This is a genomic window from Trinickia sp., assembly GCF_057351765.1.
Map to the genome: position 1 here is coordinate 1 of NZ_JBMRBK010000003.1, position 105,111 is coordinate 105,111.

General features: G+C 63.6%; 90 protein-coding genes, 1 tRNA gene and 2 pseudogenes. 46 read left to right on the forward strand and 47 right to left on the reverse strand.

Features of this window, described 5'->3' with window-relative positions; all coding sequences use genetic code 11:
* The first annotated feature begins 303 nt into the window (after positions 1–303).
* Together ACO1XS_RS00050 and ACO1XS_RS00055 are read left to right on the forward strand one after the other, a co-directional pair.
* The gene (locus ACO1XS_RS00050) at positions 304–813 is read left to right on the forward strand and encodes a TonB family protein (RefSeq protein WP_331573139.1); all 510 of its coding nucleotides are present in this window, start codon (positions 304–306) and stop codon (positions 811–813) included.
* A gap of 217 nt (positions 814–1,030) precedes the next feature.
* Entirely contained in the window at positions 1,031–2,347 is a 1,317-nt protein-coding gene (locus ACO1XS_RS00055; protein WP_331573137.1) for an MFS transporter, read from the forward strand.
* A 50-nt stretch (positions 2,348–2,397) separates the two neighbouring features.
* On the opposite strand, the gene opgC is transcribed toward ACO1XS_RS00055, so the two are convergent.
* Positions 2,398–3,543, reverse strand: a complete 1,146-nt coding sequence (gene opgC / locus ACO1XS_RS00060; RefSeq protein WP_331573135.1) for an OpgC domain-containing protein — start codon at positions 3,541–3,543, stop codon at positions 2,398–2,400.
* A gap of 192 nt (positions 3,544–3,735) precedes the next feature.
* Positions 3,736–3,873, reverse strand: coding sequence for a hypothetical protein (locus ACO1XS_RS00065; RefSeq protein WP_331573132.1), 138 nt, complete (start codon positions 3,871–3,873; stop codon positions 3,736–3,738).
* Positions 3,874–4,216: 343 nt separating this feature from the next.
* Between ACO1XS_RS00065 and ACO1XS_RS00070 the strand changes: the two genes are divergently transcribed.
* On the forward strand, positions 4,217–5,614 hold the full coding sequence (locus tag ACO1XS_RS00070) for a chloride channel protein (RefSeq protein ID WP_331573130.1): 1,398 nt from the start codon (positions 4,217–4,219) through the stop codon (positions 5,612–5,614).
* A 91-nt stretch (positions 5,615–5,705) separates the two neighbouring features.
* Here the strand turns inward: ACO1XS_RS00070 and minE are convergent, their stop codons facing one another.
* From minE to ACO1XS_RS00100, 6 genes are all read right to left on the reverse strand, one after another.
* Positions 5,706–5,960: a cell division topological specificity factor MinE gene (gene minE / locus ACO1XS_RS00075; protein WP_173257066.1), complete on the reverse strand. Its 255-nt coding sequence runs from the start codon at positions 5,958–5,960 to the stop codon at positions 5,706–5,708.
* 12 nt (positions 5,961–5,972) lie between these two features.
* A complete protein-coding gene (minD, locus tag ACO1XS_RS00080) occupies positions 5,973–6,785 on the reverse strand; it encodes a septum site-determining protein MinD (RefSeq protein WP_331573128.1) in 813 nt (270 codons plus the stop codon).
* A gap of 62 nt (positions 6,786–6,847) precedes the next feature.
* Complete coding sequence (gene minC, locus ACO1XS_RS00085) at positions 6,848–7,585, reverse strand: septum site-determining protein MinC (protein WP_486389774.1); 738 nt, start codon at positions 7,583–7,585, stop codon at positions 6,848–6,850.
* 170 nt (positions 7,586–7,755) lie between these two features.
* Positions 7,756–8,262 carry a GNAT family N-acetyltransferase gene (locus tag ACO1XS_RS00090; protein ID WP_331573125.1) on the reverse strand — a complete coding sequence of 169 codons (507 nt, stop codon included), beginning with the start codon at positions 8,260–8,262 and terminating at the stop codon, positions 7,756–7,758.
* 203 nt (positions 8,263–8,465) lie between these two features.
* Positions 8,466–9,818: a DUF3999 domain-containing protein gene (locus ACO1XS_RS00095; RefSeq protein WP_414720325.1), complete on the reverse strand. Its 1,353-nt coding sequence runs from the start codon at positions 9,816–9,818 to the stop codon at positions 8,466–8,468.
* Entirely contained in the window at positions 9,815–12,670 is a 2,856-nt protein-coding gene (locus ACO1XS_RS00100) for a DUF2339 domain-containing protein (protein ID WP_486389775.1), read from the reverse strand. The genes ACO1XS_RS00095 and ACO1XS_RS00100 overlap by 4 nt, the downstream gene beginning before the upstream one ends.
* A 247-nt stretch (positions 12,671–12,917) precedes the next feature.
* Between ACO1XS_RS00100 and ACO1XS_RS00105 the strand changes: the two genes are divergently transcribed.
* The gene (locus ACO1XS_RS00105) at positions 12,918–13,295 is read left to right on the forward strand and encodes a copper resistance protein CopC (RefSeq protein ID WP_331573121.1); all 378 of its coding nucleotides are present in this window, start codon (positions 12,918–12,920) and stop codon (positions 13,293–13,295) included.
* A 60-nt stretch (positions 13,296–13,355) separates the two neighbouring features.
* Here ACO1XS_RS00105 and ACO1XS_RS00110 read toward each other — a convergent pair whose 3' ends face one another.
* From ACO1XS_RS00110 to ACO1XS_RS00145, 8 genes are all read right to left on the reverse strand, one after another.
* Positions 13,356–15,467: a site-2 protease family protein gene (locus tag ACO1XS_RS00110; protein WP_331573119.1), complete on the reverse strand. Its 2,112-nt coding sequence runs from the start codon at positions 15,465–15,467 to the stop codon at positions 13,356–13,358.
* 40 nt (positions 15,468–15,507) lie between these two features.
* Complete coding sequence (locus ACO1XS_RS00115; RefSeq protein WP_331573118.1) at positions 15,508–16,932, reverse strand: efflux RND transporter periplasmic adaptor subunit; 1,425 nt, start codon at positions 16,930–16,932, stop codon at positions 15,508–15,510.
* A gap of 5 nt (positions 16,933–16,937) precedes the next feature.
* A complete protein-coding gene (locus tag ACO1XS_RS00120; RefSeq protein WP_331573117.1) occupies positions 16,938–17,747 on the reverse strand; it encodes an efflux RND transporter periplasmic adaptor subunit in 810 nt (269 codons plus the stop codon).
* The gene (locus tag ACO1XS_RS00125) at positions 17,744–19,330 is read right to left on the reverse strand and encodes a TolC family protein (protein WP_331573115.1); all 1,587 of its coding nucleotides are present in this window, start codon (positions 19,328–19,330) and stop codon (positions 17,744–17,746) included. The genes ACO1XS_RS00120 and ACO1XS_RS00125 overlap by 4 nt, the downstream gene beginning before the upstream one ends.
* Positions 19,331–19,352: 22 nt before the next feature.
* Positions 19,353–26,612, reverse strand: a complete 7,260-nt coding sequence (locus tag ACO1XS_RS00130; protein WP_486389776.1) for a DUF4347 domain-containing protein — start codon at positions 26,610–26,612, stop codon at positions 19,353–19,355.
* 48 nt (positions 26,613–26,660) lie between these two features.
* Complete coding sequence (locus ACO1XS_RS00135; protein WP_486389777.1) at positions 26,661–27,272, reverse strand: phage tail protein; 612 nt, start codon at positions 27,270–27,272, stop codon at positions 26,661–26,663.
* A gap of 39 nt (positions 27,273–27,311) precedes the next feature.
* On the reverse strand, positions 27,312–27,653 hold the full coding sequence (locus ACO1XS_RS00140; RefSeq protein WP_486389778.1) for a DUF6916 family protein: 342 nt from the start codon (positions 27,651–27,653) through the stop codon (positions 27,312–27,314).
* Positions 27,654–27,796: 143 nt separating this feature from the next.
* A complete protein-coding gene (locus tag ACO1XS_RS00145) occupies positions 27,797–28,387 on the reverse strand; it encodes a GNAT family N-acetyltransferase (RefSeq protein WP_486389779.1) in 591 nt (196 codons plus the stop codon).
* A 504-nt stretch (positions 28,388–28,891) separates the two neighbouring features.
* Here ACO1XS_RS00145 and ACO1XS_RS00150 point away from each other — a divergent pair.
* The 3 genes from ACO1XS_RS00150 (at position 28,892) to ACO1XS_RS00160 (ending at position 30,449) form a co-directional block, all read left to right on the forward strand.
* Complete coding sequence (locus tag ACO1XS_RS00150; RefSeq protein WP_486389780.1) at positions 28,892–29,785, forward strand: hypothetical protein; 894 nt, start codon at positions 28,892–28,894, stop codon at positions 29,783–29,785.
* Positions 29,786–29,934: 149 nt separating this feature from the next.
* Positions 29,935–30,171 carry a hypothetical protein gene (locus ACO1XS_RS00155; protein WP_486389781.1) on the forward strand — a complete coding sequence of 79 codons (237 nt, stop codon included), beginning with the start codon at positions 29,935–29,937 and terminating at the stop codon, positions 30,169–30,171.
* The gene (locus tag ACO1XS_RS00160) at positions 30,159–30,449 is read left to right on the forward strand and encodes a type II toxin-antitoxin system RelE/ParE family toxin (RefSeq protein WP_486389782.1); all 291 of its coding nucleotides are present in this window, start codon (positions 30,159–30,161) and stop codon (positions 30,447–30,449) included. The genes ACO1XS_RS00155 and ACO1XS_RS00160 overlap by 13 nt, the downstream gene beginning before the upstream one ends.
* A 175-nt stretch (positions 30,450–30,624) precedes the next feature.
* Here the strand turns inward: ACO1XS_RS00160 and ACO1XS_RS00165 are convergent.
* The 3 genes from ACO1XS_RS00165 to ACO1XS_RS00175 all read right to left on the reverse strand — a co-directional run bounded on the left by ACO1XS_RS00165 (position 30,625) and on the right by ACO1XS_RS00175 (position 33,147).
* A tRNA-Ser gene (locus ACO1XS_RS00165) sits at positions 30,625–30,715 on the reverse strand.
* A 170-nt stretch (positions 30,716–30,885) separates the two neighbouring features.
* On the reverse strand, positions 30,886–32,181 hold the full coding sequence (serS, locus tag ACO1XS_RS00170; protein ID WP_486389783.1) for a serine--tRNA ligase: 1,296 nt from the start codon (positions 32,179–32,181) through the stop codon (positions 30,886–30,888).
* Positions 32,182–32,238: 57 nt separating this feature from the next.
* Positions 32,239–33,147: a LysR family transcriptional regulator gene (locus ACO1XS_RS00175; RefSeq protein WP_486389784.1), complete on the reverse strand. Its 909-nt coding sequence runs from the start codon at positions 33,145–33,147 to the stop codon at positions 32,239–32,241.
* A gap of 95 nt (positions 33,148–33,242) precedes the next feature.
* On the opposite strand from ACO1XS_RS00175, the gene ACO1XS_RS00180 reads away from it, so the two are divergent.
* Entirely contained in the window at positions 33,243–34,103 is an 861-nt protein-coding gene (locus ACO1XS_RS00180; RefSeq protein WP_331567532.1) for an aldo/keto reductase family oxidoreductase, read from the forward strand.
* 3 nt (positions 34,104–34,106) lie between these two features.
* Here the strand turns inward: ACO1XS_RS00180 and ACO1XS_RS00185 are convergent, their stop codons facing one another.
* From ACO1XS_RS00185 to ACO1XS_RS00195, 3 genes are read right to left on the reverse strand one after another with little or no spacing between them, the layout of a single operon-like run.
* Positions 34,107–35,411 (reverse strand): replication-associated recombination protein A, encoded by a 1,305-nt coding sequence (locus ACO1XS_RS00185; protein ID WP_331567534.1) that lies wholly within the window; start codon positions 35,409–35,411, stop codon positions 34,107–34,109.
* A gap of 24 nt (positions 35,412–35,435) precedes the next feature.
* Positions 35,436–36,143 carry an outer membrane lipoprotein chaperone LolA gene (gene lolA, locus ACO1XS_RS00190; RefSeq protein WP_486389785.1) on the reverse strand — a complete coding sequence of 236 codons (708 nt, stop codon included), beginning with the start codon at positions 36,141–36,143 and terminating at the stop codon, positions 35,436–35,438.
* Between the two features lie 60 nt (positions 36,144–36,203).
* The gene (locus ACO1XS_RS00195; protein ID WP_331567536.1) at positions 36,204–38,516 is read right to left on the reverse strand and encodes a DNA translocase FtsK; all 2,313 of its coding nucleotides are present in this window, start codon (positions 38,514–38,516) and stop codon (positions 36,204–36,206) included.
* A gap of 352 nt (positions 38,517–38,868) precedes the next feature.
* Between ACO1XS_RS00195 and trxB the strand changes: the two genes are divergently transcribed.
* From trxB to ACO1XS_RS00210, 3 genes are read left to right on the forward strand one after another with little or no spacing between them, the layout of a single operon-like run.
* On the forward strand, positions 38,869–39,864 hold the full coding sequence (gene trxB, locus ACO1XS_RS00200) for a thioredoxin-disulfide reductase (protein WP_414720175.1): 996 nt from the start codon (positions 38,869–38,871) through the stop codon (positions 39,862–39,864).
* Between the two features lie 25 nt (positions 39,865–39,889).
* On the forward strand, positions 39,890–40,606 hold the full coding sequence (locus tag ACO1XS_RS00205) for a Smr/MutS family protein (RefSeq protein ID WP_331567538.1): 717 nt from the start codon (positions 39,890–39,892) through the stop codon (positions 40,604–40,606).
* Between the two features lie 18 nt (positions 40,607–40,624).
* The gene (locus ACO1XS_RS00210) at positions 40,625–41,245 is read left to right on the forward strand and encodes a trimeric intracellular cation channel family protein (RefSeq protein WP_331567540.1); all 621 of its coding nucleotides are present in this window, start codon (positions 40,625–40,627) and stop codon (positions 41,243–41,245) included.
* Positions 41,246–41,288: 43 nt separating this feature from the next.
* Here ACO1XS_RS00210 and ACO1XS_RS00215 read toward each other — a convergent pair whose 3' ends face one another.
* The 4 genes from ACO1XS_RS00215 to ACO1XS_RS00230 form a co-directional block, all read right to left on the reverse strand.
* Complete coding sequence (locus ACO1XS_RS00215; protein WP_331567542.1) at positions 41,289–42,407, reverse strand: ABC transporter ATP-binding protein; 1,119 nt, start codon at positions 42,405–42,407, stop codon at positions 41,289–41,291.
* Positions 42,408–42,505: 98 nt separating this feature from the next.
* The gene (locus ACO1XS_RS00220) at positions 42,506–43,351 is read right to left on the reverse strand and encodes a carbohydrate ABC transporter permease (protein WP_331567716.1); all 846 of its coding nucleotides are present in this window, start codon (positions 43,349–43,351) and stop codon (positions 42,506–42,508) included.
* 40 nt (positions 43,352–43,391) lie between these two features.
* Positions 43,392–44,330, reverse strand: a complete 939-nt coding sequence (locus ACO1XS_RS00225) for a carbohydrate ABC transporter permease (RefSeq protein WP_414720176.1) — start codon at positions 44,328–44,330, stop codon at positions 43,392–43,394.
* Between the two features lie 125 nt (positions 44,331–44,455).
* Positions 44,456–45,706, reverse strand: a complete 1,251-nt coding sequence (locus ACO1XS_RS00230; RefSeq protein ID WP_331567544.1) for an ABC transporter substrate-binding protein — start codon at positions 45,704–45,706, stop codon at positions 44,456–44,458.
* 627 nt (positions 45,707–46,333) lie between these two features.
* Between ACO1XS_RS00230 and zwf the strand changes: the two genes are divergently transcribed.
* The 4 genes from zwf to ACO1XS_RS00250 all read left to right on the forward strand — a co-directional run bounded on the left by zwf (position 46,334) and on the right by ACO1XS_RS00250 (position 52,178).
* On the forward strand, positions 46,334–47,794 hold the full coding sequence (zwf, locus tag ACO1XS_RS00235) for a glucose-6-phosphate dehydrogenase (RefSeq protein WP_331567546.1): 1,461 nt from the start codon (positions 46,334–46,336) through the stop codon (positions 47,792–47,794).
* A gap of 94 nt (positions 47,795–47,888) precedes the next feature.
* On the forward strand, positions 47,889–48,581 hold the full coding sequence (gene pgl / locus ACO1XS_RS00240; RefSeq protein ID WP_331567548.1) for a 6-phosphogluconolactonase: 693 nt from the start codon (positions 47,889–47,891) through the stop codon (positions 48,579–48,581).
* Positions 48,559–50,481: a bifunctional transcriptional regulator/glucokinase gene (locus ACO1XS_RS00245; RefSeq protein ID WP_331567550.1), complete on the forward strand. Its 1,923-nt coding sequence runs from the start codon at positions 48,559–48,561 to the stop codon at positions 50,479–50,481. The genes pgl and ACO1XS_RS00245 overlap by 23 nt, the downstream gene beginning before the upstream one ends.
* A gap of 560 nt (positions 50,482–51,041) precedes the next feature.
* Positions 51,042–52,178, forward strand: a complete 1,137-nt coding sequence (locus ACO1XS_RS00250; RefSeq protein ID WP_440559338.1) for a porin — start codon at positions 51,042–51,044, stop codon at positions 52,176–52,178.
* A 129-nt stretch (positions 52,179–52,307) separates the two neighbouring features.
* Here the strand turns inward: ACO1XS_RS00250 and ACO1XS_RS00255 are convergent, their stop codons facing one another.
* The gene (locus tag ACO1XS_RS00255; protein WP_486389786.1) at positions 52,308–53,534 is read right to left on the reverse strand and encodes a Bcr/CflA family multidrug efflux MFS transporter; all 1,227 of its coding nucleotides are present in this window, start codon (positions 53,532–53,534) and stop codon (positions 52,308–52,310) included.
* 239 nt (positions 53,535–53,773) lie between these two features.
* Here ACO1XS_RS00255 and hemL point away from each other — a divergent pair, with 239 nt between their 5' ends.
* The 3 genes from hemL to ACO1XS_RS00270 are packed head-to-tail and all read left to right on the forward strand — an operon-like array spanning position 53,774 to position 56,880.
* Positions 53,774–55,057, forward strand: a complete 1,284-nt coding sequence (gene hemL / locus ACO1XS_RS00260; RefSeq protein WP_440559336.1) for a glutamate-1-semialdehyde 2,1-aminomutase — start codon at positions 53,774–53,776, stop codon at positions 55,055–55,057.
* A 26-nt stretch (positions 55,058–55,083) separates the two neighbouring features.
* Positions 55,084–56,235 carry a bifunctional diaminohydroxyphosphoribosylaminopyrimidine deaminase/5-amino-6-(5-phosphoribosylamino)uracil reductase RibD gene (ribD, locus tag ACO1XS_RS00265; RefSeq protein WP_331567558.1) on the forward strand — a complete coding sequence of 384 codons (1,152 nt, stop codon included), beginning with the start codon at positions 55,084–55,086 and terminating at the stop codon, positions 56,233–56,235.
* A gap of 18 nt (positions 56,236–56,253) precedes the next feature.
* Entirely contained in the window at positions 56,254–56,880 is a 627-nt protein-coding gene (locus ACO1XS_RS00270; RefSeq protein ID WP_331567560.1) for a riboflavin synthase, read from the forward strand.
* Positions 56,881–57,099: 219 nt separating this feature from the next.
* Here ACO1XS_RS00270 and ACO1XS_RS00275 read toward each other — a convergent pair whose 3' ends face one another.
* Entirely contained in the window at positions 57,100–57,888 is a 789-nt protein-coding gene (locus ACO1XS_RS00275) for a serine aminopeptidase domain-containing protein (RefSeq protein ID WP_331567562.1), read from the reverse strand.
* A 164-nt stretch (positions 57,889–58,052) separates the two neighbouring features.
* On the opposite strand from ACO1XS_RS00275, the gene ACO1XS_RS00280 reads away from it, so the two are divergent.
* From ACO1XS_RS00280 to ACO1XS_RS00295, 4 genes are all read left to right on the forward strand, one after another.
* Complete coding sequence (locus ACO1XS_RS00280; protein WP_331567564.1) at positions 58,053–58,922, forward strand: AraC family transcriptional regulator; 870 nt, start codon at positions 58,053–58,055, stop codon at positions 58,920–58,922.
* Positions 58,919–60,031, forward strand: a complete 1,113-nt coding sequence (locus ACO1XS_RS00285; protein WP_331567566.1) for an alpha/beta hydrolase family protein — start codon at positions 58,919–58,921, stop codon at positions 60,029–60,031. The genes ACO1XS_RS00280 and ACO1XS_RS00285 overlap by 4 nt, the downstream gene beginning before the upstream one ends.
* Positions 60,032–60,067: 36 nt before the next feature.
* Complete coding sequence (locus tag ACO1XS_RS00290; protein ID WP_331567568.1) at positions 60,068–61,156, forward strand: serine hydrolase domain-containing protein; 1,089 nt, start codon at positions 60,068–60,070, stop codon at positions 61,154–61,156.
* Between the two features lie 530 nt (positions 61,157–61,686).
* Positions 61,687–62,391, forward strand: a complete 705-nt coding sequence (locus ACO1XS_RS00295; protein ID WP_331567570.1) for a hypothetical protein — start codon at positions 61,687–61,689, stop codon at positions 62,389–62,391.
* A 180-nt stretch (positions 62,392–62,571) separates the two neighbouring features.
* Here the strand turns inward: ACO1XS_RS00295 and ACO1XS_RS00300 are convergent, their stop codons facing one another.
* Positions 62,572–62,955 carry a type II toxin-antitoxin system death-on-curing family toxin gene (locus ACO1XS_RS00300; protein WP_331567572.1) on the reverse strand — a complete coding sequence of 128 codons (384 nt, stop codon included), beginning with the start codon at positions 62,953–62,955 and terminating at the stop codon, positions 62,572–62,574.
* Entirely contained in the window at positions 62,952–63,179 is a 228-nt protein-coding gene (locus ACO1XS_RS00305; RefSeq protein ID WP_009889671.1) for an AbrB/MazE/SpoVT family DNA-binding domain-containing protein, read from the reverse strand. Before ACO1XS_RS00305 ends, ACO1XS_RS00300 begins: the two co-directional genes overlap by 4 nt.
* Positions 63,180–63,356: 177 nt before the next feature.
* Here ACO1XS_RS00305 and ACO1XS_RS00310 point away from each other — a divergent pair, with 177 nt between their 5' ends.
* Positions 63,357–63,455 carry a hypothetical protein gene (locus tag ACO1XS_RS00310; RefSeq protein WP_331567574.1) on the forward strand — a complete coding sequence of 33 codons (99 nt, stop codon included), beginning with the start codon at positions 63,357–63,359 and terminating at the stop codon, positions 63,453–63,455.
* A 13-nt stretch (positions 63,456–63,468) separates the two neighbouring features.
* Positions 63,469–63,579, forward strand: coding sequence for a hypothetical protein (locus ACO1XS_RS00315; protein ID WP_331567576.1), 111 nt, complete (start codon positions 63,469–63,471; stop codon positions 63,577–63,579).
* Positions 63,580–63,611: 32 nt separating this feature from the next.
* On the opposite strand, the gene ACO1XS_RS00320 is transcribed toward ACO1XS_RS00315, so the two are convergent.
* The 4 genes from ACO1XS_RS00320 to ACO1XS_RS00335 all read right to left on the reverse strand — a co-directional run bounded on the left by ACO1XS_RS00320 (position 63,612) and on the right by ACO1XS_RS00335 (position 65,861).
* Positions 63,612–64,214, reverse strand: a complete 603-nt coding sequence (locus ACO1XS_RS00320; RefSeq protein WP_331567578.1) for a hypothetical protein — start codon at positions 64,212–64,214, stop codon at positions 63,612–63,614.
* On the reverse strand, positions 64,211–64,744 hold the full coding sequence (locus ACO1XS_RS00325) for a hypothetical protein (protein ID WP_331567580.1): 534 nt from the start codon (positions 64,742–64,744) through the stop codon (positions 64,211–64,213). Before ACO1XS_RS00325 ends, ACO1XS_RS00320 begins: the two co-directional genes overlap by 4 nt.
* Before the next feature lie 97 nt (positions 64,745–64,841).
* A complete protein-coding gene (locus ACO1XS_RS00330) occupies positions 64,842–65,312 on the reverse strand; it encodes a YaiI/YqxD family protein (RefSeq protein WP_331567582.1) in 471 nt (156 codons plus the stop codon).
* 117 nt (positions 65,313–65,429) lie between these two features.
* Positions 65,430–65,861, reverse strand: a complete 432-nt coding sequence (locus tag ACO1XS_RS00335; RefSeq protein ID WP_331567584.1) for a hypothetical protein — start codon at positions 65,859–65,861, stop codon at positions 65,430–65,432.
* A 270-nt stretch (positions 65,862–66,131) separates the two neighbouring features.
* On the opposite strand from ACO1XS_RS00335, the gene ACO1XS_RS00340 reads away from it, so the two are divergent.
* The 5 genes from ACO1XS_RS00340 (at position 66,132) to ACO1XS_RS00360 (ending at position 74,477) form a co-directional block, all read left to right on the forward strand.
* Entirely contained in the window at positions 66,132–66,905 is a 774-nt protein-coding gene (locus ACO1XS_RS00340; RefSeq protein WP_331567586.1) for an FkbM family methyltransferase, read from the forward strand.
* Positions 66,906–67,362: 457 nt separating this feature from the next.
* Positions 67,363–70,254 carry an autotransporter outer membrane beta-barrel domain-containing protein gene (locus ACO1XS_RS00345; protein ID WP_331567588.1) on the forward strand — a complete coding sequence of 964 codons (2,892 nt, stop codon included), beginning with the start codon at positions 67,363–67,365 and terminating at the stop codon, positions 70,252–70,254.
* 10 nt (positions 70,255–70,264) lie between these two features.
* On the forward strand, positions 70,265–72,367 hold the full coding sequence (locus tag ACO1XS_RS00350; RefSeq protein ID WP_331567590.1) for a sulfotransferase: 2,103 nt from the start codon (positions 70,265–70,267) through the stop codon (positions 72,365–72,367).
* A complete protein-coding gene (locus tag ACO1XS_RS00355; RefSeq protein ID WP_331567592.1) occupies positions 72,364–73,530 on the forward strand; it encodes a glycosyltransferase family 9 protein in 1,167 nt (388 codons plus the stop codon). Before ACO1XS_RS00350 ends, ACO1XS_RS00355 begins: the two co-directional genes overlap by 4 nt.
* A gap of 80 nt (positions 73,531–73,610) precedes the next feature.
* Positions 73,611–74,477, forward strand: coding sequence for an alpha/beta hydrolase family protein (locus ACO1XS_RS00360; RefSeq protein ID WP_331567720.1), 867 nt, complete (start codon positions 73,611–73,613; stop codon positions 74,475–74,477).
* Between the two features lie 159 nt (positions 74,478–74,636).
* Here ACO1XS_RS00360 and ACO1XS_RS00365 read toward each other — a convergent pair whose 3' ends face one another.
* The 8 genes and pseudogenes from ACO1XS_RS00365 to ACO1XS_RS00400 all read right to left on the reverse strand — a co-directional run bounded on the left by ACO1XS_RS00365 (position 74,637) and on the right by ACO1XS_RS00400 (position 84,324).
* A complete protein-coding gene (locus tag ACO1XS_RS00365; RefSeq protein ID WP_331567594.1) occupies positions 74,637–75,878 on the reverse strand; it encodes a DUF2252 family protein in 1,242 nt (413 codons plus the stop codon).
* 141 nt (positions 75,879–76,019) lie between these two features.
* Entirely contained in the window at positions 76,020–77,138 is a 1,119-nt protein-coding gene (locus ACO1XS_RS00370) for a pyridoxal phosphate-dependent aminotransferase (protein WP_331567596.1), read from the reverse strand.
* Positions 77,139–77,148: 10 nt separating this feature from the next.
* Positions 77,149–77,943 (reverse strand): SDR family oxidoreductase, encoded by a 795-nt coding sequence (locus ACO1XS_RS00375; protein ID WP_331567598.1) that lies wholly within the window; start codon positions 77,941–77,943, stop codon positions 77,149–77,151.
* On the reverse strand, positions 77,937–79,106 hold the full coding sequence (locus ACO1XS_RS00380) for an aminotransferase class V-fold PLP-dependent enzyme (protein WP_331567722.1): 1,170 nt from the start codon (positions 79,104–79,106) through the stop codon (positions 77,937–77,939). The genes ACO1XS_RS00375 and ACO1XS_RS00380 overlap by 7 nt, the downstream gene beginning before the upstream one ends.
* 1,248 nt (positions 79,107–80,354) lie before the next feature.
* Positions 80,355–80,678: pseudogene (locus tag ACO1XS_RS00385) on the reverse strand (FAD-dependent oxidoreductase); the annotation flags it as partial.
* Positions 80,675–81,745 (reverse strand): tryptophan 2,3-dioxygenase family protein, encoded by a 1,071-nt coding sequence (locus ACO1XS_RS00390; protein ID WP_331567600.1) that lies wholly within the window; start codon positions 81,743–81,745, stop codon positions 80,675–80,677. The pseudogene ACO1XS_RS00385 and the gene ACO1XS_RS00390, both read right to left, overlap by 4 nt.
* 66 nt (positions 81,746–81,811) lie before the next feature.
* The gene (locus ACO1XS_RS00395; RefSeq protein WP_331567601.1) at positions 81,812–82,312 is read right to left on the reverse strand and encodes a VOC family protein; all 501 of its coding nucleotides are present in this window, start codon (positions 82,310–82,312) and stop codon (positions 81,812–81,814) included.
* A gap of 323 nt (positions 82,313–82,635) precedes the next feature.
* On the reverse strand, positions 82,636–84,324 hold the full coding sequence (locus ACO1XS_RS00400) for a purple acid phosphatase family protein (RefSeq protein ID WP_331567603.1): 1,689 nt from the start codon (positions 84,322–84,324) through the stop codon (positions 82,636–82,638).
* A gap of 254 nt (positions 84,325–84,578) precedes the next feature.
* Here ACO1XS_RS00400 and ACO1XS_RS00405 point away from each other — a divergent pair, with 254 nt between their 5' ends.
* The 8 genes from ACO1XS_RS00405 to ACO1XS_RS00440 all read left to right on the forward strand — a co-directional run bounded on the left by ACO1XS_RS00405 (position 84,579) and on the right by ACO1XS_RS00440 (position 93,849).
* Positions 84,579–85,457: a MurR/RpiR family transcriptional regulator gene (locus tag ACO1XS_RS00405; RefSeq protein ID WP_486389793.1), complete on the forward strand. Its 879-nt coding sequence runs from the start codon at positions 84,579–84,581 to the stop codon at positions 85,455–85,457.
* Positions 85,450–86,463 carry an isoaspartyl peptidase/L-asparaginase family protein gene (locus ACO1XS_RS00410; protein WP_486389787.1) on the forward strand — a complete coding sequence of 338 codons (1,014 nt, stop codon included), beginning with the start codon at positions 85,450–85,452 and terminating at the stop codon, positions 86,461–86,463. The genes ACO1XS_RS00405 and ACO1XS_RS00410 overlap by 8 nt, the downstream gene beginning before the upstream one ends.
* A gap of 50 nt (positions 86,464–86,513) precedes the next feature.
* Positions 86,514–88,406, forward strand: a complete 1,893-nt coding sequence (locus ACO1XS_RS00415) for a dipeptide ABC transporter ATP-binding protein (RefSeq protein WP_331567607.1) — start codon at positions 86,514–86,516, stop codon at positions 88,404–88,406.
* A 32-nt stretch (positions 88,407–88,438) separates the two neighbouring features.
* The gene (gene gsiB, locus ACO1XS_RS00420) at positions 88,439–89,986 is read left to right on the forward strand and encodes a glutathione ABC transporter substrate-binding protein GsiB (protein ID WP_331567609.1); all 1,548 of its coding nucleotides are present in this window, start codon (positions 88,439–88,441) and stop codon (positions 89,984–89,986) included.
* A gap of 67 nt (positions 89,987–90,053) precedes the next feature.
* Positions 90,054–90,974, forward strand: coding sequence for a glutathione ABC transporter permease GsiC (gene gsiC, locus ACO1XS_RS00425; RefSeq protein WP_331567611.1), 921 nt, complete (start codon positions 90,054–90,056; stop codon positions 90,972–90,974).
* An 11-nt stretch (positions 90,975–90,985) separates the two neighbouring features.
* Positions 90,986–91,885 (forward strand): glutathione ABC transporter permease GsiD, encoded by a 900-nt coding sequence (gene gsiD / locus ACO1XS_RS00430; protein WP_331567613.1) that lies wholly within the window; start codon positions 90,986–90,988, stop codon positions 91,883–91,885.
* A 38-nt stretch (positions 91,886–91,923) separates the two neighbouring features.
* Entirely contained in the window at positions 91,924–93,027 is a 1,104-nt protein-coding gene (locus ACO1XS_RS00435; RefSeq protein WP_486389788.1) for a DmpA family aminopeptidase, read from the forward strand.
* A gap of 3 nt (positions 93,028–93,030) precedes the next feature.
* Positions 93,031–93,849 carry a M55 family metallopeptidase gene (locus ACO1XS_RS00440; RefSeq protein ID WP_486389789.1) on the forward strand — a complete coding sequence of 273 codons (819 nt, stop codon included), beginning with the start codon at positions 93,031–93,033 and terminating at the stop codon, positions 93,847–93,849.
* 92 nt (positions 93,850–93,941) lie between these two features.
* On the opposite strand, the gene rpsU is transcribed toward ACO1XS_RS00440, so the two are convergent.
* From rpsU to ACO1XS_RS00455, 3 genes are all read right to left on the reverse strand, one after another.
* Entirely contained in the window at positions 93,942–94,154 is a 213-nt protein-coding gene (gene rpsU / locus ACO1XS_RS00445) for a 30S ribosomal protein S21 (protein ID WP_173259766.1), read from the reverse strand.
* 83 nt (positions 94,155–94,237) lie between these two features.
* A complete protein-coding gene (locus ACO1XS_RS00450; protein WP_331567619.1) occupies positions 94,238–94,519 on the reverse strand; it encodes a hypothetical protein in 282 nt (93 codons plus the stop codon).
* A 40-nt stretch (positions 94,520–94,559) separates the two neighbouring features.
* Positions 94,560–94,847 (reverse strand): hypothetical protein, encoded by a 288-nt coding sequence (locus ACO1XS_RS00455; RefSeq protein WP_173259762.1) that lies wholly within the window; start codon positions 94,845–94,847, stop codon positions 94,560–94,562.
* A 288-nt stretch (positions 94,848–95,135) separates the two neighbouring features.
* Here ACO1XS_RS00455 and ACO1XS_RS00460 point away from each other — a divergent pair, with 288 nt between their 5' ends.
* The 7 genes and pseudogenes from ACO1XS_RS00460 (at position 95,136) to ACO1XS_RS00490 (ending at position 100,491) form a co-directional block, all read left to right on the forward strand.
* Positions 95,136–95,951: an acetoacetate decarboxylase family protein gene (locus ACO1XS_RS00460; protein WP_331567621.1), complete on the forward strand. Its 816-nt coding sequence runs from the start codon at positions 95,136–95,138 to the stop codon at positions 95,949–95,951.
* 143 nt (positions 95,952–96,094) lie between these two features.
* A pseudogene (locus ACO1XS_RS00465) lies at positions 96,095–96,418 on the forward strand (AraC family ligand binding domain-containing protein); the annotation flags it as partial.
* An 85-nt stretch (positions 96,419–96,503) separates the two neighbouring features.
* Complete coding sequence (locus ACO1XS_RS00470) at positions 96,504–96,923, forward strand: helix-turn-helix transcriptional regulator (RefSeq protein WP_331567623.1); 420 nt, start codon at positions 96,504–96,506, stop codon at positions 96,921–96,923.
* A 137-nt stretch (positions 96,924–97,060) separates the two neighbouring features.
* Positions 97,061–98,191, forward strand: a complete 1,131-nt coding sequence (ribBA, locus tag ACO1XS_RS00475; protein ID WP_481580440.1) for a bifunctional 3,4-dihydroxy-2-butanone-4-phosphate synthase/GTP cyclohydrolase II — start codon at positions 97,061–97,063, stop codon at positions 98,189–98,191.
* A gap of 57 nt (positions 98,192–98,248) precedes the next feature.
* Complete coding sequence (gene ribH / locus ACO1XS_RS00480; RefSeq protein ID WP_331567627.1) at positions 98,249–98,758, forward strand: 6,7-dimethyl-8-ribityllumazine synthase; 510 nt, start codon at positions 98,249–98,251, stop codon at positions 98,756–98,758.
* Complete coding sequence (gene nusB, locus ACO1XS_RS00485) at positions 98,755–99,192, forward strand: transcription antitermination factor NusB (protein ID WP_331567629.1); 438 nt, start codon at positions 98,755–98,757, stop codon at positions 99,190–99,192. Before ribH ends, nusB begins: the two co-directional genes overlap by 4 nt.
* A gap of 99 nt (positions 99,193–99,291) precedes the next feature.
* Entirely contained in the window at positions 99,292–100,491 is a 1,200-nt protein-coding gene (locus ACO1XS_RS00490) for a pyridoxal phosphate-dependent aminotransferase (RefSeq protein WP_486389790.1), read from the forward strand.
* A 100-nt stretch (positions 100,492–100,591) separates the two neighbouring features.
* Here ACO1XS_RS00490 and ACO1XS_RS00495 read toward each other — a convergent pair whose 3' ends face one another.
* Positions 100,592–101,728, reverse strand: a complete 1,137-nt coding sequence (locus ACO1XS_RS00495; protein WP_486389791.1) for a transglycosylase SLT domain-containing protein — start codon at positions 101,726–101,728, stop codon at positions 100,592–100,594.
* A 603-nt stretch (positions 101,729–102,331) separates the two neighbouring features.
* Here ACO1XS_RS00495 and ACO1XS_RS00500 point away from each other — a divergent pair.
* A complete protein-coding gene (locus tag ACO1XS_RS00500) occupies positions 102,332–103,906 on the forward strand; it encodes a UbiD family decarboxylase (protein ID WP_331567635.1) in 1,575 nt (524 codons plus the stop codon).
* A gap of 34 nt (positions 103,907–103,940) precedes the next feature.
* The gene (locus ACO1XS_RS00505; protein ID WP_486389792.1) at positions 103,941–104,618 is read left to right on the forward strand and encodes a LysE family translocator; all 678 of its coding nucleotides are present in this window, start codon (positions 103,941–103,943) and stop codon (positions 104,616–104,618) included.
* A gap of 111 nt (positions 104,619–104,729) precedes the next feature.
* Here ACO1XS_RS00505 and ACO1XS_RS00510 read toward each other — a convergent pair whose 3' ends face one another.
* On the reverse strand, positions 104,730–105,008 hold the full coding sequence (locus ACO1XS_RS00510) for a hypothetical protein (protein WP_331567639.1): 279 nt from the start codon (positions 105,006–105,008) through the stop codon (positions 104,730–104,732).
* Between the last annotated feature and the right edge of the window lie 103 nt (positions 105,009–105,111).

A 105,111-nucleotide genomic window follows, 5' to 3' on the forward strand; every position in this document is an offset into this window, starting at 1 on the left:
CTTCGTGGGGCTGGCCACCAGAAGGGCCGATCGCCGCGTCATGCTCCTTGTGAATACGTCGAGTATTCCCTTCGTCCCATTCCTTGCGCTCGGCCCTTCTGGTGGCCAGCGCAAGCCTGTAATTAGCGTGAACAGGCCCTAGGATTCGATCGCTTCGAAACGAACATCCGCACAGTTCGCGCTCGTTCGCATGCGCACACAAAATCGCGCGAACCCGGATGCGCAATGGCGGCCGGTAGCCTACTCTTTTCTTATCCCGTTGCCCCCGCTCAGCCGAGCATCCATCGATAGCCGCACCTCGCCATGATCGCCATTTTTCGCCGCCTTCCCGCGCCGCGCGTCCGTGGGCATTGGCGCTTTCCAGCTTTGGGCGCGCTGGCTCTCGCGAGCGCCTGCACATTCACGCCGCCTCAGCGGCCGTCCGCGCTGACGGCCCCGCCGCCGGCCGCAGTCAACAGTGCGACGCTCGATCAGTACCGCAAGCTGGTCGCCGAGCGTATCGTCGAGCGCAATCCTTCCTATGTGCAAAAACGCCCGCCGCAAGCGATGCTGCGCTCGCTCGTCGTCGTTGCGATGAAGGTCGATCGCGATGGCAAGCTGGTCTCGTCGTCGGTCTATCGCACCAACGGCGACGACGAAGCGGAAGCCACGGCGCTGGCCTCGCTACGCCGCGCCGCCCCGCTGCCACCGCCTCCGCCCAAGCTGCTCAACGCACTCGGTCAACTCGAAATGTTCGAGGATTGGCTCTTCAACGACGACGGTAAGTTCCAACTGCGCACACTTGCCGCGCCGCAGGCCCAGGCGTTCGACTGAAACGCTCGCACCGTGCATCCGCCGACGCCAAGGTCGGCGGACTCGCTATAATCCAGACCGCATTGCATCGCACCGCTGGCCGCGTCGCACCGCTTGGCGGCCAATGCGTCGAGCAACGCAGCGATTCCCGATCGATCCACAACAACGGACCCCGCCTGCGTTCGGCGCGGTTTCGCGCGCGGGCCTCGCATCGCGCGTCACGACCACGGAGACTCCTATGCCGGCTTCGCCGTCATCCCCCGCGATGGCTACCTCATCCGACGCAGACAACGCGACGAGCCGCTCGCGCATCGTATTCGCGAGTTTCATCGGTACTGCGATCGAGTTCTACGATTTCTACGTCTACGCCACCGCGGCCGCGCTCGTGATCGGCCCGGTATTCTTCCCGCACAGCTCGCCCACGGCTCAGGCGCTCTCGGCGTTCGTCACGTTCGGCCTCGCTTTCATCGCGCGGCCGGTCGGCTCGATGCTGTTCGGGCATTTCGGAGACCGCATCGGCCGCAAATCGACACTCGTTGCGTCGCTGCTCGTCATGGGCGTATCGACGACATTGATCGGTTTCGTGCCCGGCTACGATTCGATCGGCGGCCTGGCACCGGTGCTGCTCTGCATCCTGCGTCTCGGGCAGGGAATCGGTCTAGGCGGCGAATGGGGCGGCGCCGCGTTGCTCGCCACGGAGTACGCGCCGGCAGGTCGCCGCGGCTGGTTCGGCATGTTCCCGCAACTCGGACCGTCCGTCGGCTTTCTGGCATCGAACGGACTTTTCTTCGGATTGGCGCTCACGTTGTCGGACGAGCAGTTTCGCAGCTGGGGCTGGCGCGTGCCGTTCCTGCTGAGCGCCGTGCTCGTCGCGCTCGGGCTTTACGTCCGGTTGAAAATCGCCGAGACCCCGGCCTTTCGCGCGGCAATCGAGCGGCGCGAACGCGTACGCGTGCCGCTCGTCACGCTGTTCGCACGCCACGGCGGGCCAACGCTGCTCGGGGCGTTGGCGATGGTCGTCTGCTATACGCTCTTTTATATCTCCACCGTCTTCACGCTCTCGTATGGCGTCGGGACGCTGCATTTTTCACGGCAAAGCTTCCTCGGGCTGCTATGCCTCGCCGTCGTTTTCATGGCGCTCGCGACGCCGCTCGCGGCATGGGCCAGCGACAGATTCGGCCGCCGGCCCGTCCTCATAGCCGGTATCGCGGCCGCCATCGCCTCGGGCTTTACGATGGCACCGCTCGTCGGAAGCGGATCGCCGCCGCTCGTCGCGCTCTTTCTCATCATCGAGCTGTTTCTGATGGGCATCACGTTTGCGCCGATGGGTGCGCTGTTGCCCGAGCTCTTTCCTACGAGCGTGCGTTACACCGGCGCAGGGGTGTCGTACAACCTCGGCGGGATTCTCGGCGCATCGGTCGCGCCGTATATCGCGCAGATGCTCGCGGCCCGCGGCGGCCTCGCGTGGGTCGGCGCTTATGTCTCGATCGCCGCCGCCGTCAGCCTCGTCGCCGTCCTCGCAATGCGCGAGACACGCGGTATTGCGCTGAACTGAGCGTTTCCTTTACGCACGGGGCGGGCCGCGCCGAGCCGCCGGCCCGGCTCCTACTCGCGCTCGCGGGAGCGGGCCGGAAGCCATGCCATCGCTGCCGGCGCGCTGACCGGACGCTTGCGAGCCTTCAACGCGCTTGCAGCGTGTCCGAGCGACACGAGTAGAACAACGGCTGACGCGTCACCGAGCAGACGCGTCGGCCAGTCCGTCCAGATATCGCTCGTCTGCACACGTGCGAGCGCCAACGCCGCGTCGATCGACATCGAGACCACCGTGCCGCCCACGAAGCAGATGAGGCCTTGTTTGCCGATCGTCACCACGCTCGGCAAGCGATCGGCCAGCTTGCGCAACCATCCTAGCCGCACTGCTTGTGCGCACAGCCAGGCAATCGAGAGGAAGCTGACGATGCGAACGCTCGCGAGATTCTGTTTCATGAAGCCCGGCGACGGATGCGCATCGATGCAGAGCTTGACGAAGGCAAAGGTCAGGGCCACGACGAAGGCGGCCCGCGTTACCCGCTTTCCCGTCACCGTGGCCAGCGTCTCGGCCGATACCGGGTGTATCCGTGCGAGGATGCCGAACATGAACATCAGTTGCCAGGCAAACGGATTGAAAGGCCAGCTCCCGTCGCCCGCCGCCGGCAGCAAAGCGCCGAGCCATGGCGCGACGAGCCAGAGGGCGAGACTGGACGTCAGCACGGCCGCCGGAGCGCGGCGCGTAAGCGGCACGATGAGCGGCACAACCAGCGCGAACAGCACATACATCGGCAATACGGCCGATAGATAAGGCTGACGACGAAAGAGCGCAACGTCCGCCAGCGTCTGCAACGGATGGCGCGCGAAGACGGGCCAGCTCGTATCGGCCATCGCCGCTTGCGCGCAGGGCACGCGGGTCAACAACGCACCGCCGACCAGCATCAGCGCCGCGGTCAGCAAGTAAGCCCGATAGATTTCTCCGGCCCGCTTGAAAAAGCGTCGGCGGGCGCCGGTTTCGCCGTTGCTGGAAGCCACCGCGCCATAGGCCGCCGCGGAAGCATAACCGCCTAGAAATACGAATACTTCGGCGGCATCGCAATACGCGTAGCTATGCAGCATCGCGTGTTGCAATATCCCCCTCGAGATGTGATCGAGCGCGATGACGATCAACACCGCACCGCGCAAAAAATCCACTTCGACCGAACGTCCCGCAGTCCCACTCATTGGATCCCCTCGAACGAATCGGACGGCGGCAACCGGGCAATGCTATCGGCGCCCCGCCTCGACCCTCGTTTCCTGACGAACAAATGCGATGGACAACCTGTTCCCTCGTCCGTTCCTCGTCGAGCCGATGCCGTTCATGAAAAGCAGGGTTCGCGCCTGCGCGGGTTGTGCGCCGCGCAACGATGCGTGGATTCAACGATCGTAATAACGGCCATGATAGCCGCCATGGTAGTAGCCGGGATAGTAACCTCCGGCCGGTACCACGACACATCCCGCCAATGTCGCGGCCAGCAGCGCCCCCGCGACCCAAGTCAGTATCGAGCGTTTCATTTCGTCTTCTCCCCTCAAGCGCGTGCATGCGGCGCATATCGAACATCGGAACGTCGAATCGTTGCGGCCAATTCGACGGATGAGTCGATTGGACAGCAGCACGCGATGCCGCAGCGTTGCAATTTGTAAGCAGCCGATGCGGACGTATTACAGAACATCGGCATCGCGCGTGGAACACGGTGCGTACGCTGGCGGCATGGGTGCCGCCGTGAACGAACGGGCACAGATTTAACAGGCTTGTAATGAGCGCAGCGCCCAATCCTGCAAGCACATCGCCTCGATTCTTGCGAGGCGTGACAGACGATGGCTCGCTATAATCGCCACTTTGGCCGCCCACTCCCCCATGCTCCGGACCAAGCTCGCCCGATCCCCCGGTCTCGTCCGCTACACGCGGCACCTATGGCGCCGCTATGGGATTTTCTGGCTAGGCGCGATTGCGGTCGGATTGCTCGCCGTTTTCTACGCGCGGCTGATCGACTGGGGCTACAGCACCTTCCAGGCGATGCAGCATCGCCACGCATGGCTGCCGCTGATCGTCACGCCAGCCGTCGGCGCGGCGTGCGTCTGGGCCACGCGACGCTTTTTCCGAGGCGCGGAAGGCAGCGGCATCCCGCAGGTCATCGCCACGCTCGAAGAAGGCCCGTCCAGGCTCGGGCCGCGCATGCTCGCCATGCGCATTCTCGTCGGCAAAGTCGCTGTCTCCTTTCTCGCGATCCTCGGCGGTTTTACGATCGGACGAGAAGGGCCGACGGTGCAGGTTGGTGCAACGCTGATGTACAACCTGCGCCGTTTCTATCCGCGCTCGAATGCCCTCATCGAGCGTCAGCTCGTGCTCGCCGGTGCGGCCGCGGGCCTCTCCGCGGCCTTCAATACGCCGCTGGCCGGCATCGTGTTCGCCATCGAGGAGTTGACGCGCAGCTTCGAAGCACGCGCGAGCGGCGTGCTGATCACGGCCATCATCGTGGCCGGCGTGATCGCGCTGGGCATGAATGGGAATTACACCTACTTCGGCACGATCCAGCTCGGCTCGCATTTCCCCGATCTGCTCGCGCTCGCCGTTGTCATCACTGCGCTGGTAACCGGGCTTGCGGGCGGTTTTTTTGCGTGGCTCCTGCTGCACACCTCGCGCTGGCAGCCCGCCGCGTTGCAGCGGTTGCATCGCGAGCAGCCGGTACTGTTCGGCGCGCTGTGCGGACTCGTGGTTGCGGTCGTGGGCATCGTCTCGGGCGGCACGACATTCGGCAGCGGCTACGCCGAGGCGCGCGGCCTGCTCGACGGACGCGAACAATTGTCGGCGTTTTATCCGTTCCTCAAGCTGATCTCGATGGTCGGCTCGTATTTGCCCGGCATACCGGGCGGCATCTTTGCACCGTCGCTATCGATCGGTGCCGGCTTCGGCAACCTGCTGCACATGGTGTTCACGAACATGCAGTTGCCGATGCTGATTGCGCTCGCGATGGTGGGCTATCTGGCAGCGGTGACGCAGTCACCGATTACGTCTTTCGTCATCGTGATGGAGATGATCAACGGTCATGCGCTCGTGATCTCGTTGATGGCGACCGCACTGATCTCCAGCCGTGTGTCGCGGCTCATTGCGCCGCCGCTCTACGAGTCGCTTTCACACCGTTATCTGACGCCGGCGGCACCACCCGCGGCCGCGCCCGAATCGCCCAAGACGCTCGAACCGCTTTTCGAAGACGAGGAGCCGCCGGCAAAGCCGGCTGACGAGCGAAGCAGTTGATCGACAACCGCGCAAAAACCGGGGAGATGAGCAAGCCACGCAAGTTGCGCAGCGGCGACGGCGATGCGGACGTCAGACGCCCGCATCTCGTTCAAGTCTGAGGAATTTCGATTTTGACTTCGAGGACTTCGAGATCGTCTTGCCGTTCGAGGCTCACGCGGATATCGTCGTCCGAAATTTTGACGTACTTCGAAATGACCGCGACGAGCTCCCGCTGCAGCGCCGGCAGATAATCGGCCGGCGCGTGCCCACCGCCGCGTTCGTGAGCAATGATGAGTTGCAGTCGCTCTTTCGCGACCGCCGCGGACTTCTTCTTTTCGCCGAGCAAAAAGGAAAGTATCGACATGGCGTGCTCCGCTTACTTGCCGAAGAGGCGCTGCAAAAGCCCCGGCTTCTGATAATCGGTAAAGCGCAACGCCTTGTCCTCGCCCAGAAAGCGCGCAACGATATCCTTGTACGACTCGGCCACGTCGGTGCCGTCCATATGCACGGCCGGCAAGCCCTGGTTCGAGGCGTGCAGCACCGCCTCCGATTCGGGCACCACGCCGATCAGTTCGATACGCAGGATCTCCTGGATATCGGACAGCGAAAGCATTTCTCCTTCGCTCACACGCTTCGGGTTGTAGCGCGTGATGAGCAGATGTTCCTTGATCGGCTCCTTGCCCTCGATGGCGCGCTTCGTCTTCGAGGAAAGGATGCCGAGAATGCGGTCGGAATCGCGCACCGACGACACTTCGGGATTCGTCACGACCAGCGCCTCATCGGCAAAATGCATGGCGAGCAACGCACCCGATTCGATACCGGCCGGAGAGTCGCAGACGATGTAGTCGAAGCCCATGCCGCTCAGATCGTTGATGACCTTCTCCACACCTTCGAGCGTGAGCGCATCCTTGTCGCGCGTTTGCGACGCAGGCAGGACGAAGAGGTTGTCGCACTTCTTGTCCTTGATGAGCGCTTGGTTGAGATTCGACTCGCCCTGGATCACGTTGATGAAGTCGTACACGACGCGGCGCTCGCAGCCCATGATGAGGTCGAGATTGCGCAGCCCGACGTCGAAGTCGATCACGGCCGTCTTGAAGCCCCTCAGTGCGAGGCCCGACGCGAAGCTCGCGCTCGTCGTGGTCTTGCCCACGCCGCCCTTGCCCGAAGTCACCACAACGATTTTTGCCATTTCCCCTTACCCTGTGTTCGTCAATTGAGTCGATGAGGCTTGCGCGATGCGTATCGCGCATCTCACGTGAGCCGCAGCGGCTCGATGATCAGTCGTTCGTCGGCAAGCCGGATTTGCACCGACTTGCCCAATAATTCGGCCGGCAACGGGTTTTCCGACGTCCGATAGATGCCTGCGATCGAAATCAGTTCCGGTTCGAGACACGTGCAGAAAATCCGCGCGTCGTGATTGCCGTGGACGCCGGCGAGTGCGCGCCCGCGTAGCGGCGCGTAAATATGGATGTTGCCTTCGGCGATCACTTCCGCGCCGTAGCTCACGAGCCCGAGCACGATGAGGTCGCCCTTCGCATAGATTTGCTGCCCCGAGCGCAGCGGTTTATCGATGACGAGCGCCGACGCAGCGACCTGCGGCACCGGCGCAACGACGTCCGCGGGCTGCGGCGCGGCGGCGCTTGCGTGCTCGCCCTTCTGAGGCGCTGCGCGCCGGTCGCGCGCTTCGAGCAAAGGCAGCCCGCCGCGAGCGGCCCACTCGGTCTGATGTGGCGAGGCAACGACGCCGAGCGCGCGCATTCTGACTTCGCCCAGCAGTGCCGTCAGCTCGTCGACCGGCACGCGCTCGTCATCGGCAAGGCGCCGTACATCGATGGCGACGACATCGCCCGCGAAGAATTCGGGAGTCGCCTCGAAGCGCCGCGTGAGCTCGCTCTTCAGCGCACCGAGGTCGGTCGTCTTGACGACGAACAAGAGCGTATCGACCGAGCCGCTGCGTAGTTCGAAGAATGGCGATTTATTCAGCGACATAGCATTGAGGCAAAAAATTTTGCGTATTTTACAGGGGTCCGCGCGTGCGGCGACGATTTTTCCGATATGAGGAATGGCTGCGGTGGCCGGAATGGCCCGTCAGCGAACGGTGCGCAACCCGTCAGAGCCGATTCCGAAGGAGATGACGCAGGAGGCAGGATGGGGCGCACTCAGCGCTTGACGTGCCGCACCAGCAGCGTTTCCCACGCTTCCGGTTGACGTGGCATGCGTGCGTGGTCGCCCGTGGGCCCGAAGCCGAGGCGCTCGTAGAACCGCATCGCGTTGCGGTTGATGTCGGTCACCCACGCGTGGATTTCGTCGGCGCCGCGCTCGGCGAGCCATTCGCTCGCCGTATTGACCAGCAGCTCCCCACCGCGCAAATGGCGCACGGCCGGCGCGACCCATAGCGCGCAGACGAACGCCTTGTGCCCGTCGTCGAAGTAAGCGCCGATCAGCCCCGCCGGGTAACCTTCCGTGTAGAGAATGAAAGACGTGGAGATGTCGGATCCGGCATGGCGGGCGGCGATCGCTTCGAACGTTTCCGTCTGTTCGTGGAGCGCCTCCTCCAGCGTCTGCCCGAACGCGTAGGGCGCTTCGCGTAATGCAGCGGTGCGCAATTCGCGCAGTGTTGGGCCCTGGTCGGCAGCAATACGGCGAACTGTCAGCGATGAACTCATGAATATCCGATGGGCGGAAGAAATGCTGGTGCGTAGCTTCGCCCTAACCGGCGAGCGAGTCAAATAGTCGTCGCGGAAAAGCACGCTGAGAGTCTTGCAAGACCCGGAACACGCGCATCTATAGCACGTAAGCACACTGAAAGAAAGCTCTCGCGTTGGCACTACGAAACGTCAGGCGTGCCGATCGTCGCCACGGGCGAGCGTCACGACCGCGCCGTATCTTGCGGCCGCAAGAGGCGCCAAGCCATCGCGGCGAGCACGGCGACGGCCAATAGCAACGCGCCCCAGAGCACGTATCGGCGCCCTGAGTCCGCATTGCCGGCGGCTCGCCGCGCTTCATCCTCGTCGACCGGCAGCGGCGCGCCCAGATGTGCCGGCTTGACACCCGCCCCGCCCTCGCCCCCCACGAGGATGTCGTCGCGCGGCTCGGCGGCCCCGGCAACGCGCGCATTGCCGACGCCAAGCGAGAACGGTCCGGCGCCGCGAGCGACGAACGTGAGCCGTGCCGGTTGCCAGCCCACTGCGGCGCTCGGCATGCCGTTGCCCAGTCCGCCGTTGCGCATGTCGACGACAATTCGCCATTGACCATCCGTATCCGGCGCGAATTCCAAAGGCGGATTGCGCGCTTCGCCGTGTTGCGCGACGCGAAAAAGCAGCGCGTGCGCAATCTCGCGCCACGGCACATCGCCGTTCGGGCGCGAGTAGACGGTGGCTTGCGCCACCGTATTCAGTTGCGGCACATCGATTCTGAGGCGGTCGACCGGGTAGGCGCCGCCCGTTTCGAACAGGTATTCGCCCGCAGCTTTGCCCGCACGGGCGACGAGGCCCTCGCGCCATTGGCGGGCGCCATCGGATGGGCGGGCTTCATCGGGATAAAGCTCGACGTCGACCGATGCGATCTCCGGGCCGCCGCCAAGCCACCGAAGCCGCAAATAGCGCTCTGTCTGCCCGAGGTTATCGAGCGCGATGCGTTCCTGCGCAAGGCGCTCGCCGTTGTGATTGGCCTCGAGGATCGAGGCATCGGCCACCGCACGCCAGCTTTGCAGATCGGCGCTGGCATCGACATGCACGCGTCCTTGGTAGCTGTCCTCCCGCACATGGATGACAAGCGCGCCCACGTGCTGCGCGGCAGAACCGATATCGAGCAGGTCCGCATCGCGCGCGCCCGCGTTCGGTGCGGCCGTCGTGAGGCGCAGTGTCCCATCCTGTGCGATGGACACGCCGGCCGTTGCGGCGGGCGCATTCGCAGCGGCGGTCGGCAACGGAAACCAGTTGACCGGACGCAGCGTCGGCGCCTGATGGGCCACGGGCGCATCGAGCGAATAAGGCACGGGCTCGCCTGCGCCATTGAGCACACGCACGTCTCCGAGATCGGATCGACGGCTCGCGGCATAAACGGCCGGTGGCACGGCAAGCACGTAGTACGGCGCGCTGCCGTCCAGTTCGAGCGCAAAGCGATGCATGAACGGCGTTGGCGCAGCTTGCGCCGCAACCGGCAGCCCAATGGCGAACGCCGCGAGAACCGCCGCGCCGCAGCCTGCAACGAAACGCTTCAGGTGAGGTTCCCTCCCGTTGTTTCGTGCTCCGAAACTTTCGGCGGCAGCGGCGAAAAGTAGCCGATCAACAGCAGCATCACGCCGATCCCGATGAACGACACGATGCGCTCGAGCCCCTGAATGTGCGACAAGTCGAACACGAACAGCTTCAAGACGGTCAAGGCGAGCAGGCCGGCCGCTACGAACCAGACCGCGCGTGCGCCCTTGTGCGTGGCCCAGATGGTCATGGCAAGCGCGCTCACCGCCCAGAGGATCGAGACGCAGGCTTGCGCCAACGTGGAGCGCGCCATTTCGCCGAGGCTGTACGGCAGACCGATCCAATGATGAAGCGCGCGCAACAGCAACGCGTTGAGCCAGAGAAATCCCGTGGCCAGTGTCGCGTAAGCGAACACGCGGGACGGTAACGCAAAACCGAATGTCGACGCGCGCCGCAGCCATGCCGCCATCGCAACGAACACGAGCATCTGCGCGACATCGAGTGGATTGAGTAGCGGCAGCCACAGCAACGGCGCCGCGCTGCCATCGCTTTGCAAACTGGCGAGGGTCCATACCCAGAGCAGTGCGGCAAGCGGCCCGGCCGCCCACAGCTGATAGGCACGCGCGAATCGCCCGATGGGCCAACGCAAGCGTGTCCCGACGGTCGACACGAGTAAAACCGCCATGCCGACGCCGTATGCCCACGCGCTCCAACTCCAGGCACCCTCGGGCACGTACGTGCGCAAACGCCAATACGCTTGCTGGGCGAGCACACAGCAGAGCACCCAGAACATCACCGTATGCAGCGCATCCGCAGTCCGGCCAGGCGCATCGCTTTGCTCGCGCCATAGCAGCAGATATCCGAACACGAATGCGGCCGGCCACGCAATTGCCCCGAGACCCGTGAGCGGCGCCTCGTTCAAGCCCAGCGCGGCGAGCGAAAGCCACGCCAGTACCGGCGCGAGCGCCAGTGCGGGCCATCGCGCCGCAGGCCATGCAAGCGCGTGGCGAAGCGCATGCGCGAACCAGGCTGTCAGCACGGCAAAGAGTATCGAGGCATCGATAGCGAAACGCTGTGGCGCCCCGACGGCATGCATTTGCGCGTAGGCCGCGATCTCGTCCGCTCCGCCGCCGATCCACCAGAGAAGCCCCCAGATCGCCGCCGCGAGGCCCAGTTGCCCGGTCCACGGACGCCACGCGCGCCCTTCGTCGCGCCCATGCAGTTGCCAACCGGTGAAAACGCCGCCCGCTGCAATCAGCAATGTCGCCAGATAGGCGCCGTTCAGCACCGGCGTAGCGGGTGCGCTCGCGAAAAGCTGACTCACGAAAAATGCGCCGGCTGCCGCGAGCTGCATGAGGAGCCCGAAAGCAAGCGGCAAGTAGCGCCGTTGACGCACGCCGAGCCAGGTGACGGCGGCGCCTTCGACCGCCCAGGCCGCGCTCGTCGTCGGTCCGCTGAACGCGAGTGGAATAGCGAGCGTCGCGAAGACGACGCCAATGGCCGCCGCGGACTGAAACAGCAACGCCAATCGCTCGCGCCGACGCGCGAGCCACGCGGCTACGCTCAGGTAGAAAGCGCCCAGTGCCACCGCGCTCCAGGCAAGGCCGAATGGAATGTGCCTCATCAGCGCAGCCTGCAAACCGAGCGCGACGATGGGGGTGCCGAATACGAGCGTGCCGTCGACGTAATGCTGGATCGCGAGTTCGCGGCGCATCGCATAAAGCAGTGCGATGCCGACGTACATCAGAAAGAAGAGGATCAGAAACGGCTCGGTGCTCGCGAGCAATTCAGGCCGGTACGACGTCACTCCCCAGGCTGTGCCGATGGCGAAAGTGAACGTAAAGCCGAGTAAATTGAGTGGACGCCAGGCCTTGAACCAGGCGATGGCGAAGATGCCGGCATCGAGCAGTGCGTAATAACTGAACAGAACGACGTGACTGCCGCCACCTGTCGAAATCAGCACCGGCGCCAGGAAGCCGCCCGCACTCGCGAGAAACGCAAGCGCGGGCGCGTCCTGGCGTACCGCCAGAAACACACCCAGGGCACAAATGACGACCATCAATGGGAACGCCGCACTGGCGGGCAGCAGCCCGTACAGCTTGGTCGCCGCAAACACCGTCAGGTACAGCACACCGATACCGCCGCCTTGCAGTACGAGGCCATAAGCACCGCGCCGCGGGCCGATACGCCAGCCCAGTACGAGCAGCACGACGGCGCCGAGCGCGACACCCGCGAGGCGGAACTCAACTGGCAGCATCGCGTTGTCGGCCGCATATTTGAGCAGGAACGCCACGCCGAAAAAGAGGACGATGATGCCCACCCGCACTACCGTGTTACCGCCGACGAGCCAATCGCGCGCCGCTCGCACCGCACGCTCGAAGATCGTCGGTGCGATCGGTGCGATCGGAACGGTCTGCTCGTTGCGCTCGCCGGGCATGGGCACGGACATCGCCGCGGTTCCGGGCTGAACTTCGCTTGCGTCGTCACGGGAGGCCGGCGGCGTGCCGGAATCGGAGGGCCCGACAGGCGCTACTGTCGTCTGCGCGGCGACAGCGTCGCCGGGGAGCGGCTGCGCGATGGGAGACACCTGAGGGGGTTGCGCCTCGGGCGAATGCAGCCGCGCGAGTTCCTGCGTCAATGCGGCGACCTGGCGTTCGAGCTGCTCGACGCGCGCAGCGAGCGTCGTCGAACCGTCGAAAGCCTTTTCCGCGCCCGCGTCAGCGGTTGTTTGAGCCGGCGATGCCCGGCGGAGCCACACGCCGAACATGAAGCCGGCCAGCGCTCCCACTATCGCCCCGCTCACATCGGAGGCACCGAGAAGCCGCGCCATCGCCGAGCCGATCACCAGGCCCACCACCCCAAAGATCCAGCGCATGTGTTCCTCTTTTTGTCTTTTCATCGCAACGGCAACGGCCAGCGTGCGCAATGTGCGCGACGCGAGCAACGTGAGCAACGCGAGCGACGTCCGATATGGCAGGAGAACGATGTGTAGGCTATCACATGCATTTTCGCGTGCCCCCGTTGGTGTGGCATGCCTCGTTTGCGACACTACGGCCGATCGGCTACGATCGGAGCCCTAGTCACGCGCCCGCTTTGCACTGCATTGAAAGGTCACTGAGGATATGAAGAAGCATCTATCGATCGTTTCCGCGGCGCACATTGCCGCCGCCGCACTGACGCTTGCCGCCGCCTCGCTCGCGTTCGCTCACGCCAGGCCGACTCGTCAGGAGCCCGCCGCCGGCGCCACTATCCCGGCGACGATCAACAAAGTTGCCATCGATTTCGACGACCGTCTCGAACCGGCGTTCAGTTCGATCGATGTGACCAATGCACAAGGCAAGTCCGTCGTCAGCGGCAAGTCGGCTGTCGATGCGGCGAACCCGAAGCACATGTCGGTTTCGGTCGGCACACTCGCGCCCGGCAAGTACACCGTGGTGTGGGTCGCCGTTGCCGCGGACGGGCATCGCACACAGGGGCGGTATACGTTTTCGGTGAAGTAACTGCCGAGCATGCGATCGTCTTCGGCATCACGATAGTCGCCACGGAAGGCGATCGCATCGTCAAGCGCCACCCTCGCGCACAAATACGGCCGCAAGCCACTTCAACGCTCGCCACGCAAAACTTTGACGCGCCGCGCCGATCGTCGCGGTGCCGACGATCTCGCGCGGCCACGCCTCGTTCCCGGGGCACGCGCCGATCCGTACGCGATAGGTGGCCGCGAGCGGCACGAGCTGATGCGTGCCCGGCTGCGACTGCACAGGCAGCGGCCCACCGTACACGCTTGCCAGCGATGGCACATCGAGCGCGGCAAGATTGACGCGATCGACGGCCGTTACGCGGCAGTGCAGCGCACCCCGTTCTGGCAGCGACGCAACGAATGTCACCGGCTCGCCGGACGCGATGCGCGCCGCATCGTCTTCACCGACGAACGCCTCGCCCTTCACCCCCATCGGCCCGACGACGTCGAACAGATGCTCGCCGCGCGGCAGCCAGGTACCGGGCGCGAGCGCGTCATCGGTTTGCACGACACCTTCGAACGGCGCACGCAGCGTGAGTTGCGCGACTTGCGCCGAGAGCCCCGCCACCGTTTCGCGGGCAGCGTCCCAGCGCCGCCGCAGCGCGACACCCTGTTCGAGTAGCCGCGTATCGAACGACTGCTGCTCGACCTGCCAGCGCAACAACGCTTCGTCGGCTCGTGCTGCTTGCAGTCGATGCGTCAGATCGGGCGAGCTCAGCACGGCAAGTACGTCACCCGCATGTACGCGCTGACCGTCGCGGGCGATCGGTGCCTCGCCGCTCGCGTAAGCCGCCTCGGGAGCGTAGAGGCCTTGCGCGCGCTGCGGCCCCAGCACGGCCGGCGCGCCCACACCGCCGTGCCAGGGCAGCACGACAAGCGCAAACAGGATCGCGCCGAGGGCCGCGCTACGCCGGGTCTGCCGGCACCAACGCAGCGCCGAACGGCGATGCCAGCAGGCGATGACTTCGCGCACGATCGGCCGTGCGATGAACCAGCCGAATTCGACGCAAAACAGGATCAAGCCCAGCGCCTTGAAAAAAGCGTGATAGACGATGAGTGCAATCGAAAAGAAGACGACGAGCCGATAGAGCCAGGTCGCGAACGAGAACGCGATCAAAAAGCGTCTGCGGCGTGCTGCGCACGGCTCGGGCTGGGGATCGCCAAAACCGAACAGCTGCTCGCGCATCCACCAGCGGCCGAACGCAAACGCGCGATCGTGCAGATTCGGCATGTCGAGCCAATCGGACAGCAGAAAATAGCCGTCGAAGCGCATGAACGGGCTCGCGTTGATCGTCAACGTGCCGATCCAGGTCGTCGTTGCGAGCAGGAATGCGCCCGCGCGCAACGGGCCATCGGGCAACAGGCTCCAGGCCAGCGTGGCGAATGCGGCCAATGCAAGCTCGGTCACCATCCCGGCAGCACCAATGCGCAAGCGTTCGGCGCGCCCCGGCACCTTCCAGGCTTCGGTGGTATCGGTATAGAGCACTGGCACCATGACGAGCAGCGCGACGCCCATCGTCGGCACGCGGCAACCGTAGCGATGCGCCGTGAACGCATGGCCGAACTCGTGCAGCACCTTGGCACAGCCCAGTGCGAGAGCGATCGCGGCAAGCCCGCGTAGATCGGCGTAGCCGTGGAAGGTGTGGACGAATTCGTCCCAGCGTCGCGACACGAGCACGAGCCCGATCAGCGCCGCAACCGCGACGCCGATCCAGAACGCGGGGCGGTAGGCGAGTTCGGCGTAACGCGCGAAGCGCCGCAGAAAAGGCATCGGCCGCCACAGTGGCACGCGAACCATCAAATAATGCTTGAGCAGCCACATGGCGTGCGACAGCTTGCCCGCCGCGGCTGCGCTCGCGAGCCGTCCCGTGTCGGCCGCGCTCGTCGCGACGAGCAGATTCTGATGAAGCAGCGTCCGTACGAGCGACTCGAAGTCCTCCATCGTCAGGTTCAACGTCGTCTCGGCGTTGACCGAAGCGACGATCGCCCTTGCATCGTCGAGCGGCCAGCGCGAGAGCATCTCGAACGCGGGCCACCCGATCTGGAAGAAACGATTCGCCGCCGGATCGTGGAGCATCCACGTCGGGGCGCCGTCCGGCGTCGCGGCGCCGGGCGTGAGACTCAGTTCTTGGCGAAGGGATGGAAGGCGGGGCATCGAAGCTACGTCATTTCACAAGGCGTGGTCATGGACCGACCTACCAGCCGAACCACTGCCGGGCCGATGCGAGCGGGCGGCGCAGCAGATAGTAGGCGAGCGGCACCCATCGACCATGAATGCGCGCGGTACCCATCGTGCCGAGCGGCGGCTTGGCAGCATCGACGAACGTTGCCTTCACACGGTAGGCGACCACGCCGTCGGGTGTCGGCTCGGCGCGATACGCCACCGTATCGATGCGGGCATCGTAGGACGCGAGCGGCGAGCTCTTCGGATAAAGCGTGACGGTCGCGCCAGGTACGACATCGACGTTGTCGGCAACGGGCACATAGGCGGTCAACTCAACATGGACCGGATCGGCGAGCAGCATCACCTTCTCCCCGATCGATACCGCCTTGCCGTTCCAATCGTTCGGATCGGAGAACACCGCGACGCCGCCGCGTGGCGCATTCACGCGCACGCGCGCGAGCTCGCGCGCCGTATAGTCGAGTTCGACCGCGCTCTGATCGAGTTTGCCTTTGCGCAACGCCATGTCGAGCCGGTCTTTATCGTCGGTGACGGCCAGTTGCGCGGTCTGCCGGTATTCCTCCTGCGCTGTGGCGTAGTTTTTGTTTGCAAGCGCATAGCGCGAAGCGAGTGTCGTCGAGTCGAGTGCGAAGAGCGGCGCGCCCGCCTCGACGCGCTGATTCGGCTGCGCGAAGAGCTTGTCGATGACGCCGTCGAGCGGCGCGCGCACGACGAACGGATCCTTCGGCGTGACTTCGGCCGGCGCGAGCACCGTCAGCGGCACGGGTATGACGAGCGCAACGGCGACGGCTGCAAACAGCCGGCGTCGATGTTTGCCGGCGCGCAGGGCGAGTTTCGTGCGCTGCAGCCAGGAAGCGCGTGGCGAAAATGCCGCGAGGGCGTGCGACCAAACGCGCGCGAGCTCGGCTAGCAGCGCTTCGTCGAGCTGCGTCCACGGCTCGTCGCGCGCAAAGAGGACACCGCCGAGCGAGCGGCCGGTGCGATCGAAAAGCGGCACCCATAGAGCATGTGCCGGCCACCAGGCGTCCCATTCGGCAGCGAGCGGCTCCGGCAGGCTGTCCGCAACAAAGGCATAGGGCCAATCGAGGGCCGGCTGATCGCCGGCACCCGCCCCCTCGCGCGCGTCCGCCTGCTGCGATGCCGATGACGCGTCCGCTTGCGTCGAATGACGTTTTTCAAGCTCGCGACACACTTGGCCGAGCCATTGCACATAGGGTGCGCCGGGATCGCTCTGCGGCAGCCCCGAGACCGCTGCGACCGCACCCGGAAGCGGCGCCGGCGCCCGCCACCACGCCGCTTGACGATAAGGGACGAGCGAAAGGGACTCATTGACGATGACGAAGCCGAGCGTCTCCTCGCTCGGTGCTTGCCGGGCGCGTGCTGACAACTGCCATAGCAGCGCGAGCGCGTCCGCCTGGATCCGCAAGGGGGCGTTCATGACGGCTAGCGGCTCGCGCCGGCGAAGCTCGCCCACCCGCTCATACCGGGCAGGAGCTCGGATGCGTGCCCGGACAATGCGGCCGTCACATCGATGGTCTGCGTGACGGGATCGACGCGCGCGCCGATGCGAGCGACCGTGGCCGGATACACCTTGCCGACCTCATCGACCTTGACCGTCAGCGGATGGCCCGGCTTGAGCCAGGCGAGCCATTTCGACGGGACGATCATCTTGAGCTCCAGGTGGCTCGTGTCGACGATCGTCATCAGTGCTTTGCCGGGCTGCGCAAACTGCTGCGCCGAAGCGCTGCGCTTGACGACGCGCCCGTCGAACGGCGCCGCAATGGCGCACTTGCGCACCGTCGCCTGCATGTAGGCCACCTCGGCCGCGCTCGCTTTCGCCTTTGCCGCGGCTTGCTCGACGTCGATCTGGCCGATCGAATGGAGCTGCGACAGCCGATCGTTGACGCGCTTCAACTCCACGGCGGCGTCGGACTCGGCTTGCGCCTTGTGCAGTTGAGCCGCGTACAGCGAGCAATCGAGCGACACGAGCGTCTGGCCCACGCGGAACGCATCGCCATCGCGAAACGGCATCGAGGCGATCTTCGCGCTGATTTCGCTCGACACTTCGACCTCGTCGCGCGCAACGAGCTGAATACGGATGCGTCCGTCGTCCTCGGCATGCGCGACGGGCACACCCGAGGATCCCGACGCCGCCGGGGCCGGGGTCCCCGATTGCACCCCTGCAGCCCAACCACCCTGAACCGCCATCATCAATACCGCACCGCCAAGCCCTGCCCTGCCCCATCGCTTCATTGCGCCGTAACTCCGTTCGCGTGGCCGAACTCGGCCCATCGCGCTTGCTCCTTGTCGAGCGATTGCTCGATCGATTTCAGATCGCCATTGCGCGTGTCGGCCGGAACCGGGTCGAGTCCGAGCGTCGCAAGCAGTTGGCCATAGGCGCTTTCGAGCTCGCCGTAGCTTTGATAGAGGCGCAGCTCCGAGATCATGGCCGAAGTGGCCGCGCGAATCTCCTCGAGCTTGCCTTGCGCATTCGCCACCGTCGCGTTGTGCGTGTGCTGCAGGATCTGGCCATCCACGTCGTTGAGCTGCTTGTACAAATCGAACTGTCGCTGCTTGGCGCCGAGCTCGGCGTTCGCGACGTGAACTTGCGTGAGCACGGCCATCGACAGCGCGAGCCGCTGCGCATGCGCGACGTCGCGCTGGGCACGGGCCATGCCGCGGATGTTCTTCGCGTTGAGCAGATTCAGCAGATTCCAGCTCACATTGATACCGGCCGCACGCCATGCGTGATAGGCGAGCAAGCTGTTGCTGTCGTAATGGCCGCCCAACTGCACCTCGATGCCGGGCAACAGTTTGGCGATTGCCTTATGCGTCTCGTTGATGCTGATGCGCTCGTTGTAGCCGGCTTCGACGAGTTCTGGCCGGCGCTCGAGCGCCGTCTCTTCCATGCGGTCCATCGGCATCTCGAAGCTAGGCACCGTGAAATCCGCCGGCGGCGCGAGCGTGAAATCAGTGCCGGGCGCAATGTTCATCAACGAGGCGAGCCGCGGCTTGGCTTCCTCGAGCTGATCGCGCACGGCTTCGAGCTGGCGCATGATATCGAGCAGCGCATGTTGATAAGCGAGCGTGTCGAGCGGCGAGCGCAAGCCCTCGCTCTGCGATTGCCGCGATTCGTCGAGCGCGTGCTTCGCTTGCTCGAGCAGCGGGCCAATGCGGCTCTCCAGACGCTGCGCGCCCGTCGCCTCCCAATAGGCCTCGCGCACCTGCTGCATCATCAGTTGCACCACCTTGCGCCGGCGCTGCTCCACGACGAGCACGCGATCGGCCTGCTCTTTGGCCTCGAAGTAGCTCACCCCGAAATCGAGCAAATTCCACGAAAACGTGAGATCGGCCGTGCGAATGTCCCGGTCGGTCGAGTAGGACGACTCCAACGATTGTTCGCCCGTGGCGAGCGACACGGATCGCGAGGCGAGCGGATGATTGCGCGACGTGTAGCCGGCAGCCGCGGTCAAACGCGGCAGCATGTCGAAACTGGCGACGTCGAGCTGCTTTTGCGCAAGCGCCTCTTCCATCATCTTCAAGCGATGATCGAGGTTGTAGCGGATCGCACGCGCCATGGCCTCGTCGAGCGTAACAGGCCCGGCGAGCGGCGGCTGCTCCGCGAACATCGCCGTGCGGTCGGCACGCGCGCTCTGGGCGCGTTCGGCGTCCGTGAAGGGCGTCGGGTGGATGGCGCAGCCCGACAGCCACATCGCGGCCAGCGAAACGGCAATCAGCGAAGGGCGCAGGATACGCGTGGAGGCCGTTGCCCACGCAACGGAGGATTCAGTAGTGGACGACGGCATCGCTATGGCACAGGTCGATTGATATCTCATTGGTCTTGGAGGATGACGTAACTCATATGCGACGCGTCGCGCCGCCGGGATGCGAAACATGCAGCGCAGCGCGCGCCTGGGCGAACTGCTGATCGAGCGACGGCTTGCCGAGCGGTCTCGCCGCGCGCGCGACCGAGGGCTCGGCCGGCGCGCGGCTCGTGTGCCCTTGCGGCGATGGATGCACTGCGCCGTGCTTGTCCTGTCCATGCTGCTGATCGTGCTGATTGCGCTCATCGTGCGAGCTGCCATGCTTGTCGTGCGGCGCGAGCACGATCTGGCGGCGCGTTTCACGACCCGATGCGTCGCGCGTCTGAACGACGATATGGACGTCTTCCGCACCGGGAGGGAGTTTGCCCCGCAATACGCCGCTTGCCGCGTCGTAATGGATCCAGCCTGGCAGCGAACGGCCGTTGGCAAGCCGGACCGTGACGTCGGAGCCGCCGTGCATCGCCTCGGAAGGCGGCAACAGCGTCGCGACTTCGATCGAGAACGGGTCGTTCGGCCCCATTGCAAACGAGACGTCGGGAAGCGGCACGGGCGCCTCGACGGTACCGACCGCAATTGCCGCATCGAGCGCCGCCGCGTCGAAGCGGGACACCGAGGCACGATCGAGCGGCTGCATGTTGCGCGGCGCGCTCGGATCGGAGAACGTCATTGTCGGCACGATCGGTACCGAGCCCACGGGCAGCGGCTCATCGAACTCGTCGAGCACGTCGGGCGCGCCGGTGCGATCGGAGCCCGTAAACAACGGCGGCTGCGCTGCTGCAGGCGATTCGATGACCGTCGGCGGCGTCGGGAAGATCGGTACGATGCCCGTCTGCCCCCTGACGATCGTGATCGTATTCGATGCGACGGCACTCGACTTCACGCCGTCGCTGACGGTGAACGCCACGGTGCGGCTACCGCTCGCGCCCGACTTCGCATCCGAGTAGGTGACCGATTGCAGTGCGGCCTGCCATTGCGCGAGCGATGCGGTGCCGCCGGCCGAGGTCAACGTCAGCACACCTGTAGCGGCGTTGTAGCTTGCGGCGATGTTGCCCGTTGCCGCGCTGCCGGTGAACGCAAGCGTATCGTTCGCCGCATCGAAGCCCCCGTTGATCGCCACTTGCGCCGAGCTCAACGTAGCGTTCGGATCGCGGTCGCTGATGGTCACTTGCGGCGCGATCGCGACCGGCGTCGAATGCGCCCCTAGCGATGTGAACGTTACGCTTCCGCCGACGGACAGAAGCGGTGTCTGATCGGTGTCGGTCACCGTGACGCTACGCGTTTGCGCCGCGCTCACGGCGCCGTTTCCATCGGTCACCGTGAAACTGATGACGCGTGTCGTGGTGTCGGGCACGACCGCCGTATCGGTGTACGTGATCGATGCAAGTGCCGTTCGCCATTGCGCCAGCGAGGCCGTGGCGCCCGCCGACGTCAGCGTCAGCACGCCGGTACTCGCGTTATAGCTGGACGCGATATTGCCCATCGTCGCGTTGTCGTTGGCGAACGCCAGCACGTCCTCGCCGGCGTGGAATCCGCCCGCGATCGCCACGCTCGCGGACGATGCCGTCGTACTGCTCGCATCGGTCAGCGTGAGGCCCGGCGAAACCACGATCGGCGTCGACGTGGCATTGTCGGCTGCCACGAATGAACCGGACCCCGCATCGGGCGTGATGTGCGGCTGATCGAGCACGACGAGCGTTGCGCTTGCAGCCGCGCTCGTCTTCGAGCCGTCGCTTGTGGCGAACGAAATCGTGCGATTGCCGAAGTGCGTCCCGCTCGTCGAGAACGTCACGGCGCTCAGCGCATTCGCCCATTGCGCGTCGGTGGCGGTGGCGCCGGCCGAGCTCAGCGTCAGCACGCCTGTCGCCGAATCGTAGGTCGCCGCAATGTTGCCGAACGACGGGGCGTTGCTGTTCGTAAAGGTGAGGATGTCCTCGCCGCCATGGAAGTTGCCGGTGACCGACACCGTTGCCGACGATTGTGTCGGATTGTCGAGATCGGTCACGCTCACGGTCGAGTTGACGATGGTGGCGGATGTGCCCACCACGTAGCTCGTCGTGCCGCCCGCTGCCGTGACGACTGGCGTTTGATCCGTGTCGGCCACGGTCACCGTGCGCGTCGCGGTGTTGCTCGTCACGGCACTGGTATCCACCGCGGTAAAGCTGATCGTGCGCGTGGCAGTGTTCGGCGTGACCGCCGTGTCCGTATAGGTCACCGAATCGAGGGCCGCCTGCCATTGCGCCAGCGTAGCCGTCGCACCGGCGGAGTTCAGCGTCAAAACGCCCGTCGCCGCGCTGTAGGATGCGGCAATGTTGCCGTACGTCGTCGAACTGGTGTTGATGAACGCGAGGGCGTCCTCGCCGCTATGGAAGTTGCCCGTGATTGCAACGGTGGCCGAGGCCAGCGTCGATGCACCACCGTCGGTCACGCTCAACCCCGAATCGATCGCCACGGGCGTCGATGTCGCATTGTCGCCCGCCACGAACGATGCCGAACCCGGATCGGTCGTGATCGTCGGCGGCCCGAGTACGGCGACCGTATCGGTTGCCACCGCGCTCGTCTTCGTACCGTCGCTCACCGCGAATCCAATCGTGCGATTGCCGGGCGTGATACTCGATCCTGCGGAGAACGTCACGGCGCTCAATGCGTGGGACCACTGTGCATCGCTCGACGTCGCGCCCGCCGACGTCAGCGTCAGCACGCCTGTCGCGGAATTGTAGGACCCGACGATGTTGCCGAAAGTCGACGAATTCGTGTTGACGAACGTCAGCGTATCGCCGAAATGGAAGCCCGTCGTGATCGATACGGTGCCGTCCGATTGCGTCGTGTTGTCCTGATCGCTGACCGTGATGCCGCCGTCGATCGTTGCGGCCGACGTACCGGCGATGTAGTTGGTCGTGCCGCCGGTCGCCGAGACGATCGGCGTTTGATCCGTGTCGGTCACGGTCACCGTGCGCGTTGCCGTATTGCTCGTGACGGCGCCCGTGTCGACGGCCGTGAAGCTGATCGTGCGCGTCGTGTTGTCGGGTGTGACGGCCGTGTCGGTATAAGTCACCGCCTCGAGCGCCGCCTGCCATTGGGCAAGCGTCGCCGATGCGCCCAAAGAATTCAGCGTCAGCACCCCCGTCGCGGTGTTGTAGGAGCCGGCAATGTTGCCGAATGTCGTCGCACTCGTGTTCGTGAATCCGAGCCGGTCTTCGATGCTGTGGAATCCACCGGTGATCGCGACGGTAGCCGACGCCAAAGTCGGCGACGCGCCATCGGTCAGCGTCAGCCCGGAATCGATCGCCACGGGCGTCGAGCTCGCGTTGTCGCCGGCCACGAAAGACGCCGAACCCGAATCGGTCGCAATCGTCGGTGGGCCGAGCACGGCCACGGTGTCCGTACGTGCCGCGCTGGTTTTGACGCCGTCGTTCACAGCGAAGGAAACCGTGCGATTGCCCGGCGTGGCGCTCGCACTCGCTGAGAACGTCACCGCGCTCAATGCATGGCCCCATTGGTCGTCGCTCGCCGCAGCGCCCGATGAAGTCAGCGTCAACACACCCGTCGCCGCGTTGTACGAGCCGGCGATATTGCCGAATGCCGCCGAGTCCGTATTGACGAACGTCAGCGTGTCGCCACTATGGAAACCGCTCGTGACCGAGACCGTCCCCGACGATTGCGTCATATTGTCGCGATCGGTCACCGAGATGCCGCCGTCGATCGTCGCGGCCGACGTGCCGCCCACATAATTCGTTGTCCCTCCCGTCGTCGTGACGATCGGTGTTTGATCCGTGTCGGCGACAGTCACGGTGCGCGTCGCGGTAGCGCTCGTATTGCCCGCGCCGTCGACCGCCGTGAAGCTCACGGTGCGCGTCACGGTATCCGGCGTCACGGCGGTGTCCGTGTAGGTGATCGATTGCAATGCGCTCTGCCATTGCGCAAGCGTTGCGCTCGCGCTGGCCGAGTTCAGCGTCAGTACACCCGTTGCCGCGTTGTACGAGCGCGCGATGTTGCCCATCGCCGCGCCGTCGTTCGTGAACGCCAGTACATCCTGGCCGCTATGGAAGCCGCCCGTGATCGCCACCGTTGTCGAAGCCAGCGTCGTTGCGCTGCCGTCCGTCACCGTCAGACCTGCGTCGATCACTACCGGCGTCGATGCCGTGTTGTCACCGGACACGAACGAAGCCGAGCCCGAATCGGTCGTGATCGCCGGCGGCGCCGTCATGCTCATCGTGTCCGTTACTTGTGTGCTGTTCTTCGTTCCATCGTTCACCTGGAACAAGATCGTGCGATTGCCGTACGTCGTGCTGGTGCTCGAGAACGTCACCGAGCTCAACGCACTGGCCCATTGCGCATCCGTGGCGGTGCTGCCGAGGGAGGTCAGTAACAGCACGCCCGATCCCGCGCTGTACGACGCCTGAATATTGCCCATCGTCGCGCCGTCGTTCGTGAAACTCAGGACATCGCCGGTATGAAACCCCGTACCGATCGCAACCGTGGCCGATGACTGGGTCGAGTTGTCCTGGTCGCTCACCGTGACATGGCCGTCGATCGTGACCCCCGACGATGCGCCCACGTAGCTCGTCGTGCCGCCTGTCGTCGTCAAGATCGGCGTTTGATCCGTGTCGGTAACCGTTACCGTGCGTGTGGCCGCCGCGCTTGCGTTGCCCGCGCCGTCGACCGCCGTGAAGCTCACGGTACGCGTCGTATTGTCCGGCCTCACCGCCGTGTCGGTATACGTCACGGACTGGAGCGCACTTTGCCATTGCGCGAGCGTCGCCGACGCACCGGCCGAACTCAGCGTCAAGACCCCGGTCGCCGCGTCGTACGAACTCGTGATGTTGCCCATCGTCGCGCCGTCGTTCGTGAACCCCAGCACATCCTCGTGGCTTTGGAAGCCGCCCGTGATCGTGACCGTGGCCGAAGCAAGCGTCGTAGTGGCGGTGTCGGTCACCGTCAACCCCGAATCGACGGCGACAGGCGTCGACGCCGTGTTGTCGCCCGCCACGAACGCAGCCGAGCCTGAATCCGTCGTGACTTGGACCGGGCTCAATACATCAACAGTGTCGGTCGACGCTGTGCTCGTTTTCGTACCGTCGCTCGTCGCGAATGAAATCGTGCGGCTGCCGAGCGTCGTGCTCGTACTCGAAAACGTTACCGCGGACAGCGCATGCCCCCACTGTACGTCGGTCGCGGTGGCACCCGACGACGTCAGCGTCAACACGCCCGTCGCGGCGTTATACGAGGCCGCGATGTTGCCGAACGTCGCCGAATCCGTGTTGGTGAACGAAAGCGAATCGCCGCTGTGGAAGCCTCCCGACACCGAAACCGTGCCCGACGATTGCGTCGTGTTGTCGCGATCGCTGACCGAAACGCCACTGTCGATCGTGATCGCGGGCGCACCCTCGCTGTAGTTCGGCGCGCTACTCGACGTCGTGACAATCGGCGTTTGATCGGTATCGGTGACGCTGACCTGCTTGGTCGTGGTATTACCGGCCGTGAAGCCGTCGCTGGTGACCTCGAAGCTGATCGTGCGCGTGAGGGCATCCGGCGTCGTGGCCGTATCGGTGTAGGTCACCGCGCGCAGCGCCGCCTGCCATTGCGCGATAGTAGCCGTGCCACCCGAAGACGTCAGCGTCAAAACGCCCGTGCCCGCGTTGTATGCCGCCGAAATATTGCCGTACGTGGCGGCACTCGTGTTCGTGAACGCTAGCACGTCCTCCGTACTGTGCAAATTGCCCGTAATCGACACGGCGGCGCTCACGGCGGTAGCCGAATTCCCATCGGCTAACGTGATGCCGGAGTCGACGGCGACCGGTGTCGACGTCGTGTTGTCGCCTGACACGAACGCGGTGGTGCCGCCGGTGGTCGTGAGCGTCGGCGGGGATGAGGGTGCGAGATAGGTGAAGTTATCCAGTGTGGGCGAGAGATACGTGACGGCGGTGCTAGTCTCGATGAGCTTGATGCTCTTCACCTGAGAAAACGCAGCGTTGCTGGACAGATCGACGTGAAAGAGCGAGCTGCTCGCCGTATGGCCCGGCGCGTATGGATTGTCGGTGTCGGCAATATTGAGGACTACGCTCCCGAGAACGTTTCCCGATCCGTCGAGCGCCTGAACCGTCACTTTGGTGCTGACAAAAATATCGATATCGAAACTCTGTATCGCCATCGAGGTGCCGTCTTGCCGCTGAATCGTCAGCGTCGACATCTGCGTGCCCTGCGTGTTGACGATCATCTCGCCCCCTGACCCGCTCGCTGGAAGCGATCCGCCGACGACCTGATACTCGACGGCCTGATCGCCCGTATAGGTCAGGCCGTCGAGCGTCGTCGAAGCGACGGGTGTCGCGCCCGAATCGAACCCGACCGACCCGTCATATGTCTCGTCGAACGCGGACAGCACGTGACCGTAGTTTTGCTCCGAAGCAGTCGAAAAAATAACGCCCGCATGCACGGTGCCCGCGTCGTATTCGAGCGACCAGTCACCGCCCAGCGAGGCCGCGCCGGTTGCGTCGGTCGACGCCGCCACGTTCAATCCCGATATCGACGAGATCTGCTGAACGAGCGCCTTGCCGTCCGCATTGCCGGCGACGTCGCAGCCGTAAATCAAGAAGTCGCCGCCCGCCTTCATCGACGCGCCGATCTGCGCGAACTCCGAACTGTACGTCGACATATCGGCTTCGTTGATCCACGCGCTACCCACCTGAAACTCGCCCGTGGCGCCGTGCGACACGAGATGGATCGCGCTGACGCCGGGGTGTGCCTGCAGATACTGCTCGATTTGGACAAGTCCGTCCTTCGTCGAATCGAGCACGACGTACTGCGTGCCTGCCGGCAAGCCAGCGACGAGCGTTTGAAGATCGGTGACGTTCGAATTGATGAAGACGACTTGGTGATCCGCCGATTGCGCAACCGAATCCGTGAAGCCGTGCACCGCGCGCGTCGCGCTAGCGTCGCCCGTAACGCCCGAAAACGGCGTGCTCATGTAGCCATGCCGTGCTGTGGCAGCTGCGTTTTGCGCGCCCGCTTCGCCCTGACCGGCGGCCACCGCCGCGGGTGTGAAGCCATGCACCGCACGCGTCGAGGTTGAAGCCGACGCGCCTTCGTGTGCGGTGCTCGCGGCATGTCCATCGACGTTCGTCGGATGCGGGGCGGCAGCAGCTGCCACTCCGATGGCTGCGGCCGATGCGTCATAGACGATGCGCGGCTCGAGCGCGACGATGAGCGGCGCCGGCATGGCGGTACATTCGCGGCGCGCGGTCGGGGCGGACCCGCGCACCGCGGCGAGAAGCTTCGAGAGGCTGGCGGCAAATCTCATCGCGTGATATCCCCGACGGCGTACCGGTGGCGGCACGCCTCAATTTATTTATCCCCGCGGGGGAAAAATCCCTTGCAAGGCGATGACGAAGGTAATGCCCAAGTACGGATTGCGCACCGAAAATGGCGTGCTGCCCCCGGCCATGCTGTTCTGCACCGACGGCGCAGAACCTTCCACCGTGACATTGAACGGCTGAAGTGTCGTATTGGGCGTCGAGGTACTGTAGAGCGCACCCTGGTGATTGCTGACGCTAACCGGCCCGAGCACCGCAGTTGTACCGGGAACCGCGCTTTGCGATGCCGTCGACGTGGTGGCCGGAATTGCGACGGAGCCCGTGGCCGAACCGCCGCTCGATACGGTCGCCGTGTGCGTATGCATTGGCATGTTCTGCGTCGTCAGCGTCGCATTCTCGATGCCGGCTTGCTCGCCGATGACAATGTTCGACAACCCCAGGCCCTGCCCCACGCCAACGGGGCTACGGCCCTGCATGTTCGGCAATTGAAAGGTCGTCGTGCCGTTGCCGCCGTAAACGGTGCCGAGCAAAGAGAACAACGCCTGATTTTGCGAAATCGCGATCGTTTGACCTGCACACAACGCCCAGCCGTAGGGAGCGTAGTTGAAGCCCACCATGCGGATTTCACCCAGGTACGGATCGCTCATCCAACACCTCCAGTCGAGTCAAGAATGGGGAAAAGATGCTCAATTGACGCCCCGCGAACCGGCGTCCATAGCCAGTGCATCGGCGCGACAGTGCACAACGACGGTAAGCGTCGATCGCCCGTCCCCGGTGGGCCGCGTCGGCGTGGCGAGCAGGTCCCACGCTCGGCCGCTCGGCGAGCCTATGCGATAAACGTCCTGGGGAGGGAAAACGCCCGCAGGCAACTCGAACGTAGCCGAGTAGCAGATGAAGCTGTCATCCATGGCAATGCCGGCAGGCGCGTGCGCGAGCACCGCCTCGACGGTATGCCCGTCGACGGAAGTGAACGTGAAGCGTTGCCCGATCGCTTCGAGCAACTCGTCATGGGTCGGAATAGTCCGCAAGCAAGCCCCCGGTTCTTATTCGTTCTGTGATGCGTTATCTGTCTTGGTCGGCGTTGCCGGCCATGGCCTATCGTTTTGATACGTGATTCGCTTGGCTCACCACAACGCGAGCCGTGAATGGTCGCGCGTCGCCGCGCCTTGCACTACATCGCGCCCTCCGCCGCCAGCCCTGGCACAGGCACGGCGCGTTCATCGATGAACGGCACGGCCGCACGCCGCATCTGCAGATACACCCCGTTCTCGCCGACCGCTTCGAACCCGAGTCGCCGATACAGTTCTTGCACCGGGTTGTCGATTTCGACGTACAACACCGCCGCCATCGCCCGTGCGGCCGCCTGCGCGACGAATGCACGGACGAGCCGCCCGCCGATACCCCCGCGTCGATAAGCGGGCAAGAGTGCGATGTCGATCAACCGCGCCTCGGCCCCCTGCCAATCGTGATAAAGGCGTCCGATCGCGGTCTTGCCCAGCATGACTACATCGAAGCGGCCATGCGGGTAATGCCGACGGTAATACTCATGCTGCATCGAAAATTGATCGGCCAATAATGCCTTAACGCGCTCGACGCTCCATCCTGTTTGCGCGAATTCCTGCGCGCGCGTGCTTTCAAAAACCGTACGTAAAAATTCAATATCGTTTTCAGACGCAGACCGCAGGCTCAAATGTCCACCACCGGTGTTGACCATTTCTCGCATCACTTCCTTGTGCACGCGATAAACGGCCAATCGATGCATGCGACTTCAATCGACCGAGAAAACAAGTACAGGCGAGATGGATATTAGTCTAGGGAAAGTCGGCTCGCAATCTGCTACTTGGGCTGAGCGCACCGGGAATACCCGCATCGACATTTTTACCGCCTGAAGCGATATGCCAGATGTGTTGACACGAGCGGTCGTAGCACAAGGCTCGGTCTTGCTGCATGCGCTGTCATTGCGACAGCTCGTTCGGCGATGGAAACGAGGAGCGCCGCGCCGCGAGACGGCGTAAGCGGCGGTAAAGCCGTTTCAAGTGATATCGACGAAAGCCCGCGCGATGCGGACCGAGCCGTGTCAGTGGACGAATTTCGCCAAATAACGGCGACGGCGGCAGCCGTCTGGCCTTCGCGCGGCCCCCCCAAAAAAGATTGCTAGCCCCCTACATTTAGCGACGGTTTATCCGATACCCGTAAAGCAGGCCACCAAATCCGGCCCGCCCTCACTAGGCATTTGTGAACTCGACAGCATACGCAAACCAAAAAAATGGCTCACAAAATCGTATCATTCGCAAAATACTGTGGCGCGGCAATCGTCGGCGGCATTATTGCCTACCTTGGGCAGCTCTACGCCGCCGTTGACGCCGACAAGGCACAGAACCATTCGCGCCAAATCGATATCCAGCAGATTCCCCAGCTCTCATGGGGCTCCCGGTCTCCCGTGCCCAACGTACGCTTCACCTATCTCAACACCCTGACGAACACGAAAATTGATCAGATCGCCGGCACGGACGTTGTGCTCTACAACTATTCGGACCGCGATGCGCCGGAAATGCAGGTCGCAATCACGGCCACCAACGCTGATGGCTCGCTCCCGGTGTTCGTGGGCGGACGTGCACTTGCTGGTGGCATGGAGGATTATCCGCTCGAGGAAAACATCAAGCCGGTCACACACGATCATGCACTGGCTTTTTCCTTTAAGGTGCCATCGCTGAACCGGCAAGACGGCGGCAATGCAAGTCGCTCTTTCCAACTCTATTTCGCGGGGAAAGTCGCACCCTTGCTTGCCGTCTCCGCTAGCGCGCCGGGTTTCGAAAGCCGCCCTTGGGAACCAGCGCATATTTGGGAGAGTCAGCTTGCGAAGCTTCCGCTCGCACAACGCTATGCTTCGACTTTGGGCTTTACCGCCTTGGTCGTGGGCGCCCTGATTGCGTTGGCCGCGCAGGCGGTATTTCTGCGTGACCGCGAGAGAAAACGGATGGTAGCGCTGACCAACGTCGTCGATAATTGCCTCCGTCAAAATGTGAGCACCAAGGATTTTCCGGATGACGTGCGACGATCGTTGGCTTCGGACGTTGCGTTCAGCAGTTGGTGCTCCCTCTATGATTCGATGTGGCACCCCGAGCAGTGGTTTTCATCGAAGCCAGAGCGCGTCTCCTAGTTTCCCGCCGGCAGGGCGCCGCCTCTCACTTCACGCCACTGTGCCCAGCCCGTCGCACTAACGGACCGGCGTCCCACTCGTGGCTACAAGCGAAAAAATCGGAGCGCGGGCGGCTACAATGAAGGCTTGCTATGCGTGGGAGGGATGAAATGCTGACTGTGGCATTGCCGGATGATCTTGAGGCGGCGGTAGTGACGGCAGCGCGGCGCTCCGGGCAATCGCTCGATGAGTATGTGGCGGCTGTGTTTGCCGACGCGTTGTCGCTGGAGATCGATCGTGCGCGCGTCGATTCATACCTGTCGGGAGTTCGTGGCGTTGCGCATGAGCATGTGCGTCACTGGCTTGATGATCTTGCGAACGGGAAACGTACTCAATGCCAGGATTAGTCTGGCATCCGGACGCAATCGACGACGTTGGGCGACTCTACGATTTTTTGGCGGCACATAGCCCTTTGGTTGCAAGACGTGCTGCGTCCGTGATCGCCGAGGCAGCGAATCAAATCGCAGAAAATCCGACGATCGGCGCTCCGAGAGCAGAGTTTCGAGAGTGGCCTGCGCGATTCGGTCGAAGTTCGTATGTCCTGCGTTACATCATCTTGGAGGGCGGGGAAGTGCTGATGACGCGGGTTTGGCACAGCAGGGAACTCCGGCCGCTCCGCAGTTGACGCTCGCACTCCCCGTGCGCTTCGAAGGGAGCGCCTTCTTGTGCTTGCGTGGGGATGTCCGGGTATAGCCAATTCTCATCCGCGCGAAAAAAACGCCAGTATCCTTTCGGCTTACTGGCGTTTCCTGTACGTATCTGCTTCGTCTAGGCTAAAACCAAGCAGATACGCTTGCGTCTGGCGGAAAGGGTGGGATTCGAACCCACGGTACGGTATAACCGTACACCGGATTTCGAGTCCGGCGCATTCGACCACTCTGCCACCTTTCCGTCTTGTGGATGGCATGCAGCTCATTTGCCACATTAGCTGCCCTACCACCGCTTACTTCGCTTCGCCAAGCTGGTCGCTGTTTGGCGAAGCGAAGATTATAGAACATCGAAAGCAGCATTCCAAGCTTTTTTACCAAGAAGGTCGCACGCTGAGACGCCGCGCCGATCGATCACGCCCGCACCGGCTCCAGCCGCTCGACGCCGCCCACATAAGGACGCAGCGCCGCCGGCACCGTCACCGAGCCATCGGCATTCTGGAAATTCTCGAGCACGGCAACGAGCGCGCGCCCCACTGCGAGGCCCGAGCCGTTGAGCGTATGCAGCAGCTCCGGTTTGCCCTGAGCGTTGCGATACCGCGCCTGCATGCGACGCGCCTGGAACGCTTCGGTATTCGAACAGCTCGAAATCTCGCGATAGGTGTTCTGCGCCGGCAGCCAGACTTCGAGGTCGTATGTCTTCGCCGCGGAAAAACCCATGTCTCCCGTACAGAGCGTGATCACCCGATACGGCAACTCGAGCTTTTGCAAAATGGCCTCGGCGTGCGTGACCATCTGCTCGAGCGCGTCGTACGACGCCTCGGGCGCCACGATCTGCACCATCTCGACTTTGTCGAACTGATGCTGGCGAATCATGCCGCGCGTGTCACGGCCGTAAGAGCCCGCCTCCGAGCGGAAACACGGCGAATGAGCGGTCAGTTTCACAGGCAATTCGCCCGCATCGAGAATGCTGTCGCGCACCGTGTTGGTCAGCGGGATTTCCGACGTCGAAATCAAGTACTGCGTCACCGCACTCTCGGCGCCACCCTTCTCCACGCGGAACATGTCGTCCGCAAATTTCGGCAACTGGCCCGTGCCGACGAGGACCTCGGGATTGACGATGTAAGGGGTGTACGTTTCCGTGTAACCGTGCTGCTGCGTATGCGTATCGAGCATGAACTGCGCAAGCGCACGATGCAGACGCGCAACCTGCCCGCGCAGCAGCGTGAACCGCGCACCGGACAGCTTCGCCCCCGTTTCGAAATCGAGCCCGAGCGGCGTGCCCACATCGACGTGATCCTTGACCTCGAAGTCGAATTGCCGTGGCGTGCCCCAGCGGCGAACTTCGACGTTGTCCGTTTCGTCGCGGCCAACGGGCACGCTTTCGTGCGGCAGGTTCGGCATTTCGAGCAGCAGCCTTTGCACGCGCGCCTGAACGCCGTCGAGCGCCGCGGCCGACGTCTTCATTGCGTCACCGAGCGTGCCCACTTCCGCCATGACCGCCGACGTGTCTTCGCCGCGCCCCTTCATCGCCCCGATCTGCTTCGACAATGTGTTGCGCCGCGACTGCAGCTCTTCGGTGCGGGTCTGAATGGCACGACGTTCGGCTTCGAGCGCCGAAAACGCCGCGACGTCGAGCGTGTAGCCGCGTGCGGCAAGGCGCGTGGCAACGCCTTCGATATCTTTGCGCAGCAACTGGATGTCGAGCATGGGGAAAGTCGATTGTCGTAAAGGGAAAACCGCGATTTTAACGCACCGCATCGACTGTCAGTCATTGCGGGCTGTGTCCTTGATGTAGTCGATGAAGGCGCGCAGTGGGGGTGGGACGAGGCGGTGTCCCGGGTAATAAAGGAAGGGGCCGGAAAACGACTGCCACCACGGCTCGAGCACCGATTCCAGCGCACCGCTTTGCAGATACGGCCGCAGCCAATCCTCGAACAGGTAGGCGATGCCGCTTCCTGCTCGGGCCGCATCGACGATCAAATCGACCGCACCGGAACGCTCGACCAGCAAGGGTCCATCGACGTCAATCCTCACCGCTTCCTCGTTGCGCTTGAATTCCCAGGGCTGCACCGCGCGTCCGCCAAAGCGCATGCGCAAGCAGTCGTGCCGCAGCAACTCGCTCGGATGATCGGGTCGTCCACGCTTGGCGAGATACGATGGCGCGGCAGCCGCTGCGAAACGCTGGACTCGGGGGCCGATCGGCACGGCAATCATGTCCTGCTCGAGACGCTCGTCGTAGCGGATGCCCGCATCGCAGCCGGCTGCCAACACGTCGACGAGACTTTCTTCCGCAATGATCTCCAAATGTATTTCGGGGTAAGCGGCCAGGAAACCCGGCACGATCGTGGGTAACACCAGCCGTGCGGCGCTGACGGGAACGTTCAGCTTCAACCTGCCGGCAGGGCGATCGCGCAAATCATTCACTTCGTGGAGCGCGGCTTCGACCTCCGTCAACGCCGGCCCGAGACGCTCCAACAAACGGTCGCCCGCTTCGGTAAGGACCACGCTGCGGGTCGTGCGGTTCAGCAGACGCACGCCCAGTCGCGCCTCCAGCCGCCGTACCGCCTCGCTCAGACCCGATGCGCTGGCGCCAGTCGAGCGTGCGCCGTCGCGGAAGCCCTTGGCGCGCGCCACAGCGATGAAAGCATTCAGGTCGGCGAGATCGACTTTCATTGTGCGAAATTTCGTACAGGTTGTGTAGATTATGCCGCCTTTTCGAACGGCAGCCGCCTGCCTACACTGGGACCTTCAACAGAAAGAGGTCCTATATGCCTTCCTCATCCGCTACTTATCGTCTCGGCGACCTGACGGTCAACCGCATCGGCTACGGCGCCATGCGCCTTTCCGGGCCCCACGTTTTCGGTCCGCCCGCCGACAAGGACGGTGCCCTCGCCGTTCTACGCACGGCGGTCGAATGCGGTGTGAATCATATCGACACCAGCGATTTCTATGGGCCGCACGTGACCAACCAGTTGATCCGCGAGGCGCTGCATCCCTACCGCGACGACCTGGTGATCGTCACGAAAATCGGTGCGCGCCGCGGCGCCGACGCATCGTGGCTGCCGGCCTATTCGTCCGCCGAGCTCGAGCAGGCGGTGCACGACAATCTGCGCAATCTGGGACTCGATAAGCTCGACGTCGTCAACCTGCGCGTGATGATCGATCCGATGCAGCCGGCCGAAGGTTCGATCGAAGCGCCGCTCACCGCGCTTGCAGAGCTGCAGCGCAAGGGCCTCGTACGCCATATCGGCCTGAGTAACGTGACCCTGGCCCAAGTGGCGGAGGGACGCCGCATTTGCGATATCGTATGCGTGCAAAACCACTACAACCTGGTCCATCGGACTGACGACGCGTTGATCGACGAGCTGGGCCGCGATCATATCGCCTACGTCCCGTTTTTCCCGTTAGGCGGTTTTTCGCCGTTGCAGTCGGCCACGTTATCCGACGTCGCTGCCCGTCTCGGGACGTCGCCCAATCAGGTAGCACTGGCCTGGCTCCTGCATCGTGCACCCAACGTCCTTCTCATTCCTGGAACGGCCTCGATCAGCCACCTCAAGGAAAACCTGGCTGCGGAAACACTCCTGCTGCCGGACGACATCGTTGTCGAACTGGACGGGATGGCGCGCTAGTGCTTATTTCTTCCCCGCTTCTTCGTCCAACTTCTTCAAGAGGGCCAACTTTTCGCTTATTTTGATTTCCAGACCTCTTGGAACCGGCTGATACCAGCGAGGCTCTTCCATGCCGTCAGGAAGATAGGTCTCGCCAGCGGCGTAGGCATTGGGTTCATCGTGGGCATACCGGTATTCATGCCCGTACCCCAGCTCCTTCATGAGCTTCGTTGGCGCATTGCGCAAATGGACAGGAACCTCACGGCTCTTGTCCTGCTTCACGAAAGCTCGGGCCTGGTTGTAGGCCATGTAGCCAGCGTTGCTCTTGGCGGCAACGGCAAGATAGATCACCGCCTGGGCCAACGCCAACTCGCCTTCCGGGCTTCCCAGACGCTCGTAGGTCAGGGCCGCGTCGTTGGCGATCTGCATGGCTTTCGGGTCGGCAAGACCGATGTCTTCCCAAGCCATGCGAACGATCCGCCGCGACAGATACCGGGGATCGGCCCCGCCGTCCAGCATTCTCGTCAGCCAGTAGAGCGCAGCATCGGGATGCGAACCGCGAACCGATTTGTGAAGGGCTGAAATCTGGTCATAAAAGTTGTCGCCGCCCTTGTTGAAGCGCCTGGAATTCAACGTCAACGCATTGCGCACGAACTCCGCGTCGATCTTCCGAATTCCGGCGGCACCGGCAGCCGTCTGGCACTGTTCGAGCAGGTTCAGGAATCTTCTGGCGTCACCATCCGCATAGCCGATGATGGTGTCCCTGGCCAGATCGTCGAACTCCAGACCGCCAATCGCCTTTTCCTGAGCGCGTCGAAGCAGCTGCTTCAACTCGTCGTCTGTCAGCGATTTCAGCACGTAGACCTGCGCCCGCGACAGCAAGGCCGAATTCACCTCGAAGGAAGGATTCTCGGTGGTGGCACCGATGAACGTGACCAAGCCGCTTTCCGCATAAGGAAGAAGCGCGTCTTGCTGCGACTTGTTGAACCTGTGAATCTCGTCGACGAACAAGATCGTGTGCTTGCCCATCGCCAGATTCTGCTCGGCTTGCTCCATTGCCGCCCTGATGTCTTTGACACCGGAGAAGACCGCGGATAGGGCAATGAATTCGCATTTGAAGGCCGTCGCGGTAAGGCGTGCCAAGGTCGTCTTGCCGACTCCCGGCGGCCCCCAGAAGATCATGGAGTGCGGCTTGCCCGACTGGAACGCCAATCGCAGCGGCTTACCCTCACCGAGCAAGTGGGACTGGCCGATGACCTCGTCCAAGGTCTTCGGGCGAAGCGCCTCGGCGAGCGGCGCAACGGGTTCTTGCGCGAACAGATCAGGCATGACGCGTTTTCCCGATGGCGAGGCTCAGCCGTTGATGACATCGGCGCCCTTCGGCACCGTGAACTTGAACGAATCGGCCTTGAGCGGCGGGTTCTTCTGAATGTTCGTGAACGTGAGCAGCGTCACGTTGCCGAAGACGTCGTGCAGTTCCATCGCCTCGAGATTGCCGTCCCTGAAGCCGATGCCGACACGCTCGAACTGGGTATCGCGCGACTTCGGCCGCAGCTCGAGCCAGTCGATCCCCGCCTTCACCCCCGCGTCGCGCAGCGTGAAGTTCTGCTCGATATCGTTGCTGCCAAAAAGAATGGCTGCCGGGCTCGCACCGAGCGCGCCGCCCAACTTGCGGATCGTGACCTGATTCAGATCTTTGTCATAGACGTAAAGATTCGAGCCATCAGCCTGCAAGACCTGCTCGTAGGGCTTCTCGTAGGTCCAGATGAATTTGCCGGGCCGAGAGAAGACGAACGTGCCGCTCGACGTTCCACCCTGCGTCGGCTTGGCGCCTTGCGCCTTCGAAGGCGCCTTCACTTCCTTTTGCACGAATTCGCCGCGCGCCGAGTGCACTTGCGAGATGAACGCTTTCAATTGCTCGGTCCCGCTGGCAAAGGCCGTCGGCGCCGCCACCGCGAGCGCGGCACCGAACAGGGTTGCGGCAAGCCCTCGGCGCATAGGGCGCGAGACCCACGAAAACGAGAGCAAGCGCCACGCGAAATGCCGGAAACGATGCTGCATGGGGGTGATTCTCCGTGATGAACTGAGCCGCGCGGCTTCTCGGCCGAGCGGCAACGATGCCTAGTCGCCGTCGCGCGCGGGCACGAGGATTTCGCGATTGCCGTTGGTGGACATCGCCGAGACGAGCCCCGATTGCTCCATCTGTTCGAGCAACCGCGCCGCACGGTTGTAGCCGATTCGCAGATGCCGCTGCACGAGCGAGATCGAGGCGCGGCGGTGCTTCACGACGATCTCGACGGCCTGATCGTAAAGCGGATCCGACTCCTCCGCCCCACCCGCCGCGCCGCCGAGCGCGGCGGAGCCTTCGTCGCCCTCGCCCGCCACGCCGCCCTCGAGAATGCCTTCGATGTAATTCGGCTCGCCCTGCTCCTTGAGCTTCTGGACGACGCGATGCACTTCCTCATCCGAGACGAAAGCACCGTGCACGCGGACCGGCAAACCTGTGCCGGGCGGCATATAGAGCATGTCGCCCATGCCCAGCAACGATTCGGCGCCTTGCTGATCGAGAATCGTGCGCGAATCGATCTTCGACGAGACCTGGAACGCAACCCGCGTCGGCACGTTGGCCTTGATGAGACCGGTGATGACATCGACCGACGGGCGCTGTGTGGCGAGAATCAAGTGGATGCCGGCCGCGCGCGCCTTTTGCGCGATGCGCGCGATCAGCTCCTCGACCTTCTTGCCGACCACCATCATCAAGTCCGCCAACTCGTCGATGACGACGACGATGTTCGGCAGGCGCGTCAGCGGCTCCGGTTCGTCGGGCGTCAGGCTGAACGGGTTCGGCAGCTTTTCGTCGCGCTTGGCCGCTTCGTCGATCTTGTGGTTGTAGCCGGCCAGATTGCGCACGCCGAGCTTGCTCATGAGCTTGTAGCGGCGCTCCATTTCGGCCACGGTCCAGTTCAGCGCGTGGCCGGCCTGCCGCATATCGGTGACGACGGGGCACAGCAAATGCGGAATGCCCTCGTAGACGCTCATTTCGAGCATCTTCGGATCGATCAGGATCATGCGCACTTCGTCGGCGCTCGCCTTGTAGACGAGCGAGAGGATCATCGCGTTGATACCGACCGATTTGCCCGAGCCCGTCGTGCCGGCTACGAGCAGGTGGGGCATCTTGGCGAGGTCCGCGCATACCGGCTTGCCGCCGATGTCCTTGCCCAGACCGATCGTGAGCTTCGAGGCCGCGTCGGCATAGACCTCCGAGCCGAGAATCTCCGAAAGCCGCACGGTCTGGCGGCGCTGGTTCGGCAACTCGAGCGCCATGAAGTTCTTGCCAGGAATCGTCTCGACGACGCGGATCGAAACGAGCGACAGCGAGCGCGCGAGATCCTTCGCGAGATTGACGATCTGGCTGCCCTTCACGCCCGTGGCCGGCTCGATCTCGTAGCGCGTGACCACCGGGCCCGGGTAGGCGGCCACGACGCTCACGTCCACGCCGAAATCCTTGAGCTTCTTTTCGATCAGACGCGAGGTGAACTCGAGCGTATCGGCCGACACCGACTCCTGCACGGCCGGCGCCGCGTCGAGCAGCGCGATCGGCGGCAGCGTGGTGTCGCCCGGCAGGTCCTTGAACAGCGGAACCTGCTTTTCCTTCTCGACGCGCTCGGACTTGGCCGGCGTCACGATGGGCGGCACGATCGTGACGGGTTCGTGATCTTCCAGGCGCACGCGGCTTTGTTCGACCTTGCCTTCGCGCTTGACCGCAGCCGCTTCGCCGAGCTTTCGATCGCGGCCGGCTTCGCGGCGCAGCTTCGCGAACGTCACCGCCGAAATGATGGCGTCGCCCACCCGCTCGGCAACGGAGAGCCAGGAAAACCGGAAATAGAGCGACAAGCCGATGGCGAGCGCGATCAAGAGCGCCAACGTGCCGCCCGTGAAGCCGAGCGCATGCGAGACGCCGCGCGCCACGGCGTCGCCGACGATGCCGCCCGGCGCACGCGGCAACGGCACCCGCAGCGACCACATCCGCAAGGCTTCGATTCCGTCGCATGCGAGCAACACGAGCGCGAACGCGAACGCATCGGCAACCCACGATTCGCGCGGTTTGTCCTCTTCGGCTTCCACTTGATGCGTGAGCCGGCGGTAGTTCGCGGCGATGCGCCGCGCGAGCAGTGCGACCCACCAATAGGCGGACACGCCGAACAGCAACAGCAGGATGTCGGACGTCCAGGCACCCACGCGGCCTGCCCAGTTCGCGATGCGCTCGACCTGCTCGGCGTGCGTCCAGCTCGGATCGTGGCGGCTGTAGCTGACGAGCGCCATCGCCAGGAACACGCAGAGCGCGACCTGCAATATCCAGCGGATTTCGGTGAAAAGGCGCGACATGCGATGCGGTAAGGCTTGCGCGTGCGCCGAATAGGGAGCTTTGGCCATGAATCCGTAAAGGCTTGGCGTGCAGGCCCGTAGGCGCCGGCACGCCGGTCGTTCGATGCGGGCTATTGTAAACGCTGCGTCGCGCCACGGGCTGTAAATGACGGTAACGGCGCAACAGCCGGGCTGCCGCACGCGCGCCCGACGCTGGGCCGCGCCGCGCGTGCGACGGGTGCCGGCTATCGCCACGATTGAAATTCCCTGGGCGGCAAGCCAAGCCCCTGCCCTTTATAATGCGCGGGTGTGCCCCATTTAGGCCTAGACGCGCAACGGGTGCGCGCTGCCAACGGTCAGCATTGGCTGTGCCGCCGCCCCGTCAGCTCATTTAGCGGTATTCATTACGGATTCGATCTCCATGTCCACGCGCAAACACGCCAAAGTCCTCATCCTCGGTTCCGGCCCCGCCGGCTATACGGCTGCCGTCTACGCGGCGCGCGCCAATCTGTCGCCGGTGCTCGTCACGGGCCTCGCGCAAGGCGGGCAACTGATGACGACGACCGATGTCGAGAACTGGCCGGCCGACGCCAACGGCGTTCAGGGTCCCGAGCTGATGCAGCGCTTTCTCGACCATGCCGAGCGTTTCAACACCGAAATCGTGTTCGACCACATCCACACCGCGAAGCTCGACGAAAAGCCCATCCGTCTGATCGGCGATTCGGGAGAGTACACCTGCGATTCGCTCATCATCGCGACCGGTGCATCGGCGCAATATCTGGGGCTGCCCTCGGAAGAAGCGTTCATGGGACGCGGCGTGTCGGCCTGCGCGACGTGCGACGGATTTTTCTACAAGCAGCAGCACGTCGCCGTGGTGGGCGGCGGCAATACGGCCGTCGAGGAAGCGCTCTATCTCGCGGGCATCGCCAGCAAGGTGACCGTCGTCCATCGACGCGACAAGTTCCGCGCCGAGCCGATTTTGATCGACCGGCTGCTCGAGAAGGAAAAGGAAGGCGTCGTCGAGATCAAGTGGAACCATGTGCTCGACGAGGTCAAGGGCGACGATTCCGGTGTCACGGGCCTGCGCATCAAGCATACGAAGACGGGCGAAACGTCCGATATCGCGTTGCAGGGCGTGTTCATCGCGATCGGCCACAAGCCCAACACCGATATCTTCGCCGGCCAGCTCGAGATGAAGAACGGCTACATCATCACGAACGGCGGGTTCAGCGGCAACGCGACGGCGACGAGCGTACCCGGCGTCTTTGCCGCGGGCGACGTGCAGGATCACGTCTATCGGCAAGCCATCACGAGCGCCGGCACCGGTTGTATGGCGGCGCTCGATGCGCAGCGCTACCTGGAAAGCATCCATGAAGTGCATCAGGCTCACGTCATGAGCCACGAATCGGACCGCTAACGTCCGAGAGCAGTCCGGCTGTGTCATGAGCAGACATCGAACGCGTCCCGGTAGCGTCAAACCGGGCGAAGGTCCCGTGCGGGCTGGCGGCTTGGCCAGTCTCGGCGGGCTGCGCGACGCGCTAGAACGCAGCGCGGCCCAGCGCGAACGCGAGCGCGCCGCCGCCGCCAAAGCGGCCCGGGAGGCCTCGGCCGACGCCGAACTTTTCCGGCGCGAAGTCGGCAGCGTATCGCCGCTGAAGGCTTCGGCGCGCGCAGTGCACGAGCGGGCGGCGCCGCCGGCCGTGGCCGTGCAGACGCGGCGCGACGAGCGTGCCGTGCTGGCCGAGGCGATCTCCGACGAATTCGATCCCGAAGTGCTGCTCGATACCGACGAGTCGCTCTTTTACTGCCGGCCCGGCATCGGCCACGAAGTCGTGCGCAAGCTCAGGCGCGGTCACTGGGTCGTGCAGGCCCAGCTCGACTTGCACGGCATGCGGCGCGACGAAGCGCGCGAGGCATTGGCGGAATTCATTCGCGAAACGGTCAAGCGCGGCTTGCGCTGCGTACGCGTGGTTCACGGCAAGGGACTCGGCTCGGTCGGCAAGGAGCCCGTGCTCAAGGGAAAGGTCCGCGCCTGGCTCGTGCAGAAAGCGGAAGTCATTGCATTTTGTCAGGCACGCGAGCGCGATGGAGGCGCCGGCGCCGTGCTCGTACTCTTGCAGCCCCCCAGCGCGCCGAAGGCGCCCCCTCGTTCAGCCTGACTTTTCACGACCGCACGCATGCACCCGAGGCTTACCCTCGCCCTGTCGATCATCGAGGGGCTCGCCATTTTCGCCTTTGCGGTCTCGGGGTTCATCGAGGCGCGCAAGCGGCGGCTCGATGCGGTGGGCACGTTTCTCGTCGCCACCGTCACCGCCTTCGGCGGCGGCACGGTCCGGGACGTCCTGCTGGGCCGGAGGCCGTTCTATTGGGTCGAGCACCAGACCTACGTCATCGTCATTTTCGCTTTGTCGTTCTTCGCGCCGGTCATGCTGCGCATGGCGTCGCGCGTACTGTCCGAGCGTGCCCTGCTCGTCGCCGATGCGGTCGGTCTCGGGCTCTTCAGCGTATCGGGAACGTCGATTGCCCTCGAGTCGGGCATGCCCTGGTTCATCTCGGCAATGATGGGCGTGGTGACGGGTGTATTCGGCGGAATTCTTCGCGATGTGCTCTGCAACGAGGTGCCGCTCATCCTCAGGGACTCGCGGCCCTACGCCACGTGCGCACTGGCGGGCTGCGGCCTCTACCTGCTGCTCGCGAAAGCTGATGTCGACCCCGTCTACAGCGTGCTGGCCGCAACCGCTTTCATTCTGGTCGCGCGGCTCGTGACATTCAAACTCGACGTGCGCTTGCCGCATTGAGCATGGCAAGCGCGCCAAGCGCGACCGAGCCTATGCCCGGCAATCAGGCAATGCGCGCTTCCGTGGCCGGATCGAACAGCACGGCCTTCGAGACATCGAAGAGCAGCGTCATGTTCGAGAGCGGCTGAGGATTCGATGCCGGATGCACCCGGCTCACCGTCCGCTTGCCGTTGATCTGTGCAAACACCAGGGTATCCGGACCCGTCGGCTCGATCACGTCGATCTTGACTTCGATCGGTTGCAGCCCCTCTCCATGACCGTTGTGCGCGTGACGTGCGTCGGTAATCCGCTCGGGCCGCAGCCCCAGAATCACGTTCTTGCCGATCGAGCTCTTCACGCGCGCCAGATCGAATGGCAGGTTCAGTACGCTGCGGCTCACGCCCGTATCGAGTTCGATACCGGCACCGGCCCCCTGCTCGACGAGCTTGCCCTCGATGAAGTTCATCGGCGGCGCGCCGATGAAGCCGGCCACGAAGAGATTCGACGGCGAATCGTAGATGTCCTGCGGCGCGCCGAATTGCTGGACGATACCGTCTTTCATGACCGCGATACGGTCGCCGAGCGTCATCGCCTCGATCTGATCGTGCGTCACGTAGACGATCGTCGTCCCCAGGCGCTGATGCAGCAGCTTGATTTCCGAACGCATTTCGATGCGCAGCTTGGCGTCGAGGTTCGAGAGCGGCTCGTCGAACAGGAACATGACCGGGTCTCGCGCGAGGGCGCGGCCCATCGCAACGCGCTGACGCTGACCGCCCGACAACTGCCCCGGCTTGCGATCGAGCAGGTGATCGATCTGCAACATCTGCGAAACGCGTTCGACGATCTGCTGCTGTTCGCGCTTCGGCACCTTGCGGATATTGAGCCCGAACGAGATGTTGTCGCGCACCGTCATCGACGGATAAAGCGCGTACGACTGGAAGACCATCGCAATGTCGCGATCCTTCGGCGACAGGTTGTTGACGACCTTGTCGTCGATGCGGATCTCGCCCTTCGTGACCGTCTCGAGCCCGGCGATCATGTTGAGCAGCGTCGATTTGCCACAACCCGAGCCGCCCACGAGAATCAGGAACTGACCGTCCTCGATCTCGATGTCGACGCCCTTGAGGACAGGTACGCCGTTCGGGTAAGTCTTGTATACGTCGCGGATGGAAAGGCTTGCCATGCTGAGAATCCTTTAATCTGCATTGCTGCTTGCGAATAAGCGTTGCGCTTCGTGCGCAGCCCGGCGTGTCGCGCCCTCGGGCGCGAAGCCCGACCGCCTCAGCCTTTGACCGCACCCGCGGTCAAGCCGCGCACGAAGTAGCGCCCTGCGATCACGTAGACGAGAAGCGTCGGCAGGGCCGCGATGATCGCGCCGGCCATGTCCACGTTGTATTCCTTCACACCGGTCGACGTATTGACGAGGTTGTTCAGCGCGACGGTGATCGGCATCGAATCGACGCCGGAGAACACGATCCCGAACAGGAAGTCGTTCCAGATCTGTGTGAACTGCCAGATCACGCACACCATGAAGATCGGCAGCGACACCGGCAACAGGATGCGCGTGAAGATCGTGAAGAAGCCGGCACCGTCGATCCGCGCAGCCTTGACGAGCTCGGCCGGCACGCCGACGTAGAAGTTGCGGAAGAACATCGTCGTGAAGGCGATCCCGTAGACGACGTGCACGAAGACGAGCCCCGTGATCGTGTTCGAGATCCCGATCGTGCCGAGCAGACGCGCCATCGGCAGCAAAATCGTCTGGAACGGAATGAAGCAGCCGACGAGCAGCATCGTGAAAAGCGCGTCCGCACCGCGAAAGCGCCAGTGCGTGAGGACGTAACCGTTGAACGCGCCGACGATCGACGAGATCAGCACGGCCGGAATGACCATGCGGATCGAGTTCATGAAAAACGGCTGCATCCCGTCGCAGCGTACGCCGGTACAGGCCCCGCTCCATGCCTTCACCCACGGGGCGATAGTCCAGTGCATCGGCGGCGTGAGCAGATTACCCGTGCGCAGCTCGTCGATATCCTTGAACGACGTGGAAAGCATCACGTAGATCGGGAACAGGAAATAAAGCGCGAACAGGATGAGGGCCGCGTAAATCACGACACGGCTCACCGACATTCCGGTACGCGCCGGGCCGTCCCCAAACTTCTGTGTCATTTCAGACATTGCGGGTGCTCCTCGATTCCATGTACATGAGCGGCACGAGCACGGCCACGACCGTTGCGAGCATCATCATCGACGACGCGGCGCCGACACCGAGCTGTCCGCGGTTGAACGAGAACGTGTACATGAAGATGGCGGGCAGCGACGACGAAGTGCCCGGGCCACCCGCGGTCAATGCAACCACGAGGTCGAACGTCTTGATGGCGATATGGCACAGAATCAGCAGTACCGAAAAGAACACCGGACGCATGCTCGGAATCACGATCTTGCGATAGATCGTGGGCAGCGAAGCACCATCGACCTGTGCGGCTTTGAAGATCTCGGCGTCGACACCGCGCAAGCCGGCCAGAAAGAGTGCCATGACGAACCCGGTCGATTGCCAGACGGCGGCGATCACGATGCAAAAGATCGCCTTGTCCGGATCCCCGATCCAGTTGAACGAGAAGCTGGCGAACCCCCAGTCGTGCATGACTTTTTCGAGGCCCAGGCCCGGATTGAGAATCCACTGCCAGGCTGTACCGGTCACGATGAACGAGAGCGCCATCGGATAAAGGAAGATCGCGCGCAGCGCGCCTTCGTTGCGAATCTTCTGATCGAGCAGGATCGCGAGAAAGAGACCGAGCCCCACGCAAATGCCGATGAACGGAATGCCGAACCAGCCGAGATTCTTGGCCGAGGTCCACCAGACATCGTTATTGAAGAGCTCCGTATAGCGGTCGAGACCCGCGAACGTGTAATTGGGCATCAGTCGCGACTTCGAAAGCGACAGATAGCCGGTAACAGCGATGAAACCGTAAATGAAAACGAGGCTGATGACGATACTGGGCGCCAGAACGAGCTTGGGGATCCAGCGATCGGCCACCGCCGAAAACGACGATGAACGACGATACGTGTGTGCCATCTTGTTGCCTTTGTCGCTAAGAGAGGCAGCCACTACTCGACTCCTAATCTTGCCTGCCGGCGCGCGCCCTGCTTTGCGCCGCAACGCGGCGACCGGCGTAGGTGATGCTGAGAGCGGCGCGTCGAACGAGACGCGCCGCGCTTGGGCACTGCCTTCGCTTACTTCGTCTTCGCGGCGTTCGCGAGCGCCTTCACGGCATCGGCCGACGATTGCTGCGAGTTCATGAACTTCGTCACGACGTCCGTGATGGCACCGGCAACGGCGTCGGGCTGCGCCATACCGTGCGCGAGCGACGGCACATAGCCGCCCGACTTGATCGCCGTTTGCTCATCCGCGTACGACTTCTTCGCGCAATCGTCGAACTTGGTCATCGACACGCCGAGACGCACCGGGATCGAACCTTTGTAGAGGCTGAACTGCTCCTGGAACGCGGGGCTCATGATCGTCTTGGCCATTGCAAGTTGCCCCGGCGTCGCCGCCTTCTGGCCTTTTTGCTGGAAGAAGACGAACGAATCGACGTTGAACGTATAGGCCTTGTCGGTGCCCGGCACGGGTGCGCAGACATAGTCGACGCCCGACTTCTTGTTCGCGTTGGCGAACTCGCCCTTGGCCCAGTCGCCCATGAACTGCATGCCGGCCTTGTTGTTGATCACCATCGCCGTGGCGAGGTTCCAGTCACGGCCCGTGCGACCCGAATCGAAGTAGCCCTGGATCTTACGCACCGTATCGAAAACCTTCACCATCTGCGGCGAAGTCAGCGTGGCCTGATCGAGATCGACGAGCGCCTTCTTGTAGAAGGGAGCGCCTTGCGACAGCACGACATCTTCCCAAAGCGTGAGGTCCTGCCACGGCTGGCCACCCATCGCGATCGGCATGATGCCGTTCGCCTTCATTTTGTCGGCAACGGTGAAGAACTCATCCCAGGTCGTCGGCACTTTGCCGCCCGCCTTGTCGAGCGCGGCCTTGTTGATATAGAGCCAGTTCACGCGGTGCACCGAGAACGGCGCGGCGACGTAGTGGCCCTTGTACTGCATGATCTTGTCGATTTCCGGCGGCAGGTTCTTCTTCCAGTTCTCGTCCTTCGCGACCGAATCGATGTTCACGAGCACGTCCTGATCGGCCCACTCCTGAATCAACGGCCCCTTGATCTGCGCGGCCGAAGGGGCATTGCCCGAGATGACCTGCGTCTTGAGCGCCGTCATTGCGGCCGCACCCGCGCCGCCGGCGACCGCGAAGTCCTTCCAGGTGTAACCCTGCTTCGTCATGTCGTCCTTCAGCACGCCGACGGCTTTCGATTCGCCACCCGACGTCCACCAGTGCAGCACTTCGACGGACTCCGCCGCTTGCGCCGAAACAGCGCCCATCAGCCCCGTGGCGGCGAGCGCTGCCATGATCGCGCGAACTTTCATTCTTTATCTCCTCCGGACACCTGAACAAGATACGATTGCTCCCCGTTTCTTAGCGATGGGGAACGGTGGTTGGTCAAACAGAACAACACTGGACAGGCCGGACCTGGCGCCATTCGATACGGCTGAACACACGCCCGGCCGGAAGACGCTTCAGGAATTGGATGATTCGGAACTCAACGACTTGTCTCCTGTTTTGATTCGACCCGGCCCGACACGCATCGCGCGCTCGGACTCGGGGAGGCGGAACGGATTGCCGCTTGACGCTAAGATGCAACGCGCGGCGCATACCCGAGCGCGCCGACGTGCCAGCGCGCTTCGCAGCCGATTCGCGCCCGAAACACCGCGCCGCCCGCGGGGGCGACGCATGCTTTTTGCATCGAATCGACGTTACCTCTTGATTTGGATTGTAGTTAAACTACAATTCAGTGTCAAAAAAATTTTTATCGCGCTACAACCGGGTCCCGGCCGCCGGCTTCGCCGCGCGGTCGATCCGATGGAGAATGTGCGAGAGGCAACCTGGAGACAGATCCACCTCAGATACGACGCTAGTTCGACCCAAGCCCCAATCCGACGCAACCTGCACCTGGTCCGCGCGCTCAGCAACCCTTGACCTTCGGCTCACGACTCATGCAAATCGACTCAGGCTTTAACTTCGTTCTCTTCGGCGGGACCGGCGACCTGTCGATGCGAAAGATTCTCCCGGCGCTGTACGAAGCCCACCGTGCGGGCATGCTGTCCGACAACGGCAGGATCGTGGCCGTGGCGCGCCACGCGGCGGATCGCGACGGCTACATCGAATGGATCAATTCGAACGTCAAGTCGCACGTCTCGAAGGCGGGCGTCGACGATGCCGTCTGGCGGAGCTTTCTCGAACGCATCGCCTACGTAAAGCTCGATCTCGGCAAGGCCGAGGATTTCGTCGTGCTGCGCGATGCGCTCGATGGGCATCCGGGGATTCGGGTCTTCTATCTGGCAACCGGTCCGTCGCTGTTCGTGCCGATCTGCCGCGCGCTGGCTTCCGTCGGCCTGAACGAGAACGCGCGGATCGTGCTCGAAAAACCGCTCGGCTACGATCTGCGCTCGTCGAACGCGATCAACGACGCCGTCGGCGAAATCTTCACGGAAGAGCAGATCTACCGGATCGATCACTACCTCGGCAAGGAGCCGGTGCAGAACCTGCTCGCGCTGCGGTTCGGCAACGCCCTGTTCGAACCGTTGTGGCGCCGCGAGTGGGTCGAAAGCATTCAGATCACCATTGCCGAGGAGCTCGGGGTCGAAGGCCGCGGCGACTTCTACGACAACACGGGTGCGCTGCGCGACATGGTGCAGAACCATTTGTTGCAGCTGCTATCAATCGTCGCCATGGAGCCGCCGCATTCGATGGACTCCGATTCGGTGCGTGACGAGAAGCTGCGCGTATTGCGCGCGCTCAAGCCCATCGATACGCGCGACATCTCCAAGGTCGCCGTGCGGGGGCAATATCATGCCGGCGTCATCAAAGGGGCCTCGGTGCCCGCTTATGCGACCGAACACGGTGTGAAGCCGCAGAGCGCGACCGAAACCTTCGTCGCATTGAAAGTCGAGATCGAGAACTGGCGCTGGTCCGGCGTGCCGTTCTTCCTGCGCACGGGCAAGCGGCTCGCGGATCGTATCGCGGAGATCGTCGTCAACTTCCGCCCGGTGCCGCACTCGGCGCTCGGCGCGCCGGCGCTGCGCCCGGGCGCCAATCGCCTCGTGATCCGCCTGCAGCCGAACGAATCGATCAGGCTCTACTGCCTCGCCAAGCAGCCCGGCGAAGGCATGAATCTCGCGAGCGTGCACCTGGATCTCGCCTTCGATCAGTTCTTCAAGGAAGGACAGATGGAGGCGTACCAGCGGCTCCTGCTCGATGTCATCAACGGCCGGCTCGCGCTGTTCGTGCGGCGCGACGAGCAGGAAGCCGCCTGGCGCTGGGTCGAGCCCATTCTCAACGAATGGGCGGTATCGAACAAGCCGCCGAAGCCGTATGCGTCGGGCACCTGGGGGCCGGCCGCCGCCAGCGCGATGCTCGCGCAGCACGACACCTGCTGGCTCGAGGAAGAAAACTAAGGCACGGGTCGCATGCCGGGACGGGGCGCTGCGTACCGCGGCGCCCCGTCGAACGAACCCATTGGGGAATACAAAAAGCTGCTCAGGAGGAGAAGTGATCGAGCTTCACGCTTTTGACGATCCGCGCGCCCAGGCCGGCGCGCTGGCGAGAGCGGTCGGCGATGCGCTCAACGCATCGTGCGCCGCATCCGGCGGCGCGTCGCGCACGACGCTCGCGGTATCCGGTGGTACGAGCCCGCGTCCGTTTCTGCTCGCATTGGCGAAAGAGCCGGTCGACTGGAGGCGCATCGATCTGACGCTCGTCGACGACCGTTGGGTGCCCGAAACCGATCCGGCCAGCAACGCGAGACTCGTGCGCGAGACACTGCTGCGAGACGGTGCGGGCGATGCGCGTTTTTTGCCGCTCGTCGATACGGCCGTCACGCTCGAAGCAAACGTTGCCGCGCTCAACGCCGATGCGCAGCGCGCGTTGCCAAGCGTTGCCGTGCTCGGCATGGGTGAAGACGGGCATAGTGCGTCGCTCTTTGCCGACGCTCCCGAGTGGGCCCGGATCACGTCCCCCGATGCGCCACACTTCGTCGCCGTCCATCCGAAGGCAGCGCCCCACGCGCGCGTGAGCTTGTCGCTCGCCGCACTCAAGCAAATCGAGCGGCTCTATCTGCTGATCTCCGGCACGCCCAAACTCGACGTGCTCAAGGCAGCCGCATCCACCGCCCAGGAAAACGCCATCTCGAAGCTGGCAAACGACAAGGGAGTCAGACTCGATGTCTACTGGTGTGCAAACTAAAGTAATCGCCATTCCGGGCGCCCGTCAGCACGCCGACGGCCCGAGGCTGCTCGCCGATATCGGCGGCACCAACGCGCGCTTCGCGCTCGAAATCGGCCCCGGCGAGATTTCGCAGATTCGCGTCTATCCCTGCGCCGAGTATCCGAGCGTCGAAGAGGTGCTCAAGCAGTATCTGAAGGACACGAAAGTCGGCCACGTCAATCATGCGGCAATCGCGATCGCGAATCCCGTCGATGGCGATCAGGTCAGCATGACCAACCACAACTGGACGTTCTCGATCGAAGCCACGCGTCGCGCGCTCGGCTTCGATACGCTGCTCGTCGTCAATGACTTCACCGCGCTCGCGATGGCGCTGCCGGGCCTCACGGACGCGCAGCGCGTGCAGATCGGCGGCGGCGCGCGCCGCCAGAACAGCGTGATCGGCCTGCTGGGCCCCGGAACGGGCCTTGGCGTATCGGGCCTCATTCCCGCCGACGACCGCTGGATTGCCCTCGGCAGCGAAGGCGGTCATGCGAGCTTCGCGCCGTCCGACGAGCGCGAGGACATCGTGCTGCACTATGCGCGCAAGAAGTGGTCGCACGTGTCGTTCGAACGCGTCGCGGCAGGCCCGGGCATCGAATTGATCTACCGGGCGCTGGCGGCACGCGACAAAAAGCGCGTCGGCGCCACGCTCGATCCCGCGGAGGTCGTCAGCCGCGCGCTCGAAGGCGATCCGCTCGCGGCTGAATCGGTCGACTGCTTTTGCGGCATTCTCGGCACGTTCGCCGGCAATATCGCCGTGACACTCGGCGCGCTCGGCGGCATCTACATCGGCGGCGGCGTCGTGCTGAAGCTGGGCGAGTTCTTCGCGCGCTCGCGGTTCAGAGAGCGCTTCGAGGCGAAGGGCCGCTTCGAGCCTTATTTGGCCAACGTGCCCACCTACGTCATCACGGCCGAGTATCCGGCGTTCCTGGGCGTGTCGGCCATTCTCGCGGAGCAGCTCTCGAACCGCACGGGCGGCGGCTCCTCGGCTGTGTTCGAGCGCATTCGTCAGATGCGCGATGCGCTGACGCCGGCCGAGCGGCGCGTGGCCGATCTCGCCTTGAATCATCCGCGCTCGATCATCAGCGATCCGATCGTCGATATCGCGCGCAAGGCCGACGTGAGCCAGCCGACGGTGATCCGCTTTTGCCGTTCGCTGGGCTGCCAGGGCCTGTCCGATTTCAAGCTCAAGCTCGCCACGGGGCTGACCGGAACCATTCCGGTCAGCCACAGCCAGGTCCATCTGGGCGACACGGCGACCGATTTCGGCGCGAAAGTGCTCGACAACACCGTCTCGGCGATCCTGCAGTTGCGCGAGCACCTGAACTTCGAGCATGTCGAGCGGGCGATCGATATGCTCAACAGCGCACGGCGCATCGAGTTCTACGGACTGGGCAATTCGAACATCGTCGCGCAGGACGCGCATTACAAGTTCTTCCGGTTCGGCATTCCGACCATCGCCTACGGCGATCTCTATATGCAGGCCGCCTCCGCTGCCCTGCTCGGCAAAGGCGACGTCATCGTGGCGGTATCGAAGTCGGGCCGGGCGCCCGAGCTGCTGCGCGTGCTGGACGTCGCCATGCAGGCGGGCGCGCAGGTGATCGCCATCACCTCGAGCAACACACCGCTGGCCAAGCGGGCTACCGTGGCGCTGGAAACGGATCACATCGAGATGCGCGAATCGCAGCTTTCGATGATCTCGCGCATTCTGCATCTGGTGATGATCGACATTCTCGCCGTGGGCGTGGCGATCCGGCGCGCGGTGCCGAGCCCGGAAGTGACCGAGGCCGTTGCCAAGGCTCGCGCGAGCCGCACCGAAGATGCGGCGGCCGTGCTCGACTGGCTCAGCCATGGGGCGGCATCCTCCGCTACGGATTGACCTCGAGCTTGGCGAAAACCCTCATCGGAGGGGCGTCTCCACGCTGCTACACTCAATCGGCCGGGGACTGTTGCGATTCGCCGGCTTTATTCCAAGAGCCCGTTCCGGTCCGCCGGCCCGGGCTTTTTTTTGGGGCGAGCCGGCCTGCCGCCCTCACCCAGCCCCCCGTTTCGGTGCACGAGCCGCCCGCGGTCGCCCCAATATTGGGCAAAGCGGCCGTTTCTTCGTCTGTTTTTCCCCACGCAAGCGCAACAATTCTGACACACGATATGTGGCGGGGCGGCAACGCTGTCGTGCATATTTAAGCAACCGCTTTCACCGAAACGCACAGCCGGCGCGGCTCTCGAAGAGGCTCTTCGCGAAATACACCGTTTCAAAAACTGCAACGACGGGAAGCAACTAGTGTTTCCACTAATAAGGGGCTGATTTCGACATGCCTAGTATCCGGACGACTACCTGGACCCGCGGCGGGGATCCAGCGTGTTCAAAAGATGCGCTAGTCCGCTGCACTCACCACCCCGGGTGCTCAATTTGCAGTTCAACGTCTCGGAGACCGTTTAATGAAAAAATCGCTTATCGCCCTCGCAGTGACGAGCGCCGTGGCAGCACCGGCGTTCGCGCAAAACAGTGTCACCCTTTACGGCATCATCGATCTCGGTATCAGCTACGTTAACAACACTAGCGGTCATTCGCAGTGGCAAGAGCAAAGCGGCATCTTGCAAGGTAGCCGCTTTGGCATGAAGGGCGCTGAGGACCTGGGCGGCGGCACCAAGGCCATCTTCCAATTGGAAAACGGCTTCAACGCGGCCAACGGCAAGCTGGCTCAGCATAGCCGCATGTTCGGTCGCCAGGCCTACGTCGGTCTGACGAACGACTCGTTCGGTACCCTGACCCTCGGCCGTCAATACGACCCGGTGGTCGACATGGTTCAGTCGACGACGTTCAACGGCCAGTGGGGCGCGTTCTTCTCGCACCCGGCCGATATCGACAACACCGATAACGGCTTCCGTATCAACAACGCAGTGAAGTACGTCTCGCCGAAGTTTGCGGGCCTGCAAGCCGAAGCCATGTACGCATTCGGCGGCGTTGCCGGCCAGTTCGGTCAAAACAGCACGATCGGCGGCGCATTGAGCTACTCGGCCGGTCCTCTGTATGTCGGCGCGGGTTACTTCTACGCGCGCAACCCCGGCGTGCAGTTTGACGACGGCAACTTCAACGCGAACCAGGCACCGGGCGCCGTCAATCCGACGACGGGCATCTGGGGTCTCGTCGGTCTGCCCCGCAACATGCAGGTTGCCAGCCTCGGCGCGAGCTACACGATGGGACCGGCGCTCTTCGGCGCCAACTTCTCGGACGTGCGGTTCGACGACGCGAACGGCGTGGTCGGCAACAAAGTGCGATTCGACAGCGCTGAACTGTGGGGCCAGTACAGCCTGACGCCGGCCACGACGCTCGGCGCGGGCTACACGTTCACGTTCGGTAAGGTCGATGCAACGGGCCAGAAGCCGAAGTACGGTCAGCTCAACCTGGTTGCCGACTATCGTCTGTCGAAGCGCACCGACGTCTATGCAATGGGCGTCTACCAGCACGCGATGAGCGGCGGTGTGACGGCTGACATCTACGCGGCAGAGTTCTCCGGCGCCAGCACGACGAAGAACCAGGTCGCAGCACGCGTCGGTATCCGTCACAAGTTCTAAACCAACAAGTAACAACCCGCGCGCCGGCAAAGCTTCGGCTTTGCCGGACGACAGCGGGATCGGCAGTACACTCGAAAGGCGCCGCGTTGTCGGCGCCTTTTTTTATCGCGGTTGTCTCGCGTGCGACCTTCAGCGTGGCATGGCCGTACCGCGCGCCGGCAGGCCGTGCCAGCGGATCACCATCGTTCGCCCGGCGAAACAGAGCGCCCCGGTCCCGGCGATCGTGATGCCCATGCCGGTGGGCGTGCCGTTTTGCAGCACACCGACGACGAAGCTCGCGAGCGCGCCGAGCACGAGCTGCCCGGCACCGAAAACCGCGGCCGCGGCGCCCGCGTTGCGCGGATAGCGGTGCATGAGATCGGTCGTGCAATTCGCGGTCAGCACACCTACGACGCCCACCACGAAGAACAGCCCCGCGACGATGGACCAGAGGCCGCCCCACCCCGTCAGGCAAGCGAGCGCCACGAACAACGAGGCCCCGCAGCTCACGAACGACGCACCCGCGACGAGCCGCAGCGAGCCCAACCGGCTGATCAACCGCGCGTTGAGATAGTTGCCGAGCATGATGCCGACGATATTGAGGCCGAAGAAGAACCCGTAGTGTTGCGGCGTCACATGGAAATAATCGATGTACACGAACGGCGTTGCCGTGATGTACGCGAACATCGACGCGAACGCCATGCCGCCGCACAACAAGTGGCCGAGCGCGACCGGATCGACGAGAAGCCGCCCGTAGATGGCAAACGAATGCCAAAGTACCGCGCCGGCACGCTTGTCGGCCGGCCACGATTCGCGCACCCGCATGAAGGCGAGCGCCGACGCGAGGGCACCGAAGAGCGCCAGCACGACGAAGATCGCACGCCAGCCGCCGACGAGCAGCAACTGCCCGCCGATGAGTGGCGCCAGCAGCGGGCCTACCCCCGTCACGATCGCGATCATCGAGAGCACGCGCGCCGCATCGTGCGGCGCATGGACGTCACGCGCGATCGCGCGCGCCATCACGGAGGCCGCGCCGGCCCCCAGCGCCTGGACGAAACGCATGCCGACGAGCAGATCGATCGACCCCGCACTCGCGCAGGCAATACTCGCGACGAGAAAAAGAGCGAGGCCGCCGAGCAAAATTGGACGCCGGCCGAAACGGTCGGACAGCGGGCCATAGACCAGCATGCCGATCGCGAAGCCGAGCATGAAGCTCGTCAGCGTGTTTTGAGCGGCCGAATCGGCGACCCCGAACGCGCGTGCGATCGAAGGCAGGCTCGGCAGGTACATGTCGACCGCGATCGGGCCGCAGGCCGCGAGCGCGCCCAGGAGCACGATGAGGCGTAGATCAGGCTGGCGTTGGTCGGTTTCGGTCATCGAATGGAGTGCCTCATAAAGACGGCAGGCGCTACGCGGCGGCTGCAAGCGGCGAGCCAGGCAACCGGGCGCGAAGCGCACGGCGCGTAAAGCGCAGATTCTACGCAAAGCGATCGGCAAACGCCCGGGCGGCGCCGCTCCGGTACAATTCCACGCATCGTAGGGCCGTTTTTTGCCATGGCGCCCGATTGAACGGGTGGCGCCCCGGCCCGATCCTTCATTGCAGCTGCCCTCACTCCATGCCTAGCAATCAAGCTCTGTTCGAACGCGCTCAGCGCGTCATCCCCGGCGGCGTCAATTCGCCCGTGCGGGCCTTCCGCTCGGTCGGCGGCACGCCGCGCTTCATCGCACGTGCGCAGGGCCCCTACTTCTGGGACGCCGAGGGGACCCGTTACATCGACTACATCGGTTCCTGGGGACCGATGATCCTGGGCCATGTCCATCCCGAAGTCCTCGAAGCCGTTCAGCGTGTGCTGGCCGACGGCTTCTCGTTCGGCGCGCCGACCGAAGCCGAGATCGAGATCGCCGAGGAAATCCGCAAGCTCGTCCCCTCGATGGAGCAGTTGCGGTTCGTCTCGAGCGGCACCGAAGCGACGATGAGTGCGCTGCGCCTGGCGCGCGGATTCACGGATCGCAGCCGCATCGTCAAATTCGAAGGTTGCTATCACGGGCACGCGGACAGCTTGCTCGTCAAGGCCGGCTCGGGTCTGCTCACGTTCGGCAACCCGACTTCGGCCGGCGTGCCGCCCGATATCGCCAAACATACGACGGTGCTCGAATACAACAACAGCGAGGCGCTCGAAGCGGCGTTCGCCGCATTCGGCCGCGAGATTGCGGCCGTGATCGTCGAGCCCGTGGCCGGCAACATGAACCTCGTGCGCGGCAATCCGGCCTTCTTGCAGACGCTGCGGCGGCTTTGCACGGAATACGGTGCCGTGCTGATTTTCGACGAGGTGATGTGCGGTTTTCGTGTCGCACTGGGGGGCGCGCAAGCGCTTTATGGCATCGAGCCGGATCTCACCTGCCTCGGCAAGGTCATCGGCGGCGGCATGCCCGCGGCAGCATTCGGCGGTCGGCGCGACATCATGGCGCACCTCGCCCCTGAAGGATCGGTCTATCAGGCCGGCACGCTATCGGGCAATCCTATCGCCGTCGCGGCGGGCATGAAGACGCTGCAACTGATCCAGGCGCCGGGGTTTTACGAACGGCTCTCGGCGAAGACTGCGCGCCTGGCCAACGGGCTGTCGGCGGCGGCGCGTGCGGCCGGAGTAGCCTTCAGCGCCGATGCGCTCGGCGGCATGTTCGGCATTTACTTCACCGCGCAGGTTCCGGCCAGCTTCGCCGATGTCTCGCGCAGCGACATCGCCGCCTTCAACGCGTTCTTTCATCGCATGCTCGACGCGGGCGTCCATTTCGCGCCATCCGCGTACGAAGCCGGGTTCGTGTCAAGTGCGCACGACGATGCCGTCATCGATGCCACGCTCGATGCCGCACGCGGTGCGTTTGCCGCGCTTGCGGCGTAACGCCGCTCGCCGACGAGCACCCGACGATGTTTTCCGACGCGGACTTCGCCCACATGCAGCGCGCGCTCGCGCTGGCTGCGCGGGGGCTTTACACGACGACGCCCAACCCGCGGGTCGGCTGCGTGCTCGTCAAGCACGGGCTGGCCATCGGCGAAGGCTTTACACAGCCTGCCGGCCAGGACCACGCCGAGGTGCAGGCGCTCAAGGACGCGCGCCGGCGCGGCAACGATCCGCATGGCGCGACGGCCTATGTGACGCTGGAACCTTGCAGCCATTTCGGTCGCACGCCGCCGTGCGCTCATTCGCTGATCGAGGCGCGCGTGGCGCGTGTGATCGCGGCGATGGAAGATCCGAACCCGCAGGTCTCGGGCCGCGGTCTCACGATGCTGCGCGACGCTGGGATCGACGTTCGTTGCGGGTTGCTGGCCCATGAAGCGCAGGAGCTGAACATCGGCTTCGTTTCGCGCATGACGCGCAAACGGCCGTGGGTGCGCATGAAAATCGCGGCCTCGCTCGATGGGCGAACGGCGCTGCCCTCCGGCGAGAGTCAGTGGATCACCGGGCCCGCCGCCCGTGCCGACGGACATACCTGGCGCGCGCGCGCCTGCGCGATCCTGACCGGCGTCGGTACCGTGCGCGAGGACAATCCGCACTTGACGGTACGCGCGATCGAGACGCCGCGCCAGCCGCTGCGTGTGCTCATCGACAGCCGGCTCGACGCGCCGCTCGATGCGCATATCTTCGAAGGGGCGCCGCCACTTGTTTTCTGCGCGGGCCTGGACGGGGACAATGCAGCACGAGCGGAGGCGCTCGCGGAGCGGGGCGTGGAAGTCGTCGCGCTCGAGAATGCACACGGCAAGGTCGATCTGGCGGGCATGCTCAAGGAACTCGGCCGGCGCGGCATCAACGAGTTGCACGTCGAGGCCGGACATAAGCTCAACGGCTCGCTGCTGCGCGAAGGATGTGTCGACGAGTTGCTCGTCTATCTTGCACCGAGCCTGCTCGGCGCCGATTCTGCGGGCATGTTTGCGCTTGCCGCTCCCGCGACGCTCGATGCGCGTACGCGGCTCGCGTTCCGCAGCGTCGAGCGGGTCGGCGACGATCTGCGCGTGCTGGCGCGCATTGTACCGGCCGAGCCGGTTTCGCCGGCGCCTGCTCCGACACCCTCTTCATTCTGATTACGAGGCACAGACACGATGTTCACGGGAATCGTCGCGGCAGTGGGCCGCATCGAGACAGTAGCGCCGCTCGGCACTGAGGCAAACGCCGGGGTGCGCTTGACGGTGCGCGCGGGCGCGCTCGATCTGACGGACGTCGCCATCGGCGACAGCATTGCGATCCAGGGTGCCTGTATGACGGTCGTCGCCAAGACCGGCGAAACATTCGACGTCGATGTCTCGCGCGAAAGCCTCAATTGCACCGTGGGGCTTGGCGAGTCCGGCGAGGTCAACCTTGAAAAGGCCCTCACGGCGCATGAGCGGCTGGGCGGGCATATCGTCTCGGGACATGTCGATGGGCTCGGTACCGTCACGCGCTTCGCACCCGTGGGCGAGTCGCACGAGTTGCGCGTGCTGGCGCCGCGCGAGATCGGCCGCTATCTCGCGTATAAGGGTTCGGTGACCGTCAACGGTGTGAGCCTGACGGTCAATAGCGTTGTCGATCGGGACGACGGTTGCGAGTTTTCGATCAACCTCATTCCGCATACCGTCGAAGTCACCACGCTCAGGCATCTGTCGGCGGGTAGCCGGGTCAATCTGGAGGTTGATTTGATTGCGCGGTATGTGGAGCGGATGTTGTCGGCGGTGCCCGTGGGACGCCCGTAACTCGCTAAACCAGCGGGAATTTCGAGTTCGATCGAACGACTGTTAGCGTCGACTTACTCTGCGATCCGTTGGTGCAACCATTCACATCCGATTGCGAGTACAAGGGTCACTATCCAACGCATGCCACTACCCACTGGCCAGCCAGAGTGAGAGTCGAACGATATCAGAACGCTCTTGCACGTCCGATGAAGGTGGGACGTCGTTTATCGACCGCTTACCTTACAGTTTCGGGCCAATCCAGTCGTTGATGTCTCTCAGCGTGTCGCTTTCGATGCCGAGAAAGCCGTGCGGCGAATGACCGCCGCAGTCGGATTGCCTATCGCCGCCCCCCTCGTCCGATTCCTCCGTGATGAATGCGACATTGTTGCGCGAGGCCAGCCGCTTGCCGCCAGCATAGTTGGCGACGGGGCAGACGTCATTCTTGTTGGAGACGATCAGCACCTTGCCGCGGTACTGCTCCGGCACGTCAAGGTCGGAGATGCCTGGATGCTTGATGGCAACCGACTCCGGCGAGGTCAGCACGTATACGTCAGCCAGCTCTGGTGCGTGCTCCAGCATGTTGCCAACCGTGACGGTCCCGCGACTCGTACTGACCAGAGCGATTTTCGAGTTGGGAAAACGTTGGCGCGCCTGTGCGATGATCGCCCTCTGATCGACCAGCGTATCCTTGCTGCGCCTCCAGTAGTCGTTCATGCCGTTCCGTTGCATGTCGGACGGCGCGTCAGTCAGGACCGCAGCGTAGCCATGCTGGACCCAGAAGTGGGCGGTACGGACGATAAAATTGCCATGCTGATTCGTCGCGCCGCTTTGATCGAGTCGGGTGGTTCCGTCGCCACCGCTGTACAGGATGACGATCACCGGCGGATTCGGTGACGGCGATTCAATGAAGAGACTTTGCGTCACACCCTCACGAGTCCGAAAGGTCACGAGGTCTCCATGATCGAGAGGAGCCGCCTCCCCATGCGCGGCGACGAGCAGCGCAGTCATTGCGCAATAGAGGCGTTTCATGCACGGTTTCCTGTCGAGTGTTCTATCAGTTGCAATTCTGGGGACCCACCTACCGCCTGCTCCTCCGACACAGCATTTCCGACCGAGCACCTAGACCAAGTCCGGGAAAAATCCGCAAACTCTGCACCGCTTATCGTGCCCGGACAAGCTAAGCTGGTTTCACCATGAAATCAACCACCGAACAGGACTACCGGCGGCGAATCGCTCGTGTCGTCGAGGCGATTCTCGCAGAGCCAAGCGGTCAACATACCCTCGAAAGCCTCGCGGCAATCGCCCATTTTTCGCCGTTCCACTTCCATCGCGTCTACAAAAGCCTCACGGGAGAAACCGTGGCGGAGACCATTCAGCGACTGAGACTGGCGGAGGCTGCAAATCGACTAACCGATAGCACGCACTCCGTCACATCGGTGGCCTCGGACGTCGGCTACGACAGTGCGCAGGCATTTGCACGGGCGTTTCGGAGATTCGCCGGCGTCAGTCCGGGCACCTTCCGTTCCCGGCAGGAGGATGTCTCCGCCTTTCCCATTCCGCTCGCTGACAAGTTGGACGGTGGGCAGATCGTGGCGGATGACACGCGGACCGTCGCGACCATCGAACTGCCGGCGTCGACCCTACTGTGCCTTCGCCACGATGGACCGACTGCTACCATCGGGCAAACCTACCGACTGCTGCTGCGCTTACTCGGCATCGACGCGGCATCGAAGAAACACCAAGTCATCGGCCTATGCATCGGCAATCCCGAGCATCGCGACGGCTTTCGATATTTCGCCGGCATTATTCCTTCCTCGGGTATGAAGCCCGTTGGCGCGATCCAACCCGTCTGCCTCGAAGGCGGTTTATACGCGTCGACGCGGCTTGTGGGGCCCTACGCGTTGATCGGTCCGACGTTCCGGACACTTTTCAACGGCTGGCTCCCGCGTAGCGGCTACCTGAGCGACGGCCGACCAGCACTCGAACTCTACAGAAATCCGCCGTTGTCGGGTTTGAAGCACCAATCCGTAACCGATCTTGCGATCCCGGTTCGAGAGGCATGAGCATGCTGCGTACTCTGACCTCGATAGCCGTATTCGTTACCGCGCTCATGTCGGCAAGTGCGCACGAAGCCGCCACGGCTCCCTATCACGTCGGTGAAGCGCAACGGGAATTCGCGCCCAGCGTCGCGCGAGACTGGCGGGGCGCAAAAACGGAGCGACTCATCACGACGCTCTGGTACCCCGTCGATCCAAGGATTCTGGAACAGCCACACGATATCGGCTTTCCGGGACATGCCGTTTTTCGCGGACATCCTATTGCGTGGGGCGCCCCGCTTTCGGCTGCTACGCGTAAGTACCCGCTGATTGTGCTCTCACACGGAACCGGCGGCAGCGCAAATGACCTCGACTGGCTTGCGTCCGCCCTTGCCGTCAACGGCTATATCGTGGCCGGCGTCAATCACCCGGGCAATAATGCGCTCGGCCCATTGACGCGTGCGGGTTTCATGCTTTGGTGGGAACGCGCCACCGATGTCAGCGAGGTATTGGATGCACTGCTGAGCGATCCGGTATTCGGCATGCACGTCGACCGCCAAAGAATCGGGGCAGTGGGCTTCTCTCTGGGCGGATACACAGTTCTGGAACTGGCGGGAGCGCGCACCGACCTAAAGGCGTTCAAACGTTTCTGTCGATCGTCGGCAGCGGATGCCATCTGCCATCCACCGGAAATGAACCGAATCACAACCGTTGCCGGAGATTCTCCTCCCGCCGTCATGTCGCCCGAGACGCTAGCCTCCATCGCAAAAGCCGGTGCATCGTATCAGGACAAACGGATCAAGGCCGTGTTCGCGATCGCTCCCGCGTTAGGAGAAGCATTCAACGGACGATCCTTTGCCGATGTCAGGATTCCGGTGTCTCTGACCGCAGGAACCTCCGATATGACCGCGCCGCCTGATACCAACGTTCGCCGCATCGCCAGATTGCTGCCCACTTCTGACGTTGTAATGGTGCAAGGCGCCTCGCACTCCACCTTCCTCGACACATGCGTTCCGCAGATGATCGACCAGCTCGCGAGGGTCTGCAAGGATGGTTCGGGAATCGATCGGGACGCGGTCCATCAGCAAACCGCCCGCCGTGTCGTCGGCTTCTTCGGACATGCACTACGTTCATGACCGTGGAGTTGGCGTGCCTTTTTGAGGAAAATTGAAATGACCGAGGCGGATAGCTACGGCCGCCGCGCTGCGCTTCAGGGCCCGCCGGGCGAATGGCAAATTTGCCCGCCGAACGAGGTGGGGCTGACTCAGGTCATCATGGACGCCATCGAGCCGCGGATCAGCGCTTGGACGGCGGCGAACGTCCACACCATCGTGATGTGTCGATACGGCAAGCTTGCATACGAGCACTATTTTTGCGGGGAAGACGAGTGCTGGGGGATACCGGTTGGCCTCGTCAAGTACGACGCTCATCTGAAGCACGACCTGCGCTCGATCACCAAGAGCATCGTGTCGCTGCTATTCGGAATCGCGATCGACCAGGGCTGGGTCGAGCATCTTGATCTTCCTGTCATAGCTGCGCTGCCGGACTACGCCAGCGCGAACGCAACCGACCTGCGCCGGGTGACATTGCGACACTTGCTGAGCATGACCGCGGGCTTCGAGTGGAACGAGTCACTACCATACGGCGACGCAACTAACAGCGAGCGAAAGATGACCGATGCTCCGGATCGGTGTCGTTACGTGCTCTCGCAACCTATAACACGGCCGCCGGGCTCGGCCTACGTCTACAACGGAGGGCTCACCACCGTCCTCGCCGGCGTACTGGTGTCGGCATCCGGCCGTCCTCTCGACGTACTGGCGAACGAAATGCTATTCGAGCCGCTGGGGATCAGCGATGTCGAGTGGATTCGATATGCGGATGGGACGCCCAACGCGGCATCCGGTCTACGCATGCGCGCAAGGGATCTTGCGAAGATCGGTCAGATGGTGCTCAACGGCGGGCGTTGGGGCAGAAAGCCAATAGTCTCGCAGTCATGGATCACCCAAAGTACGTCCGCGCAGATTGAAGCGGGCGGGTCGTTGTGCTACGGCCTCCATTGGTGGACCGGCCAATCGCTCGTCGATCGCAAGGACGTTCGATGGATTGCGGCAATCGGCTATGGCGGACAACGGATGTTCATCGTTCCCAGTCTGGATCTCCTCGTCATCGTCCTCGCGGGGATGTACAGCAATCGGGAACTGTCCACGGCTGTAGGGGAAACGATTCTGGGCGACTACGTGCTCCGCGCAACAGTGAAATGATCAAATGATCGATGGTCGTGCCGTTTCGAAATGGCGTGCCAATCAACGCACCATACGTCGCGGTCATTTCCGCGCGGCGTCGATTTCCGCGCCCCGGTACCGCTTCGGCCCGATCTAATCCCCGTATTCCTTATCGAGGGTATTGAGTGCATGCTCGATACTCCAACGCTTGCCGCAATTCCACGCAGTGCGTTGACCACGTCGTACACGCGGCCCGCCGATGGCCGCCAATACGGGAATAGGAACCACTACGTGAAACGCGCAGGAAGTTAAGATGCCGTCGTCGCATTCCGCGCGCACCCAGCGCCACGCTGTCATTTCGCCAGCGCCCGCAGAATATCGCGGTCATCGTGCATGATCTCTTCCGCCAGTTTCATCTGGTGTTCAAAATCCGGGTTGTACGGCGTAATCCGGTAGCGCATTTTGGCGCCTCGGTCTGTCGACGCTCGTTCGCTCCCTGATAAAATGCGGCCTGATCCGATTTTGTACACGTCAATCAAGCGCGACGAAACCAAAGCAAGGAATCGGCAATGAACATCACCAAGCTTGGACGCGGCCAGGCAAGCGCGATTGCATTTGCCCTGGGGCTCGGCGCATGCGCGTCGGACCCGCCGCAGGCCGCGTTGCCGTCAATCACCGTGTCGCAATCGGGGCCGTGCTGCGGCCCGGTTACCGCTGCCGGTCGCCACCTGCTGCAAGTGATCGTTGACTCGGACGTGGAGCATCTTTGGTTGTACCGGCGTCATATCGACTGGAAGACCGGCATACCGGACATGCCCGAAGAATGGCACGGACGCGACAGCGAGACGCACTGCAGCGCCTACATTGCTGGCATGTCGGTCCGACTCGGAGTCTATCTGATGCGGCCGCCGCGCCACGGGTTGAACCTGCTTGCAAACGCACAAGGCGAATGGCTCGACAGTTCCGCCGGGCGGCGCGCCGGTTGGCACCGGGTCGAATCTCTTGAGCAGGTCCAGTATCTCGCCAATCAAGGCTGGTTTGTCGTTGGCGTGTACGTCAACCCCGATCCCAAACAGGGTGGCCACATCGTGATAGTTCGGCCGTCTGATACCGCAACGGTCGATCGCTTGAAGGCGCATGGCCCGCAAGTGGCCGAAGCAAGCTATCACAACCACATCAACTGGTCGGCCAAAGGTTCGTTCGCCAGGGAGCACTACGCGGACGTACACTACTACGCCCACGATGTACCGGGTACTGTTGACTCCCGTCTCTGAAGAACGCAAGGTTTCTACTTGCGCCTTCCTCATGTTTCTCGAGCAACAGAGGTTGATTGACTCGGCTTCAGAAATCGAGCGGCGCGCGATCTTGGCCGGGAGACAATTCTCTCAGATTCGTTTTCCGCCGTAACGACGCCATAGCGGTTCCGATTGTTCGCGCATCGTCTAAGCATCGACTTACTCTGCGATCCGTTGCCGAAACCATTCCGCCAGCGCAACTTCGTCGATCGCGCCAGCAGCGACCATTTCCATGGTCCTAACGGCGTCGGTCGGATCAAACTTCAATCGATAGCCGTTGTCTGCCAGGAAGATGCGCGCAACTACCCACGCAGTTCTCTTGTTGCCGTCCGCAAAGCCATGATTCCGCGCTAACCCATAGGCATATGCAGCGGCGAGTGCCGCTGCGTCCGCCCGCGCATAAACGTCGAGATTCTGCGGCCGTGTCAGTGCGGACTCCACTGCCCCTTTGTCTCGAACGCCATCAAGCCCCCCATGTTCGGCAAGCTGGCGATCATGGACGGCATAAGTCAGATCCGCGCGCACCCAGCGCCACGCTGTCATTTGGCCAGCGCACGTAGAATATCGCGGTCATCGTGCATGATCTCTTCCGCCAGCTTCATCTGGCGTTCAAAATCCGGGTTGTACGGCGTAATCCGGTAGCCGCCTTCTGGCGCCTCGGTCAGATACACAGTATCGCCCTTCTGCACCTTGAGTCGTGCCATCGCCTCCTTGGTAAGAATGAAACCGGCCGAGGCCCCGACCGTTGTGACCTTGAATGTAAGCATGGCACTCTCCTCGCTATATAATGTGCATTATATAGCAATCGACGGGCAAGGATTGGATCGCTCCACCACAGCCGTTGGTCAGGGACGGAAGGGTTGCCGCCCCGACATCCGGGGACAATCTCCAACCCCAGTGGGCACGCGGGTACGCCCTATCTGGTCGAGGTCCAAGGAAATCATTTGTCCGGACTGGCAACTCGTGTGGTCATCCCGCTGCCTCGGTCGATCGAATCCCCCGGTACCACGTCCGCCAGACTTGATCCCTGTGTTCACCATTGAGGGAATTGAGTGCATGCTCGAAACCCCGACGCTGGCAGCAGGTCCACGGAGCGCGTTGACCAAGCCGGTTAGCTCGCTCATATATCGGCAAGACGAAATCATATCGGCGCTTGGCCGATTGTGAGGTGGATGGCGAGTTTGTCGGCGCCATCCCCTTCACAGAAACCGAATCGTGCGCTCTTCTTTCGGTCCGAGCCCAAGAGCCTGACCCGCTGCGTGCATCTCGTGTTTTCCCCCTGGCTGCACGAGCTTTCTGATATCGGGCCATACACTCCAGCCGAACAGCGAACGAACGATTGTGCTAACGGCGCCGAAGCCCACGGAAACCGCTGCACCGATCAGAAACGAATCCACGGCCAGGTGCGTGCTCCTTTGAACGAAGCCGATCACGGCAGAAGCCATCCCCCAAACGACGACAGCAAAAATCGCCGTGTAGATCTCCCGCCGTGTGCTAACGACGTTCGCCGTGCGCACCATGTAGACCGAGCCATCGTTCACATTCCGGATACCTAAGATCGCCAGGCGATCCGGAAACGCGATGCAGGCAACGTGCAACCGATCGCCATTCGCAACGAAGAGCTCACGCGTTTTGCCGGTCCTCAGTATCAGCGGTAGATCAATAGAGTCGAGCCGGAAGGTGATTTGTTCAACTTGATCGGTTGTTGGCCCTATATTCGGACTCCACACATCAATCACGATCGGCTTCTGGCTGACCGATATGACCGCGCCGGATACGGTTTGCACGGCCCCATATGTCATCGGATGCTTCCTTCGTCGACAAACCGGTATGGCTCGCTCTGCCACCGCTCCTGCGCTTCCACCCGCGACGAATTTAGCGACTCGATCAGGCCGCCGACGGCAACCACGCAGCCAAACAAGCTGATGATCGCCACGAGGATAGCCAGCACCGTGACAAGCGACGCGTGAATCCCCAACCCTAGAAGGCTCGCCGCTAGCAGACAGAACGAGACGGAAAGCAGAGTGAGGTTTCGCTGCCTTTGACGGAGTAGGTCATATGGAGGAATGCCATATTCGATACTCCTAATCCACGCGATCTTTCGACGACCGCGCTCCTCGAAAGCGCAAATGCGCACGATCGCGCCGAGCCGCAGCCGCTCGATGCGCTTGAATCCTTCTGGGTCGATGTCGCCGCGGGCCGCGAAATAGCAACCGTCGTGCACCGTCAACCGGTAAAGCTCGACGGTTTTCTCGTCGGCTCGGCTATGGATCAGGTTAATCTCGATGCACTCAAGCGTCGTATCGATCAACGTGGTTTTCTGGTTATTCATGAGCCGGAATCTGCACGGGTTTTACTAGCTCTGCACCCATTCGCGAAAAAGCAATCTCGGACGCGTCCGTCAACGCATTGCACAACGCTGAGCTTCGCTATCTCGTCGAGTCCCCAGGCGCCGGTCCACGCCGGGCAAGAAATCGATCCAGCTGCGCAGCGAATGCCTTGCTATCGGATGGGGCGTAGGCCGTCGGGCCGCCGGTCGCGACACCCGAGCCGCGGAGCTGATCCATCACGTCTCGCATGGTCAGATACTCCTGGATGTTCTCGCGGGTAAACCAATTTCCCCGCGGATCGAGGACATACGCGGCCTTATCCAACGCCGCCGCTGCAAGCGGTATATCGGCGGTAACGACGAGATCGCCAGGCTCAACCAGTTCAACGATTCGATTGTCCGCGGCGTCGAACCCCGCTGGCACTTGCAGCGCTTTGATAAAGGGGGAAGGCGGCGTGCGTAGATACTGATTCGCCACCAGCGTCACGCACACCTTGGTACGCCGCGCAGCCCGAAAAAGAATGTCCTTGACGACAACGGGACAGGCATCTGCATCAACCAGCACTTGCATCTCGGCGCTTCCAATGGAACGAGGTGGCCGTCATCTTACCGTGTGCATTAGAAGGCTCGATGTTTTTGCCGGTCGTGATTTCAGTTCTGCCGTTGCGCTAATGGCCAGCAAACGCATTCAACGGTACGTCGACTTGGACGACTGTAGCTTGGTCAGCCCACCGCGAGCGAGCCGAAACCACCCTCGCGTACCCTGCATCACCACGTCATCGCCTTGCCAAAATACGCGCTTGACAGTCATGCGCCTATTCGCGCGCAGCACAAGCGGCGGGTGAGCGCGGAAATCGTACAGCACAGGGCCGGCATCGGTCTGCACGAGTGTCCGCGTGACGGTGCCATTCCTATCGTCGACGTCATCGAAATGTGTCAGGACGTTTGTCTCGAAGCGATCGAAAACCTGGCCGTCAAGCGTGCCTGCGAAATTGCGGTCGCTGTGCACGAACTCCAATTTCCCCGAGCGGGTAGCCACCGGGCCAGGCGCATTGCTTTGCGCATGAGCGCAGATCGTGAAGGCGGTCGCCGCAAAAAGTACTAGAAGGAATCGCTTCATATGGCCTTTGACATTGAGCTGTGACGACTAACTCTCGATCGTAACGCTATCTCCGAGCGACGTCATTTTCGGGCCAGATATGATCGGGTTTGCGGAACACATCTAAAAACCTTCGGATTGTCGATCAGGACCATGGGGTTGGCATCGGGATCGGTATGCTACAAGGACGATCGCGTTTATGTAGGCTATGATGCGATCCTCTGCCGCCCACTCGGACCGATGCCATACGCCGCAGACCCCTACGTTCTCGTCGATACGCGACACGGAACCATGCTCGCCAACCGCTTCGACGAATATGTCGGTCAAGCGTTGATCCAGTATGGCGAGTACGCCGAGCTAGAAACGCAGTTGCTCTTGCAATGCATCGACCGGCCAGGCACCGTCGTAGAAGTCGGCGCCAATATCGGCAGCCAGACGGTGCCCCTCGCAAAAGCGGCTAAAGCAGCCGGTGCGGACGTCATGGCATTCGAGCCGCAGCCCTTCGTGTTCCAGAATCTCTGTGCGAATCTCGCGCTAAATGCCACGGACAATGTGGTCGCTTGGCCTTTCGCGTGCGCCGCACATGAGGGAACAGTCTGGTTCCCTTCCCCGGATTACCGCCGGGCAGGTAACTTCGGCGCAGTATCGGCTCGCACCCAGCCGTTGGACAACGGCATCGAGGTGCCGTGCATACGGCTCGACGATATGACTCGTGGGCAAACTGTCCACCTCCTGAAGGTCGACGTCGAAGGGTTCGAGTTACAGGTCCTGCAAGGTGCCGAGGGGATTCTCGCGAAGCACCGTCCGCTGTTGTATGTCGAGAACGATCGGGTCGCCCACTCTCGCAGGCTTATCGAATTCTTGTGGGGACACGGTTACCGATTGTGGTGGCATATCAGCCCCCTATTCAACCCACAAAATTTCCGGGCCAATACGGAAAACCGCTATCCGCAAGTTTGCTCCTTCAACATGCTGGGCGTCCCGCGCGAGTCGAGCCTGGTGCTTCGCGACTTCGAGGAAATCGTCGATGCGACCGCTCATCCGTTGGCGAGGCCCGAGCCTTGACGGGTGTCCGGCAGCTTGCACATTGCGCACGCCGTGTTTCGTACGCCGCCACTCGAATGCCATCGAGGCGCCATACAAAAACGCGACGTTGTCAATTGGTGTTTTTTGGCTAAGGCAGCGCGTCGTAGCACGTGTCGCATAGGGCGGCGCATTCCCCCACTCGATACGCATCGTTTTTCATCGCCGTGGCAATGATCGCTCAACCGAACCGAACGCCCGCCAGATAAGGCGTTGGTGAATATTTGCATAAATTCGCGCAAATGGTTTTGCCTGTAGCGGAATTGAAAGGATTAAGCGATCGATTGCCCTGTTGCCGCTTTCTCTCGTCATGCTGCACGGGAGACCAGACCACACACTTAACAATCGACATTGAATTTCGCGATTCGTCTGAATAGTATCTGGGAAGTTGCAAACTCTTACACGATTGCCGCTCGAACCTTTTTTGATCGGGGTATCCATGGATCGCAAGAACGTACCGCAGAGACAACGCGCAATCGTTGCAGCCCTTGCCGGTGCGCTCACCGGCGTCGCGCCGCTGGTCGCAAAAGCCGACTGCGGAATCAACGGAACGATCAGCTCCAACACCACGGAAATCGGCTGGTCCTCGGGCAACTGCACGATCGCCCCGAACATCATCCTCTCCAACTTCAACACTGCGACCGCCTTGCTGGCGGTCGGTTCGTCGCTGGGCACGCTCACCAACAACGGTACCATCGCGGGCATAACGTACGGGATGGTCAATGCCGGAACCATCAGCGTACTGACCAACAACAGTGCCGGCCAGTTCGTGGGCGGCAATTCAGGCATCAGGACCAGCGGCTCGATCAACACGTTCACCAACAACGGGCTCATCGGCTCGTCCAATATCGCGGGCACCATCGCAGCCGGCCTCAACAACACCGGCACGATCGGAACGCTGACCAACACGGCAACCGGCACCATCACCGGCGCCGGACGGGGCATCCTCAATAGCGGCACGATCGGCACCGTGAACAACATGGGCCTGCTCGCCGGCAGCGGCACGGTCAGCGGCAGCATATTCGGCATCGATAACAACGCCGGCAGCATCGGCACGATCTTGAATAGCGGCACCATCAAAGGTTCCACGTACGCCGGAACGATCGTCGGCTATGGTGTTCTTGGCGAAAACTCAGCCACTATCGGCACGCTGAACAACAGCGGCACCATCACCAACGAACTGGGTGTTCTTATCCGCAGCGGCGCCAGTCTCGGCACGCTGACCAACACCGGGATGATCACCAGCACGTTTTCCGGCGTTGTCGCACAGTCCGGCACCATCGGCACGATCAACAATTCTGGCGTTATCAGCGGCGCGACCACGCAAACGGTGACCGGCTTTCCGAGCGGGCCTTATACGGGTATTTTCGCTTTGGCCGGCGCTACGATCGGTACGGTAATCAACAGCGGTACCATTACGGGCCTGCTCAACGCCATCAACGTCGACAGCACCAGCACCATCGGTCAGATCAGCAACAGCGGCCTGATCGCAGGTGCCATCCATAACACCGGTTCTACCAATCTAAACATCAGCGGCGGGAGCGGTTCGGTATTCGGCACCCTGACAGGGCTGAGCGGCGGGATCGCCGCCGCGAATGCAGGCACCATCACGAATACCTCGTCCAATGTGGTGTTTGGGTCCGGCAACGTACTGCTGAACGACCAAATCAACGCGGGCAGCCACGCCGTCAATAACACCGGCGCTACGCTGCAGGTCAACAATCCCATCGCGATCACCGGCAACTACACGCAAGGTGCATCCGCGACGCTGTTGGTCGGGGTGACGGACAGCGCGGTCGCGGGCGGATCGATTGCGAGCGACGCCGGCTATGGCCGGCTGGTGGTCTCTGGCACAGCCAATATCGCGAGCGGCTCTGCCGTGACGCTGCAAAAGGTCAATGCCTATGGATTCGCGGCTGGCCAGCGCTTTGTCGTCGTCGATGCCGCCGGGACCGGCACCAACTACAACGAAGGCACGCTGCGTTATTCGATCGCCGGCGTCACCGGGCTGGTCGTCACAGGGACGGCCGTGGCCAATGGCTCAAACAGCGATCTTGTCCTGACTGTCGCCAACTCCGCAGGAACAGGTACAGGTACAGGAACCGGTACGGGCACAGGGACTGGGACTGGCACCGGTACGGGCACAGGGACTGGAACCGGCACAGGCACACCAACGCCGACGCCAACGCCGATAGGCGCAACTGCGCCCAATGCAGTGTCGGCGCTGACCGGGCTGAAGAACTACACTGGCATCAGCCCAGCTCTGCTCAACCTGTTCGACGCCTCGCTTGCATTCGAAGCTGGCGGCTCGACCCAAGCGCTCAACGCGGCAGGCAAGCAGCTCAGCCCGACGTCGCAAACCTCCTCGAGCCGCGCAGCGGCGGCTCCAACCTTGGACGTACTCGATATCATATCGAGCCACGCCAACGGGCTGCGCCTGGCGCAACAACGGTACGGCAGCGGCATCTCGACCGGCGAGGGCTCGCCGTCGTGGGGCGTGTGGGGGCAGGCTTTCGGCGGACACGCAAGCCAGGACCAACGCGATCAAGTGGACGGATACAGCGCGAACTACGGTGGCTTGCTATTCGGTGTCGATCGCCCGATATCCCAGGCGTGGCGTGTCGGCGGCGCATTCAGCTACAGCAACACCGCAGTCAACAATACGGGCGACACTGCCGGGGACAACACCCGCATCAACTCGTATGGCCTCATCGGCTACGGCAGCTACGTGGCGAACAGGTGGTACGCCAATCTGTCCGCCGGCGCGATCGTTCAGCGCTACGACACGAATCGGTTGGTCGCCTTTCCCGGGTTCTCCGGCCAAGCCAGCGGCAGCTTCAGCGGCCAGCAGTACGTCGCGCGCGGCGAGATCGGATATCCGCTCGCGCTCGGTGTCGCGACTGTCACGCCGCTCGCAAGCCTCACGTACAGCTACTTGCATCAAAATGCCTACACCGAATCCGGGGGCAACGGCGCCGCGCTCTCGGTCGATGCCACGCACCAGACCTCGGTCACTACCGACCTCGGCGCGAAGATCGAACGAGAGGTACCAACCTCATATGGCGTGCTGGTGCCGGAGCTGACCGTCGCATGGCGGCACGAGTACGACAACACGCGCGCGCTCACCACTGCGAGCTTCGCTGCGGATCCAAGCGGCCAGACCAGTTTCACCGTACTCGGTACGAGCCCCGTGACGAACGCAGCCGTGGTGACCGCAGGCGTCACGCTGCTGAAGGAAAGGAATCTCAGTCTGACCGCGCGCTATAACGTTCTGCTCGGGCGCGGCTTTGTCTCCCAAGCCGGAAGCCTGCGTCTGCGACAGTTGTTCTAATATGTCGAGCATGGTCAGCACAGCAACTCCTTCAGAGAACATCAGCATCCAGGAAGCACTTGCCCGTGCCTACGCGCACTGGAATGCAGGTCAAGCGGAACAGGCCGAAATGCTGGCCCAACGCGTGCTCGTCGCATGGCCGGGCCAGCCCGACGCCCTCCATTTGCTCGGGCTGATGGCCCACGCCTACGGCAACCTGGATCTGGCGATCTCGCATCTAAAGCAGGCTTGTCTTGCCCCTCGCGCGTCGGCCGTGTATTCGAGCAACCTGGCCGAGATGTATCGCCAAAAGGGGATGCTGCCGGAAGGCGAGGAAGCTGCGGAGCGCGCCGTCGCGATGGATCCGGCGCTCATATCCGGCTGGAACAACCTGGGCATCCTGCTGCAAGAAGCCGGCAAGCTCGAGCGCAGCCGCGTATGCCTCGAGAAGGTCGTCGCGCTCAATCCCGAATGGCCCGAAGCGCGGAACAACCTCGGCAATACGTGGCGGCGACTCGGGCAGATGGATCGTGCCGAGGCTTGCTATCGTCAGGCGCTCGCGCTTAATCCATCCTATGCGGAAGCGCACAGTAATCTCGCCTACCTGCTGTCGACGCAAGGCAGCTATGACGAAGCCGCTCAACATGCGCGGCGGGCCATCGATTTGAACCCTCGCCTCGTCGACGCATACCTGAACCTCGCGGACGCCGAGATTTCCCGGCAGCGCCACGATGCGGCACTGCGCGCGCTCGATATGCTGGGCGCTTTCGCTTCCGAGCATCCGGCCGCGCTCACGGCGCGCGCAAAGGCGCTCAGACAAATCGCCCATACCGAAGAGGCGCTTGCCATCGCGCGGCACGCCGTTGCACTTGCGCCGCGCAACGCCGAGGCGCACTACACGCTTGCGCTCGCGCTGCAGGATCTGAGTCTGACCGATGAGGCGCTGCTCGCCTACGAGCAGGCCGCCACATTGCCCGGCGCGGTAGCCGAAGCGGCACTGGTGGGACGCGCCACCTTGCTGATCGAAGCGGGGCGCCAGAATGAAGCGCTCGCGGCGTTCGAGCAAGCGCTCATCCGTTTCCCGGATTCTGCGCAGGCGCTCGCAGCGCGCGCCGAGCTGCGCACGTTCAAAGCGAACGATCCCGACATCGGAACGCTGGAAGCCTACCTCGCTCAGGGCGAACGACGTCCGCTCATCGACCGCATCGCGGCGCACTTCGCGCTCGGTAAAGCCTATCTCGACATCAAGGATCCGGAACGGGCGTTTCGTCATCTAGAGGCTGGCAACCGCGGCAAGCGCGGTTCGTTCGACTATGACGGCGAGCAGATCGGCCGCTGGATGGAACAGGTCAGGACGGTCTTCACGCCGGAACGGTATGACGGGCTCCAAGGCTTCGGCGAGCCGTCGACGTTGCCCATCTTCGTCATCGGCATGCCGCGCTCCGGCACCACCCTGATCGAACAGATCCTTTCGTCGCATCCGCAGGTGACAGGCGCGGGCGAGCTATCGGCACTGCGTCTCGCGATCGACGAACTCGGCAACTTCCCCGACTTCGTAGCGCCCGACAACGAGGCAAGCACGCGCGCGCGCTTGCGCCAGTGCGCGCAAGCCTATCTGGCGCGCGTGGCTCCGCTCGCCGGGGGGCGACCCCATGTCGTCGACAAAATGCCGGGCAATTTCTTGTATGCCGGCATGATCCCGCTACTCCTGCCGGGCGCCCGGATCATCCACGTTCGGCGCGATCCAGTCGATACATGCTTGTCCTGCTACACGAAACTGTTCGCCGGACAGCAGCCGTTTGCCTATGACCTTGCCGAGCTTGGCGCCTTCTACCGCCATTACCAACGCTTGATGGCGCATTGGCGCGAACTGCTGCCTCGTGAGGTTTTCATCGAAACCGAATACGAGGCGGTGGTCGACGATATTGAAGGCGAAGCGCGGCGTTTGATCGGCTGGCTCGGGTTGCCGTGGGACGATGCCTGCCTGCAATTTCACCGCAACCGTCGGGTGGTCCGCACAGCAAGCGTCAACCAAGTGCGTCAGCCGATCTACCTGACTTCGAAGGGCCGCTGGCGAGGGTACGCGCGCTATCTCGGTCCGTTGCTCGACGTGCTTGGCGTTGAGGCTCCGTGATGTCCGGTGCCGACTGCGATATCCGCGCGATCGATCTGCGGATTCGCTCGCTGCTGGCATCGGGACGCTATGAGGACGCCGAGGCGATCGTGCGACCGTATCTGGCCTCGGGCAGAGGACCGCTCGCACTCTGGAAGCTGCTCGCTGCGGCGCTTCGTCCGCAGGGACGCGTCGCCGAAACGCGCGCGATCCAGGAAATGCTGGTAGAGCACGCGCCCGGCGATTTTCCTACACGTTTCGACCTCGCCGAGACGTTACTGCTCTCGGGCGAGTTCGAACGCGGCTGGCGTGAATACCAATACCGCTACAGCCTCGCGCACACGACGCGCATCGAACGCAAGGTACAACGTCCACGCTGGGACGGCCGCGCCATGCCCGGCAAAACGCTGCTGATTCACGACGAGCAGGGCTACGGCGACACCTTCCAGTTCGCCCGCCTGGTGCCTTGGGCCGAGGAGAAAAGCGGTGCGCGGGTAGTGCTCGAAATCAACGCCGAATCGCTATCGCTCATACGGCGCAGCGTGGGGTTCGACGAGATCATCGAACGTGGGAGCCTGCCGCCGGCGTTCGACATGCACTGCGAGATGATGAGCTTGCCCATGGCCTTGGGGCTACGTCTCGACGATCTGCCCGGGCCGATACCGTATCTGAACCCGGACCCGCGGCGCGTTGAGCTATGGCGACAGCGGTTGGCCGCCCTGCCCCGCCCGTTGGTCGCGCTCGTGTGGGCGGGTCGGCCCACGCACCCCAACGATGCCAACCGCTCGCTAAGCCTGGCCCAACTCGCGCCGCTCGCGCAGGCAGCGGTCAGCTTTGTGTCGATTCAGAAAGGCCCTGCCGCAACGCAGGCCGACACGCCGCCCGGCGGTATGCCGCTGTTGTCGTTGTCCAACGAGATCGGCGATTTCGAGGACACGGCGGCGATCCTTTGCATCGCCGACCTCCTGATTTCGGTGGACTCTTCTCCCGTCCATCTCGCGGGCGCATTGGGCCGGCCCGTGTGGGTCATGCTACCGAAGGTCCCGGACTGGCGCTGGCTGCTCGAGCGTACGGATACGCCGTGGTATCCCCAGATGCGGTTGTTTCGTCAGGACGTACGCACGGACTGGAGTGGCGTCGTCTCGCGGATGGCCGCCGAGCTCATGCAATTGACGGTTCAATGAGACTGCCGTGTGGCATGGGTTGGCGGAGTGGTCTATCGCGTCAAATGGCGTGTCTCTGGACGGCAGTTCTGTCAGCGTTGATGGTGCGTAAGGTGCTTGTGGCGCTCGTGCCGCTTTTGCTGCTGGGCGCGCTGTCGGGGTGCGTCGCGCTCGATCCCGACGCGCATGCAGATGCGCTCGCCGAACCGGCTCACCTGCGCCGCCAGCTCGTGAATACCGGCCCATTCGTGCTGACGGCCTTTGCACGGATCTCGCAGCCTCGCAAGCCTCTGCGCGTGTACATCGAAGGCGATGGCGTCGCCTGGCTCTCGCTCACCGAGCCCGCGCTTGATCCGACACCGCGCAAAGCGACGGGGCTCGCGCTCGCCGCGCAGGATCTCGCGCCGAACGTCGTTTATTTGGCCCGCCCCTGCCAGTTCACGCCGATGGCAATGAATCCGCGATGCGGCATTCCATACTGGACCGGCAAGCGTTTCGCGGCGGACGTGATCGAGTCGATGAACGCGGCGGTCAGCCGCTTCGCCGCACTCACACCCGGCCAACCCGTCGAGCTGGTCGGTTACTCGGGGGGCGGAGCCGTCGCAGTGCTGATCGCAGCACGCCGTACCGATGTCGTTTCGATTCGCACGGTGGCGGGCAATCTCGACGACGAATTCGTCAATCGGCTGCACGATGTATCGCCGATGCCCGAGTCGGAAGACGCGATCGATTTCGCAAGCCGTGTCGCAAGCATTGCGCAAGTGCATTTCAGCGGGGCCAAGGACGATGTCGTCCCGCCTGCGGTGGCGCAACGCTTCGTGAACGCCACCGGTACGCGGTGCGCCCAGGCGTTGACCGTTCCAGGCCTGGCGCACGACAGCGACTGGAGCCGGCGCTGGGCGGCACTGCTCGAAATCGTACCGACGTGCCGTTCCGGGGATTACCGGTCGGTCGGACGCCCCAAATGAATTCCATTGCACATTCTTTCGATCGCCTCTCGTATCCGGAAGAGCGTCGTGAATGCCCGAAGTGCCTGAGGTTCATTCCAGCGGTCGGCGTGACGCCAGCGCCACCGTGGCTCCAGGGGTACCGCACGCTCGTTCGAGCCAGGTGCCCGGCGCTGCTAGCTACTCGTCCCTCAACGGCCGTTCCAACGCATAACGCCGGCAATGTTCGAGGTATTGCGCTTCATGCATCACGAGCAATTCGACGATACTGCTCCAGAGCCACGACGGCGCCTCCGACGACTTCGGTCGCCTGGTGTGCAATGCGGCGAGCCATGCTTTGCGCGTCGCGGCATCCATCTGTCCCGCATGCGCGCGACCGACGACACGCGCCAGAAAATACGCCGCTTTCACCGCGTCGCGCTCGGACAGGTGCTCGGCCTCGACCTTCAAATCCTGAGGCATCAGCTCGCGGACCACAGCCGAGCATCCATCGAGCCGAGCAGCGATCATGCGCTCGCCCAGCAACGGCGAGACATGACGTGCCCCTTCCACCACACGTTTCGCATCGTCACGCGGCATACGATGCCCGTGAGCAACCGGCGCCGCGGGCGCGGCCGCTTCCTTGATGTCGATGAGGCGCGGTGGGCCGTCCGTGGAGTTCGCCCCATCGACGCCCAATAACACCGCATATCGGCGCCGGCCCAGCGAACTGCATCCTTTCACCCAATAAGCGGCATCGAGCACGCGGATCGCCGACGCGTCTCGCACCGTCTCGCCCAGCACCGTTCGAATCAGAGCCGGCCCCCCGGCCTCGAACAGTGCGTGCACAGCCTGGTTCTCGTCGTCCGACATCGCCCAAAAGCGCTTGCCGAGCGAGATGTGGGGGCGGACATGCCGGATATTCTGGCGTGCAAGCTTACGCTGCGAACTGTGCAGCGCTTCCTGCATCGCGATCCTGACCACCTCCGGTCGTTGCGACCGGCTCGCGTCGTCAGCGCGCCGGTCGTCGAATGCCTGTTCATACCCGTCGAGCAGCGCACCCGCGATGCGGCTCACGATCACACCCGGCAAGTCCGAACGGCATGCCGCGGTGGCCAGCGATAGCCCCAGCCGAAGCAGGTCGTGCACCGGATTGCCGATCACGCTCTGATCGAGATCCCGGATCTGAACCGCAACCTCTCCCTCGGCGTTGGCAACCGGGCCAAGGTTGCCCAAATGACAATCGCCGCAAATCCACTCGTCCGGCCCCACCGGTAACCTGCCGGCCGCCTGAGTCTTTACCCATTCGTAAAAGTGAGCGGCGGTGCCCCGCTCATAGGCATGAGGCGAGCGCGCCATTTTCTGCCGGCGCAACTCGGCCAGCACGCATTGCCTTGCGTCAGGCGGAGGATATTGCGCGGATTTGGCCGATTTCTTTGACACGGTGCCTCCACGGACAGGAGTGGTCCGCACCTATCGCAGCTAGCTCAAAGCGTGCCAGGACAGCGCGGCACCCGATTTCGTCGGACGGACCGTATCGCTCCGATTCGACACTGCCCGCCTGCCCACCGAGAGCCAGCCGGCTCAACTCCCCAGCAAACGCGCCATTCGCGAAAGCCCGAGTTCAAGCTCCTCGTCGGACACCCCGCCCGCCCCGAGCCGCAGGTGCTGCGGGCACGCATACGCGTCGCCCGACATCACGAACGTGTTGTACGGCGGCATCAGCAGCTTGTGCGCAAACGCTCCCGCGGTTATCGGCAGATCCAGATATGCAAGTCCGAGCAGCCCCGCCGCCGGCCGGCGCCAGCGCAAGGCCGGCTGATCGGCAACGAACCGGTCGAGTCGTTCGATCCGTGCATATCCGACCGCTCGCGAGCGCTCGACGGCGAGCGCGAATCGATCCGGACGCAGTGCGATCTCGGAGATCCGCTCGCCCATCACGTTCATGATCTCGCTCGTGTTCTCGCGCAACACCATCGCGTCGGCAATCAGCTTTCGATCGCGCGTGATCATCCAGCCGGTGCGCAGCCCTTGCAAGCCAAGCAGTTTCGACACGCTGCCGGTGCTGATACCGCGCTCGTACATCGTCGCCACGCGCGGCGTTTGCGGTCCTTCCCATTCGAGACCGCGATACACCTCGTCCGAGATGACGTACGCGCCGACACGCTCGGCAATGCCGACGATTCTGCGCAGCGTCGCTTCGTCCTCGACACGTCCGGTCGGATTGTTCGGGTTGCAGATGAAAACGACCTTCGTTTTTGGCGTGACGAGCGCTTCGAGCCGATCGACGTCGAGCGCCCAGCCGCGCGCCTCGAGGCGCGGCGCATACTTCACGACGGCACCGATCTGCTCGGCCAGGACGATCGGCTGCTGCCAGCCGGGCGCATCGATCACGAGCTCATCGCCGGGGCGAAGCAACTGAGTCAAAGCGAGATAGTTCGCCTCCTGCGCACCCGCCGTGATCAGCACGTCGTCGATATCGCATGCGGGACGATATCCGTAACGATCGAGAACCTGGGCACGCAGGCCGCGCGCTCCCTGATAGTCCTCGCTCGACCAATCGAGAGGCATGCTGCCGTCGAGTTCTTCGATGAATTCCTTCAACGAGGGAGAGGGTGAAAGCGAGAACGTCACACAGGCTTCGGGTTTCGCGCGATGCGCGACGAGCCATTGCTCCCAGAAGCTATTGGATGGAACGGGCATGGAGGGCTCCTTAGCTCAACACGGTCGGGCACACGCCCAGACCCAGCGACGCATCGATGACGGCACCGCGCAAAATGCGCGCTTCGTCGCGACACAGATAAAAACAAAGATCGGCGATCTCGCGAGCCTCGATCAGTCGGCCGCCCGGCAGCGAGGATTCGAGCGCCTGCCGCTGCTCGGCCGTCAGCCCGCGCAGCGTGCTCGCTTGAAACATCGGCGTATCCGTTGCGCCCGGGCAGACGGTGAACACATCGATGCCGGTATACGCGAGCGATGCCGCGAGTTGCCGCCCGAGAAAGGCGACGGCCGCCTTACTCATTCCGTCCGCCGCGCGAAAACGCGGAAAATGCGTGATGCCGCCGTCGACCGAACTCACGAAGACGATCTTGCCGCGACCGTGGTGACGCATCGCGGGCAATAGATCGTCGGTCAGCCAAAGCGGCCCGAGCGCATTCACGCGAAAGAACGCTTCGTCCTGAGCCTTGGGGTGCGACGCAACCCGCTCCACCGTCTTCGTGCCGACGCCGGCATTGTGGATGAGGACATCGACAGGTTCGACGAGGCGCTCGACCAGCTCCGCGTGGCTCGCACGATTTCCGACATCGAGCGGCAAAGCGTCGACGCGGAGCTCGCGAAACCGCTCGATCAGATCGAGTGCCCGTCGCCGGCTGTCGTCGTCCGGGCGATGCGTGAAGGTGACGCGGTATCCCCCCTCGGCGAACACCCGAATCAGCTCGATGCCGATGCCGCCGTTTCCGCCGGTCAACAACACACGCCGGGTTGCTTCGTGATTCCCATTCAACATTCAGTACTCCTAAGATGAGCGTCGGACACCATGTCGCTGTCCCGCACGTCGGCGGCAAGTTCGCGAAGCACGGTGCCCAGTCGACGAAAATCGTCGATCGAGTTGTAGATCTGCGCGCAGATACGCAGCGCAAGCCGCCGGCCGTCCGGCCAGGACGCAACGGATACGTCGATGCCATGCATGTCGTACAGGCGTTGCTGCAGCGATGCGGCCGCGTCGATGGGCGCCGCGACGAACGCGTCCGGCAGTTCAAGCGCGATCATGCTGCCGACCATCGAATCGGGTGCGAGCCGTACGAGCGGCACCGCTTGCGCCAACGTGCGCGCGGCATCGAGCGCCAGCTCACGATTGCGCGCATAGAGCGCCGGCAATCCGCCGGGCAGTTGATTCCGCAGAAAGCGAATCGCGTCGGGAATGCATAACAGCGGCGTGGGGTCCGCCGTGCCAAGCCAGTCGAACTCGAGATGCAGCCGCGGACGATCGGTGCTCGATACGCCGTAGCCGCGGCTGATCACGGGCGGATGCAAACCGTCGGCGCGATCCCGCCGTACATGCAGAAAGCCCGCACCGCGCGGAGCGCAAAGCCATTTGTGACAATTGCCCGCGTAATACGCGGCGCCGATCGCGTCGACGTCGAGCGGCAGCATTCCCGGCGCGTGCGCGCCGTCGACCAGCGTATCGACACCGCGCGCCGCCAGTCGGTCGACGAGCGCCGCAATGGGAAAAACGATCGCCGTCGGACTGGTCACGTGATCCAGAACCGCGAGCCGCGTGCGCGCCGTCACGCGATCGAGCACGGCGTCGACGACCGCATCGGGGTGGGCCACGGGGGTCTCGATCCGAGCGACGACGATCCGCGCGCCCGTTTCGCGCGCCACGAAATCGAGCAGATTCCGGCACGACAGGTAAGCGTGGTCCGTCGTCAGGATTTCATCGCCCGCGGCGAACGATCGCGATCGCAGCACGGCACTGAGCGCCGTCGTCACGTTCGGCAGCAGCGCAAGATCTCCCGGGGATGCGCCGATGAGTTCCGCCAGTGCCTGGCGCGCATCGTCGAGTCGAGCCGGAAGCTCGCGTAGAACGAAGGCGCACGGCTGTCGTTCGATTCGGGTGCGCCACTCGGTCTGCCGATCGAGTACCTCGATGGGACAGGCGCCGAGCATGCCGTGGTTGAGACACACGATGCGATCGTCGAGCAAGAAGCGCTCACGCGCGGCTGCGACGTCGAAGGCCGGCTCGCTGCGAGCTTCATGCGAACCGGAAGGGTCGATGCCAACGTGCGTTCCGGGCTGTGACGCATGGGCGCGTCGCGCATCGATGACCCGCAGCAGGTCCTGCCTCGTCGGCCCCGGCGGCGGCGATGGAGGATGCGCCGCCAGCGTACGGCGCACGCGCTCGATGAGCGCGCCGCGCGTAAATATCGCATCGGGCTCCTCGAGCATGCTCGTGCGGCGGGCCAACGCATGCCACACCTCGATGTCATGCCGGCCCGCGGCCGCGATGTGCTGGAGCGTAATCGATTCGTCGCCCAGCGACGGATGAGCCTCGCCGCGCCATAACGCAAGGCGCGCACGATCCTGGGCGACACTGTCGTCGAACCAGGGGCGCAACAGCGTTTGTGCGAGCGCGTCGGCTTCGAGCGCGAGTCGATAGCTGTCGCCCACACCGAGCGCACCGACCATGTCCGCGATCGCAAACGCATAGCGCGCAGCGAGCGACATGCCGCGTGTATAGACCGGGTTCGTCACGCAAATCGAATCCCCGACGCCGATGAGCCCGAGCGCGAGCGGCCGGCGATCGACAACGAAGCGTCGGAAGCGATTCTCGCAGACGGGCCAGCGAAGGACGTCGGAGACCGGTTCTCCGGCTTCGACATCGAGCCATTCGGACAGGCCGGCATGCAAACGGGCCGCCGCGGTGAACGTCTGCGCATCCGATAGCGGCGACAGCATGACGTCGCCGTGCGGAACGATCATCGTCACCGACACATAGCCATGATCCGCGGGGCACGCAATACAGCCGCTCGATGCCGCATAGGCGCCGGCGGAAAGACCCGAGGTCAACTGCACGGCCGGCCGGTTGCGCGACCGGTACCAGCGCGTGAGATAGGACAGGCCGCAGGTTTCCGAGCTTTCCACCGGTGCGGATGCGCCGAGCGCTTGCAGCCACTTTCCCGATGGCGATGCACGTCCCAGCGCGTCGATCGTGAGATCGGCACGCACGTCGCCCTCCGACGTGCGTACCCCTTCGACGACCGGTAAGGGTCCGGGCGCCGCCAGCAGTCCGGTGACGACCACCCGATCGCGCAGCGTCACGTTCGGCTCGGCGCATACGATGCGGCGGACGACTTCCTCCACGAGCGAGCGTCGGCACGACAGGCCGAACAACGCGTCGTCGTCGACGCGCGGCACGGCTTCCTTGCCCGGTTGCAGCGTACCGCCAAACGGCGTCTCGATCGCGCCCGCATCGAGCAACGCCTGCCACACGTCCGGCGCGTGCGAACGCAGTACCTGGCGCCCAAGTGCCGCGAGCGCATGAGTATGACGCGCCTGCGGTACACCTTTGCGCCAGCTCGCATCGAACGGAGTTTCACCGCTCGATGCGCGATCGACGCGCGGCGTCATATCGTCGCGATCGAGCAATTGAACGTCGGCGCCCTTGCGCGCGAGCGCGAGCGCGGCCATCAAACCCGCCATGCTCGCCCCGACGACGACCACGCGAATGCGCGTCATCATCGATCCTCCAACGCCGGGTCCAGCGTCGGGACCGCGGCCTTGCGCAACAACAACGAACGCGCGGCCCAAAGATCCGAAAACACGCGATAGCGCAGCGCGGTTTCGTCCAGATAGTCGACGCCGCTCGAGCCGCCGGTACCGACGCGGCGTCCGATGATCCGCTCGACCATCCGCGCATGCCGCTGCCGCCAGATCACGAAGGCCTGCTCGAAATCGAGCACCGCTTCGATGAGCTCGCGCGGCCATCCGAGCTCGGGTCGTTCCCGGTAGCTTTCGATGTAGAGCAACGCGGCGCGAACCGCACGACGTTTGGCGCGCGTCGCCATATCGGCTTCGGGGTCGTCCTGCGCGCGCAGGTAGGCCTCGACGTTCGATTCGTCGGCCCGCCGGCGGGCCGCGAGGCGCTCGATATCGTCGGGCGGAAGACCGCACTCGACGAGCATTTGCGCGCGGCTGCGGTTCTCGTCGCGAATGGCGCGCACATAGTCGCCGATGAAGCCGTCGACCGTCCCGACGATCGGCAGACGGGAGAGCCATTCATAAAGGCAATCCTTGAAACTCGGGCCTTGCGCGATACGCGCTTCGACGCGTCGGGACGACCATGAGGGCGTGCCGTCCGCCGACTTCAGCGCGTCCTTGAAGCATCGGTTGCCGAGCGAAATGCGTTCGTGGTCCTCGAGCCCCAGCAGGATCTCGACTTCGCGCATCTGCGCCGATTGGAAGCCGCTCGCCGGCGTAAGCGCGTCGCGGAAATCGAGAAAATCCCGTGTGGTCATCGTCTCGATCACCCGGAAATGCTGATTCGCCTGCTCGAAAATGACGATGGCCCGCCGCAGGGAGCGTACGATCGGCGCGACGCGATGATCGTGCGGCATGTCCTCACTTAGCGCATTGCGCGCGAACGTCAATTCACGCAGGATGAGCTTGAACCAAAGCTCGTAAATCTGATGGACGACGATGAAAAGCAGTTCATCGTTACCGACTCCCGATTCGTCCTCACCAAGACCTGTTTGAAGCGCCAACAACTCCTCGACTTTGAGGTAATTCCAGTAATTCGTTTCCTTCATGCGCGACCTCGATCTGCGTTTTTGCAACGGAATGCGCGGTCGACGAATGCGACCGTAGGGACCCGCTCAGATCGCGGTCTTCTTGAACTCGGCCCACTTGGCCAGATCGTCGTATGCGGTTGCCGCGAACCGTTCCCATATCGCGGTCGCGGGTACGCGGGGCTTGACGATCAATTCGATCCGGTGGCCGCTCGGATCGTTGCAATACCAGGAGCTCGCGAGCTCGCCGTGCACGACGGGCCCTTCGACTGCCACGCCGCGCTCGCGCAGCCGTGCACAGATGGCCTCGGCGCGCGTTTCATCCTCGACCTCGAGCGCGAGATGTTGTGCCCAATCGTTTTCGACGGGTAGAACCGGTTCCTTGCTGCCGTGAATTTCGAAAAAGCAGATATAGCTGCCGTCTTCCATTTCGAAGAAGACATTGTTGTTGATGGCCTTGAGCCCCGTCGACGGGATGTGATTGATCATCGTCGCGGCAAATTTCATCCCGATTCCGTTGACATAAAAGTCGACGGTTTCAGCGGCGTCCTTGCATCGATAGGCAGCGTGATGAAGCTTTTTCGGCATGGGCATTCCTTTTTAACGATACGAGGCAAATCGCCGTTCGGCGAGGAGGGAAAACGTTTGCCGCTTGCGGCAACCGTTAGCGTTGCGCAAGAGCATTCATTCGGAGTCAGCTAATGAAGTGCTGCAGGAGGATTGTCGAAAAGTCGCGACGGTCCGGGGAGGATGGGGGGCGAAAACGAGAGGACGACAGCGAAAAGTAGAACCAATGCAACGCGGCGAGAGCGCCGGTACCCGCACGACCTTCAGCGAGCAGGAAAGCCGTTACGTCTGCCATCTGATGCAGGGCGTGACGAAGCCGCGCCCTGCATCAGTCGACCTACATCTCAACGACGTGCCTTCGCGAGCGTCACCGTCTCGAAGAGCTCGTACTCCCCGGTCGGGACGCGGTCCGCGCCGGGCGCGTGATAGTAGTTCATCGTGATGGTGGTCTTGCCGCCATGCTCGCCCGGATCGACATCGAACACCGCGATGCCGTAGCCCGTCTCGGTATCGCGCTTCGCGGACCACACCGCGTCTTCCACCGCGTCGGCCGGCGCACGCACGAAGGTACCCGCGCTCGCACCCGGCATCGGACGGTTCGGCTTCGTGAATACCTTCGCTTGCGCGATGCCGGTGCCAGTGTCGACGCCATACACATCGAGCGGCGCACTGGTGCCGCCACCGCCGAGGATCAGGTGGATCGTCCCGCGCGTCGTGTCGAAGGTATTGGCACCGTACTGCGCATGACGCACCGGTCGCGGCGTCAGCGTATCGACGCGCTCGCCCGTCGCCAGGTCCGTACCCATGTACCGGAAGCAGCCGCACACCGGATAGCTGCGCTCGTAGTCGTGATCGTGCCCACAGAGTACGAGGTCGACGCCAAAGCGCTCGAAGAGCGGCAGCCACGCCTCGCGCAATGCCTTGTCCGAACCGTTGCCTGTCTTCGACGAACTCAGCGCGTCCTGATGCATCTGCACGACGATCCAGTCGACATCGCGGTCGTCCGCGGCGCGGCGCAGCGTTTTCTCGAGCCAGCGCGTCTGCTCGCCGTTGCTGTAGCCGCGCACGTATAGCGAGGTTCCCGGCGCGATCGGCGGATTGCCCGTGCCGGGTGCGGGCACGAGCGGCGCGGGGCCCGCGACGAATGCGGCGGCATCCTGATACACGACGTCATCGGCATCGAGCGAGATGAACAGCACCGAGCTCACCTGAAACGCGTACCAGCGCCCTGGGAAACGTGTGCCGTTATCGGGCAGCGTATAGCGCGTCAGATAGGAGTCGAGACCCTGCGGGCCGTTGTGAAACTCGAGTTCATGGTTGCCCGGGCACGGCATCCAGGGACGATTGGCCGCCGATGTCTGGTTGTTGTTCCCGAAATCGCGCCACACATCGGTCTGATGCGCCGGGTTGAGGTTCGCGTAACACAGGTCGCCGTTCAGCAGGTGAAACAGCGGCTGAAACCGCTCGACGGCCTCCACCGCGAAGCGGCTTTGCGGCGACGACAGGACCCAGTTGGTGTTAGGCGTTGCCAAATCGCCGTAGCTCGTGAAGCGGAACGGCTTGCGACCGCGCGGAGCGGTCGCGAAGCTCGCGCTGAACGGAGTGCCGACGCGGCTGCTGTTGTCCGCGGTGACTTCATAGCGGTACGTGGTATCGGGCCGCAAGCCACGCACGCGCGCATGATAGGCGAACACGGCGACACCGGAGAGCCCGTCCGTGTACACGCGCTGTACCGCGCGCACGGTTTCGCTGTGGCCATGGTCCGCACTCACGGTGACTCGCGCCCCGGTGGCCGCCGCCTGCGACGCCCACGACACGACGACCTCGCTCGTCGGATCGTCGCCCCACGTCAGATGGATTTGTTCGGGCGTGCCGTCGGCGGCCTCGCCTGCCGAAGCCGCTTTCGCCGCCACGGTCAGCGCGCCGGCCGCGCCCGCGAATCCCGAGGCGCCCGCGAGCTTGAGAAAGCCGCGGCGCGAGACGCTACCGCTCGCATGATCCAAAGACGCATCGATGGTGTTTTTCTTCGTCATGTCCTGTCAGCCCCTCATGTGTCCACGGCCGTGCGCCGGCCGACGCGCTTGCATGTCGCGCCATGCTAGCGGCGGCGAGTGAAGGCCAGATGTCACCCCCCGCACTGCGCGTGCGCCCACTTGTCGTGGCCCGAGCGCCCCCGCCATCCTCTATGCTCCATATCGGCGTAAACCCCTATGAAAATATTTTTTTGTCCTCGATACTCTGGTGAAAATTTACTTACATGACGAACACCACTGCCCCTGGCACCGCGATGAATCCGCCCTCCTCGTCCGTCGTCGAACGCATAGCCGAAACGCTGCCGGCCCTGAGCGACGCGCATCGGCGCCTTGCCGATTACGTGCTCGCGAAGCCGTTCAAGGTTGCGTTGATGAGCATCGACGAATTCGCGAACGCCTGCGAGGTGTCGAATGCGACAGCCAATCGCTTCGTACGCAAGCTCGGTCTGCCGGGCTACCCGCAGTTCCGCGCGCTGCTCGCGCAGGGGTTCGAGGACGCGCTGGCGCCTGTCGAGCGCTTGCGTTTCGAGCGCACGCGCGCCGCGTCGGCGGCCGATGTCTTCGCAGCATCGCTCTATGAGGATCAGCGCAATTTCGAGCTCACGCGCGCCTCGCTGAGCGCCGACCAGTGCGAGAAAGCGGTGCAAGTCGTGCTGGACGCCCGGCGCATCTCCGTCCTCGGCTTCGGGGCGAGCGGCTATCTCGCGGGGCTCCTGCAGCGCAACCTGGCGGTCTATTGCGACACGGTGGAAAACCTCGCGACCATCGGCGGCGTATCGGAAGCCGCGCGCCAGACTTCCCGGCTCCGCACGGGCGACCTCGTCATCGCCATTTGTTTTCCGCGCTATCTGGCCGACACGGTCACCCTGGTCAAGGCCGCACGCGACACGGGCGCCAGCGTTCTCGCGCTCACCGACAAACCCACCTCGCCGATTGCCGCCTGCGCCGACATCTGCCTGTTCGCACATAGCGAGCGCCAATACCTGTCGAACTCGGAGACGTCGGCACTCGGCTTGATCGAAGCACTGTGCGCGGCTGTCGCCCATCGCTCCGCCAATTCGCTCGACGCGGTGGCAAAGGTCACCGAATCGGTGATGCCCTGGCTGAACCACAAGGAAGAAAAGCATGACTGACGCTGTACTCGCCATTCATGGCGGCGCGGGCGCAATGGCGCGCGAAGAAGCTTCGGCGGACGTGCGCGAGGCCTACCAGAACGCCATGCGCGAGATTCTGCGCAACGCCGGACGGATTCTCGACGAAGGCGGCACCGCGCTCGATGCCGTGACCGAAGCCGTGCGCCTGCTCGAGGAATGTCCGCTTTTCAATGCGGGACGCGGTTCCGTCTTCACGAGCGCGGGTACCCATGAACTCGATGCGGCGATCATGGACGGCCGCACGCTCAAAAGCGGCGCGGTGGCCAATCTGCGCACCGTGCGCAATCCGGTGCTCGCCGCACGTGCCGTGATGGAGCGCAGTCAGCACGTCCTGTTCGTTGCGGACGGCGCCGAAGCATTCGCGCGCACACACGGGCTCGAGTGCGTGGAGCCCGCGTTCTTCTCGACGCCCGAGCGCCGTGCGCAGCTCGAACGTGTGCAGCGAACGAGCGCGGATGGGACAGCGCTCGATCACGACGGCACCCCGACCGCGCAATCGGCAGTACCGCTATCGTTTCCGGGCGGCTCGCAAGACAGCGCCCTGAGCTCTGCGCCGCTCGACGAGGGTCGCAAGCTTGGCACGGTGGGGGCCGTCGCGCTCGATGCGCACGGCAACCTTGCCGCCGCGACATCGACGGGCGGCATGACCAACAAGCAGCCCGGGCGCGTCGGCGACACGCCGATCATCGGCGCGGGTTGCTATGCCAGCAACGACACCTGCGCGATTTCGACGACCGGAACGGGTGAGATGTTCATCCGCCTGGTGGCCGCGCACGACGTCGCTGCCCGGATGAAGTACGCGGGCGCTTCGCTCGAACGAGCCTCGCATAGCGTGATCCACGAACAGCTGCCGCTCATCGACGGCAGCGGCGGCCTCGTCGCCGTCGATGCCCACGGCAACGTCAGCATGCCATTCAACACCGAAGGAATGTACCGGGGCTTCATTCGCACCGGACAAGCCCCTGTCGTCGCCATCTATCGGTGACACGCGAACGAGCCCTGTCGCCCCCGGCCTCTATCGATGCGAGCCAAACCATGAACCCGAAAGCTGCACCATTCGAAGACATGGCACCCAGCCAAGTCGTCCGCGTCGACGATCTGAGCGTCGAATTCAAGGGGCCCGAGCGCACGATCCCGGCGGTCAAGCACCTTTCGTTTCATGTGGATCGCGGCGAAACGCTCGCCATCGTCGGCGAATCGGGTTCGGGCAAGTCGGTTACCTCGCTCGCGCTGATGCGCCTCGTCGAGTATGGCGGCGGCCGCATTACGAGCGGACGCATGCAATTCCGCCGCCGGGCCGGTCCCGTCGTGGACCTCGCGCGCAGCAGTGCGCAGCAGATGCGCGCGATGCGCGGTGCCGATCTCGCGATGATCTTCCAGGAGCCGATGACATCGCTGAATCCGGTGTTCCCCGTCGGCGAGCAGATTGCCGAATCGATTCGCCTTCATCAAGGCTTCGGCGCAAGCGCCGCGCGCGCCGAAGCGCTGCGTATGCTCGATCAAGTGCGCCTGCCCGATGCCAGGAACGTACTGGGGCGCTTTCCGCATCAACTCTCGGGCGGCATGCGCCAACGCGTCATGATCGCCATGGCGCTGGCGTGCCGGCCCGCCTTGCTGATTGCCGACGAGCCGACCACCGCGCTCGATGTCACCGTACAAGCGCAGATTCTGCAGTTGATCCGCGAGTTACAGCGGGACATGCAAATGGGCGTGATCTTCATCACGCACGACATGGGGGTCGTGGCGGAAGTGGCCGATCGCGTGCTCGTGATGCTGCGCGGCGAAGCCGTGGAGGATGGCCCCTCGCAGCAGATTTTCGATGCGCCGTCCCATCCGTACACGCGAGCCCTGCTTGCCGCGGTACCGCGGCTCGGCTCGATGCGCGGCACCGATCGCCCCGCGCGTTTTCCTCTGCTCGACGGCGCCGACGTGGCAGGCAAGACGCCAATAGCGGAGGCCCCCGCAACCGCCGCGGCAGCCGCCGACACGAGACGCGAGCCGATTCTCAGTGTGCGCGAGCTCACGACGCGTTTCGACATCCGTACCGGCCTCTTCAGCCGCGTGAAACGCCGCGTTCATGCGGTCGAGCAGGTCAGCTTCGATCTGCATCCCGGCGAAACGCTGTCGTTGGTCGGCGAATCGGGCTGCGGCAAATCGACGACGGGCCGCTCGCTGCTGCAGCTCGTCAAAAGCCAGGGCGGCCGGATCGTATTCGACGGCCAGCCGATCGATAGTCTGCAGGGTGCGGCACTGCGCGATTTGCGCTGCCATATCCAGTTCGTTTTTCAGGACCCATTGGCCTCGCTCGATCCGCGCCTGAGCGTCGGCTACTCGGTCATGGAGCCGATGCGCATCCACAAGCTGTATGACGAGCGCGAAGCCGAAAAACGCATGCGCCATCTGCTCGAGCGTGTCGGGTTGCCGGCCGATGCGGCGCAGCGCTATCCGCACGAATTCTCGGGCGGCCAGCGGCAACGCATCTGCATTGCCCGGGCACTCGCTACCCATCCCAAGGTCATCGTCGCCGACGAATCGGTGTCCGCCCTCGACGTATCGATCCAGGCTCAGATCGTCAACCTGCTGATCGATCTGCAGCACGAACTCGGCATGGCCATGCTGTTCATCTCGCACGACATGGCCGTGGTGGAACGGATCAGTCATCGCGTGGCCGTCATGTATCTCGGTCAGATCGTCGAAATCGGCTCGCGTCGCGACATCTTCGAGAATCCTCAGCACCCCTACACGAAGAAGTTGATGAGCGCGGTACCGATCGCGGACCCGCGTCGGCGCCACCTCGACCGCAAGCTCTCCTCCGACGAGATTCCGAGCCCGATCCGCGATGTCGGCGACGAGCCCGTCGTTGCACCGCTCATGCAGGTCGCTCGGGACCATTTTGTCGCGCAGCATGCCATTGCCGCGCAGTTTTGATGCACCACCACCCTGCTACGAGGAGTTGAACGATGCGTACGTTTCGCGCAAAACAATGGGTCGGCGCCATTGCGCTCGCTTTCGGTGTATTCACGGCACCGATGGCGATGGCCGCAAAGGACGTGACGGTCGCAGTGCAGATCGCCCTGGATTCGCTGGATCCCTACAACACGAATTCGACGCTCGCACAGGCTGTCGGCAAGGCCTATTACGAGGGACTCTTCGGCTTCGACAAAGATCTGAAGGCGCAACCGCTGCTCGCGCAGAGCTATACGGTGAGCCCGGATGGTCTGGTCTATACCCTCACCCTGCGTCAGGGCGTGAAGTTTCATGATGGTACGGAGTTCAATGCGGAAGCGGTCAAGGTCAACCTCGATCGCGTACTGGACAAGAGCAACGGCCTCGCCCGGTACAACCAGTTCAACCGGATCAAATCGGTGGAGGCAGTCAACCCCTCCACTGTGAAGATCACGCTGAATCAGCCGTTCTCCGCATTCATCAACGCACTCGCCCATCCCTCGGCCATGATGATCTCCCCGGCCGCGCTCAAAAAGTGGGGCAAGGATATTGCGTTCCATCCGGTCGGCACCGGTCCGTTCGAGTTCGTGGAATGGAAACCGGCCGAGTACCTGAAGGTCCGGAAGTTCGCCGGCTACTGGCGCCAGGGCTTCCCGAAGATCGATACGCTGACCTTTCGGACCGTGACCGACAACAATACGCGTGCCACGGTGATCCAGACCGGCGAAGCGCAGCTCGCGTATCCGGTGCCGTATGAGCAGGCTGCGCTGCTCAAAGCCAACCCGAAGCTCGACGTCGTTTCCACGCCATCGATCATGGCGCGGTACGTATCGATGAACGTGCTGCAAAAGCCGTTCAGCGACGTGAGGGTGCGCGAAGCGGTCAATTACGCGATCAACAAGGACGCGCTGGCCAAGGTCGCGTTCGCCGGTTACGCGTTTCCGTCGCAGGGCGTCGTGCCCCAGGGGGTGGCATTCGCCGACAAGATGTCGCCCTGGCCCTACGATCCGGCCAAGGCGCGCGCGCTGCTGAAAGAAGCGGGTTATCCGGACGGTTTTTCGACCGCGCTCTGGTCCGGCTATAACGACGGCACCTCGGCCAAGGTCGTGCAGTTCCTGCAACAGCAGCTCGCGCAGGTCGGCATCAAGACGTCGATCGAGTTGCTCGAATCCGGCCAGCGCGTACAGCGCGTGCAACAGGTCAAGGATGCGAAGACCGCGGCGGTGCGCATGTACTACGGCGGCTGGTCCGCATCGACCGGCGAAGCGGACTGGGCACTGCGTCCGCTGCTGACCACCGATGCATGGCCGCCGGTGTTTTACAACACGGCGTATTACTCGAACGCCGATGTGGACAAGGACGTCTCGAATGCCTTGCTGACCACGGACGCTGGGAAACGGCAGCAGCTCTATGCGGATGCGCAGCAGCGCATCTGGAAGGATGCGCCGTGGATCTTCCTGACCACGGACCGCACCCTGGCAGCCGAGAGCAAGAAGCTGAGCGGCTTTTATGTGATGCCGGACGGCTCGTTCAACTTCAGCGACGTCGACCTCGCGCAGTAAGTCGTTTCGTATCTCCCACCGAAGCGCGGACGGCTTGTCCGATCCGCGCTGACCATGCGGGTTCATCATGCTCGTCTATATCGCCAAACGACTGCTGGGCACCCTTCCGACGCTGGTGCTCGTGACGATCGCCGTCTTCATGTTCGTTCACGTGCTGCCCGGCGACCCGGCGCGCCTTGCCGCGGGCGCCGACGCCGACGAGGCCACTGTCGCGCTCGTGCGCCACCAGCTCGGCCTCGATCTGCCGTTGCCCGCGCAATTCGTGCGCTATACGGAACGCATGCTGCATGGCGATCTCGGCGAGTCGCTGCGCACACGGCGCCCGGTATCGCGGGAGATCGCCGATCGTTTCATGCCGACGTTCGTCCTGACGCTGACGAGCATGGCATGGTCGGTGATGTTCGGCCTCGTGGTGGGCGTGACCTCGGCGGTCTGGCGCAATCGTGCGCCCGACGCGATCGGCATGACCCTCGCGGTCTCGGGCATTTCGTTTCCCGCGTTTGCGCTCGGCATGGTGCTGATGCAGATCTTCTCGGTGCAGCTCGGATGGCTGCCATCGATCGGCGGCGGCTCGTGGCGGCACTACATCCTGCCCTCGATCACGCTCGGCGCCGGCGTAGCCGCCGTCATGGCGCGCTTCACGCGTGCCGCCTTCGTCGAAGTGATGCAGGAGGACTACGTGCGCACGGCGCGCGCAAAAGGCCTCTCCGAGTGGATCGTCATCGTCAAGCACACGTTTCGCAATGCGCTGATTCCCGTCGTGACGATGATGGGGCTGCAATTCGGCTTCCTGCTCGGCGGCTCCATCGTCGTCGAGGCGGTGTTCGCCTGGCCCGGCATGGGCAGCCTGCTCGTCGATTCGGTCAACATGCGCGATTACCCCGTCATCCAGGGGCTCATCTTGCTGTTTTCCACCGAATTCATCGTGATCAACATCGTGGTGGATGTGCTGTACGGGCTCATCAACCCGACCATCCACTACGCATGAGGGAGGCCGTGATGAGCGAAATCGAGGCTACCGCGCTGCAACCCGGCGTCGCGCCGCCTGGCCGCGTGCGCACGCCGGCGCGCGAGTTCTGGCGCAAGTTCCGCAAGCAAAGGCTGGCAAAAGGCGCGGGCGCTTTCGTCGTGCTGCTCGTGCTGGTCGCCGTCTTCGCGCCGTGGATCGTGCCTTTCGATCCGGAAAATTATTTCGATTACAACGCGCTGAACGCGGGCCCGTCATGGGCTCACTGGATGGGCGTCGACGCGCTCGGGCGCGACGAATTCAGCCGCATCGTCATGGGCTCGCGCATCTCGCTGGCCGCGGGATTGATATCCGTGGCACTCGGCGCGCTCGGCGGCACGCTCATGGGTCTCATGGCCGGCTATTACGAGGGCTGGTGGGATCGCATCGCAATGCGCATTTCCGATGTCCTGCTCGCGTTCCCCGGTATTTTGCTGGCAATCGGCGTCGTCGCCATTCTCGGTTCGAGCATGGCCAACGTGATCATCGCCGTGGCCGTGTTCAGCGTGCCGGCATTCGCGCGGCTCGTGCGCGCCAGCACGCTGTCGATCAAGCACATGACCTACATCGAAGCGATGCGCAGCATCGGCGCCTCGGATTGGGTGATCGTGTTCCGTCACATTCTTCCCGGCACGATCTCGCCGATCGTCGTCTACGGCACCATGCGCATCGGCACCTCGATCATCACGGCCGCGAGCTTGTCGTTTCTCGGCATGGGCGCCCAACCGCCGACGCCCGAGTGGGGCGCGATGTTGAACGACGCGCGCGCGGATATGCTGCTGGCGCCGCATGTGGCCATTTTTCCGGCGCTCGCGATCTTCCTGACCGTCCTCGCCTTCAATCTGCTGGGCGACGGCCTGCGCGACGCGCTCGACCCGAAACTCGACCGTTGAGCCGACTACGACGGCGAGACAGCGATAAAGAGACTTCCATGCCTTTTCAGCAAGCGCCGGACGTTGTTGCCGGTGACGCCCCTCGGGTGGGTACCCTGCCCTCCGGGCCACTCGACCTCATCAGCGATGTGGCCGGAGTAAAAGTCGGGCACGCCACCATCGCCGAAGGCGAGCGCCAGACCGGCGTGACGGTGGTGATACCGCATGAGCGCGACGAATTCCTCTACAAGGTGCCGGCGGCCGCGACCGTCATCAACGGCTTTGGCAAAAGCGTCGGGCTCGTGCAACTGGAAGAGCTCGGCGTAGTGGAAACGCCGCTGGCATTGACGAATACCTTTTCGGTCGGTGCGATCGCCACCGCGCAGATCGAAACGGCTCTTCGCCGCCATCGGCAAATCGGTCGCGAGTGGCCCACGCTCAATCCGCTCGTGTTCGAATGCAACGACGGTTATTTGAACGATATACAGGCAATGGCCGTGTCGGCCGGGCATTACACCCACGCATGCGCGGCGGCCGCGCCGATGTTCGCGCAGGGATCGGTGGGCGCGGGACGCGGCATGTCGTGCTTCGGATTCAAAGGGGGCATCGGTTCCGCCTCGCGCGTGGCCATGCTTGCCAACGGCGAACGGTACACGCTGGGCGCGCTCGTGCTAGCCAATTTCGGTCGCCTTTGCCATCTGAGCGTTGTAGGACAGCCGCTAGGCCGAACGCTTGCCGCGAACCGTGCCGGCGGCGGCGACGAATTCAGCGAACCGGAAAAAGGCTCGATCATCATGATCGTCGCCACGGATGCCCCGCTCGATACGCGGCAACTGGGGCGCGTAGCGAAGCGCGCCGGAGCCGGGCTCGCGCGCATGGGATCCGTTTATGGACATGGCAGCGGCGACATCGCGCTGGCCTTCAGCACGGCCTACCAGATCCCCCACTTGCCGGACGAGCCCATGCCGTCCGTGCGCATGCTGCACGAGTCGCATATCGACGCGCTCTTCGAAGCATGCGCCGAAGCCGTGGAGCAAGCCATCGTCCACGCGATGTGGCGCGCGGCTTCCGTGACGGGCCGGGATGGCCACGGCCGACGCTCGATCCTGGAAGCGCTGCCCGATTGGCGCAGTATCTTGGACCCGCAACGAAGCGAGGAATGACCGTTGAAGATTCTGATTTCCACCGATATCGAAGGCATCGCGGGCGTAGTCCATAGCGAGCAAACACGCCCGGGCAACGCCGAATACGAACGCGCGCGCATCTGGATGACCGACGAAGCCAACGCCGCGATCCGCGGGGCCTTCGATGGCGGTGCGACGCAAGTCCTCGTCAACGATTCGCACGGCGGCTTTCGCAACCTGCTGCTCGATCGGCTGGACGCACGCGCGCAGACGATCACGGGCAAGCCGCGCTACCTCGGGATGATGGCCGGTGTCGAACAGGACTGCGACGCCGTCTATATGATCGGCTATCACGCGCGCGCGCAAAGCACGGGCGTGCTGGCGCACACGATCAACAGTTTTGCGTTCCGATGCGTGCGCGTGAACGGCATCGAACTGGGCGAGGCTGGCTTGTACGGGGCGCTCGCCGGCGAATTCGGCGTGCCCGTGGCGCTGCTGTCGGGCGACGATGTCTTCCTTGCGGAAACGACATCGACCTTTCCAGGCGCAATCGGCGTGCAAACCAAACGTGCGGCGGGCAACGCGTCTTGCACGAGCCTGGCGCCCGCGCATGCATGCAATAGGGTCTACGAAGCCGCGCGGGCAGCCGTGTCTGCCGCGCGCGATCTCTCGCCGTTCACGATCGCGGCACCGCTCGAATGCGAGCTCGTCGCGCAGACAGCGGGCCTTGCCGACCTGTTCTGTCAGTGGCCCGAGATGCAGCGCATCGATGGCACTGCGCTGCGTTTTCGCGCGGCCAATATGCAATCGATCGTGCGGATGCTGAACTGCCTTTCGGCGATGTCTTTCATGCTGCGCTGATCGCCCGTTGCCGATGCACATGGCTCGTGAACGGACGAAGCGTCACCCGCGGAGTTGAATCCCCTCGCGCGCCCATTGGGCGGCGCGGCAGTTCAATACATCTTTTTCGGCGGCATGGAGCGGCGAATCTGCTTGCGCAGCCGGGACACCGCCGCGGCACGCTTGCGTTTGCGTTCGGTGGTCGGTTTTTCGTAGGCCATCCGTGCACGAAGCTCTTTGATCAGGCCCGTGTTTTCAATGCTCCGGCGAAAACGCCGCAGCGCCACTTCCATGGGTTCGTTCGGTTTGGGAATGACGGTAGTCAATATTGCTCCTGGTTTGCGATCCGGGCAGCGAGCGCAACGCATATTCGAATGCATCCGCCGACCGCTGAGCGCGCGTGGATCGTTTAAAGGTCACCGACGGATGCGCCTTCCACCCTTCCGTCGATGATGTCTTCGCCGTGTCGATACGCGGCACGGCGTGCCGTGCCGAAAGAGACGAATGCCTGCTGCTGGTCCATTTTAAAGACCCTTCCGGCGCCACTTCGATCCCCGGCCCGGCAGACGCGAATGGCGATGTCGTAGCCCTCCGCATATCGCGAGTGACCGTCGAACCGTTCGAATTTGCGCGAGAACACGAGGGGATAGAGATCGTATCCCTTATAAGAGCGAAGCTGTGTCGCCAACATGATGATTTCCCGACAGGAGGTGCACTATACACGGACCGCGCTATTCGCTGTCCCAGACGGTTTTGTCGGGATCGCACGCATCGATCAACTGCTCCGCATACGCGATGGAAGCCCGCCGCGCGTCGCCGGCATTTTCGAACGGCCTTTTGACCGTCAGCCGGAAGACGCGGCTGCGCGCAGCCGCGCCAGCGTCCTCCATCTCCTGAATACGAACGGCGGCATCGAAGCCTTCGTCGTAGTTGTGAGCGAATCCAGGCTTGGCTGCCTGATGCGGAAAGACCAGAGGGTAAAGCTCCAACCCTCGGTATGAATGAAAACCGGTGCTCATGGGGTAACCCCAGCGCCGCACGGGTGCGGCAAGATATCGACAGAAAAACGGCCAGCCAAGGACTGTACCGCGGAAGCAAGCTTGCCTTATGCCTGGCGTTCAGGGGCACGGGGTGCCCTGGCGGAGGAATCGCGACGTGCGCGGGAAGCGGGCGCTCGAATCGAGCGAGCTACCCTATGTTACGCGTTTTTGCGCCCTCTCACAGAGAAAGTTTCGTTCACTGGCGTTCAAGACGCCTCCCGAAGTGCCCGCCATACTGGCTTCTCACCGAAAACGAAGGGGGCAAACATGCTGCAAGGCTATTCGATTCCGCTCACACCAAACGGAACGTCATCGCTTGCACCGCACCCGCCGTGGCACTACGCCGGCGAGTGTCTTGCCGTCGAATTCGCGGCCGACAGCGACGCCCTCGCCGCCTATCTGCCGCGGGGGTTGACTCCAGCGACAGGCGAGCGCGCCGGCCGCTGCACCGTGTTTTTCTGCGAATGGCAATTCGCCACCGATGCAGGCCACGAGTATCTCGACCCGGTCGCAAGTCAATACAAGGAGACGATCCTGCTCGTCGCCTGCGAGCGCAAAGGCTCGCCCGCCTCCTACTGTCCGTACATCTGGGTCGACCAGGATCTGGCCCTCATGCGCGGTCTCGTTCAAGGCTGGCCGAAACAGTTCGGACACACGGCCATCACACGCAGCTATGGCGTGCATTCCCCGGCATCGCCGAGTCCGTCGGCAGGCGGCCGGTTCGCCGCCTCGCTCGCCTATCGAGATCGCCGCGTGTTCGATGCACGCGTCACGCTGGACGGCCCCACCGAGCGCCTGCCGGAGCCCGGCTTTGCGTCGACCTTCAACGTGCGCCACTTTCCGCGCCTCACCGCCGGCTACCATGACGCGCCCGCCGTACACGAGCTCACGCAACTGCGTGCGCGCAACGTCTCGATCGATCGATTGCAGAGCGGGCGGGCCGAGCTCGAGCTGAGCGCGCATCCGTCGCTCGAGCTCGATGCGTTTCGCCCACTGAGCGTCGGCAACGGTTTTCGGATGATCGTCTCACTGACCATCGACGATCTCGTCGTCGCCGAGAATTACCTCGCTGACCAGCGATGAATCCCGCATATCGGTCGATGACCGGGCGCGTGCCCTCGCCGCCGATCAGCCGCTACCATATCGGCTGATCGGCGATCGAGGAGCGTGTCATGACCGTCTCGCGCTTTACCTGGTATTGCGGCACCGAACTGCCGGGCGAAATCATGGCTGCCGCCCTCGAGGATTACCGGTTCGAGCCGCATTTTCACGATGCCTGGTCGATCGGCGCGATCGCCGACGGCGCGTGCGCGTTTTCGTGCTTAGGCGCGCAATGGGTCGCCCGGCGCGGCGACGTCGTCGTGATTGCGCCGCGCGTCGTTCATACTGGCGGAACCGCGAAAGCAGGGCTGAAATACGGCATGACCTACATCGATCCGGCCTGGTTCGACCAGCACGCCGCGCTCGTGCATCGCGACGGCGTCGGTTTCGAACAGATCGTCATTCGCGACGAGGCGCTGTGCGAGCAATGGGTCGCGGCGCTGACCGCCTCCGAACTCTCGTCGCAGGAACGCGCACTCGCGCTCAGTACGGCGCTATTGGCGCTGCTCACCCGGCATGGCGTACCGGCGGCGCATGCGGGCGATGCCACGCGCGCGCGCGAACGTGTGCGGGCAAGCCGCCGACAACCCCGCCATGAGCCGGTTGCGCACCACCGACGCGACCGACCGGGCGAGCGAGGAGCTGCGCCGCCAGCTCACGGCGGACACGCCCGTGAAGGCCGACGTGACGGCCACGGCGCGCCGCTGGGGCGTGCACCGCACGACCCTCGTCAAGCACTTTACCCGGCGCTACGGACTGCCGCCCGATGCCTGGCTGCGCAACTGGCGCATCGCCCGCGCGAAGGCCTTGATGATGCGCGGTGCACCGCTCGCCGATATCGCCGCCCAAATGGGCTTCGCCGATCAGGCCCATTTGACGCGGGTCTTCAAACGTATTCATGGAAGCGCGCCCGGGACGCTTCGCAAAGCGCTTGCGCAAGAGCCGGCGCGCTGACGGCAGGCGAGCCGCTCGCTGACGGCCCGAGCCGCTTACCGAACGAATAGAGCGAATGCACGCACGCGGACGCGGGATTGCGGCCACGACCGTCAGGCTGGCGTAAAATACGCGCTTTCCCGAACAAGCCCACCGACATGACCCTCGCCTCCACACCCGAGATCATCGCCGAACTGAAGGCCGGCCGCATGGTGATCCTCGTCGACGAAGAGGATCGCGAAAACGAGGGCGACCTCGTCCTTGCCGCCGATTTCGTCACACCGGAAGCGATCAACTTCATGGCCCGCTACGGTCGCGGCCTCGTCTGCCTGACCCTGACGCAGGAGCGCTGCAAGCAGCTGCACCTGCCGCTCATGACCTACCGCAACGGTACGCAGTACGGCACGGCATTCACGGTCAGCATCGAAGCGGCCGAGGGCGTCACAACGGGCATTTCCGCAGCCGACCGTGCACGCACGGTCGCGGCGGCCGTCGCACGCGATGCCCGTCCCGAGCACATCGTCCAGCCCGGCCATGTGTTCCCGATCATGGCGCAGCCGGGCGGCGTGCTCGTGCGCGCCGGGCATACCGAGGCCGGCTGCGACCTCGCGGCGCTCGCCGGGCTGACACCGGCCGCCGTGATCTGCGAGGTCATCAAGGACGACGGCACGATGGCACGCCTGCCCGATCTGCTCGAATTCGGCGCGCAGCACGGCCTGAAGACGGGCACGATCGCCGATCTGATCCACTACCGCAGCCGCACCGAATCGATCGTCACGCGCGTTGCCGAGCGCACGATGCAAACGGCGCACGGTGCGTTTCGTGCCGTCCTTTATCAGGACCACCCGAGCGGCTCGCCGCATCTCGCGCTCGTGCGTGGGACACCGTCGCCCGAACGCGACACGCTCGTTCGCGTGCACGAGCCGCTGTCGGTGCTCGATCTGCTCGAAGTAGGCAGCTCGACGCACTCGTGGACGCTCGACGCAGCCATGAAAGAAATCGCCTCGCGCGATCTCGGCGTCATCGTCATGCTCAATTGCGGCGACTCCAAGGACCATCTGGTCGACGTCTTCAAGGCCTTCGACGAAAAGGAGAAGGCCGAGCAGTTGAAGCGCCGCCCCGTCGATTTCAAGACCTATGGCGTCGGCGCACAGATCCTGCGCGAGCTCGGCGTAGGCAAGATGCAGGTGCTGTCGAATCCGCGGCGCCTCGGCAGCATGTCCGGCTACGGCCTCGAAGTCACCGGTTTCGTGCCGATGCCGGGCGCCGCCGCGACGAAAAGCGCATAATCGGCCGTCGCCGCATCGGTTGCGACTCGCCCCCTTTCTCTTCTCACGGACAACCCCATGGAAATCGGACAATACCAACCGAATCTCGACGGCGACGGCCTGCGAATCGGCATCGTCCAGTCGCGTTTCAACGAACCGGTCTGCAACGGGCTCGTCGACGCCTGCATCGAAGAGCTCGAACGGCTCGGCGTGACGGGCGAAGACGTGCTGCTCGTCACGGTGCCGGGCGCGCTCGAAATCCCGCTCGCGCTGCAAAAGCTTGCCGAGAGCGGCCAGTTCGACGCGCTCATCGCGCTCGGCGCCGTCATTCGCGGCGAAACCTATCACTTCGAACTCGTTTCGAATGAAAGCGGCGCCGGCATCACGCGCATTGCGCTCGACTTCGGCATTCCCGTCGCCAACGCGGTGCTCACCACCGATAGCGACGACCAGGCCGTTGCGCGCATGACCGAGAAGGGCCGGGACGCGGCGCGCGTCGCAATCGAAATGGCGAATTTGTCGGTCGCGCTCGAGCAACTGAGCGGCGACGATGAAGACGAAGACGAGGAAGAAGAGGACGAGGCATGAAGAGTGCACGACGCCGCTCCCGTGAACTGGCCACGCAGGGGTTGTATCAGTGGCTGCTGTCGGGTGCCGCCGCCGGTGAGATCGATGCCCAGTTGCGCGGCGCGCAAGGGTTCGACAAGGCAGACAAGGAGCATCTCGACGCGCTGCTGCATGGCGTGATCCGGGACGCCGCCGATCTGTCGGCCGACCTCGCGCCGTGTCTCGATCGACCGATCGAACAGCTCTCCCCCGTGGAGCGCGCCGTGCTGCTCGTCGCCGCTTACGAGTTCAAGTGCCACCCCGACATCCCCTACCGTGTCGTCATCAACGAAGCAGTCGAGCTCGCCAAGACGTTCGGCGGCGTGGATGGCTACAAGTATGTGAACGGCGTGCTCGACAAGCTCGCGCTCACGCTGCGCCCCGGCGAAGCGCAGGCAAGCCGCGGCAGCCACTGATCGGGCGCGCCCGCGCCGACGCAGCCAACGGCCGCGCCCGTGCCCGTGCATCGCGGCGCGGGCCGCCCCCTCTCCTACTGAAATCGAACGCGCATCAGCATGACCGTCGCCACCGAACCGCTCGTCAAGCTCGCTTCGCGAGTCGACGCGATCGCCCCGTTCTACGTCATGGAGCTCGCCAAGCAAGCCGCGCAGCTCGAGCGCGCGGGGCGCGACATTATTCATATGGGCATCGGCGAGCCCGACTTCACGGCGCCCGAGCCTGTCATCGAGGCCGCCGCGCAGGCACTGCGGCGCGGCGTGACGAAGTACACCGGCGCGCTGGGCATCACCCCGCTGCGCGAAGCGATTTCCGATTACTACGCGCGCGTTTATGGCGTCTCGATCGATCCGGGTCGCATCATCCTGACGGCCGGTGCATCGGCGGCTTTGCTGCTCGCCTGCGCGGCGCTCGTCGATCGCGACGACGAAGTCCTGATGCCCGACCCATCGTATCCGTGCAACCGGCATTTCGTGGCAGCGACGGAAGGCAAACCGGTTCTCGTGCCGAGCGGCCCCGAGGCGCGCTTCCAGTTGAGCGCAAGCGATATCGAAACGCACTGGGGCCCACGTACGCGCGGCGTGCTGCTCGCTTCGCCATCGAATCCCACCGGCACGTCGATCGCTCCGGCCGAACTCGAGCGCATCGTCCATGCCGTACGCGCGCGTGGCGGCTTTACGATCGTCGATGAGATTTATCAGGGGCTGTGGTACGACGCGCGTCCCGTGTCGGCGCTCTCGTTTGGCGACGATGTGGTCACGGTCAACAGCTTTTCGAAGTACTTCAACATGACCGGCTGGCGGCTCGGTTGGCTGGTCGTGCCGCCCTCGATGATCGATGCTTTCGAAAAGCTCGCGCAGAACCTCTTCATCTGCGCGTCGGCGCTCGCGCAGCACGCGGCGCTGGCCTGTTTCGAACCCGAAACGATCGCGATCTACGAAGGCCGCCGGCTCGAATTCAAGCGGCGCCGCGATTTTGTCGTACCGGCGCTGAGCTCGCTCGGCTTTTCGGTGCCCGTCGTTCCCGACGGCGCGTTTTATGTCTATGCGGACTGCCGCGGCGTGCCGCACCCCGCGGCCGGCGACAGCGCCGAGCTCGCGAAGGCCATGCTGCACGATGCGGGCGTCGCGCTCGTCCCCGGGCTCGATTTCGGCGTTCACGCACCGCGCAACTATATTCGTCTGTCGTATGCGACGGCCTATCCGCTCATCGAGGAAGCCGTCGCCCGGCTGGGCCGGCTGTTCGGCCGGTCAGTCTAGTAAGACTGAACAGCCCCCCGCCGCAGCCCGCGGCGATCGCCCACAAAAAAAAGCACCCGGCCGGGTGCTTTTTTTGTATCGGGCTCGCGTACGGCGTGGCTTACGCGCCAAGCTCCGAGCCGCCGCTCCCATGCTGCGTGTCGGCGTTGCCATCGCTGCCCGTATCGCTGTCGCTGCGGACGGGCGCCGTGCTCTTGACCGTGGCAGCCGCGGGATGATTGCTGTTCAGCGCGACCTGCACGCGCTTGTTCGAGGCGACCACGGCACGCTGCGGTTGAGGCTGCGGCGCCTGCGGCGCGTTGATGGGTACCGAGCGCCCGCGCGCGACGTCGCGCAATCGCGCCCGCTCCGCCATCACTTTTGCACCGTAGCCGCCATCGTCAGGCGACGTGGAACCGACATAGAAGCGCAAACCCTCGGCAAGCGAGCCGCCGCGCGCGATGCAGTCCTTCAGCACGAGTGCGCCCACCGTGATATTGGCGAGCGGCTCGAGTGCCGCCGTCGTCCCCCCGAAATACTCGAACTTGTCGGAGTGGACCTTCGCCATCACCTGCATGAGGCCTTGTGCGCCTACTCCGCTTTCCGCGTAGGGATTGAAGCCCGATTCGATCGCCATGACCGCGAGCAGCAAGAGCGGATCGAGGCCGACCTGGCGGCCCGTTTCGAACGCCGCTTTCACGAGCTCGGAGACCGGTTCCTGTGCGACGTGATAACGGCGTGCCAGATACGAGGCGACGAGCGCCTGCTCGCGCACCGAGACGAGAACACGGTCGTCGCGCGCCTCCGCGGCCACGCGCTGCGAGGAAATCGTCTTCGCGAGCAGATCGACGCTCGTCGGGGTGCGTGCATCGAGCGAGGTTGCGCTGCTTGCGACACTGAGCCCGCTCCCGCCGCTGCCATCGAAAGCACCGTCATAGCGCGCGTTGTCGGCGTTGACCGGGTTGGCACTGAGCGTCTCGTCGCGGGACGCGGCATGGGCCGGCGCGAACGGCGGCAGGGGATGGCCGCTCAACAGACGCGCGGGGCCGGCCTGGACGGCGGCCGTCAGCACCGGCATCAGCTTGGCTGCGAGCGTCCCACGCACCGTCGGCAACAGCCACAACGCGAGCGCCACCGCCACGGCGCACGCGCCGACGATGCTGAACAGATGGTGGCTGACACGCGTTCCACGGCGCAACGCTGCCCGCACGAGCGGGGCGAAGCGAACCTCGGGACGCCACGATAACCAAGTATTCATTCAGTTCTCCCATTGGGCATGGCCTCGCGAGGGGTACTGCGGCGCATGGAGCGCATATCGCGAAAGCCAAGGCGTGCACGGCCTTGGTTGGGACCGCGGCGACGCCGGGATACGGCACGGTACCGTCGAATACGGTACCGGACCGTGTGGAGAGCCACATCGGAGCAAAAGGACCGTCGGCATGCCCCGAAGGCATGCACGCGGTGGCTCTCACACGCAAACGCCAGCGGCACGAAGCGCTGGCAAGAACAACCATCGGACCGGGCACCGTGCAAGGCGGCGAGCGGTGACGCGGTGCGTCAATGACCGGGATATAGAACTCGAATCGCATTGGCCCAGCAGCCAATGCCGACGGATTCTAGCAGGCTTTTATAGATCGTCAATGCTACAAATTCTCAAATTCATAACTAAATGTAATTAAAGAAAGGCTCCAAACGGCCGAAAACTATGCCTCACGCGCGTTTCGGGCCGGTTGTGAAAACGCTTTCGACGACGCGATTCCGCCCTCGACGAGTACAATCGCAGGCCATCCGGCCCCCCGCGGTAGCGGGGAACGGCCCTCTTTCAAAGCGCCGCGCATCGGCCGCCGCCTGACCGTAATCCATGAAATACAAAGACTTGCGTGATTTTGTCGAGCGCCTGGAAGCAACGGGCGAACTGCGGCGCATCAATCATCCTGTGTCGCCTGTCCTCGAAATGACCGAGCTCGCCGATCGCGTGTTGCGCGCGGGCGGCCCGGCACTGCTTTTCGACGCGCCGACCGGCTACCGGTTTCCCGTACTCGCGAACCTCTTCGGCACGACGCGGCGCATCGCGCTCGGCATGGGTATCGATAGCGCCGGCGCGGCCAGCGACGGTGCCGCGCTGGAGTCGCTGCGCGATATCGGCCGACTCCTGTCCGCATTGAAGGAGCCGGAGCCCCCCAAGGGGCTGAAAGACGCCGGCAAGCTGATCTCGCTCGCCAAGGCGGTCTGGGACATGGCACCGAAGACGGTGAGCTCGCCGCCGTGCCAGGAGATCGTCTGGGAGGGCAACGACGTAGATCTCGCGAAGCTGCCGATCCAGACCTGCTGGCCCGGCGATGCGGCGCCGCTCGTCACGTGGGGCCTGACGGTCACGCGAGGACCCAACAAGGCCCGGCAAAACCTCGGCATCTACCGACAACAGCTGATCGGCCGCAACAAGCTCATCATGCGCTGGCTCGCGCATCGCGGCGGCGCGCTGGACTTCCGCGAGTTCGCGCTCAAGCACCCCGGCCAGCCCTACCCGGTCGCCGTCGTGCTGGGCGCCGATCCGGCGACGATCCTCGGAGCGGTCACGCCTGTGCCCGACACGCTCTCCGAGTACCAGTTCGCCGGACTGCTGCGCGGCGGGCGCACCGAACTCGCCAAGTGCCTCACGCCCGGCGTGGACACATTGCAGGTACCCGCACGCGCGGAGATCGTGCTCGAAGGGTTCATTCATCCGCAGGCCGACGACGCCACGGCCGTCCCGCCCGGCGCTCCCGCGCGCCCGTCGCGCGGCCCCGCCGCGGCCTATGAACATGCGCTGGAGGGGCCCTACGGCGACCATACCGGCTACTACAACGAGCAGGAGTGGTTCCCTGTCTTCACCGTCGAGCGCATCACGATGCGCCGCGACGCGATTTACCATTCGACCTACACCGGAAAACCGCCCGACGAGCCCGCCATGCTCGGCGTCGCGCTGAACGAAGTGTTCGTCCCGTTGCTGCAAAAGCAGTTTCCCGAGATCACGGACTTCTACCTGCCGCCCGAAGGATGCAGCTATCGGATGGCCATCGTGCAGATGAAGAAGAGCTACGCCGGGCACGCGAAGCGCGTCATGTTCGGCGTCTGGAGTTTTCTGCGGCAGTTCATGTACACGAAGTTCATCGTGGTCGTCGACGACGATGTCGACGTGCGTGACTGGAAAGAAGTGATATGGGCCGTTACGACACGGGTCGACCCCGCGCGCGATACGCTGCTCGTCGAACGTACCCCCATCGACTATCTCGATTTCGCGTCGCCCGTGGCCGGTCTCGGCTCGAAGATGGGTATCGACGCAACCAATAAATGGCCGGGCGAAACCGATCGCGAATGGGGACGTCCCATCTCGATGGATCCGGCCGTGAAAGCACGCGTCGATACGCTGTGGGACCAGCTTGGCTTCGGCCGTTGATATTGCCGGCAAACGAACGCACGGCAAAACTGCTATGTACTCCCATTCCGCATCGATGCTGTCAAACGGCTTTTTTCTGTCTTTATCGCTGTGCCTCGACATCGGGCTCGTCAACGTCGCGATGCTTTCGCTGACGTTGCGGCACGGCTTCAAATCGGGGTTCTGGCTCGGGCTGGGGTCCTGCTTCGGCGATCTGGCCTATGCGACGCTCGCTCTCGCAGGGATGACCGCGCTGTTGCGCTTCGAAGCCGTCCGCTGGATCGTCTGGCTCGGCGGCGCCGCCATGCTGCTCTACCTGACCGGGAAGATGGCGCGCGAAGCGCTCGGGAGTTGCGCGGTCGTAGCGGACTCGACGGCGGCACATGCAGACGCGTCGTCCGCTCCGGCGCGTGGGTTCGTGCGCGGTGCCATGCTCGCCCTCTCCTCGCCTTCGGCCATCGTCTGGTTCGCCGCGGTGGGCGGTGCGCTGATCGCGCGGGCCGGCGCGACCGATGCGCGCGCGGCTTCCGTGTTTCTCGGCGGATTTTTTCTCGGCGGACTCGCCTGGACACTTTTTCTGTGCGTACTGGCCAGCCACGGACGCAAGCGCGCCGGCTCGGGCCTCTTACGCGCCTGCCACATCGTTTCCGCGCTGCTGTTCGCTTATTTGTCCTATAGCGTCATCGTGGACGGATACCGGGACCTCATCGTGCATATCGCGCGAACGGCGTGACGCATTCGCGCGGCGGACAATAAAAAACGGCGCAACACCGCGGCAAAGCCTGTGTTGCGCCGCTTTTACGGCACCTGCGTCAGCGCGAACGCACCGGCGCGGGGAACGCGATCAATAGCCCCAGGGGCGGCCCCGATAGCCTCGATGGTGGTGGTGCCATGGGCGGCCGTAATAACCGCCGACATAAGCCGGCGGCCCATAGACGACGGGCGGCGGCGCGTAGTAAACCGGCGGCGGCGCATAGTAAACCGGCGGCGGCGGCGAATAGACTGGATAGGCCGGCGCAATCGGGAAACCAATTCCGACGCCGACCGACACGTGTGCCTGCGCCGTGGCGGCGAACCCCACGCCAGCCGCAGCCACTGCTATCAACGCAACGAGCTTTTTCATTTCTATTCCTTTGCGGTGCAGGTGCGGCGCCCACAACGGCGCACGACTGACCCATGCACTGACATGTCAAATGTATAGAAAAAGCGTCGCACACACCGTGTGC

Excerpts from the sequence above, each read along its gene's own strand:
- hemL (WP_440559336.1), top strand. The coding sequence starts at position 53,774 with ATGCCTAGCAATCAAGCTCTGTTCGAACGCGCTCAGCGCGTCATCCCC.
- ribH (WP_331567627.1), top strand. The coding sequence starts at position 98,249 with ATGGAAATCGGACAATACCAACCGAATCTCGACGGCGACGGCCTGCGA.
- ACO1XS_RS00280 (WP_331567564.1), top strand. The coding sequence starts at position 58,053 with ATGAAATCAACCACCGAACAGGACTACCGGCGGCGAATCGCTCGTGTC.
- ACO1XS_RS00290 (WP_331567568.1), top strand. The coding sequence starts at position 60,068 with ATGACCGAGGCGGATAGCTACGGCCGCCGCGCTGCGCTTCAGGGCCCG.
- gsiB (WP_331567609.1), top strand. The coding sequence starts at position 88,439 with ATGCGTACGTTTCGCGCAAAACAATGGGTCGGCGCCATTGCGCTCGCT.
- ACO1XS_RS00325 (WP_331567580.1), bottom strand. The coding sequence starts at position 64,744 with ATGAATAACCAGAAAACCACGTTGATCGATACGACGCTTGAGTGCATC.
- ACO1XS_RS00510 (WP_331567639.1), bottom strand. The coding sequence starts at position 105,008 with ATGAAAAAGCTCGTTGCGTTGATAGCAGTGGCTGCGGCTGGCGTGGGG.
- ACO1XS_RS00390 (WP_331567600.1), bottom strand. The coding sequence starts at position 81,745 with ATGAAGGAAACGAATTACTGGAATTACCTCAAAGTCGAGGAGTTGTTG.
- ACO1XS_RS00175 (WP_486389784.1), bottom strand. The coding sequence starts at position 33,147 with ATGAAAGTCGATCTCGCCGACCTGAATGCTTTCATCGCTGTGGCGCGC.
- zwf (WP_331567546.1), top strand. The coding sequence starts at position 46,334 with ATGCAAATCGACTCAGGCTTTAACTTCGTTCTCTTCGGCGGGACCGGC.
- ACO1XS_RS00255 (WP_486389786.1), bottom strand. The coding sequence starts at position 53,534 with ATGACCGAAACCGACCAACGCCAGCCTGATCTACGCCTCATCGTGCTC.
- minE (WP_173257066.1), bottom strand. The coding sequence starts at position 5,960 with ATGTCGATACTTTCCTTTTTGCTCGGCGAAAAGAAGAAGTCCGCGGCG.
- ACO1XS_RS00330 (WP_331567582.1), bottom strand. The coding sequence starts at position 65,312 with ATGCAAGTGCTGGTTGATGCAGATGCCTGTCCCGTTGTCGTCAAGGAC.
- ACO1XS_RS00155 (WP_486389781.1), top strand. The coding sequence starts at position 29,935 with ATGCTGACTGTGGCATTGCCGGATGATCTTGAGGCGGCGGTAGTGACG.
- ACO1XS_RS00500 (WP_331567635.1), top strand. The coding sequence starts at position 102,332 with ATGAAATACAAAGACTTGCGTGATTTTGTCGAGCGCCTGGAAGCAACG.
- ACO1XS_RS00410 (WP_486389787.1), top strand. The coding sequence starts at position 85,450 with ATGACTGACGCTGTACTCGCCATTCATGGCGGCGCGGGCGCAATGGCG.
- ACO1XS_RS00145 (WP_486389779.1), bottom strand. The coding sequence starts at position 28,387 with ATGCATCGATTGGCCGTTTATCGCGTGCACAAGGAAGTGATGCGAGAA.
- ACO1XS_RS00065 (WP_331573132.1), bottom strand. The coding sequence starts at position 3,873 with ATGAAACGCTCGATACTGACTTGGGTCGCGGGGGCGCTGCTGGCCGCG.
- ACO1XS_RS00285 (WP_331567566.1), top strand. The coding sequence starts at position 58,919 with ATGAGCATGCTGCGTACTCTGACCTCGATAGCCGTATTCGTTACCGCG.
- ACO1XS_RS00270 (WP_331567560.1), top strand. The coding sequence starts at position 56,254 with ATGTTCACGGGAATCGTCGCGGCAGTGGGCCGCATCGAGACAGTAGCG.
- ACO1XS_RS00220 (WP_331567716.1), bottom strand. The coding sequence starts at position 43,351 with ATGTCGGTGAGCCGTGTCGTGATTTACGCGGCCCTCATCCTGTTCGCG.
- serS (WP_486389783.1), bottom strand. The coding sequence starts at position 32,181 with ATGCTCGACATCCAGTTGCTGCGCAAAGATATCGAAGGCGTTGCCACG.
- ACO1XS_RS00505 (WP_486389792.1), top strand. The coding sequence starts at position 103,941 with ATGTACTCCCATTCCGCATCGATGCTGTCAAACGGCTTTTTTCTGTCT.
- opgC (WP_331573135.1), bottom strand. The coding sequence starts at position 3,543 with ATGAGTGGGACTGCGGGACGTTCGGTCGAAGTGGATTTTTTGCGCGGT.
- ACO1XS_RS00470 (WP_331567623.1), top strand. The coding sequence starts at position 96,504 with ATGCGGGCGATGCCACGCGCGCGCGCGAACGTGTGCGGGCAAGCCGCC.
- ACO1XS_RS00340 (WP_331567586.1), top strand. The coding sequence starts at position 66,132 with ATGCTCGCCAACCGCTTCGACGAATATGTCGGTCAAGCGTTGATCCAG.
- ACO1XS_RS00090 (WP_331573125.1), bottom strand. The coding sequence starts at position 8,262 with ATGAGTTCATCGCTGACAGTTCGCCGTATTGCTGCCGACCAGGGCCCA.
- gsiC (WP_331567611.1), top strand. The coding sequence starts at position 90,054 with ATGCTCGTCTATATCGCCAAACGACTGCTGGGCACCCTTCCGACGCTG.
- minD (WP_331573128.1), bottom strand. The coding sequence starts at position 6,785 with ATGGCAAAAATCGTTGTGGTGACTTCGGGCAAGGGCGGCGTGGGCAAG.
- ACO1XS_RS00320 (WP_331567578.1), bottom strand. The coding sequence starts at position 64,214 with ATGACATATGGGGCCGTGCAAACCGTATCCGGCGCGGTCATATCGGTC.
- ACO1XS_RS00450 (WP_331567619.1), bottom strand. The coding sequence starts at position 94,519 with ATGTTGGCGACACAGCTTCGCTCTTATAAGGGATACGATCTCTATCCC.
- ACO1XS_RS00210 (WP_331567540.1), top strand. The coding sequence starts at position 40,625 with ATGCACCCGAGGCTTACCCTCGCCCTGTCGATCATCGAGGGGCTCGCC.
- ACO1XS_RS00380 (WP_331567722.1), bottom strand. The coding sequence starts at position 79,106 with ATGCTCGGCGCCTGTCCCATCGAGGTACTCGATCGGCAGACCGAGTGG.
- ACO1XS_RS00370 (WP_331567596.1), bottom strand. The coding sequence starts at position 77,138 with ATGCCCGTTCCATCCAATAGCTTCTGGGAGCAATGGCTCGTCGCGCAT.
- ACO1XS_RS00110 (WP_331573119.1), bottom strand. The coding sequence starts at position 15,467 with ATGCCCCGCCTTCCATCCCTTCGCCAAGAACTGAGTCTCACGCCCGGC.
- ACO1XS_RS00135 (WP_486389777.1), bottom strand. The coding sequence starts at position 27,272 with ATGAGCGATCCGTACCTGGGTGAAATCCGCATGGTGGGCTTCAACTAC.
- ACO1XS_RS00180 (WP_331567532.1), top strand. The coding sequence starts at position 33,243 with ATGCCTTCCTCATCCGCTACTTATCGTCTCGGCGACCTGACGGTCAAC.
- lolA (WP_486389785.1), bottom strand. The coding sequence starts at position 36,143 with ATGCAGCATCGTTTCCGGCATTTCGCGTGGCGCTTGCTCTCGTTTTCG.
- ACO1XS_RS00305 (WP_009889671.1), bottom strand. The coding sequence starts at position 63,179 with ATGCTTACATTCAAGGTCACAACGGTCGGGGCCTCGGCCGGTTTCATT.
- ACO1XS_RS00350 (WP_331567590.1), top strand. The coding sequence starts at position 70,265 with ATGGTCAGCACAGCAACTCCTTCAGAGAACATCAGCATCCAGGAAGCA.
- ACO1XS_RS00360 (WP_331567720.1), top strand. The coding sequence starts at position 73,611 with ATGGTGCGTAAGGTGCTTGTGGCGCTCGTGCCGCTTTTGCTGCTGGGC.
- ribD (WP_331567558.1), top strand. The coding sequence starts at position 55,084 with ATGTTTTCCGACGCGGACTTCGCCCACATGCAGCGCGCGCTCGCGCTG.
- ACO1XS_RS00375 (WP_331567598.1), bottom strand. The coding sequence starts at position 77,943 with ATGTTGAATGGGAATCACGAAGCAACCCGGCGTGTGTTGTTGACCGGC.
- ACO1XS_RS00315 (WP_331567576.1), top strand. The coding sequence starts at position 63,469 with ATGCTCGAAACCCCGACGCTGGCAGCAGGTCCACGGAGCGCGTTGACC.
- ACO1XS_RS00245 (WP_331567550.1), top strand. The coding sequence starts at position 48,559 with ATGTCTACTGGTGTGCAAACTAAAGTAATCGCCATTCCGGGCGCCCGT.
- ACO1XS_RS00205 (WP_331567538.1), top strand. The coding sequence starts at position 39,890 with ATGAGCAGACATCGAACGCGTCCCGGTAGCGTCAAACCGGGCGAAGGT.
- ACO1XS_RS00050 (WP_331573139.1), top strand. The coding sequence starts at position 304 with ATGATCGCCATTTTTCGCCGCCTTCCCGCGCCGCGCGTCCGTGGGCAT.
- ACO1XS_RS00160 (WP_486389782.1), top strand. The coding sequence starts at position 30,159 with ATGCCAGGATTAGTCTGGCATCCGGACGCAATCGACGACGTTGGGCGA.
- ACO1XS_RS00300 (WP_331567572.1), bottom strand. The coding sequence starts at position 62,955 with ATGACAGCGTGGCGCTGGGTGCGCGCGGATCTGACTTATGCCGTCCAT.
- ACO1XS_RS00275 (WP_331567562.1), bottom strand. The coding sequence starts at position 57,888 with ATGAAACGCCTCTATTGCGCAATGACTGCGCTGCTCGTCGCCGCGCAT.
- ACO1XS_RS00120 (WP_331573117.1), bottom strand. The coding sequence starts at position 17,747 with ATGAAGCGATGGGGCAGGGCAGGGCTTGGCGGTGCGGTATTGATGATG.
- ACO1XS_RS00415 (WP_331567607.1), top strand. The coding sequence starts at position 86,514 with ATGAACCCGAAAGCTGCACCATTCGAAGACATGGCACCCAGCCAAGTC.
- ACO1XS_RS00455 (WP_173259762.1), bottom strand. The coding sequence starts at position 94,847 with ATGAGCACCGGTTTTCATTCATACCGAGGGTTGGAGCTTTACCCTCTG.
- ACO1XS_RS00130 (WP_486389776.1), bottom strand. The coding sequence starts at position 26,612 with ATGAGATTTGCCGCCAGCCTCTCGAAGCTTCTCGCCGCGGTGCGCGGG.
- ACO1XS_RS00185 (WP_331567534.1), bottom strand. The coding sequence starts at position 35,411 with ATGCCTGATCTGTTCGCGCAAGAACCCGTTGCGCCGCTCGCCGAGGCG.
- ACO1XS_RS00405 (WP_486389793.1), top strand. The coding sequence starts at position 84,579 with ATGAATCCGCCCTCCTCGTCCGTCGTCGAACGCATAGCCGAAACGCTG.
- ACO1XS_RS00125 (WP_331573115.1), bottom strand. The coding sequence starts at position 19,330 with ATGAGATATCAATCGACCTGTGCCATAGCGATGCCGTCGTCCACTACT.
- ACO1XS_RS00195 (WP_331567536.1), bottom strand. The coding sequence starts at position 38,516 with ATGGCCAAAGCTCCCTATTCGGCGCACGCGCAAGCCTTACCGCATCGC.
- ACO1XS_RS00490 (WP_486389790.1), top strand. The coding sequence starts at position 99,292 with ATGACCGTCGCCACCGAACCGCTCGTCAAGCTCGCTTCGCGAGTCGAC.
- ACO1XS_RS00230 (WP_331567544.1), bottom strand. The coding sequence starts at position 45,706 with ATGAAAGTTCGCGCGATCATGGCAGCGCTCGCCGCCACGGGGCTGATG.
- gsiD (WP_331567613.1), top strand. The coding sequence starts at position 90,986 with ATGAGCGAAATCGAGGCTACCGCGCTGCAACCCGGCGTCGCGCCGCCT.
- ACO1XS_RS00055 (WP_331573137.1), top strand. The coding sequence starts at position 1,031 with ATGCCGGCTTCGCCGTCATCCCCCGCGATGGCTACCTCATCCGACGCA.
- ACO1XS_RS00495 (WP_486389791.1), bottom strand. The coding sequence starts at position 101,728 with ATGAATACTTGGTTATCGTGGCGTCCCGAGGTTCGCTTCGCCCCGCTC.
- nusB (WP_331567629.1), top strand. The coding sequence starts at position 98,755 with ATGAAGAGTGCACGACGCCGCTCCCGTGAACTGGCCACGCAGGGGTTG.
- ribBA (WP_481580440.1), top strand. The coding sequence starts at position 97,061 with ATGACCCTCGCCTCCACACCCGAGATCATCGCCGAACTGAAGGCCGGC.
- ACO1XS_RS00150 (WP_486389780.1), top strand. The coding sequence starts at position 28,892 with ATGGCTCACAAAATCGTATCATTCGCAAAATACTGTGGCGCGGCAATC.
- ACO1XS_RS00070 (WP_331573130.1), top strand. The coding sequence starts at position 4,217 with ATGCTCCGGACCAAGCTCGCCCGATCCCCCGGTCTCGTCCGCTACACG.
- ACO1XS_RS00105 (WP_331573121.1), top strand. The coding sequence starts at position 12,918 with ATGAAGAAGCATCTATCGATCGTTTCCGCGGCGCACATTGCCGCCGCC.
- minC (WP_486389774.1), bottom strand. The coding sequence starts at position 7,585 with ATGTCGCTGAATAAATCGCCATTCTTCGAACTACGCAGCGGCTCGGTC.
- ACO1XS_RS00460 (WP_331567621.1), top strand. The coding sequence starts at position 95,136 with ATGCTGCAAGGCTATTCGATTCCGCTCACACCAAACGGAACGTCATCG.
- trxB (WP_414720175.1), top strand. The coding sequence starts at position 38,869 with ATGTCCACGCGCAAACACGCCAAAGTCCTCATCCTCGGTTCCGGCCCC.
- ACO1XS_RS00400 (WP_331567603.1), bottom strand. The coding sequence starts at position 84,324 with ATGACGAAGAAAAACACCATCGATGCGTCTTTGGATCATGCGAGCGGT.
- ACO1XS_RS00345 (WP_331567588.1), top strand. The coding sequence starts at position 67,363 with ATGGATCGCAAGAACGTACCGCAGAGACAACGCGCAATCGTTGCAGCC.
- ACO1XS_RS00395 (WP_331567601.1), bottom strand. The coding sequence starts at position 82,312 with ATGCCGAAAAAGCTTCATCACGCTGCCTATCGATGCAAGGACGCCGCT.
- ACO1XS_RS00115 (WP_331573118.1), bottom strand. The coding sequence starts at position 16,932 with ATGAACGCCCCCTTGCGGATCCAGGCGGACGCGCTCGCGCTGCTATGG.
- ACO1XS_RS00215 (WP_331567542.1), bottom strand. The coding sequence starts at position 42,407 with ATGGCAAGCCTTTCCATCCGCGACGTATACAAGACTTACCCGAACGGC.
- ACO1XS_RS00250 (WP_440559338.1), top strand. The coding sequence starts at position 51,042 with ATGAAAAAATCGCTTATCGCCCTCGCAGTGACGAGCGCCGTGGCAGCA.
- ACO1XS_RS00435 (WP_486389788.1), top strand. The coding sequence starts at position 91,924 with ATGCCTTTTCAGCAAGCGCCGGACGTTGTTGCCGGTGACGCCCCTCGG.
- ACO1XS_RS00335 (WP_331567584.1), bottom strand. The coding sequence starts at position 65,861 with ATGAAGCGATTCCTTCTAGTACTTTTTGCGGCGACCGCCTTCACGATC.
- ACO1XS_RS00100 (WP_486389775.1), bottom strand. The coding sequence starts at position 12,670 with ATGCGCTGGATCTTTGGGGTGGTGGGCCTGGTGATCGGCTCGGCGATG.
- ACO1XS_RS00295 (WP_331567570.1), top strand. The coding sequence starts at position 61,687 with ATGAACATCACCAAGCTTGGACGCGGCCAGGCAAGCGCGATTGCATTT.